This is a genomic window from Pusillimonas sp. ANT_WB101 (genome assembly GCF_008369125.1).
Classification (GTDB): Bacteria; Pseudomonadota; Gammaproteobacteria; order Burkholderiales; family Burkholderiaceae_B; genus Allopusillimonas.
Genome location: NZ_VOAY01000006.1, coordinates 57,672 through 173,014, shown reverse-complemented (window position 1 = coordinate 173,014; position 115,343 = coordinate 57,672). Strand labels below are relative to the sequence as shown.

At 56.0% G+C, this 115,343-nt stretch carries 88 protein-coding genes, 1 tRNA gene and 2 pseudogenes (2 of these 91 cut by a window edge); 52 read left to right on the top strand and 39 right to left on the bottom strand.

Features of this window, described 5'->3' with window-relative positions:
* The 6 genes from FQ179_RS21645 to FQ179_RS21620 all read left to right on the top strand — a co-directional run.
* Positions 1–629: the 3' portion of a thermonuclease family protein gene (locus tag FQ179_RS21645; RefSeq protein ID WP_255475102.1), read on the top strand. 64 nt of this gene lie to the left of the window's left edge; 629 of the gene's 693 nt are visible here — the last part of the coding sequence; the start codon falls outside the window, past its left edge; it ends in the stop codon at positions 627–629.
* A 2-nt stretch (positions 630–631) separates the two neighbouring features.
* Entirely contained in the window at positions 632–2,845 is a 2,214-nt protein-coding gene (locus FQ179_RS21640; protein ID WP_255475101.1) for an ABC transporter substrate-binding protein, read from the top strand.
* Positions 2,842–3,819 carry an ABC transporter permease gene (locus FQ179_RS21635; protein ID WP_149399742.1) on the top strand — a complete coding sequence of 326 codons (978 nt, stop codon included), beginning with the start codon at positions 2,842–2,844 and terminating at the stop codon, positions 3,817–3,819. Before FQ179_RS21640 ends, FQ179_RS21635 begins: the two co-directional genes overlap by 4 nt.
* Before the next feature lie 2 nt (positions 3,820–3,821).
* The gene (locus FQ179_RS21630; RefSeq protein ID WP_149399740.1) at positions 3,822–5,417 is read left to right on the top strand and encodes an ABC transporter permease; all 1,596 of its coding nucleotides are present in this window, start codon (positions 3,822–3,824) and stop codon (positions 5,415–5,417) included.
* A 58-nt stretch (positions 5,418–5,475) separates the two neighbouring features.
* On the top strand, positions 5,476–7,293 hold the full coding sequence (locus tag FQ179_RS21625) for an ABC transporter ATP-binding protein (protein WP_149399738.1): 1,818 nt from the start codon (positions 5,476–5,478) through the stop codon (positions 7,291–7,293).
* Between the two features lie 93 nt (positions 7,294–7,386).
* Positions 7,387–7,920 (top strand): DUF1178 family protein, encoded by a 534-nt coding sequence (locus FQ179_RS21620; protein WP_149399736.1) that lies wholly within the window; start codon positions 7,387–7,389, stop codon positions 7,918–7,920.
* 282 nt (positions 7,921–8,202) lie between these two features.
* Here FQ179_RS21620 and efp read toward each other — a convergent pair whose 3' ends face one another.
* From efp to prpB, 11 genes are all read right to left on the bottom strand, one after another.
* Positions 8,203–8,760 carry an elongation factor P gene (gene efp / locus FQ179_RS21615; RefSeq protein WP_137238997.1) on the bottom strand — a complete coding sequence of 186 codons (558 nt, stop codon included), beginning with the start codon at positions 8,758–8,760 and terminating at the stop codon, positions 8,203–8,205.
* An 88-nt stretch (positions 8,761–8,848) separates the two neighbouring features.
* Positions 8,849–9,967 carry an elongation factor P maturation arginine rhamnosyltransferase EarP gene (earP, locus tag FQ179_RS21610; protein ID WP_149399734.1) on the bottom strand — a complete coding sequence of 373 codons (1,119 nt, stop codon included), beginning with the start codon at positions 9,965–9,967 and terminating at the stop codon, positions 8,849–8,851.
* A gap of 9 nt (positions 9,968–9,976) precedes the next feature.
* Positions 9,977–11,179 (bottom strand): DUF2863 family protein, encoded by a 1,203-nt coding sequence (locus FQ179_RS21605; protein WP_149399732.1) that lies wholly within the window; start codon positions 11,177–11,179, stop codon positions 9,977–9,979.
* Between the two features lie 118 nt (positions 11,180–11,297).
* A complete protein-coding gene (gene acnB / locus FQ179_RS21600) occupies positions 11,298–13,883 on the bottom strand; it encodes a bifunctional aconitate hydratase 2/2-methylisocitrate dehydratase (RefSeq protein WP_149399730.1) in 2,586 nt (861 codons plus the stop codon).
* Positions 13,884–14,136: 253 nt separating this feature from the next.
* The gene (locus FQ179_RS21595; protein WP_149399728.1) at positions 14,137–14,412 is read right to left on the bottom strand and encodes a GNAT family N-acetyltransferase; all 276 of its coding nucleotides are present in this window, start codon (positions 14,410–14,412) and stop codon (positions 14,137–14,139) included.
* Between the two features lie 101 nt (positions 14,413–14,513).
* Positions 14,514–14,912, bottom strand: a complete 399-nt coding sequence (locus FQ179_RS21590) for a hypothetical protein (protein WP_149399726.1) — start codon at positions 14,910–14,912, stop codon at positions 14,514–14,516.
* Between the two features lie 44 nt (positions 14,913–14,956).
* A complete protein-coding gene (locus tag FQ179_RS21585; RefSeq protein WP_149399724.1) occupies positions 14,957–16,408 on the bottom strand; it encodes a bifunctional 2-methylcitrate dehydratase/aconitate hydratase in 1,452 nt (483 codons plus the stop codon).
* 198 nt (positions 16,409–16,606) lie between these two features.
* Entirely contained in the window at positions 16,607–17,797 is a 1,191-nt protein-coding gene (prpF, locus tag FQ179_RS21580; RefSeq protein WP_149399723.1) for a 2-methylaconitate cis-trans isomerase PrpF, read from the bottom strand.
* 115 nt (positions 17,798–17,912) lie between these two features.
* Complete coding sequence (gene acnD, locus FQ179_RS21575; protein WP_149399938.1) at positions 17,913–20,507, bottom strand: Fe/S-dependent 2-methylisocitrate dehydratase AcnD; 2,595 nt, start codon at positions 20,505–20,507, stop codon at positions 17,913–17,915.
* Between the two features lie 78 nt (positions 20,508–20,585).
* Entirely contained in the window at positions 20,586–21,785 is a 1,200-nt protein-coding gene (gene prpC, locus FQ179_RS21570) for a 2-methylcitrate synthase (RefSeq protein ID WP_149399721.1), read from the bottom strand.
* A gap of 17 nt (positions 21,786–21,802) precedes the next feature.
* On the bottom strand, positions 21,803–22,708 hold the full coding sequence (gene prpB, locus FQ179_RS21565) for a methylisocitrate lyase (RefSeq protein WP_149399719.1): 906 nt from the start codon (positions 22,706–22,708) through the stop codon (positions 21,803–21,805).
* Between the two features lie 237 nt (positions 22,709–22,945).
* On the opposite strand from prpB, the gene prpR reads away from it, so the two are divergent.
* Positions 22,946–24,967: a propionate catabolism operon regulatory protein PrpR gene (gene prpR, locus FQ179_RS21560; RefSeq protein WP_149399717.1), complete on the top strand. Its 2,022-nt coding sequence runs from the start codon at positions 22,946–22,948 to the stop codon at positions 24,965–24,967.
* 272 nt (positions 24,968–25,239) lie between these two features.
* On the opposite strand, the gene FQ179_RS21555 is transcribed toward prpR, so the two are convergent.
* Complete coding sequence (locus tag FQ179_RS21555) at positions 25,240–26,229, bottom strand: malate dehydrogenase (RefSeq protein WP_149399715.1); 990 nt, start codon at positions 26,227–26,229, stop codon at positions 25,240–25,242.
* Between the two features lie 323 nt (positions 26,230–26,552).
* Between FQ179_RS21555 and FQ179_RS21550 the strand changes: the two genes are divergently transcribed.
* From FQ179_RS21550 to gltA, 7 genes are all read left to right on the top strand, one after another.
* Positions 26,553–27,323 carry a GntR family transcriptional regulator gene (locus FQ179_RS21550; RefSeq protein ID WP_149399713.1) on the top strand — a complete coding sequence of 257 codons (771 nt, stop codon included), beginning with the start codon at positions 26,553–26,555 and terminating at the stop codon, positions 27,321–27,323.
* A gap of 136 nt (positions 27,324–27,459) precedes the next feature.
* On the top strand, positions 27,460–27,873 hold the full coding sequence (sdhC, locus tag FQ179_RS21545; RefSeq protein WP_149399712.1) for a succinate dehydrogenase, cytochrome b556 subunit: 414 nt from the start codon (positions 27,460–27,462) through the stop codon (positions 27,871–27,873).
* Positions 27,873–28,253, top strand: coding sequence for a succinate dehydrogenase, hydrophobic membrane anchor protein (gene sdhD, locus FQ179_RS21540; RefSeq protein ID WP_149399710.1), 381 nt, complete (start codon positions 27,873–27,875; stop codon positions 28,251–28,253). The genes sdhC and sdhD overlap by 1 nt, the downstream gene beginning before the upstream one ends.
* Before the next feature lie 3 nt (positions 28,254–28,256).
* A complete protein-coding gene (gene sdhA / locus FQ179_RS21535; protein WP_149399708.1) occupies positions 28,257–30,032 on the top strand; it encodes a succinate dehydrogenase flavoprotein subunit in 1,776 nt (591 codons plus the stop codon).
* Between the two features lie 13 nt (positions 30,033–30,045).
* Complete coding sequence (locus tag FQ179_RS21530; protein WP_149399706.1) at positions 30,046–30,762, top strand: succinate dehydrogenase iron-sulfur subunit; 717 nt, start codon at positions 30,046–30,048, stop codon at positions 30,760–30,762.
* A 17-nt stretch (positions 30,763–30,779) separates the two neighbouring features.
* On the top strand, positions 30,780–31,040 hold the full coding sequence (locus tag FQ179_RS21525) for a succinate dehydrogenase assembly factor 2 (protein ID WP_149399704.1): 261 nt from the start codon (positions 30,780–30,782) through the stop codon (positions 31,038–31,040).
* Positions 31,041–31,058: 18 nt separating this feature from the next.
* Entirely contained in the window at positions 31,059–32,363 is a 1,305-nt protein-coding gene (gltA, locus tag FQ179_RS21520; protein ID WP_149399702.1) for a citrate synthase, read from the top strand.
* Positions 32,364–32,727: 364 nt separating this feature from the next.
* Here gltA and FQ179_RS21515 read toward each other — a convergent pair whose 3' ends face one another.
* Positions 32,728–35,025, bottom strand: coding sequence for an NADP-dependent malic enzyme (locus tag FQ179_RS21515; RefSeq protein WP_149399700.1), 2,298 nt, complete (start codon positions 35,023–35,025; stop codon positions 32,728–32,730).
* 308 nt (positions 35,026–35,333) lie between these two features.
* On the opposite strand from FQ179_RS21515, the gene FQ179_RS21510 reads away from it, so the two are divergent.
* The 5 genes from FQ179_RS21510 (at position 35,334) to FQ179_RS21490 (ending at position 43,656) form a co-directional block, all read left to right on the top strand.
* Positions 35,334–38,204 (top strand): 2-oxoglutarate dehydrogenase E1 component, encoded by a 2,871-nt coding sequence (locus tag FQ179_RS21510; RefSeq protein WP_149399698.1) that lies wholly within the window; start codon positions 35,334–35,336, stop codon positions 38,202–38,204.
* A gap of 35 nt (positions 38,205–38,239) precedes the next feature.
* Positions 38,240–39,451 carry a 2-oxoglutarate dehydrogenase complex dihydrolipoyllysine-residue succinyltransferase gene (gene odhB, locus FQ179_RS21505; protein WP_149399696.1) on the top strand — a complete coding sequence of 404 codons (1,212 nt, stop codon included), beginning with the start codon at positions 38,240–38,242 and terminating at the stop codon, positions 39,449–39,451.
* Between the two features lie 180 nt (positions 39,452–39,631).
* Positions 39,632–41,059, top strand: a complete 1,428-nt coding sequence (lpdA, locus tag FQ179_RS21500; RefSeq protein ID WP_149399694.1) for a dihydrolipoyl dehydrogenase — start codon at positions 39,632–39,634, stop codon at positions 41,057–41,059.
* Between the two features lie 107 nt (positions 41,060–41,166).
* Complete coding sequence (zapE, locus tag FQ179_RS21495; RefSeq protein ID WP_149399693.1) at positions 41,167–42,258, top strand: cell division protein ZapE; 1,092 nt, start codon at positions 41,167–41,169, stop codon at positions 42,256–42,258.
* A gap of 60 nt (positions 42,259–42,318) precedes the next feature.
* Positions 42,319–43,656, top strand: a complete 1,338-nt coding sequence (locus FQ179_RS21490; RefSeq protein WP_149399936.1) for a tryptophan--tRNA ligase — start codon at positions 42,319–42,321, stop codon at positions 43,654–43,656.
* 157 nt (positions 43,657–43,813) lie between these two features.
* Here FQ179_RS21490 and FQ179_RS21485 read toward each other — a convergent pair whose 3' ends face one another.
* Positions 43,814–44,344, bottom strand: coding sequence for a hypothetical protein (locus FQ179_RS21485; RefSeq protein ID WP_149399691.1), 531 nt, complete (start codon positions 44,342–44,344; stop codon positions 43,814–43,816).
* Between the two features lie 41 nt (positions 44,345–44,385).
* Entirely contained in the window at positions 44,386–46,770 is a 2,385-nt protein-coding gene (locus FQ179_RS21480; protein WP_149399689.1) for a Tex family protein, read from the bottom strand.
* A 352-nt stretch (positions 46,771–47,122) separates the two neighbouring features.
* On the opposite strand from FQ179_RS21480, the gene FQ179_RS21475 reads away from it, so the two are divergent.
* Positions 47,123–49,318, top strand: coding sequence for an ATP-dependent DNA helicase (locus FQ179_RS21475; protein WP_149399687.1), 2,196 nt, complete (start codon positions 47,123–47,125; stop codon positions 49,316–49,318).
* On the opposite strand, the gene FQ179_RS21470 is transcribed toward FQ179_RS21475, so the two are convergent.
* Positions 49,305–50,111, bottom strand: coding sequence for an outer membrane protein assembly factor BamD (locus FQ179_RS21470; protein ID WP_370459928.1), 807 nt, complete (start codon positions 50,109–50,111; stop codon positions 49,305–49,307). The genes FQ179_RS21475 and FQ179_RS21470 overlap by 14 nt on opposite strands.
* A gap of 92 nt (positions 50,112–50,203) precedes the next feature.
* On the opposite strand from FQ179_RS21470, the gene FQ179_RS21465 reads away from it, so the two are divergent.
* The 9 genes from FQ179_RS21465 to FQ179_RS21425 all read left to right on the top strand — a co-directional run bounded on the left by FQ179_RS21465 (position 50,204) and on the right by FQ179_RS21425 (position 58,731).
* On the top strand, positions 50,204–51,190 hold the full coding sequence (locus tag FQ179_RS21465) for an RluA family pseudouridine synthase (RefSeq protein ID WP_149399684.1): 987 nt from the start codon (positions 50,204–50,206) through the stop codon (positions 51,188–51,190).
* A gap of 99 nt (positions 51,191–51,289) precedes the next feature.
* The gene (gene pgeF / locus FQ179_RS21460; protein WP_149399682.1) at positions 51,290–52,153 is read left to right on the top strand and encodes a peptidoglycan editing factor PgeF; all 864 of its coding nucleotides are present in this window, start codon (positions 51,290–51,292) and stop codon (positions 52,151–52,153) included.
* Between the two features lie 110 nt (positions 52,154–52,263).
* Entirely contained in the window at positions 52,264–53,898 is a 1,635-nt protein-coding gene (locus FQ179_RS21455) for an alpha/beta hydrolase (RefSeq protein WP_149399680.1), read from the top strand.
* A gap of 68 nt (positions 53,899–53,966) precedes the next feature.
* Positions 53,967–54,704, top strand: a complete 738-nt coding sequence (gene phbB, locus FQ179_RS21450; RefSeq protein WP_149399678.1) for an acetoacetyl-CoA reductase — start codon at positions 53,967–53,969, stop codon at positions 54,702–54,704.
* 180 nt (positions 54,705–54,884) lie between these two features.
* A complete protein-coding gene (gene phaR / locus FQ179_RS21445) occupies positions 54,885–55,454 on the top strand; it encodes a polyhydroxyalkanoate synthesis repressor PhaR (RefSeq protein ID WP_149399676.1) in 570 nt (189 codons plus the stop codon).
* A 113-nt stretch (positions 55,455–55,567) separates the two neighbouring features.
* Positions 55,568–56,104: an iron transporter gene (locus FQ179_RS21440; protein WP_149399674.1), complete on the top strand. Its 537-nt coding sequence runs from the start codon at positions 55,568–55,570 to the stop codon at positions 56,102–56,104.
* 2 nt (positions 56,105–56,106) lie between these two features.
* Positions 56,107–56,445, top strand: a complete 339-nt coding sequence (locus FQ179_RS21435; protein ID WP_255475108.1) for a cupredoxin domain-containing protein — start codon at positions 56,107–56,109, stop codon at positions 56,443–56,445.
* Between the two features lie 14 nt (positions 56,446–56,459).
* Positions 56,460–57,308: an FTR1 family protein gene (locus FQ179_RS21430; RefSeq protein WP_149399670.1), complete on the top strand. Its 849-nt coding sequence runs from the start codon at positions 56,460–56,462 to the stop codon at positions 57,306–57,308.
* Complete coding sequence (locus FQ179_RS21425; protein WP_370459926.1) at positions 57,268–58,731, top strand: 4Fe-4S binding protein; 1,464 nt, start codon at positions 57,268–57,270, stop codon at positions 58,729–58,731. The genes FQ179_RS21430 and FQ179_RS21425 overlap by 41 nt, the downstream gene beginning before the upstream one ends.
* Before the next feature lie 186 nt (positions 58,732–58,917).
* On the opposite strand, the pseudogene FQ179_RS21420 reads toward FQ179_RS21425, so the two are convergent.
* Positions 58,918–60,045, bottom strand: a pseudogene (locus FQ179_RS21420) (GNAT family N-acetyltransferase).
* Positions 60,046–60,179: 134 nt separating this feature from the next.
* Here FQ179_RS21420 and FQ179_RS21415 point away from each other — a divergent pair.
* Entirely contained in the window at positions 60,180–61,100 is a 921-nt protein-coding gene (locus FQ179_RS21415) for a GTP-binding protein (protein WP_149399668.1), read from the top strand.
* 588 nt (positions 61,101–61,688) lie between these two features.
* Here FQ179_RS21415 and FQ179_RS21410 read toward each other — a convergent pair.
* Positions 61,689–61,765: transfer RNA gene (locus FQ179_RS21410), tRNA-Met, on the bottom strand.
* A gap of 66 nt (positions 61,766–61,831) precedes the next feature.
* Between FQ179_RS21410 and scpB the strand changes: the two genes are divergently transcribed.
* Both scpB and FQ179_RS21400 read left to right on the top strand, forming a co-directional pair.
* Positions 61,832–62,767, top strand: coding sequence for an SMC-Scp complex subunit ScpB (gene scpB / locus FQ179_RS22835; RefSeq protein WP_255475100.1), 936 nt, complete (start codon positions 61,832–61,834; stop codon positions 62,765–62,767).
* A gap of 10 nt (positions 62,768–62,777) precedes the next feature.
* Complete coding sequence (locus FQ179_RS21400; RefSeq protein ID WP_149399666.1) at positions 62,778–64,733, top strand: pseudouridine synthase; 1,956 nt, start codon at positions 62,778–62,780, stop codon at positions 64,731–64,733.
* Positions 64,734–65,077: 344 nt separating this feature from the next.
* Here FQ179_RS21400 and FQ179_RS21395 read toward each other — a convergent pair whose 3' ends face one another.
* From FQ179_RS21395 to FQ179_RS21365, 7 genes are all read right to left on the bottom strand, one after another.
* Positions 65,078–66,148, bottom strand: a complete 1,071-nt coding sequence (locus FQ179_RS21395; RefSeq protein ID WP_149399664.1) for an FAD:protein FMN transferase — start codon at positions 66,146–66,148, stop codon at positions 65,078–65,080.
* Between the two features lie 28 nt (positions 66,149–66,176).
* Positions 66,177–66,692, bottom strand: a complete 516-nt coding sequence (locus FQ179_RS21390) for a nitrous oxide reductase accessory protein NosL (RefSeq protein ID WP_255475099.1) — start codon at positions 66,690–66,692, stop codon at positions 66,177–66,179.
* Positions 66,689–67,519: an ABC transporter permease gene (locus FQ179_RS21385; protein WP_149399662.1), complete on the bottom strand. Its 831-nt coding sequence runs from the start codon at positions 67,517–67,519 to the stop codon at positions 66,689–66,691. The genes FQ179_RS21390 and FQ179_RS21385 overlap by 4 nt, the downstream gene beginning before the upstream one ends.
* The gene (locus FQ179_RS21380) at positions 67,516–68,427 is read right to left on the bottom strand and encodes an ABC transporter ATP-binding protein (RefSeq protein WP_149399660.1); all 912 of its coding nucleotides are present in this window, start codon (positions 68,425–68,427) and stop codon (positions 67,516–67,518) included. The genes FQ179_RS21385 and FQ179_RS21380 overlap by 4 nt, the downstream gene beginning before the upstream one ends.
* Positions 68,424–69,740 (bottom strand): nitrous oxide reductase family maturation protein NosD, encoded by a 1,317-nt coding sequence (locus FQ179_RS21375; protein ID WP_255475098.1) that lies wholly within the window; start codon positions 69,738–69,740, stop codon positions 68,424–68,426. Before FQ179_RS21375 ends, FQ179_RS21380 begins: the two co-directional genes overlap by 4 nt.
* Entirely contained in the window at positions 69,741–71,651 is a 1,911-nt protein-coding gene (gene nosZ / locus FQ179_RS21370) for a TAT-dependent nitrous-oxide reductase (RefSeq protein ID WP_149399658.1), read from the bottom strand.
* A 118-nt stretch (positions 71,652–71,769) separates the two neighbouring features.
* Positions 71,770–74,130 carry a NosR/NirI family protein gene (locus FQ179_RS21365; protein ID WP_149399656.1) on the bottom strand — a complete coding sequence of 787 codons (2,361 nt, stop codon included), beginning with the start codon at positions 74,128–74,130 and terminating at the stop codon, positions 71,770–71,772.
* A 291-nt stretch (positions 74,131–74,421) separates the two neighbouring features.
* Here FQ179_RS21365 and FQ179_RS21360 point away from each other — a divergent pair, with 291 nt between their 5' ends.
* The 7 genes from FQ179_RS21360 to typA all read left to right on the top strand — a co-directional run bounded on the left by FQ179_RS21360 (position 74,422) and on the right by typA (position 84,029).
* Positions 74,422–75,573, top strand: coding sequence for a cytochrome P450 (locus tag FQ179_RS21360; protein WP_149399654.1), 1,152 nt, complete (start codon positions 74,422–74,424; stop codon positions 75,571–75,573).
* Positions 75,574–75,917: 344 nt separating this feature from the next.
* Positions 75,918–76,406 (top strand): ribosome maturation factor RimP, encoded by a 489-nt coding sequence (rimP, locus tag FQ179_RS21355; protein ID WP_149399652.1) that lies wholly within the window; start codon positions 75,918–75,920, stop codon positions 76,404–76,406.
* Entirely contained in the window at positions 76,403–77,887 is a 1,485-nt protein-coding gene (nusA, locus tag FQ179_RS21350) for a transcription termination factor NusA (protein WP_149399650.1), read from the top strand. The genes rimP and nusA overlap by 4 nt, the downstream gene beginning before the upstream one ends.
* 68 nt (positions 77,888–77,955) lie before the next feature.
* The gene (infB, locus tag FQ179_RS21345; protein ID WP_149399648.1) at positions 77,956–81,015 is read left to right on the top strand and encodes a translation initiation factor IF-2; all 3,060 of its coding nucleotides are present in this window, start codon (positions 77,956–77,958) and stop codon (positions 81,013–81,015) included.
* A gap of 3 nt (positions 81,016–81,018) precedes the next feature.
* Complete coding sequence (gene rbfA / locus FQ179_RS21340; protein WP_149399646.1) at positions 81,019–81,426, top strand: 30S ribosome-binding factor RbfA; 408 nt, start codon at positions 81,019–81,021, stop codon at positions 81,424–81,426.
* Positions 81,427–81,459: 33 nt separating this feature from the next.
* The gene (gene truB, locus FQ179_RS21335; protein WP_149399644.1) at positions 81,460–82,215 is read left to right on the top strand and encodes a tRNA pseudouridine(55) synthase TruB; all 756 of its coding nucleotides are present in this window, start codon (positions 81,460–81,462) and stop codon (positions 82,213–82,215) included.
* Complete coding sequence (gene typA, locus FQ179_RS21330) at positions 82,212–84,029, top strand: translational GTPase TypA (protein ID WP_149399642.1); 1,818 nt, start codon at positions 82,212–82,214, stop codon at positions 84,027–84,029. The genes truB and typA overlap by 4 nt, the downstream gene beginning before the upstream one ends.
* A 145-nt stretch (positions 84,030–84,174) precedes the next feature.
* Here typA and FQ179_RS21325 read toward each other — a convergent pair whose 3' ends face one another.
* The 7 genes from FQ179_RS21325 to FQ179_RS21295 all read right to left on the bottom strand — a co-directional run bounded on the left by FQ179_RS21325 (position 84,175) and on the right by FQ179_RS21295 (position 93,230).
* The gene (locus FQ179_RS21325; RefSeq protein ID WP_188074686.1) at positions 84,175–85,566 is read right to left on the bottom strand and encodes a porin family protein; all 1,392 of its coding nucleotides are present in this window, start codon (positions 85,564–85,566) and stop codon (positions 84,175–84,177) included.
* A gap of 97 nt (positions 85,567–85,663) precedes the next feature.
* Positions 85,664–88,198 carry a TonB-dependent hemoglobin/transferrin/lactoferrin family receptor gene (locus FQ179_RS21320; protein WP_149399638.1) on the bottom strand — a complete coding sequence of 845 codons (2,535 nt, stop codon included), beginning with the start codon at positions 88,196–88,198 and terminating at the stop codon, positions 85,664–85,666.
* A gap of 85 nt (positions 88,199–88,283) precedes the next feature.
* Positions 88,284–89,987, bottom strand: a complete 1,704-nt coding sequence (locus FQ179_RS21315; protein ID WP_188074685.1) for a transferrin-binding protein-like solute binding protein — start codon at positions 89,985–89,987, stop codon at positions 88,284–88,286.
* Positions 89,988–90,166: 179 nt separating this feature from the next.
* Positions 90,167–90,961 (bottom strand): thiazole synthase, encoded by a 795-nt coding sequence (locus FQ179_RS21310; RefSeq protein WP_149399634.1) that lies wholly within the window; start codon positions 90,959–90,961, stop codon positions 90,167–90,169.
* A gap of 5 nt (positions 90,962–90,966) precedes the next feature.
* Positions 90,967–91,188 (bottom strand): MoaD/ThiS family protein, encoded by a 222-nt coding sequence (locus FQ179_RS21305; RefSeq protein WP_149399632.1) that lies wholly within the window; start codon positions 91,186–91,188, stop codon positions 90,967–90,969.
* A 3-nt stretch (positions 91,189–91,191) separates the two neighbouring features.
* Positions 91,192–92,262, bottom strand: coding sequence for an FAD-dependent oxidoreductase (locus FQ179_RS21300; protein WP_149399630.1), 1,071 nt, complete (start codon positions 92,260–92,262; stop codon positions 91,192–91,194).
* Positions 92,263–92,603: 341 nt separating this feature from the next.
* The gene (locus FQ179_RS21295) at positions 92,604–93,230 is read right to left on the bottom strand and encodes a TIGR00730 family Rossman fold protein (RefSeq protein WP_180119117.1); all 627 of its coding nucleotides are present in this window, start codon (positions 93,228–93,230) and stop codon (positions 92,604–92,606) included.
* A 52-nt stretch (positions 93,231–93,282) separates the two neighbouring features.
* Between FQ179_RS21295 and polA the strand changes: the two genes are divergently transcribed.
* Both polA and FQ179_RS21285 read left to right on the top strand, forming a co-directional pair.
* Positions 93,283–96,003, top strand: a complete 2,721-nt coding sequence (gene polA / locus FQ179_RS21290) for a DNA polymerase I (protein ID WP_149399626.1) — start codon at positions 93,283–93,285, stop codon at positions 96,001–96,003.
* Positions 96,004–96,042: 39 nt separating this feature from the next.
* Positions 96,043–96,843, top strand: a complete 801-nt coding sequence (locus FQ179_RS21285; RefSeq protein WP_149399624.1) for a dienelactone hydrolase family protein — start codon at positions 96,043–96,045, stop codon at positions 96,841–96,843.
* 171 nt (positions 96,844–97,014) lie between these two features.
* Here FQ179_RS21285 and FQ179_RS21280 read toward each other — a convergent pair whose 3' ends face one another.
* On the bottom strand, positions 97,015–98,688 hold the full coding sequence (locus tag FQ179_RS21280) for a Na/Pi cotransporter family protein (protein WP_149399622.1): 1,674 nt from the start codon (positions 98,686–98,688) through the stop codon (positions 97,015–97,017).
* Between the two features lie 214 nt (positions 98,689–98,902).
* Positions 98,903–99,784, bottom strand: a complete 882-nt coding sequence (gene htpX / locus FQ179_RS21275) for a protease HtpX (protein ID WP_149399620.1) — start codon at positions 99,782–99,784, stop codon at positions 98,903–98,905.
* Between the two features lie 179 nt (positions 99,785–99,963).
* Between htpX and FQ179_RS21270 the strand changes: the two are divergent.
* The 10 genes and pseudogenes from FQ179_RS21270 to FQ179_RS21225 form a co-directional block, all read left to right on the top strand.
* Positions 99,964–100,794, top strand: a pseudogene (locus tag FQ179_RS21270) (DMT family transporter); the annotation flags it as partial.
* Positions 100,795–101,358: 564 nt separating this feature from the next.
* Complete coding sequence (locus FQ179_RS21265) at positions 101,359–101,634, top strand: exodeoxyribonuclease VII small subunit (RefSeq protein ID WP_149399618.1); 276 nt, start codon at positions 101,359–101,361, stop codon at positions 101,632–101,634.
* 2 nt (positions 101,635–101,636) lie between these two features.
* Positions 101,637–102,551: a polyprenyl synthetase family protein gene (locus FQ179_RS21260; RefSeq protein ID WP_149399616.1), complete on the top strand. Its 915-nt coding sequence runs from the start codon at positions 101,637–101,639 to the stop codon at positions 102,549–102,551.
* A 74-nt stretch (positions 102,552–102,625) separates the two neighbouring features.
* Positions 102,626–104,479 (top strand): 1-deoxy-D-xylulose-5-phosphate synthase, encoded by a 1,854-nt coding sequence (gene dxs / locus FQ179_RS21255; protein ID WP_149399615.1) that lies wholly within the window; start codon positions 102,626–102,628, stop codon positions 104,477–104,479.
* A gap of 146 nt (positions 104,480–104,625) precedes the next feature.
* Positions 104,626–105,453 carry a GTP cyclohydrolase FolE2 gene (gene folE2 / locus FQ179_RS21250; protein WP_149399613.1) on the top strand — a complete coding sequence of 276 codons (828 nt, stop codon included), beginning with the start codon at positions 104,626–104,628 and terminating at the stop codon, positions 105,451–105,453.
* A 227-nt stretch (positions 105,454–105,680) separates the two neighbouring features.
* A complete protein-coding gene (rpsF, locus tag FQ179_RS21245; RefSeq protein WP_149399611.1) occupies positions 105,681–106,073 on the top strand; it encodes a 30S ribosomal protein S6 in 393 nt (130 codons plus the stop codon).
* Positions 106,074–106,095: 22 nt separating this feature from the next.
* Positions 106,096–106,413 carry a primosomal replication protein N gene (gene priB / locus FQ179_RS21240; protein WP_149399609.1) on the top strand — a complete coding sequence of 106 codons (318 nt, stop codon included), beginning with the start codon at positions 106,096–106,098 and terminating at the stop codon, positions 106,411–106,413.
* A gap of 92 nt (positions 106,414–106,505) precedes the next feature.
* Positions 106,506–106,778, top strand: a complete 273-nt coding sequence (gene rpsR, locus FQ179_RS21235; protein ID WP_149399607.1) for a 30S ribosomal protein S18 — start codon at positions 106,506–106,508, stop codon at positions 106,776–106,778.
* 16 nt (positions 106,779–106,794) lie between these two features.
* Entirely contained in the window at positions 106,795–107,250 is a 456-nt protein-coding gene (gene rplI, locus FQ179_RS21230) for a 50S ribosomal protein L9 (protein WP_149399605.1), read from the top strand.
* Between the two features lie 125 nt (positions 107,251–107,375).
* A complete protein-coding gene (locus FQ179_RS21225; RefSeq protein ID WP_149399928.1) occupies positions 107,376–108,749 on the top strand; it encodes a replicative DNA helicase in 1,374 nt (457 codons plus the stop codon).
* 22 nt (positions 108,750–108,771) lie between these two features.
* On the opposite strand, the gene pdxA is transcribed toward FQ179_RS21225, so the two are convergent.
* The 4 genes from pdxA to FQ179_RS21205 are packed head-to-tail and all read right to left on the bottom strand — an operon-like array spanning position 108,772 to position 112,390.
* Positions 108,772–109,773 (bottom strand): 4-hydroxythreonine-4-phosphate dehydrogenase PdxA, encoded by a 1,002-nt coding sequence (gene pdxA / locus FQ179_RS21220; RefSeq protein ID WP_149399603.1) that lies wholly within the window; start codon positions 109,771–109,773, stop codon positions 108,772–108,774.
* A 16-nt stretch (positions 109,774–109,789) separates the two neighbouring features.
* Positions 109,790–111,442, bottom strand: coding sequence for a PhoH family protein (locus tag FQ179_RS21215; RefSeq protein ID WP_149399601.1), 1,653 nt, complete (start codon positions 111,440–111,442; stop codon positions 109,790–109,792).
* A 37-nt stretch (positions 111,443–111,479) separates the two neighbouring features.
* Positions 111,480–111,947: a peroxiredoxin gene (locus tag FQ179_RS21210; RefSeq protein ID WP_149399599.1), complete on the bottom strand. Its 468-nt coding sequence runs from the start codon at positions 111,945–111,947 to the stop codon at positions 111,480–111,482.
* On the bottom strand, positions 111,944–112,390 hold the full coding sequence (locus FQ179_RS21205; RefSeq protein ID WP_149399597.1) for an Mth938-like domain-containing protein: 447 nt from the start codon (positions 112,388–112,390) through the stop codon (positions 111,944–111,946). Before FQ179_RS21205 ends, FQ179_RS21210 begins: the two co-directional genes overlap by 4 nt.
* Before the next feature lie 139 nt (positions 112,391–112,529).
* On the opposite strand from FQ179_RS21205, the gene alaC reads away from it, so the two are divergent.
* The gene (gene alaC / locus FQ179_RS21200; RefSeq protein ID WP_149399595.1) at positions 112,530–113,717 is read left to right on the top strand and encodes an alanine transaminase; all 1,188 of its coding nucleotides are present in this window, start codon (positions 112,530–112,532) and stop codon (positions 113,715–113,717) included.
* A 940-nt stretch (positions 113,718–114,657) separates the two neighbouring features.
* Here the strand turns inward: alaC and FQ179_RS21195 are convergent.
* Positions 114,658–115,343 carry the end of a type ISP restriction/modification enzyme gene (locus FQ179_RS21195; protein ID WP_149399593.1) on the bottom strand. 4,267 nt of this gene lie beyond the right edge of the window, so the window shows 686 of its 4,953 coding nt (coding positions 4,268–4,953); its start codon lies off the right edge, out of view — the gene reads right to left on this strand; the stop codon is at positions 114,658–114,660.

The window sequence follows — 115,343 nt, the reverse complement described above, 5'->3', positions numbered from 1 at the left end:
GGCGTATTCTGGCGGCGGTGGTGTTTGCCGCCGTCGCCGTGGGTGCTGCGGTATGGCCGCCCGATCAGGCCAGCAATCAGGTATCTGGCCAAACGTCCAAACAGGCATCCAGTCAAACCTCTGAGCGTGGCGCTCCGTCTGCTTCTCACGTAACGGCACCTGGCGGTGGTTTTGTGCTCGAAGGCCGCGTTGTGCATGTGGCAGATGGCGATACCTTTACCGTGCAGGTTGGTTCTGAGCAGCGTCGCATACGCCTGGCCAGCATTGATGCTCCCGAAACACAAAAAGACGCACAGCGGCGCGGTCAACCCTATGCGAATGCATCCGGCGATGCACTGGCCAGTCTGGTGTCAGGCAAAACGCTGACCCTGCGTTGCTATGAAGAAGACCGCTACGAGCGCAGCATTTGCGACGTCATGCTGGCAGATGGAAGCACCGCCAATCAGAAACAGGTGGCGGCAGGCATGGCCTGGGCCAATATGGAGGGCAAGGGCAAGTTTATGCGTGATCCCGCCCTGCCCAAGCTTGAAGAACAGGCGCGCCAGGCCCGTCGTGGTCTGTGGCGTGACAATGACCCGGTGCGCCCTTGGGTTTGGCGCTACCAATGCTGGCAGCAGCAAAGGTGTTAGTTATGCTGCTACGATTTCTGCTGATGACAATACTGCTTGCCGCAATGGCAGGGTGTTCTCGTGTGCCGGTCAACAGCCCATATGCCACGCAAGAGCTTGATCAAAACGTGCTGCATACCGCATTTACCCAACGATCGCCCAAGTATCTGGACCCGGCCAGCTCGTATTCCACCGACGAAACCCCCTTTACCTACAACATTTACGAACCGCTTTACGGATATCACTATCTCGAGCGACCCTATCGCTTGGTGCCAAGGGCAGCCGCAGACGTTGTGCAGCCGGTTTATTACGACGCTCAGGGGCAGCGCCTGCCTGACGATGCACCTGGTGAGCAGGTTGCCGTCAGTGTGTATGACATTGCGCTAAAGCCTGGCATTCTTTACGCGCCGCATCCGGCGTTTGCACGTGATGATGCCGGCGCCTATCGTTACTGGCCTCTGAAGCCAGGGCAGTTAGAAGGCAAGTTCGGCCTTAATGATTTCAAGCATACTGGCACGCGTGAACTGGTGGCGGGCGACTATGTCTACGCATTCCGTCGCCTGGCAAGCCCTAGGGTGGTATCGCCTATCTACGGCATCATGGCTGAACATATTGTGGGCATGCGTGAGTATGGCGACACGCTCAAGCAGCATGATGAGGCCTACCGTGCCCAGAACGGGGCACAACCGAAAGGCTGGCTTGATCTGCGCCAGTCCGGGTTCGATGGCGTGCAGGCGCTTGATGACCATACCCTGCGAATCAAGGTGCTGGGCAAGTATCCGCAGTTTAAATACTGGCTGGCCATGACGTTTACCGCGCCCATCCCGTGGGAAGCTGATCGGTTTTATCATCAGCCTGACATGGATGCGCATGATTTATCGCTTAATACCTGGCCGGCGGGTACCGGCCCCTACATGCTGGTTCAGTCTATTAAAAACCGCCGCCATGTGCTGGAACGCAATCCTAATTTCAGAGGAGAGCCATACCCTTGCGAGGGTACGCCAGCTGACCGCGAGGCGGGGTTGCTGGACGATTGCGGCAAGCTCACGCCATTTATTGACCGTATCGAGTTTTCCCTTGAAAAGGAAAGCGTGCCACTAATGGGCAAGTTTCTTCAGGGCTACTATGATTTGCCGCAGGCCGACCGCGGTGACTACGGTGTGGCCATGCAGGTGGCAGCCGGTGACTCGGAAGAAAAAGCCGAGTTGTACAAAGACCATGGCCTGCAGTTGCTCAGCGCGACCGAGGCGCAAATGTATTATTTTGGCTTCAACTGGCTGGATCCGGTCGTGGGGGCTGGCGACACGCCGCAACAAGCCGAAAAAAACCGCAAGCTGCGACAGGCCATTAGCATTGCCTATAATTGGGAACAATATGTGGCCATTTTCGAAAACGAGCAGGCTCAGGTTGCCTATGGCCCTGTACCGCCAGGTGTGCTGGGTTACCAGCCTTTACCTGAAGGGTTAAACCCTGAGGTGTACCGGCTCGAAGACGGGCGGGCCGTCAGGCGTTCGCTGGATGACGCCCGTCAGTTGCTCAAAGAGGCGGGTTACCCGGAAGGGCGCGACGCCCAGACCGGGCGCCCGCTTATTCTGTACTTTGACTCCATGGGGGGCATGGGCTCCAGCGCTACGCTCGACTGGATGCGGCGCCAGTTGGCGGCCATCGATATTCAGCTTGAGGTTCGCGCCACAGACTACAACCGGTTCCAGGAAAAAATGCGCAATGGCGCCGCGCAAATGTATTTATGGGGATGGGTGGCTGATTACCCGGATGCAGAGAACTTTCTTTTCTTGTTATACGGGCCTAATTCCAAGGTTAAAAATGGAGGGGAAAATGCCTCCAATTACAGTAACCCCGAATTTGACCGCCTGTTCGAGAAAATGCGGTTTCTGGATGACGGCCCTGAAAAAGAGGCGCTGGTGCACCAGATGGTGCATATCGTGCAGCGTGACGCACCGTGGATGTTTGGTTATTTTCCGAAATCGGGTGGTGCCTATCAGGCCTGGGTGAAAAACGCCAAGCCTACGCAAATGGTGCGCAATACGCTGCAGTACTACCGTATTGAGCCAGCGTTGCGCGCTGAAAAAATAAAGCTGTGGAATGTGCCCGTATGGTGGCCTTTATGGTTGCTGCTGGCCTTGCTGGTACTGGGTGGCGTTCTGGCATGGCGCGTGGCGCGCCGCCGCGAGATGGCCACGGCGCTTATCAACACCGACACAAGGAGCCAACCATGATGCGCTATGTGGTCCGGCGGCTTATCTATGGGGTACTCATCCTCATAGGGGTCAATTTATTGACGTTTGTGCTGTTTTTTGCTGTCAATACTCCTGACGACATGGCGAGGCTGGCCATTGGCGGGCAGCGGGTCAGCGAAACCGCGATCGAACGATGGAAGACCGAGCGCGGTTACGACAAACCCCTGTTTTACAACACACAGGCCAAGGGTACGGCGCATTGGACTGACACCATTTTTTACTCCCGGTCTGTGCCGCTGCTGCGTTTTGACTTTGGGTTTTCCGACGAAGGCCGCGACATTGGTCATGAGATCAAAACGCGCATGGTACCTAGTCTGGCGCTGGCGATACCTACGTTTGTGCTGGGGCTTGCCGTGTGCATTTCGTTTGCCTTGATGCTGGTGTTTTTCAAGGGCACGCGTATTGATTTTGCGGGGGTAGTACTGTGCGTGGTGCTGCTTTCAATTTCTGGCCTGTTTTACATTATTGCCGGGCAGTGGCTGTTCGCCAAACTGCTGCGATGGGTGCCTTATTCTGGCTTTGTCGATGGATGGAACAGTGTGCGCTTCCTGGTGCTGCCGGTGTTGGTGGGTATTTTGTCCAGCCTGGGCGGGCAGGCCCGCTTTTACCGCACGCTGTTTCTTGAGGAAGCGGGCAAAGACTATGTGCGTACTGCGCGTGCCAAAGGCCTTCCAGAGCGGATAGTGTTGTTTCGCCATATTCTGCGTAATGCCATGCTGCCTATTCTGACGGGTACCGTGTCTGCCATTCCACTCTTGTTCATGGGCAGTCTTATTTCTGAATCATTTTTTGGCATTCCCGGTCTGGGCAGTTACACCATTGATGCAATCAACGCACAAGATTTTTCAGTGGTGCGCGCCATGGTGTTTCTGGGGTCGGCCCTGTATATCCTGGGGCTGATTCTTGCCGATATTTCTTATACGCTGGCTGACCCTCGCGTACGGTTCGAATAGCCATGCCAAAACTCGTCTTTCTCTGGACCGATGTTTTTGTTTATCTGCTGACGGCGGGCGTGCTGCTGTATGCTTGGCGTGTTCGCTCCAGCCCCTCGCTGCGTCTGGCGTGGAAGAGTGTGTCACGTACGCCTTCCGCCATGTGCGCAGGCGTAGTTATTATCTGCTTTGCCTTGATAGGCCTTCTGGACTCCATTCACTACCGGCCATTATTGCCGCCGCTGGCAGTAACCGCGACAGCAGGCACCGCGCATGCGGCTGCGCCTGAGCCGGGGGCGACCAACGTGAATAGTGCTGAGCAAAAAGTGGCCGACTCGGCCCAAGGCGCTTCAAAAGCCCAACCCGACGCGGCGGGGCCGGTGTATTCACCCGTTATGCGCTCGGTCCTGGATGATGTATTGTCGTTAAGCCAGTTGGCCAGCCGCGAAAAAACCTACTCGTCGCCCTTGGCCATTCGCCAGTTCACCAAAGAAACCGAAATTATCGATGGCCATCCTTTGCGCGATTATCCACGCCTCAAGTATGCCGGGCAGGGGGTTGAGGATGGCGCTGCGCATGACCGCGATGTGCGCGTTCGCCTGCTGCGTGGGCTGGCCTACGGCGTTGCGGCCGCGCTTGTCACAGCGGCATTGTTGACGTTGCGCTACTGGCGGCCTGGGCGAAGGGTTGCCACTGCCTGGTCTGTGTGGTGGCGGGGTGAAACCGGCACACCATGGCGACCCATGTGGATTACCTTCAGTATTTTGTGTGTACTGGTGGCGGTCGCCCTGACGCTCAGTGCTAACTATCATGTACTGGGCACAGACCGCACGGGCAATGATGTGCTCTGGATGAGTTTAAAGAGCGTGCGCACCGCGCTGGTCATTGGCACGCTCACTACGCTGGCCATGCTGCCGCCCGCCTTGATTTTCGGCATTGCCGCAGGCTATTTCAAAGGCAGAATCGACGACGTCATCCAATACATATACACCACACTCACTTCCATACCGGGCATTTTGCTGATCGCCGCCTGCGTATTGATGATGCAGGTATACATCGACAATAACCCCAATATGTTTGACACCGTGGCCTCACGTGCCGATCTGCGATTGTTTCTGCTGTGCATGATTCTCGGGCTTACAGGCTGGTCAGGGCTGTGTCGCCTGCTGCGTGCTGAAACACTCAAGCTGCGCGAGCTTGAATACATACAGGCGGCGCAGGCCTTTGGCGTGGGGCACTGGCGCATCATGGCGCGCCATCTCTTGCCCAATCTTATGCATATTGTGCTGATTACGTTGGTACTCGAGTTCTCGGGGCTGGTGCTGTATGAAGCCGTGCTTTCATATCTGGGTATAGGCGTGGACCCCAGCACCCCCTCGTTCGGCACCATGATTGACATGGCCAGGGTAGAAATGTCGCGCGACCCCATGATCTGGTGGAATCTGCTGGGCGCGTTTACGTTTTTGCTGGCGCTGGTGCTTGCCGCCAATCTGTTTGCCGATGCGGTGCAAAGCGCGTTCGATCCTCGCATGCGCCGGTTTCGGCCAATACCTCCGGCCCTTACTGGCACCCGGGCAAAACGCAAGAGCCGTATAGCGATAAAGGACTCGGCACCATGATGAGCGTAGTCAACCACCTTGTTTGCCCGAGCGCTGGTGTTTCAGGAGGAGCAGGCCGATGAGTGTTTCTTCTTCTAATACCGTACAAACGGGTGGGCATAACCGCGTTCTCACGGTCACGGGGCTGGCCGTGCAGATTGCTGGTGAGGCAGGCGTCAACCAGGCCGTAAAGTCGCTGCAGCTGGCTATCTCTCGTGGTGAAACCTTTGCGCTGGTTGGTGAGTCGGGCTGTGGCAAGAGCATGACGGCGCTGGCGCTTTTGCGCCTGTTGCCAGAGGCAGGGCGTATTGCTGCCGGCAATATATATTTGGGCGATGTCGAGCTAAACACCTTGTCTGAGCAGCGCATGCGCGCCATCCGCGGCGGGCAAATCGGCATTATCTTTCAGGAGCCATCAACCAGCCTGAACCCGGTCATGACGATAGGGCAGCAAATGGCAGAAACCTTGCGCGTCCACACCACCTATCGCGGCAAGGCGCTGGCTGAGCGTGCAGGGTGGTGGCTGGACCGGGTTGGTATTCCGGATGCGGTTAACCGCCTTAATGATTACCCATTCCAGTTTTCGGGCGGACAAAAGCAGCGCATCATGATTGCGATCGCCCTGGCGGCAGAGCCCAGGCTGCTGATCGCCGATGAGCCTACCACGGCGCTGGATGTGACGGTACAGGCGCAGATACTTGATTTACTTGCCAGCATCCAGAAGGAAATGGGGCTGGCAATTTTGCTCATTACCCATGATCTGGCGGTGGTCAAAAACGTGGCTGATTATGTCGCACTCATGCGTGATGGTGAAATACTCGAAACCGTGGATGCCGCCACGTTTTTTGCATCGCCCAAACACCCTTATGCACGCCAGCTGCTCGCCGCCATTCCTACCTTTGCCAAACGCGGACGGCCACTTTCGGCCCCACCTGACGTAGCAGCGCAAAGCGCGGGCAATGGCGTCTCTGGTCGAGGCGCAGCCGACACCAGCCAGGTTGATGCAATACTCAATAGGGTAGATGAAAAATCAGCGGCGTTGTCGGACAATGATTTGGCCGACGTTGCACGGCTTAGCAAAGCAGCGGCTTCCATTACCGGTAAGCCTTTGCTGGTGGTTGAAGGCCTTTCAGTCAGTTACGTGAAAAAGCGACGTTTCTGGTCTGCCGGCGATACAGCGGTTGATATCGTCAAAAACGTGTCGTTTGAGTTGCGCGAGGGCGAGACACTGGCGCTGCTGGGCGAATCAGGCTGTGGCAAAACGACGACCGCCAAGGCGTTGTTGCGCCTATTGGATAAACAGGCGGTGGTTCGTGGTTCGGCCAAGTTTGATGGTGACGATATATTGACCGCCAGGCGCAGCGTGTTGCAGCGTCTACGGCGATCGGTGCAGATTGTGTTTCAAGACCCCTATGCCTCATTGGATCCCCGTATGCTTGTGGGTGATATTCTTGGTGAAGGCCTGGCTGCTCTGCATCCTGAACGCTCCCGCACCAAGCGCAGCAACCAGATCCGCGAGTTGCTCGACAGAGTCGGTCTGCCCAGAGATACGGTAAATCGCTACCCGCATGAGTTCTCGGGTGGACAGCGCCAGCGCATTGCCATTGCCCGTGCGCTGGCGGTAAACCCCAGAGTTCTCATCTGCGATGAGCCTACGTCGGCGCTGGATGTATCGGTGCAGGCGCAAATTCTAGACTTATTACAAACGCTGCAGGCTGAATTCCGTATTGCCTATTTGTTCATTACGCATAATTTTGGCGTGGTGGAGTATCTGGCCGACCGCATCGCCATCATGCATCAAGGCAGTATTATTGAGATCGGCACAGCCAGCACGGTTCTGGAGTCGCCAAAGCATGCTGAAACCCAGCGCTTGCTTGATGCCGTCCCGCGTATTTGAGTCGCCATCTGGGCTTATACTGAGTGTGATAAGGCCGTGGCACACATGTGCGTAAGGCCTTGATTTTGGGCCAAATGCCCACATATAGGCATTATGACTCTTAAAGTTTACGATCTTCAGTGCGACCAGGGCCACGTGTTTGAAGGCTGGTTTCGCTCTGATGACAATTACGAAGCACAGCGCGCGCGCGGTCTGCTTGTCTGTCCTGTATGCGAAAGCAGCAAGGTAGACAAAAAGCTGTCAGCGCCGCGGCTCAATGTCAGCCATATCCGGCGCGAGGCGGCTGGCACGTCAGCGTCGTCTCATTCGACCTCTGTGGCTAACAACGCGACTTCTGATACCGCCCATTCCGGCAGTTCACATGAGGCGGGCGCGGTCGCCGTTGCAGCCAGCGCCCAGATGGCACAGCTACAGGCCGAGATGTTCAGGCAAATTCGCAAGGTAATCCGCAATACCGAAAACGTAGGTGTGCGCTTTGCTGATGAGGCGCGACGCATGCACGAGGGCGAAGCCCCTGAGCGCGCCATCCGGGGTGTAGCTACTGCCGAAGAGCGCGAGGCCCTTGTGTCTGAAGGGATTGCGGTCATGCCCATCCCTGACTTTCTTGACGACGAGCGCTTGCAGTAACTGCAGTTGCTAAAGCCGTGCTTTTATGGAGTCGCCAAGCCAACGGTTATACAGGCCTGTATGGTTGCGGCCGCGACGGCTTGAGTGCAGGGCTAGGGGCGCGCGCAGTCGCGCCAGGAAGGCGCCGGGGCGCGTTTAATCATGGCTTTTGAAACCCTATGCGTAAAAAAACCTTCGCCGCATGCGCTAACCCTGAATGGCTGGATTAATACCCAGCTTGGGCGTGCTTATGCGGCGAAGGTTTTTTTGGCTGAGGCCCTTGATGCAAGGGCCGGGCCAGTATTACATGACGCGGCTGCGGTATTCGCCCGTACGCGTGTCGATCTCTATTTTGTCGCCAATATTGCAGAACAGAGGTACAGAAATTTCGGTACCTGTGCTGAGTTTTGCCGGCTTGAGTACCTTGCCCGAGGTGTCGCCCTTGACGGCAGGCTCGGTGTAATCAATTTGGCGCACCACAATAGTGGGTAGCTCGAGTGAAATGGCACGGCCTTCGTAGAAGACGACTTCGACCTGCATGCCTTCTTCGAGGTAGTTGAGCGTGTCGCCCATGCTTTCGGCTTCGACTTCATACTGGTTGTACTCTTCGTCCATGAAGACATACATGGGGTCCGCAAAGTATGAGTACGTGCACTCTTTTTTGTCGAGCACCACGATTTCAAATTTTTCGTCGGCTTTGTATACCGACTCGCTGCCCGAAGCGGTGAGCAGGTTTTTGAATTTGAGTTTAACGACGGCCGAATTACGGCCAGACTTGTTGAGTTCTGCCTTCAGCACCACCAGTGGGTCGTTGCCGACCATGATGACGTTGCCGACACGCAGTTCTTGTGCGGTTTTCATAGGTTTTTAATACTCCGGGGGTTGCTTGCTCCGCCAGATAACGTCGCGGGCCGGAGCATGGCTTGCAAAGCCTGACATTTTATCCTTTTCAGGGCTCTTTCGCTTTGGTAGTGTGTTTTAGGCAAAAATCCACCAATGAAGTGACAAGATCAGGCTGACTGGCCAGGGTGTCAGACCAGCGAGCGCTTTGGGCTTTCCAGGTGTTCCAGTGGTTGCCATGCAGGGCCTGAGTCATTGTCGGCTGAAAGCCGGCGGCGTTGCCGTCGTTCCACTGCTTGTTAGCCTGCTGCACCATCTCTGAAAACGGTGAGCACGCCAGCCAGGCATTAAGCTTGAGCAGGTGTACATCGTCATCTTGCGGGTAAATATGCCAGAGCAGCGGCTTGCCGGCCCATAGCGCCCGTACCAGCGAGTCTTCCCCGCGTATGCAGTTCAGGTCGCAGCTCCATAGCAGCCGGTCAAAGCCTTGCTGGCTGACGAAGGGTATTTCTTGTACGGTGACATTTTCGTGTTGGCCGCGTACCAGGCCGGGGCTAACACCAGCCGGCACCAGAACGACGGCGCTGTGACCGCTAGCCTGCAAGGCGGCGAGTAATTGGCTGGCGGGGGCGTGGGCATAGCAAAACAGCATAACCAGCAACGCGCCAGCATTGACGGCCTCAATCGCGGTGGAAGCTACCCGTAGATTGCGCAGCAGGTCGGTTCGAGCCTGTGGGGTGGCCTGCCATGCAGCGCGTTCTTCAGCAAGGCCGTTTTCGCGTAAGAGGCCGCCAGTGCCTGGTGTGAAGCCTGGAAAGAAAAACGCTTTGCGCACGCCGCTGGCCTGCAGGGATGGCAATGCGTGAAACGATTCAACCCAAGGTTCGGCACTAAGGTATTCGAGATTAATCCACAGGCTGCCAGCCTGCGCCATTTTTTGAATAAAATCAGCGGGCGGGTCGCAGGCAAATGCTTCGATGACGACCTGTTTCGGCTCGGGCAATGGCATATGCGCAACCCAACGCAGCACCTGTACGCAACTTATGGTTTGCTGCGCTAAGTTTGTGCTTACGGAAGGCTCGATGCGGGCAAAGCTATGCAAGTCATCGACCCATAGCCTTACGTCATGGTGGTGCGCCAGTTGGCGGGCCAGACGCCAGCACACGCCGATATCGCCGAAGTTGTCGATGACCCGGCAGAAAATGTCGAATGAAAGCCGGCGTGACATGCGTGCAGACTAATGAAACTGAATGGGGTCGAGGTCGGTTTCTTCAGGAAGCTCGGGGTGTAGCATTTCGCCCAGCGGGTTGGGAAAGTAGGGCGCGCCACAGTCGTCGCAGAACTCGACGGAATACAGGCCTGGCAACCGGCGTACGTCACTAATGCCCAGTTCTTTAAGCAGAGCCGCGATTTCATCAGGCATGTCGATGTCGCCGCTTTCCATGCCATCACTGGCGGCTTCTTCTTTGCTGAGCACAGGCCAAATGCACCCGTAGATGACTTCGTTGCTGTTGCGGGTGCTGAAACCAACGCGATACTCTTCGGTAACGCTTTCACCGCAGGCCGCGATGACCGCACGCAGTTCGGTACCAGGTACCTGAATGGCATTTTGCAGCCAGGTTACCGCAGCCTTGAGCGCCAGTGGTCGTATACGCCGATCTGCTTCACGGCTATTTATATAATAGGCATCAGGTTGCAGATACTCGACCTGGCAGCCGGTAAATGTGGTGGCCAAAATATGGCTGACAGCTTTGATCCAGTGGTCGCGGCAGCTTTCACGGCTTGGGTAGCTGTCGTCGCTCTGACGTGCTTGCCACTGAAACAAGGGCTGCCCACGCGGAACAGTTATAACGCCAACCAAAAAGCGTGCGTCAGCCAGCATGCCATCACTTTCGCCATGGTCGCGCAGCGCGCAGGGCTCTGTCGCTTGCCCGAGGGCCTCGAGGGCAAGACGCTGGGTCCAGACGCGGGTTTCTTGAAATGTTTGTGGCATTTGGTCAAAGCTGACCAGCGCCGGGATGATGGCGAGCTTGGCTCCCGGGGCGGCAATGTGCTTATGCAGCGCGTTGCTCAGTGCTTCACGCTGGCCTTTTACCAGCTTGATGCCAGGCAGCTGATAACGTGTCCAGGCGACCAGCGGTGCAGAAAAAAGCAAGGCGTCATGTTCAACACCGTCCAGGTTTACCGAGGTGGATTCAGACTGCGTTTCTGCCTGCTCAACCAGAATTTCATACGCGCCCGAGTCGGTAGCGATGAGATGATCAAGCGTATTTTCAATGGTTTTGTTCTTTCTGCCGAGCAGGAGCTTGTCGAGAACAAGGTTTAACTCGTGTTCCCAATAGTCATCTTCCAGGCGACTGCCTGAACGTGACAAAGCGGTCGTAAGCAAAAGCAGACGTTGTGCAACTTTGGAAAGGCGGGAAGCAGAGGGTGCAGACATACCGGAGACATAATGCGGGTGGGTGAATGTGTAGTGTACCCTCGATCGTCAGGGACGATGTGGGTCGATATACAACAAACCCCGCCGGGGCGGGGTTTGTTGCTGAGCGAAACTTCGCTTAGATGCCTACGGAATCGGCAATTTCCTTGAATTCTTCGATTTGGTCGAAGTTCATGTAGCGGTAGATCTGGTCGCTGCTGGCATCAAGAATGCCCATGTCGGCCAGATACTCTTGGCGCGTGGGGATGCGGCCCAGGCGTGAGCAGATGGCGGCCAGCTCGGCAGATCCCAGAAACACGTTGGCGTTTTTGCCAAGTCGGTTGGGAAAGTTGCGTGTGCTGGTGGACATGACGGTAGCGCCTTCGCGTACCTGTGCCTGGTTACCCATGCACAGCGAGCAGCCGGGCATTTCCATGCGTGCGCCCGCAGTACCCAACACACCGTAGTGGCCTTCTTCGCTAAGCTGCTTGGCGTCCATTTTGGTGGGCGGGGCCACCCACAATTTGGTGGGTATGTCGCGTTTGCCTTCGAGCAGCTTGGAAGCGGCGCGGAAGTGGCCGATATTGGTCATGCAGCTACCGATGAACACCTCATCGATGACGGTACCGGCAACATCGGACAAGGTCTTGACGTCGTCGGGGTCGTTGGGGCAGGCAACAATAGGCTCGATGATCTCGTCCATGTTGATTTCGATGACGGCTGCGTATTCGGCGTCGGCATCGGATTCAAGCAATTGCGGATCTGCCAGCCATGCTTCCATGGCTTTGATGCGACGTGCCAGGCTGCGTTCGTCTTCGTAGCCGTTGGCGATCATCCATTTGAGCAGCGTAATGTTGCTGTTGATGTACTCGATGATGGGTTCTTTGTTCAGGCGCACTGTGCAACCTGCTGCAGAACGTTCGGCTGAAGCGTCGGTGAGTTCGAAAGCCTGTTCGATTTTGAGATTGGGCAGGCCTTCGATTTCGAGAATACGCCCCGAGAAAATGTTTTTCTTGCCTTGTGTTTCGACGGTAAGCAAGTCATTTTTGATGGCGTACAGCGGAATGGCGTTGACCAGATCGCGCAGGGTAACGCCAGGCTGCAACTTGCCCTTGAACCGCACCAAGACTGATTCAGGCATGTCAAGTGGCATAACGCCCGTGGCAGCAGCAAAAGCGACCAGACCGGATCCGGCAGGAAAACTGATGCCAATGGGGAAACGGGTGTGCGAGTCACCGCCGGTGCCGACGGTGTCAGGCAGCAGCATGCGGTTGAGCCAGGAGTGAATAATGCCGTCGCCGGGGCGCAGGGACACGCCGCCACGAGTACTGATGAAATTGGGCAGTTCGTGGTGCGTTTTGACGTCTACAGGCTTGGGGTAGGCGGCAGTGTGGCAGAACGACTGCATGACCAGATCGGCCGAGAAGCCCAGGCAGGCCAGATCTTTGAGCTCGTCACGCGTCATGGGGCCGGTGGTGTCCTGGCTGCCCACAGAGGTCATGCGGGGCTCGCAGTAGGTGCCGGGGCGCACGCCCTTGCCTTCGGGCAAGCCGCAGGCACGGCCGACCATTTTCTGGGCCAGTGTGTAACCCTTGTTGGTTTCGGCAGGGTTATGGGGCAGGCGGAATAGGTCAGAGGTTGGCAGACCCAGCGCTTCGCGTGCCTTGGCGGTGAGGCCGCGACCGATAATAAGTGGAATACGGCCACCGGCGCGAGCTTCGTCAAACAGCACTTCTGATTTGACCTGGAACTCGGCGACGACTTTGCCGTCTTTGAGCGCTTTGCCTTCGTACGGGCGCAACTCGATGACGTCACCCATTTCCATTTGTGAAACGTCAAGTTCAATAGGCAGGGCGCCAGCGTCTTCCATGGTGTTGTAGAAGATCGGGGCGATTTTGTTGCCCAGGCATACGCCGCCAAACCGTTTGTTGGGCACGTAGGGGATGTCTTGACCGGTGTGCCACAGTACAGAGTTGGTGGCCGATTTGCGTGAGGAGCCAGTACCAACCACGTCGCCCACATAGGCAACCAGATGGCCTTTTTCTTTGAGGCTTTGTATGAATTTGATGGGGCCGATCTTGCCCGGCTCTTCGGGCTGGATGCCCGGACGCGGGTTTTTGAGCATGGCCAGCGCGTGCAGCGGAATGTCGGGGCGGCTCCAGGCATCAGGGGCAGGCGACAGATCGTCAGTGTTGGTTTCGCCGCTAACTTTGAAAACGGTGAGTGTCAGGCTTTCAGGGACTTGGGGGCGGCTGGTGAACCATTCGGCATCAGCCCAGCTTTGCAGTATTTCGCTGGCGTATTTGTTGCCATTGTCGGCTTTTTCTTTGATGTCGTGGAAGGCATCGAAAACCAGCAGTGTTTTCTTGAGTGCCTCGGCGGCGACAGGTGCCAGCGTTTCGTTATCGAGCAATTCGATAAGTGGGCTGATGTTGTAGCCCCCAAGCATGGTGCCCAGCAGTTCGGTGGCGTGCTTTGGATCAATGAGGGCACAGGTTTCTTTGCCCAGGGTGATGGCGGCAAGATACGAGGCCTTGACTTTAGCGGCGTCGTCTACGCCTGCGGGCACACGGTGGGTGAACAGGTCGACCAGGAATTGTTCTTCGCCTGCCGGGGGAGCTTTGAGCAGTTCAATGAGCTCGGCGGTTTGTTGGGCGGTAAGAGGAAGGGGAGGGATGCCTGACGCGGCACGTTCGGCCACATGTTGGCGATAGGATTCAAGCATGGTGCATGCCCTTTATCGATGAATGGTAAGAGTATGTTTTATGTGACTATTGTAGAAGCAAATGGTGCGCTGAAGCAAATGTCTTATATCTTATATAAGACATAAGATTCGTATGTGTTGTACGCGCACCAAGATGCCGGCGTCACATCAGAAAATGACCCGTCGTCAGCTGGATTGGCCTTGCCGCTGAGGTTGCCGATACGTGTGCAATCAGGGCCCGTCTGGCAGGCTGTGCTGCCACTTAGGGCCGGGCTTAGAGCACCAGCGCTTTGTATTCAGGGTGGCGCTCGATGTATGTGGCGACGTATGAACACATGGGGCGCACTTTGAGGGCCTGCTCTGTTGCGGTTTCGAGCGCTGCGCGGGTGAGGTCGCCGGCGATACCCCGGCCGCCCACGGCTTCGGGCACACCCGTGTGGGTAATGGTCATGACGCCGTTCTGCAGATCATAGTCTTGTACAGAGAGCATGCCGTCTTCGGTCCATTCGAAACGGCTTTGGGCGACGTTGTGCTGTATAGCGCGACTCATAGTGGTTAATCCTTGAGGTGTTCGTATGGTGTAGTGATTTGAATCTAATGCAGGCGTGCCTGCAGCGCATTGGTCGTGCTGGCCTGGCTGGTGCGCGTGGGTCATGGTGCACCCAGCAGCAACAGCAGTAGCCAGACGGCCAGCATGGCGACTATGCCTATGAAGCAGCCACCCCACAACCCCATAAGTGGCCATTTAATTGCTGTGGGTACTTGGCTGCGTTCCACATGCGGGAGCAGGCGGTTGGCGTGGCCGATGATCCAGAATTGGCTGGACGGAAAGGCCAGCCGTAAAAAATAGTCGAGCAGCATGGCTACCTTGAGCGGCAGCGGGTAACGCTCCCAGGGTTGTCGATCAAGGTAGGGATGACGCAGGGTATTGTTGGTGATCTGGATGCGAAACAGCCAAAGGTATAGCCCGGATACCAGTGTTGTCAGTGCGCAGGCGACCAGCAGCGTAAACAGAAATGGTAGGGCGTAATAAGCGAAATTTATCAGCATAGCCAACTATTTTGCCATAGTTGGCGTGCTGTTTGCATGCTGGATCAGATCACGTACAAATCGACGTACTCATGCACCGGCATGTGTTCAAGTGCAGCCTGATCAAGAGAGGCGTTCAGAATGCATTGTTGCTGACGGACAGGAAAGCGGCGCGCCAGGTTGGTGCGAAATTTTGCCTCAAGCAAGGGGATGCCTTCCTTGCGGCGTCGCATGTGCCCGACAGGGTATTCGCACACGACCTCGTCGAGTTGGCTACCGTCATTGAACTCTACGGTTAGCGCGTTGGCGATGGAGCGTTTGTTGGGGTCGTGATAGTCGGCAGTAAAAGCCGGGTCTTCGACGCACACGATTTTTTCACGCAATGCATCGATACGCGGGTCGGCGGCCACACCGTCTTCGTAATCGGCAGCGGTCAGGCGGCCAAAGATAATGGGTACAGCCACCATGTACTGCACGCAGTGGTCACGGTCGGCAGGGTTATTAAGCGGGCCTTTTTTATCGATGATGCGGATGCAGGCCTCATGAGTACGGATGGTGATCTTCTTGATGTCGGCCGCAGTCTTGCCCTGTGCTTTAAGCAACCCATGGATCTGCATGGCACACTCAATGGCGGTTTGCGAATGAAACTCGGCAGGGTAGGAGATTTTGATGAGAATGTTCTCCATAACATAGCTGCCATAGGGCCGCTGGAACCGAAATGGCTGGCCTTTGAACAGTACGTCATAAAAGCCCCAGGTTTTGGCAGTGAGTACAGAGGGGTAGCCCATTTCTCCGGTGCGAGCCATTAAGGCCAGGCGCACGGCGCGGCTGGTTGCATCGCCGGCCGCCCAGCTCTTGCGACTGCCCGTGTTGGGCGCATGTCGATACGTGCGCAGGCTTTGGCCATCGACCCACGCCAGTGAGATGGCGTTGATGATTTCATCTCGGCTAAGGCCGAGCATGTGCGCCACCACGGCCGTCGATGCAACCTTGACCAGTACGACATGGTCAAGCCCCACCTTGTTAAACGAGTTTTCAAGGGCGATGCAACCCTGGATTTCGTGGGCCTTGATCATGGCGGTGAGCACGTCGCGCATGGTCAGTGGTGGTTTGCCGGCGGCGATGGCAGTGCGTGACAGCCAGTCGGCCATGGCAAGAATGCCGCCGAGATTGTCTGAGGGGTGACCCCATTCTGCGGCCAGCCATGTGTCGTTGAAGTCAAGCCAGCGGATCATGCAGCCAATGTTGAAGGCTGCCTGTACGGGGTCGAGCTGAAATTGTGTGCCGGGCACCTTGGCCCCGTGAGGCACCACGGTGCCCGGTACGACAGGACCCAGCAGCTTGGTGCAGGCAGGGTATTCAAGCGCTTCAAGACCGCAGCCCAGCGTGTCAATCAATACGTTGCGGGCGGTTTCATACGCCACGCTACTATCGATTTTGTCATTGAGCACATAGTCGGCGATGTCAACCAGTACCTGATCGGGTTCGGGACGTACATTGGAAATGGGCGCGGACATAAGAGCTCCTGACGATTATGAAAAGACAACTTTCAGTATATCGCCGGAGCGGCCCACGCCCAAGCTTACCCCTTATGAGCAAGTGGCTGCAGATCCACGCCCAGGCTTACCTCTGATGAGCAAGTGGCTGCAGGTCCACGTCCACGCTTATCCCTGATCAAGAAGTGGCTGTGGATGCATATCCCAACTTATCTCTGATCAGGCAGTGGCTGCAGGCACACGTACCCACCCTTCCATGAGTATGCGTGCGCTGCGGTTCATAATGGCTTTTTTTACTACCCATTCGCCGTTTTCCTGGATGGCTTCGGCACCCACGCGTAAGGTGCCCGAAGGGTGACCGAAGCGTACGGCGCTACGATCGCCGCCGCCCGCCGCGAGGTTGACCAGGGTACCGGGGATGGCAGCCGCTGTACCAATGGCAACTGCCGCCGTGCCCATCATGGCATGATGCAGTTTGCCCATGGAAAGCGCGCGCACCAGCAGATCGATATCATCGGCCTTGACGTGCTTGCCGCTGGAGGCTGTGTACTCGGTCGGCGGAGCCACAAAGGCGACCTTGGGCGTATGCTGGCGTGTGGCAGCTTGGTTAAGGTCGCTGATCAGACCCATGCGCAGCGCGCCGTGTGCCCGGATGGTCTCGAACATGGCCAGTGCCTTGGGGTCGCTGTTAATGGCTTCCTGCAATTCGGTACCGGTGTAGCCAATATCTTGAGCGTTGATAAACACTGTGGGGATGCCGGCATCGATCATGGTGGCCTGTAGCGTACCCACGCCGGGCACTTCCAGCGCGTCGACCAGGTTGCCGGTCGGGAACATCTTGCCGCCCTCACCGTCGTCGTCGGCCGCTGGGTCCAGAAACTCAAGTTGCACTTCGGCCGCCGGGAAGGTTACCCCGTCTAGCTCAAAGTCGCCGGTTTCCTGCACTTCGCCGTTAACGATGGGTACGTGAGCCACGATGGTCTTGCCGATATTGGCCTGCCAGATGCGCACTGTGGCCGTGCCATTTTCGGGAATGCGGGCGGCTGCAATAAAACCGTTGCTGATCGCATAAGGGCCTACAGCGGAAGACAGATTGCCGCAATTGCCGCTCCAGTCAACAAACGGCTTGTCGATGGAAACCTGGCCGAACAGGTAGTCCACGTCGTGATCAGGCTGGGTGCTTGGCGCAATGATGACGGTTTTACTGGTGCTTGAGGTGGCACCACCCATTCCGTCGGTCTGTTTGCCATACGGGTCGGGGCTGCCAATGACTCGCAGCAGCAGTGCATCCCTGGCTGCGCCAGGTTTACGCGCGGCTTCGGGGAGATCTTGCAGTCGGAAGAAAACGCCTTTGCTGGTGCCGCCACGCAGATAAGTGGCAGGTATCTTGACTTGTGGTGGGTGTGTCATGACGATGTTGGGGTTCCTGTGTTGCAGTCGTGTTGCCTTGAAGATGCCCTTGCCTGGATGGAAGCGGTGCGAGAGGGTGTGTCAGGTTTTAGTGCCACACCCTCGTTCGCACGCGTCAGGCCGTTGCCGTAGACTCGATAAAGTCTTGCGCAAAGCGCTGCAGGACGCCGCCAGCCTTATATATGGAAACCTCTTCCGCCGTGTCGAGACGACAGATGACCGGTACCTCTATGCGTTCGCCGTTTTTGCGGTGAATGGCGAGCGTAAGGGTGGCCAGCGGGGAGGGCGTGCCGATCACGTCGAAGGTTTCGGTACCATCAATGTTCAGCGTCTTGCGTGTGACGCCTGGCTGAAACTCAAGCGGTATCACCCCCATGCCGACCAGGTTGGTGCGGTGGATGCGCTCAAAGCCTTCGGCCGCAATGGCTTCTACACCTGCAAGACGCACTCCTTTGGCGGCCCAGTCACGCGATGAGCCCTGGCCGTAATCTGCGCCCGCAATAATGATGAGGGGTTGCTTGCGCTCCATATAAGTTTCTATGGCCTCCCACATGCGGGTAACTTTACCCTCGGGCTCAATGCGTGCCAACGAGCCTTGCTTAACCTCGCCATTTTCCAGCACCATTTCATTGAGTAATTTGGGGTTGGCAAACGTGGCGCGCTGTGCGGTAAGGTGGTCACCGCGATGGGTGGCATACGAGTTGAAGTCTTCTTCAGGCAGCCCCATTTTGGCCAGGTATTCGCCTGCCGCGCTGCTCGCCAGAATGGCATTAGAGGGCGAAAGGTGGTCGGTAGTAATGTTGTCACCCAGTACGGCCAAGGGGCGCATGCCTTTGAGCGTGCATTCGCGGGCCAGTGCGCCTTCCCAGTACGGCGGGCGTCGTATATAGGTACTTTGGGGGCGCCAGTCATACAGTGGGCTGATTTGCGTGCTGTCGGTTGCACTGACGGCAAACATGGGCTCGTATACCTGGCGGAAATGCTCAGGTTTAACGCTGGCGGCGACGATGGCGTCGATTTCTTCGTCGGTGGGCCAGATGTCTTTCAGCGTGACAGGGTTGCCCTCTTTATCGTGCCCAAGTACATCTTTTTCGATGTCGAACCGTATGGTGCCAGCGATGGCGTAGGCGACCACCAGCGGTGGCGAAGCCAGAAAGGCCTGCTTGGCATAAGGGTGGATGCGGCCATCAAAGTTGCGGTTGCCCGAAAGCACGGCCGTGGCGTACAGGTCGCGGTCTATGACTTCTTTCTGAATTACCGGGTCAAGCGCACCGCTCATGCCATTACAGGTGGTGCAGGCAAAGCCCACAATGCCAAACCCAAGCTGCTCAAGTTCAGGCAACAGTTCGGCATCTTCCAGATACAGTTGCACGGCCTTGGAACCGGGTGCCAAAGATGACTTAACCCAGGGCTTGCGTGTCAGCCCGCGTGCGTTGGCGTTACGTGCCAAAAGGCCGGCTGCAATCACGTTGCGCGGGTTGCTGGTGTTGGTACAGCTGGTAATGGCGGCAATGATAACGGCACCATCGGGCATAAGCCCAGGTTCGTTTTCAACGACTCCCGAAATACCCCGGGCGGCCAGCTCAGAGGTAGGAACACGACGGTGCGGGTTTGACGGGCCGGCGATATTGCGTACAACGCTCGACAGATCAAACTTGAGCACTCGCTCGTATACGGCGGTTTCGAGGCTGTCGGCCCAGAGACCGGCCGTCTTGGCGTACGTTTCTACCAGCTTGACCTGCTCATCATCACGGCCTGTGAGCTTGAGATAGTCAATGGTTTGCTGATCAATGTAGAACATGGCAGCCGTAGCGCCATATTCTGGAGTCATGTTGGAAATGGTTGCACGGTCGCCCAGCGTCAGGCTGGCTGCGCCTTCGCCGTAAAATTCCAGGTAGGACGACACTACTTTCTGGTTGCGCAAAAACTCGGTAAGCGCCAGCACCATGTCAGTCGCCGTGGTGCCTGGTTGCAGCCTGCCGGTCAGTTCAACGCCGATAATATCGGGCAGGCGCATCCAGGAAGCCCGGCCCAGCATGACGCTTTCAGCTTCTAGGCCACCAACACCGATGGCGATGACGCCCAGCGCATCAACGTGAGGTGTGTGGCTGTCGGTGCCTACCAGCGTGTCAGGGAAAGCCACGCCGTCGCGCGCATGGATAACGGGCGACATGCGTTCGAGGTTGATCTGATGCATGATGCCGTTGCCGGGCGGGATGACGTCTACGTTTTTGAACGCTTTTTTGGTCCAGTTGATGAAGTGGAAGCGGTCGTCGTTGCGTCGATCTTCGATGGCACGGTTTTTGGCAAAGGCGTCTTTGTCAAAGCCGCCGTATTCAACGGCAAGCGAGTGATCCACGATAAGTTGCGTGGGCACGACCGGGTTTACCAGAGCAGGGTCACCCCCTTTTTCGGCAATGGCATCGCGCAGGCCGGCCAGGTCGACAAGCGCGGTCTGGCCAAGAATGTCGTGGCACACTACGCGTGCCGGAAACCACGGAAAATCAAGGTCACGACGACGCTCGATAAACTGTATAAGCGAGTCGGTCAGTGTGTCTGGGTCGCAACGACGAACCAGGTTCTCAGCGAAGACGCGTGACGTATAGGGCAGGGTGGCATAAGCACCAGGCTTGATAGCTTCGACCGCTTCACGTGTGTCGAAATAATCGAGCGAGGTGCCAGGCAGGGGTTTGCGATATGCGGTATTCATGGCAGCCAGAAGAAAAAAGGTGGGCAGAAGATGTGTCAGCACAGAAGGCCCGCCGGGCGAGCCTTCTGTGGGGCGTGATCAGCGGCGTTTGCTGATCGGGACAAACTTCTTGTCTTCGGGGCCCACGTAGTTTGCCGTCGGACGGATAATTTTGTTATCGATGCGCTGTTCAATAATGTGCGCAGACCAACCCGCCGTGCGGGCGATAACAAACAGCGGTGTGAACATGGCGGTAGGCACGCCCATCATGTGGTACGACACAGCAGAGAACCAGTCAAGATTGGGGAACATTTTTTTGGCGTCCCACATAACTGTTTCGAGGCGCTCAGCAATGTCAAACATTTTCATGCTGTTCTGGGTCTTTGACAGTTTGCGTGCAACGCCTTTAATGACCTCGTTGCGAGGGTCAGACACGGTATAAACCGGGTGACCAAAGCCGATAATGACTTCTTTACTTTCGACGCGTTTGCGGATGTCAGCCTCGGCATCGTCTGCCGAGTCATAGCGCTTCTGGATTTCGAATGCCACTTCGTTGGCGCCGCCGTGCTTGGGCCCACGCAGCGCACCGATACCGCCGGTAATGGCCGAGTACATGTCGGAACCGGTGCCGGCAATGACGCGGCTGGCGAACGTGGAGGCATTGAACTCATGCTCGGCGTACAGAATAAGCGACGTATGCATGGCGCGCACCCACTCATCGCTGGGTACTTCACCGTGTAGTAGATGCAGAAAGTGGCCGCCAATGCTGTCGTCATCCGTTTCTACGTCGATCACGCGCCCATTATGGCTGTAGTGATACCAGTAAAGCAGGGCCGAACCCAGGCTGGCCATGAGGCGGTCGGCGATATCACGGGCGTCGGGCAGGTTGTGATCGTCTTTTTCAGGCAGAACGCAGCCTAATACCGAAGCGGCTGTGCGCATGACATCCATGGGGTGGCTTGCTGCGGGCAGTGCCTCGAGGGCGATCTGAAGCTGGGCAGGCAGGCCGCGCAAACGACGCAGCTTGGCTTTATAGGCTGCCAGTTCGCTTTTGGTAGGCAGCTTGCCATGAATAAGCAGGTGGGCGATTTCTTCAAATTCGCAGGTTTCGGCGATATCGAGAATGTCGTAGCCGCGATAGTGCAGATCATTGCCGCTGAGCCCGACCGTGCACAGCGCGGTATTGCCGGCGACTACGCCGGATAGCGCGACAGACTTCTTGGGTTTGGGGCCTGTGGCGGGCGCTGCTTTGCTGGCGGCTTTGGTTTGACTGGATTCTTTAGCTTTACGTGTAGCCATGTCGCTGCTCCTGAAAGTTATTTCGATTTGCCTTGTTGGAAGAGGGCATCGAGTCGGGATTCAAACTCGTGGTAACCAATGCGGTCGTACAGTTCGTCGCGGGTCTGCATCAAATCAATAACGCTCTTTTGATGGCCGTCGCGCCTGATGGCGGTGTACACCGCTTCTGCCGCCTTATTCATGGCGCGGAATGCGGATAAAGGATACAACACGATGTCGACGCCGACACTGGCTAACTCGTCGCGCGTAAATAAAGGTGTCTTGCCGAATTCAGTAATGTTGGCCAATACGGGTACGTTCAGTTCTTTCTTGAAGCGCTCGTAAGTGGCGAGGTCGTAAGAGGCTTCGGCAAAAATACCATCGGCACCTGCCTCGACGAAGGCGGCCGACCGCTCCAGCGCGGCATCGACGCCTTCGACGGCGATCGAATCAGTGCGAGCAATAATGAAAAAATCGGGGTCGGTGCGGGCATCGACTGCGGCCTTGATGCGGTCAACCATCTCACCCTTGCTGACAATCTCTTTGCCTGGGCGGTGGCCACAGCGCTTGGCGCCGACCTGGTCTTCGATATGGCAGGCGCCGGCGCCGAATTTGATGAGGCTTTTGATGGTGCGCGCAATATTGAAGGCTGAGGGGCCAAAGCCGGTGTCGATATCGACCATAAGGGGCACATCACACACATCGGTAATGCGACGGATATCCGTGAGTACGTCATCAAGCGTGTTAATGCCCAGGTCTGGCAAGCCCAGTGAGCCTGCGGCGACGCCACCGCCTGACAGATAAATGGCGCGATAGCCCGCACGCTCTGCCAGCAGGGCGTGATTAGCGTTGATGGCGCCAATAACCTGCAAAGGCTGTTCTTCTTTCAGGGCTTGACGAAAGCGGGCACCTGCCGACGCTTGTTTCTGGTTTGCTTCAGACACAGTAGACCTCTCTTGGTTGGTGTGATTCGGTTATTGAACAGATATCAAGCAAAGATTGTGCCAACTTTTTAGCGGACGCAGCGAATAGGCCTGAAACCACGTGTGGCCGGGATTGCGTGCCTGCATGCCCTGCAGAGCAGATCACTTTCACGCCTTAAAGCGATTTTGATTGTTTCATTTGTGAAATAATAACGTTTCAAGTGGTTCATTATCTGAACGTTTCAACGGGAGTGTTCTATGTCTGCGCTGTTTCACCCTTTTTCGGGCGACCGGCTGCGTATCGTGGCTGTAGGGTTTCACGGCCTGCGTGATTTGCTCGAAGAACTGGCACCACAGTACAGCACTATCGCCGAAGTTTCAGTTCTGGACAAGGCATACAGCGATGCGGTGGCCGACATTGCCGCCATGCGCGCTATTCGCCCTGTGGATGCGGTGGTGTCGGCCGGATCGAACGGCAGTTATTTACGACAGCATCTCGACTTGCCCGTGGTTCTGGTCAAGGCTGGTGGGCTGGATATTATGCGCGGCCTGGCCCGCGCATCTCGTAACACGACCCACATTGCGCTCGTCACTTATGGCGATATTGCCCCTGAAGTCAGGCACTTTTGTGACACGTTCGGGCTGCGTGTTGCATTGCGCTCGTACACCACCGAAGAAGATGCTGAAGCCTGCGTGCAAGAGCTCAAGACGCAGGGGGTTCAGGCGATTGTTGCGCCGGGGCTGGTTGTGGATCTGGCGCGCACGTGCGGCCTCGAAGGCGTGCTGTTGTATTCGCAGGGGGCAGTGCGTGAAGCGATGGACGACGCCATCGAGGTGGCGCGCATATCGCGGCTGGAAGCATCGCGGCGCGAAAAGCTCAACACGATTTTGGGCAAGCTTAAAGACGGCGTGGTAGCCGTCAATATGGATGAGCGTATCGAAACCATAAACCCCTCCATGGAGGCCCTGATCGGTCTGCCCGCCACGCAACTGATCGGGCAGCGCCTAAGTGAGGTGAGCGATGCCCTGAGCCTGCAGCAAACCCTGCGTTCAGGCGACACGGAGTCAGAGCAGGTGGAGGAGGTTGGGGGCAAAATCGTTGTTGTGACACGTATGCCTATTATTGAGCAGGGGCGGCAAACGGGCGCCGTATTGGTTTGCCAGGACCCCGTGGTCATCCAGCGTCTGGATCGCAACTTGCGGTCGCGCGCGCAACCGCGGGCCAACATCACCAAATACAGTCTGGACCATCTGGTTGGGCAAAGTCAGGCCATTCGCGACGTCAGGGCTCGTGCGCTCACGTGTGCCCAAAGCGATGCGACGGTGCTGATTATTGGCGAAAGCGGCACGGGCAAAGAGTTGCTGGCACAGGGTATTCATCACGCCGGTGCCCGGCGGGCCCAGCCGTTTGTCGCCGTCAACTGTGCCGCGTTTCCTGAAAGCCTGCTGGAAAGCGAATTGTTCGGGTATGTGGAAGGTGCCTTTACCGGATCAAGTCGTGGCGGCAAGATTGGTTTGTTTGAGGCCGCGCATACCGGTACGATTTTTCTGGATGAAATCGGTGAAATGCCGCCGTCGCTGCAGACTCGGCTATTGCGCGTGTTGCAGGAAAAAGAAGTGCTGCGGCTTGGCTCCACTGAACCGACGCCGGTGGATGTACGCATTATTGCGGCGACACACCGTGATTTGAATGCCCAGGTGCAGGCAGGCGGCTTTCGCCGTGACTTGTTTTATCGCTTGAACATTTTGTTGATCAAGCTGCCGCCACTGCGCGAGCGCAAAGATGATTTGCCGCTGCTGGCTCGGCATCTTCAGGAAAAAGTGGCACAGCGTTTGAGATATCGCAAGCCGGGTGATGATTCTATTGTTGCCGCAATTGTTGACGTCTCACAACATTATGACTGGCCGGGAAACATCCGCGAGCTTGAAAACCTTATTGAGCGTACGCTGGTGTTTCGTTTGCCTTCGTCGTCCAGCAACATTACAGCAGACGAAATTCTGGCCATTGCGCCCGAGCTTTTTACGCATCAAGGTAGGCTCAGACCTGAAGGCGCGAGCGTGGGCGGCTTACAGGGCGGGGCCGGGCGCAGCGATGGTGCGGGGCAGGCTTTTGCACCCCTGGCGCAGGGCCTGAGGCATAAGCGCAGCGCGGCAGAACTGGCACATATTAAGGCGGTGCTCGATGCCTGTCACGGTAACCGAGAGGCCGCCGCTGCCAGGCTGAACATTAGCCGCACTACGCTATGGCGCAAGCTAAAGCAGCTGGGTGAAGGGCAGTGAATAATAGGGCCGCAAGCATAGCGTGAGGGTGTGTTGCCACACTGCTGACACCTATGTTGCGGCGCCATCGTTGCCAAGCCAGCGCATAAAAAACACCCCAAAGCCGGTTGGGCGTGACTTTGGGGTGTTTTGCAAGACCTGTGCGGCATTGAGCTTTTAAGGCTTGACTGCGCTGCCGTTTATCACTGGGCTTTTAAAGCTTGGCCGCGATGCCGCTTATACGTGCAACCTTGCCGTAGCCTGGCCGCGCGGTGTTTTGCCCGGCCAGCCTTTTACTTGAGCAGATCTTTTACGCCGTCGCGCTCTTCGAGCAACTCGTTGAGCGTGAAGTCCATGCGCTCGCGTGAGAAGTCGTCGATTTCCAGGCCTTCTATACGCGTGTACTCGCCGTTTTCGGTGGTAACGGGCACGCCATAGATGATGCCCTCTGGAATACCATAAGAGCCGTCAGAAGGAATGCCCATGGTGACCCATTTGCCCTGGGAGCCCAGCACCCAGTCGTGCACGTGATCAATGGCGGCGTTGGCAGCCGATGCAGCAGACGACAGGCCGCGCGCTTCGATAATGGCTGCGCCGCGTTTGCCTACGGTAGGGATGAATGTGTCGCGCACCCACGCGTCGTCGTTGACGAGCTTGGGCAGGCTTTCACCGTTGATGGTGGCAAAGCGGATATCGGGGTACATGGTGGGGGAGTGATTGCCCCACACAACCAGTTTCTCGATGTCGCCCACGGCCTTGCCGGTTTTGGCAGCCAGTTGCGACAGCGCACGGTTGTGGTCTAGACGCAGCATGGCGGTGAAGTTTTTGGCCGGAAGATCGGGCGCGGACTTCATGGCAATGTAGGCGTTGGTGTTGGCGGGGTTGCCCACGACCAGCACCTTGACGTCGCGGCTGGCCACGTCATTGAGGGCCTTGCCCTGTGCCGTGAAGATCTGTGCGTTAACTTGCAACAGGTCTTTGCGTTCCATGCCTGGGCCACGGGGGCGGGCACCCACCAACAGAGCGACGTCGGCATCTTTGAATGCTTCACGTGCATCGCTATGTGCAGTCATGCTTTGCAGCAAGGGGAACGCGCAATCGTCGAGTTCCATCATGACGCCCTTAAGCGCCTTTTGCGCTTTCTCGTCGGGGATTTCTAGAAGTTGCAGAATGACCGGCTGATCTTGGCCGAGCATTTCGCCCGAGGCGATGCGAAACAGCAATGCGTAACCGATTTGGCCGGCAGCCCCGGTAACAGCGACGCGCATGGCGGGTTTGGACATTAATAATCTCCCGTTTGGGTATTGGAAATATGTGACAGCAACAGTGTAAATCTTTTGGCGTCTGGATTTCAGAGATTGCGTCGGCGGGCGGCGTGTATGGCCGGAGCGGGCCGGCGGCGAAATCTGGGGCCCGGGACGTCGCGCGGGCACAGCGGGGTAGAGTAGCGAATATTGAAACAGGCGTCAAACGTCTTATATCTTATATAAGACAGAAGAGTGTTAGACATAATTTGCCCGGCATGCGAAAATGGCGGGATTCCCTTTAACCAGATATTTTATTCGGCTCGCGCTCTTATCGATCCGTTAAACACTCCGTAACCGTCATGTCCGACTCTCCCGTCACTGATCGCGGCTCTTCCCACGATCGCTCTGCCAGCAGCGCCGCGTTTAGCCCGCTGTATCAGCAGATTAAAGGCTTGCTTTTGCAAAGCCTTGACCGGGGTGAATGGAAGCCTGGCGAAGCCATACCCAGCGAGCTTGACCTTGCTGCACGCTTTCAGGTCAGCCAAGGTACCGTGCGCAAAGCCATTGATGAGCTTGCTGCCGAAAACCTGTTGTTGCGGCGGCAGGGCAAGGGTACGTTTGTGGCCACGCACAGCGAGGCACGTGTACGTTTTCGTTTTCTGCGGCTCACTCCTGACGACGGCGTACAGCCAGTTTCGGGCAGCCAAATTCTAGAATGTCGTCGGCTGCGCGCACCCTCCGACATTGCCGCCCTGCTCGAGCTACGCCACGGTGAAACTGTGGTTAATATGCGCAGAGTGCTGTCATTTAATAAAATACCCACCATTCTTGACGATATCTGGCTGCCTGGTTCCGTGTTCAAGGGGCTCACTGTTGAGTCTCTGGGGCGCATACGCAGTCCGCTCTACGCCATGTTCGAAACTGAATTCGGGGTTAGCATGGTGCGCGCTGAAGAAAAGATCAAAGCGGTCGCCGCTACTGATGAGCAGGCTGCACAGCTTCAGGTGCAGCCCGGCACATCGCTGTTGCGCGTCGAGCGTGTTTCCTACACATACGGTGATCGCCCCATGGAGGTTCGCCGGGGTTTGTACTTAACCGAACGGTTCCATTATCGAAACAGTCTTAACTAGCTGACGGGCCTGCGTCCGTCGACGGTTTATGTTACATACACCCATGTTTCATACCGATTTGATACGTACGCCGTAAATCGGCGAAAATACCAGTTGCGCTTTGCATAAAATTTAATTGTCATCACCCGAGGCCATCATGTCCGATACCGCTTCAAAGCCGCGTCCGCAGTTTCGAAACTTAAATCTTAAACAGCTCATGTCCTACCGCCAGCCGCTGGCGGCCAGGTCATCGATTCTGCATCGCGTCAGTGGCGCTCTGCTCTTTCTCTGTATTCCGCTGGTCATCCTGCCTGTGTTCGCGCTTAGTGTTACCTCGCCGGAAAGCTTTGCAGAAATGCATGCATGGGTCTCCAATCCGCTGTTCAAAATTGTGCTGCTGGTATTGATCTGGGGCTACCTGCACCATTTCTGCGCTGGCATTCGCTATCTTTTGCTTGACCTTCATCTGGGTAATGACAAGCACACCGGCCAGAAAACAGCCGGCGTAGTGTTTGGTGTCAGCCTGGCCCTGACGCTGGTCTTTGGTCTTAAACTGTTTGGGGTGTGGTAATGGCTCAAGAACTTCTCGGTACCAAGCGCCTGGTTGTCGGCGCGCATTATGGCACTGCCGATTTCATCGTCCAGCGTGTTACGGCGGTCATCATGGCCGTTTACACCATTATTCTGGGCCTGGGTATTCTGTTCACCCCCGAGCTTACGTTCGAATCCTGGCGCCATCTGTTTACATTCACCTGTTTCCAGCTTCCCCTCGGGCAGCTGCTGGCAACGCTGGCGTTTCTGTCGGTAGCCTGGCATGCATGGGTTGGCGTGCGTGACATCTGGATGGACTATGTCCGGTCAGCAGGCCTGCGCTTGTTCCTGCAGGCACTCACGCTTTTGTGGCTGGTGGGTTCGATCGTCTTTTTTGCAAAAATTCTCTGGAGTCTATAAGCCGTGGCAGCTGTCAAAACTACTTTACCGCGCCGCCAGTTTGATGTGGTCGTCGTCGGGGCCGGCGGGGCCGGCATGCGTTGCTCTCTGCAACTGGCTCAGGCGGGCCTCTCAGTGGCTGTGCTCACCAAAGTGTTCCCCACCCGTTCACACACGGTTGCTGCACAAGGTGGTGTCAGTGCATCGCTGGGTAACATGAGCGAAGACCACTGGTACTGGCACATGTACGATACCGTCAAGGGCTCCGACTGGCTCGGCGACCAGGACGCTATCGAATTCATGTGTCGCGAAGCGCCAAATGCTGTGTACGAGCTCGAACACTTCGGCATGCCGTTTGACCGTAATGCCGACGGCACAATTTACCAGCGTCCGTTTGGCGGGCACACCGCACGTTTTGGCGAAAAGCCCGTGCAGCGTGCCTGTGCTGCTGCAGACCGTACCGGTCATGCCATGCTACACACGCTGTATCAGCGCAACGTGGCTGCACGCACGCAGTTTTTCGTAGAGTGGATGGCGCTTGATCTGCTGCGCAATCAAGCGGGTGACGTGCTCGGCGTTACAGCACTCGAAATGGAAACCGGCGAAATCTACGTACTTGAGGCCAAGCAAACTGTGCTGGCCACAGGTGGAGCTGGGCGCATCTGGGCGGCTTCCACCAACGCCTTCATCAACACCGGCGACGGTCTGGGCATGGCCGCGCGAGCCGGGCTTCCTCTTGAAGACATGGAATTCTGGCAATTCCACCCCACAGGCGTTGCCGGTGCGGGCGTACTCATCACCGAGGGTGTGCGTGGCGAGGGCGGTATTCTGCTCAATAAAGACGGCGAGCGTTTCATGGAGCGCTATGCGCCAACCCTGAAAGACCTGGCACCGCGCGACTTTGTTTCCCGCTCAATGGACCAAGAAATTAAAGAAGGTCGTGGTTGCGGCGATGGCAGCTATGTCACGCTCAAGCTCGATCATCTGGGCGCCGACACCATCATGAAGCGTCTGCCTTCCATCCGCGAAATTGCCATCAAGTTCGCAAACGTCGACCCCATTAAAGAACCGATTCCGGTAGTGCCGACCATTCACTATCAGATGGGTGGTGTGCCCACCAACCTTTACGGGCAGGTCATGACGTATGCCAACGGCGAAAACACTCCGGTCAACGGTTTGTATGCCATCGGCGAGTGTGCTGCTACATCGGTACACGGCGCCAACCGCCTGGGTACCAACTCCTTGCTCGACCTTATCGTGTTTGGCCGTTCTGCCGGCAATCATATTGTCGAATCGCACCCCGAGCGCCAGCACGCCCATCAAAACATCCCTGAGTCAGCCATCGATGCTTCACTCGATCGCGTCAACAAGGTTGAGTCGCGCTCATCGGGCGAAAACGTTTATCAGGTGCATGACTCCATGCGCAACTGCATGCAGGCGCATTGCGGTGTGTTCCGTACCCTCAAGCTGCTCAACGAGGGCGTTGAGCAAATGGAACAAATCTCCCAGCGTGTTGAGCAGGTGTACTTCAAAGACAAATCCAAGATCTTCAATACAGCGCGTGTAGAAGCGCTTGAGCTTGGCAACATGATCGAAGTTGCTCGCGCAACCACAAAATCGGCCGCCAATCGTTTTGAAAGTCGCGGTGCGCATGCGCTCGATGATTACCCCGAGCGTGACGATGAGAAGTGGCTGCGTCACTCCTTATGGTATTCCGAAGGCAGCCGCCTCGACTACAAGCCAGTGCAATTGAAGCCTCTCTCTGTAGACAGCTTCCCGCCCAAGGCCCGGACATTCTAAGCAGGATATTGAAATGAGCGAAAAACGCGTCGTTAAATTTGAGATCTACCGCTACGATCCTGACAAGGACGAGCGCCCTTACATGCAAAAGCTCGAAGTCGCGCTGCAGCCTACAGATAAAATGCTGCTCGACGCGCTCACGCGCATTAAACATGAAGTCGACGACAGCCTGGCGCTGCGCCGCTCGTGCCGTGAGGGCGTCTGCGGTTCCGATGCCATGAACATCAATGGCAAGAATGGTCTGGCCTGCACGACCAACTTGCGTGAGCTCAAACAGCCTATCGTGCTCAAGCCATTGCCAGGGCTGCCTGTTGTGCGCGATCTTATCGTCGACATGACGCACTTCTTTAACCAGTATCATTCGATCAAGCCATACCTGATCAACGATCAGGCACCTCCCGAGAAGGAGCGTCTGCAGTCGCCCGAGGCGCGCGACGAGCTTAACGGCCTGTACGAATGTATTCTGTGCGCGTGCTGTTCCACTGCCTGCCCGTCATTCTGGTGGAATCCCGACAAGTTCGTTGGGCCCGCAGGTCTGCTGCAAGCGTATCGCTTTATTGTTGATACGCGTGATGAGGCCACGGGCGAGCGTCTCGACAATCTTGAAGACCCTTACCGTCTGTTCCGTTGCCATACCATCATGAACTGTGCTGACGTCTGTCCCAAAGGGCTTAATCCCTCAGCCGCCATTGGCAAGATCAAAGAAATGCTGGTTCGCCGCACTATTTAGCAGGTATTGTCACGTTCATGAAAAAGCTGTCCGAACTCCAACGCGCCCGTCTGCGTTGGCGGGCCCGCAGGGGTCTGCTCGAAAACGACATGATCATTACCCGGTTTCTCGACCGCTTTGAGGTTGAGTTAACCGATGCTGACGTGTCGTCCCTTACTTTGCTGTTCGAGATGGACGACAACGATTTGCTTGATGTATTGCTGGGCCGGACCGAGCCTGAGGGTGTTTACGACACACCCGATATCTGCCGGCTGGTTTCGCAGATGCGAGAGCTGTAATTTTTAAGGAAGATTGTGATGCAATTGTCAGACAAGAAGGCCACGCTATCGTTTTCCGATGACAGCGCGCCTATTGAGTTTCCTGTTTATCAGGGGACGCTTGGGCCCGACGTTATTGACATTCGTAAGCTGTATGGCCAGAGCGGCATGTTTACCTATGACCCTGGCTTTCTCTCGACGGCGTCGTGCGAGTCGGGTATTACCTATATTGATGGCGACAAAGGGCAGCTGCTGTATCGTGGCTACCCAATTGACCAGCTGGCCCAGGGTTACGATTTTCTCGATATTTGCTACTTGATCCTTAATGGCGAATTGCCCACACCGGATCAAAAGCTAGAATTTGACACAACCGTAACGCATCACACCATGGTGCATGAGCAGATGCAGGTGTTTTTGCTCGGTTTCCGTCGCGACGCACACCCTATGGCTGTGCTGACGGGGCTGGTTGGCGCATTGTCGGCTTTCTATCATGATTCCACCGACATCACCAACCCGCATCATCGTCATGTGTCTGCCATTCGCCTTATTGCGAAAATGCCCACGCTGGTGGCCATGGCCTACAAGCACTCGCTTGGTCAGCCATTGATCTACCCGAAAAATGACCTGTCCTACACGGGCAACTTCTTGCGCATGATGTTTGCCACACCGTGCGAAGACTATAAAGTCAACGAAGTAGTAGAGCGTGCACTCGATCGTATTTTTGTTCTGCATGCAGATCACGAACAGAATGCGTCAACCTCTACCGTTCGCCTTTGCGGTTCGTCGGGCACCAATCCGTTTGCTGCGATTGCAGCCGGCGTAGCATGCTTGTGGGGCCCTGCACACGGTGGTGCCAACGAAGCATGCCTGCAAATGCTCGAAGACCTTCAGGCCAACGGCGGTATCGCCAAGGTTGGCGAGTTCATGGAAAAGGTCAAAGACAAAAACTCGGGCGTGCGCCTCATGGGCTTTGGTCACCGCGTGTACAAAAATTATGACCCGCGTGCCAAGCTGATGCAGGAAACCTGCAAAGAAGTGCTCAGTGCACTGGGTCTTGAAAACGACCCCTTGTTCAAACTGGCCATGGAAGTCGAACGCATTGCGCTCGAGGATCCATACTTTGTTGAACGCAAGCTTTACCCCAACGTTGACTTTTACTCCGGTATTGTTCAGCGTGCCATTGGCATTCCCACCTCTTTGTTCACGGCAATTTTCGCCTTGGCTCGTACGGTAGGCTGGATCGCTCAATGGAATGAAATGCTGTCTGACCCTGACTACAAAATCGGCCGCCCACGCCAGTTGTACGACGGTTCGGTGGTTCGCGACGTACCCAAGACGCAATAACGTCGGGGCCTGGGTCCGCAGCAGTAAAAACCCGGCCTGTGCCGGGTTTTTTAGTCTTAAGATCGCTTGTTTGGCAGTTTTGATAGCCTGGTCATGAGCCTGCACTGCTTGAGGCACGGTGAGCAACTCTGCTTACGCGATAAATTCAGCCTATCTACGATCTTTGAGCCTTTTCCCGCAAGGTTCACCAGAGCACAGACAGGCGTACGCGCACCAGAGGATGCGAAAGAACGCGCGGCCGGCGAAAATATGGCGTTAGCTGAAAAGAGGCGAGCAGGGTGGTGCGGAATAAAACAGGGCGGGCATAAAGCCCGCCTTGCTAAGTAAATGCACGGTGATGATGAATCTGCCGCGCGTATGGCCCTTAAAGCGTTACTTGGCCGGCCTCCTGCTGTGCGTCAACCACAGCCAGCGCGGTCATGTTGACGATGCGGCGTACTGTGGCGCTGGTGGTGAGAATATGCACGGGCCGAGCGGCACCGAGCAATACTGGCCCCATGGCAATGCCGTTGCTTCCCGTCATCTTGAGCATGTTGTAGGTGATGTTGCCTGTGTCAAGATTAGGTGCAATCAGCAAGTTGGCTGGCCCCTTTAGCGTTGAGTCGGGGAAGGCGTTCAGACGGATTGCCTCTGACAATGCCGAGTCAGCGTGCATCTCGCCATCGACCTCGAGCGTGGGGACGCGCTCGGCCAATATTTCGCGAGCACGCGCCATTTTCAGCGACGAAGCGGTCTTGCGGCTGCCAAAGTTGGAATGGGAAAGCAGGGCGACTTTTGGCACTACACCAAAGCGCTGCATTTCTGCCGCCGCCAGTATCGTCATGTCGGCGATCTCTTCTGCCGTTGGGTCTTCATTGACGTGTGTGTCGCAAATGAACAGCGTTTGCGTAGGCAACATCAGCACATTCATGGCAGCATAGACCTTTGCATCTTGCTTTAGCCCGATAACCTCGTCCACATAACGCAACTGGTTGTCAAAGCGGCTACTGATCCCGCATATCATGGCGTCGGCATCGCCGCGCTGAAGCAGCATGACGCTAATGAGCGAATTATGCTTGCGCACCATGGCTTTGGCGATTTCGGGCGTTACGCCGTCGCGACCCTTCATTTTGTAGTAGGCCATCCAGGTTTCATTGAAACGGGCGTCATCTTCGGGGTCAACAATATCGATATCGACGCCGACTGTCAGGCGCAGGCCAAATTTTTCAAGGCGCATGTTGATGACCGATGGTCGCCCCACCAATATAGGGTGGCCGATTTTCTCATCGACAATGGTCTGGGCGGCACGCAGCACGCGCTCGTCTTCACCGTCGGCGAAGATGACGCGTTTGGGCGCGCTTTTAGCCTGCATGAACAGAGGGCGCATCAGCTGACCGGTGTGATACACGAAGCTGGTCAACTTGGCGCGATAGGCATCCATGTCTTCAATGGGTCGGCGTGCCACGCCTGAGTCAGCGGCGGCCTGCGCCACGGCGGGGGCTATTTTGACAATCAGGCGAGAGTCGAACGGCTTAGGAATAATGTATTCAGGCCCGAAGGTCAGTTCTTGCCCAGCATAGGCCGTTGCAACCTCGTCGTTTTGCTCTGCTTGAGCAAGCTCGGCAATGGCAGTGACAGCGGCCAGCTTCATTTCTTCATTGATGATGGTGGCACCACAATCGAGTGCGCCCCTGAAGATGAAAGGAAAGCAGAGTACGTTGTTGACCTGGTTGGGGTAGTCAGACCGGCCGGTGGCGACAATGCAGTCAGGTCGGGCTGCCTTGGCAATTTCAGGACGTATTTCGGGCTCGGGGTTGGCAAGCGCAAGAATGAGCGGGCTGGAGGCCATGGAAGTGACCATTTCCGCCTTGAGCACGCCTGGTGCCGAGCACCCCAGAAACACATCTGCATTCTGGCAAACATCGGCAAGCGTACGCGCTTCGGTGTCTTGCGCGTAGCGTGCTTTATTAGGTTCCATAGCGGCATCACGGCCTTTGGTGATGACGCCACGCGAGTCGACCACGAAAACGTTTTCACGCTTGATGCCCAGATGCACCAGCAAATCGAGGCAGGCGATGGCTGCCGCACCCGCACCTGAACACACCAGCTTGACCTGACCGATTTCCTTTTTTACGACCTTGAGGCCATTGAGAATGGCGGCGGCTGAAATAATGGCCGTGCCGTGCTGATCGTCATGAAAGACAGGTATCTTCATGCGCGCGCGCAGTTTTTTCTCAATATAAAAGCACTCTGGCGCCTTGATGTCTTCGAGGTTGACGCCGCCTAGCGTTGGTTCGAGCGCTGCAATAATGTCAACCAGTTTGTCGGGATCGTTTTCGTCAAGCTCGATATCAAAAACATCAATGCCGGCAAACTTTTTGAACAAACAGGCTTTGCCCTCCATGACGGGCTTGGAAGCCAGTGGCCCGATGTTGCCCAGGCCCAGAACAGCGGTGCCATTGGTGATGACGCCAACCAGGTTGGCACGGGACGTGTACATGGCTGCTGCGTTATCGCCTTCGGCATGAATGGCCATGCAGGCAATAGCGACGCCGGGTGAATAAGCCAGCGATAAATCATCCTGATTTGCCAGCGGCTTGGTAGGCATGACGGAGATTTTGCCTGGTGTAGGGTAGGCGTGGTAATCGAGGGCGAGCTTGGTGAGATCGGCGTTGGCGTCCATGGGTGAGTGCTCCTGAATAGATTAGAAAACGTACATTACATGTTCTGAACCGCTTTTGGCGAGATTTGCTCACAGCTTGCAACAAGGGTGTTTGATTATGCCAACGGAATCGCCGTATACCTGCGTTTCCGGCCCTCCAGTTTAGGTCTGCACAGAGCATCAAGGGTATACTAACGTGAATACGGCTAATTAAGGCGTCGTACAAGTTGCCTTCTGCCCCCGCTATCCGCTAATCGGTCTGGCCGTGTCGCGGAAGGTTGTCCCCTGCACTATAACGAGTGAGGCACTCGGATAGGTGAAGCGAATATATGTCATCGGTACAAGAACTTTTATCTAATTCTTATTTGTTTGGCAGTAATGCTCCATATGTCGAGGAGCTCTACGAGTCATACCTCGATAATCCAGGTTCGGTTTCTGAACCCTGGCGCAATTACTTCGACCAGCTTCAACATCTTCCGGCCACCGATGGCAGCGAGGTTACTCGCGATCAGCCTCACGCCCCAATTGTTGAATCGTTCGCTCAACGCGCCAAAGAAAACAAATTTGTTGTTCACACTCAGCAGGCAGACCTGACGTTTGCCGGCAAGCAGGTGTATGTTCAGTCGATTATCGCGGCGTACCGTTCACTGGGCGCCCGCATTGCCAATCTTGACCCACTCAAGCGCGCAGATCGGCCTGACATCCCCGAACTCGATCCGGCCTTCTATGGTTTAACCGCCTCTGATCTTGACCAGGTTTATTCGGCCACCAATACGTATTTCACCAAAGCCGACACCATGACCATGCGCGACATGCTCAAGGCCTTGCGTGATACCTATTGCGGCAATATCGGCGCCGAGTTCATGCATATTTCTGATCCAACGGCCAAACGTTGGATCCAAGAACGCCTCGAGTCTACGCTGGGCGTGCCTTCGCTTACCGCTGATGAAAAACGCCATGTTCTGCAGCAGATTACCGAGGCCGAAGGCATTGAGCGTTTTCTGCATACCAAGTACGTAGGGCAGAAGCGCTTTTCGCTTGAGGGTGGCGAGTCGTTTATCGCCTCTATGGATGAGGTTGTTAATCACGCAGGTGAAAACGGTGTTCAGGAAATCATCGTGGGCATGGCCCACCGTGGTCGCCTGAATATGCTGGTGAACATCATGGGCAAAATGCCCGGTGATCTGTTCGCCGAGTTTGAAGGCAAGCACCCTGATGGCCTGACCGACGGCGACGTCAAGTATCACAACGGTTTTTCCAGCGACCTGTCCACACGTGGCGGTCCGGTGCACCTTTCACTGGCATTTAACCCATCGCACCTCGAAATCGTAAACCCGGTTGTAGAAGGCAGCGTGCGCGCCCGTCAAGATCGCCGTGGCGATGTTGAGGGGCTGCAGGTGTTGCCTGTGCTGGTGCATGGTGACGCAGCCTTTGCCGGTCAGGGTGTTGTCATGGAAACCCTTAACATGGCCCAGACGCGCGGCTATGGTACGGGCGGTACCCTGCATATCGTCATCAACAACCAGATCGGTTTCACAACGTCTGACCCACGCGATACGCGTTCCACCCTGTATTGCACCGACGTGGTAAAAATGATCGAGGCGCCGGTTTTTCATGTAAATGGCGACGATCCCGAAGCGGTCGTGTACGTGACGCAGCTTGCTCTCGATTACCGCATGCAGTTTCATCACGACGTCGTTGTAGACATCATCTGCTTCCGTAAACTGGGTCACAACGAGCAGGACACCCCCTCGCTGACTCAGCCGCTTATGTACAAGAGCATAGGCAAGCACCCCGGTACCCGCAAGGTTTATGCCGACAAGCTGGTTACGCAAGGCATTCTGGCCGAAAACGAGCCCGACGACATGGTCAAGGCCTATCGCCAGCTCATGGAAGATGGTCAGCGCACCATCGAGCCGGTGCTTACCGATTACAAAAACAAGTACGCCACTGACTGGACGCCATTTCTGGGCGCCAAATGGACAGACCAGGCTGACACCGCCTTGCCGGCAGCCGAGCTTACCCGTATTGGCGAGCGCCTGACCATGGTGCCCGAAAATTTCACCGTGCACTCGCTGGTTGAAAAACTGCTTACTGAACGCCGCAAAATGGCTCGGGGCGAGCACAATATCGATTGGGGCATGGGCGAGCATCTGGCGTTTGCCACCCTGGTGAGCAATGGCTATGCCATTCGCATTACTGGGCAAGACTCAGGTCGCGGTACGTTTACGCATCGACATGCTGTATTGCATGACCAAAAGCGCGAACGCTGGAATGATGGGACGTATATTCCGCTGCAAAATGTCTCTGACAACCAGGCGCCGTTTACCGTCATTGACTCTGTTCTTTCAGAAGAAGCTGTGCTGGCCTTTGAGTATGGCTACGCTACCGCTGAGCCCAACACACTAACCATCTGGGAAGCGCAGTTCGGCGACTTCGTCAATGGTGCGCAAGTCGTTATCGACCAGTTCATCACGTCGGGTGAAGCCAAGTGGGGCCGTCAGTGCGGGCTCACACTCATGCTGCCGCATGGTTACGAAGGACAGGGCCCTGAGCACTCATCGGCCCGTATCGAACGTTTCCTGCAACTGTGTGCTGACAACAACATTCAGGTGGCACAGCCCACCAACGGCGCGCAGATTTTTCATCTGTTACGTCGTCAAATGATCCGGCCCTTCCGCAAGCCGCTGGTCATACTGACGCCTAAGTCGTTGCTGCGCAACAAGTCAGCTGCATCGCCACTCGAAGACTTGGCCACAGGTCAGTTCCTGACCGTCATTGGCGAAACTGACGCTGCGATTGTTCCAGAGAATGTCAGGCGCGTAATAGCGTGTTCGGGCAAGGTTTACTACGACCTCATCCATGCGCGCCAAGAGGGTGAGCACAACGACGTCGCCATTTTGCGTGTTGAGCAACTGTACCCCTTTGCCCACAAAGCCTTCCAGGCCGAACTGCAAAAGTACCCGAATGCCAAGGAAGTTGTGTGGACGCAAGACGAGCCACAAAACCAGGGGCCCTGGTTTTATATTCAGCATCATTTGTACGAGAATATGGCTGAAGGGCAAAGGCTGGGTTACGCGGGCCGTCAGGCATCTGCTTCGCCTGCCGTGGGCTACCTGGCAAAGCACCAGGAGCAACAGCGCAATCTGCTTGAACAGGCGCTTTCCGCCAAGTTCAAGGGCTTCATGCTGACCAAATAACGTACAGATCTAAAACTACAAACGGAATACATATCATGGCAATTACAGACGTTCTCGTACCCCAGCTTTCTGAATCGATTTCGGAAGCAACCTTGCTCGAGTGGAAAAAACAGCCTGGCGAAATGGTTGAGGCTGACGAGATTCTGATCGAGGTCGAAACTGACAAGGTGGTGCTTGAGGTGCCTGCTCCTGCGTCTGGCGTTCTTAAAGAAATCGTCAAAGGCGATGGCAGTACGGTAACTTCGGGTGAAGTGCTGGCGCGTATCGACACCGATGCCAAAGCCGCCGCAGCGCCCGCCGAAAAGCCAGCCGATGCGCCAGCACCGCAGGCCGAGGCTGCCGCCTCGGCGCCGACCGCCTCGGCAAAGTCGGCCGTCGCTTCGCCCGCCGCTGGCAAAATTTTGGCTGAAAAAGGCGTAGACCCATCCAGTGTCGACGGCACTGGCCGTGGCGGTCGCATTACCAAGGGTGATGCGCTTGAGGCTGGCACTGCGCCCGCCAAGAAAGCCGCTGCCCCAGTCGCTGCACCGGCCCTGTCGCTCGACGGGCGCCCTGAGCAGCGCGTACCCATGAGCCGACTGCGTGCCCGTGTGGCCGAGCGCCTCATTCAATCGCAATCTGAAAACGCCATATTGACGACGTTTAACGAAGTCAATATGCAGGGCATTCTTGATGTGCGCAAGCGCTACAAAGACCAGTTCGAAAAAGAGCACGGCGTCAAGCTGGGTTTTACGTCGTTCTTCGTCAAGGCAGCGGTTGCTGCACTGAAAAAATACCCGGTGGTCAATGCTTCCGTTGATGGCAAAGACATTATTTACCATGGTTACTTCGACATCGGCATCGCTGTCGGCAGCCCGCGTGGTCTGGTTGTACCCATTTTGCGCAACGCCGACCAAATGTCGATTGCCGAAATTGAGAAGCAGATCGCCAACTTCGGCACGCGTGCCCGTGACGGCAAGCTGACGCTTGAAGAACTCACTGGTGGCACGTTCTCCATCTCCAACGGTGGGGTGTTTGGCTCCATGCTTTCCACTCCCATCATCAACCCGCCTCAGTCGGCCATTCTTGGTATTCATGCCACTAAAGACCGGGCAGTTGTTGAGAATGGCCAGATTGTCATCCGGCCCATGAACTACCTCGCTCTGTCTTATGACCACCGTATTATTGATGGCCGTGAAGCGGTGCTGGCTTTGGTCGCCATGAAAGAAGCGCTTGAAGATCCGCAGCGCCTGTTGCTCGATCTGTAAGCCGCGTGCCGAAGCGGGTCTGATACAGGCCCCGGCAGCGTCCCGTGCAACGGACTGCGGTCGGGGCTTTTTCGGGCCTGCTCCAACGATAACGGAAGCGTGTTGAGTGCACCGCCGCTTTCCCCTGACGCGTGAGCCTGTTCAAGGTTTGCGTCAACTCTATGAAACCGAGAAATCATTATGGCAAAACAATTTGACGTAGTCGTGATTGGCGCGGGCCCCGGCGGGTATATTGCCGCCATCCGCGCCGCGCAACTAGGCATGTCGGTAGCGTGCATCGATGCATGGAGTACCTCCGACGGCAAGCCTGCCCCTGGTGGTGCTTGCACCAACGTAGGGTGCATCCCCTCCAAAGCGCTGCTGCAGTCGTCCGAATATTATGAACAGGTCAATGAGCACTTCGAAGACCACGGCATCGAAGTCAAAGACGTCAAGCTCAAGCTCAACAAGCTTCTTGGTCGCAAAGACTCTGTCGTCAAAGAAAACAACGAAGGCATTCTGTATCTGCTCAAAAAGAACAAGGTCACCTTCTTTCATGGCATGGGTTCGTTTGTTGCCCATGTGGACGGCGGCTGGAGCATTAAGGTTGCCGGCAAGAAAGACGAAGACCTGGTGTCCAAGCATGTAATCATTGCCACCGGCTCATCGCCTCGCGAACTGCCTGGTCTGCCGTTCGACGAAGAACAGGTGCTGTCCAATGATGGTGCGCTGCGCATTCCCTCGGTGCCCAAGAAGCTTGGGGTTATTGGTGCGGGCGTTATCGGCCTTGAACTCGGCAGCGTGTGGCGTCGGCTTGGTTCAGAGGTTACCGTGCTCGAAGCCATGCCCGATTTTCTGGCTGCGGTAGACCAACAGGTAGCCAAAGAAGCCCAGAAGCAGCTGGCCAAGCAAGGGCTCGATATTCAAACTGGTGTAAAGATCGGCGAGATCAAAGCCACGTCCAAATCTGTCACCGTACCGTACACCGATGCCAAAGGCGAAGAGCAAACGCTCACTTTCGATAAGCTCATCGTTTCTATTGGTCGCGTTCCCAATGTTGAAGGCTTGGGTGTTGATACCGTAGGCCTGAAGCGCGATGAGCGCGGCTTTATTGTTGTAGACGACGAATGCAAGACCAACCTGCCCAATGTGTGGGCGGTGGGTGACGTAGTGCGTGGGCCCATGCTGGCGCACAAAGCCGAAGAAGAGGGGGTTGCCGTGGCCGAGCGTATTGCTGGTCAGCACGGCCATGTCAATTTTGGCACAATCCCTTGGGTCATTTATACGTCGCCCGAGATCGCCTGGGTTGGCAAAAACGAACAGCAGCTCAAGACCGAAGGCCGGGCCTACAAGGCCGGCAGTTTTCCGTTTATGGCAAACGGTCGCGCACGCGCGCTGGGTAACACCACGGGCTTTGTCAAAGTGCTTGCCGATGCCAAAACAGATGAAGTGCTGGGCGTGCACATTATCGGGCCGCAGGCTTCCGAGCTCATTGCCGAAGCAGTTACCATTATGGAGTTCCGAGGTGCTGCCGAAGATATAGCACGCATCTGCCATGCGCACCCCACGCTTTCTGAGTCGCTCAAAGAGGCCGCATTGGCCGTCGATAAGCGTTCGCTCAACTTCTGATCGCAGGGCTGGTAACGGCCCTGGCATGCAGGAAAAGGGCGGGCAGGTGCTCGCCCTTTTCTCTTTTGGAGGCGCCCCACTGAGCGCCAAAATCATCCGGTTGCTTTATGAATGTCCGTAAGTACTACCATCAGGCCCTGCAAGAACGAGGCTATACGCCCGATGAGGCGCAAGAAGCGGCCATTGATCGTTTGCAGTTGTATTACGATGAATGGGTCAACTTCAAGTCAGCCCGGTCGTCGACATTCAGGAGACTATTCAAAAGGCCTGATGTGCCACGCGGCGTGTACATGTGGGGCGGTGTGGGGCGCGGCAAAAGCTTTCTTATGGACGCGTTTTATCTTACTGTGCCGGTAAAGCGCAAAACCCGTATCCACTTTCATGAGTTTATACGCGGCGTTCATCGTGAGCTTGGCGAGGTGCGGGGGCAGCAAGACCCGCTTGACGAGGTTGCACTTCGTATCGCCAAGAAGTACCGCCTGATCTGTTTTGATGAGTTTCACGTGTCTGACGTGGCCGATGCCATGATTTTGTATCGGCTGCTGCTCAAGCTGTTCGAGCATGGCACTTCGTTTGTGATGACGTCTAACTACGAGCCTTCTACCTTGTATCCGGATGGTTTGCATCGCGATCGCATTCTGCCGGCCATAAAGTTGATTCAGGATCGTATGGATGTCATGAACGTAGACACTGGCGTGGATTACCGCCGGCGTGCGCTTGAGCAAGTGCGTATGTATCTGACGCCCATTACCGCTGATACCAATAACGAATTGCAGGCGATTTTTGATCGCCTGCTTGATACGGCGCCCATGAAGCCCGTACTGACGGTTGAGCACCGGGAAATCAAGGCGATTGCGCTGGGCGGTGGCATTGTCTGGTTTGACTTTGCCACCCTGTGTGGCGGCCCGCGTTCGCAAAACGATTACCTTGATCTCGCCAGTCGCTTTCATACCGTGATACTTTCAGACGTGCCCCGCATGGCAGCACGCAATGCGTCAGAAGCCCGCCGCTTTACCTGGCTGATTGATGTGTTTTACGATCACAAAATCAAGCTTGTTATCTCTGCGGAGTGCCCGGCCGACGAGCTGTACGTTCAGGGGCCCATGTCTAACGAGTTTTATCGCACCGTGTCGCGCATTCTTGAAATGCAGTCACGCGAATACCTGGAATCTGACCGGCGCGAAGCCGTGGTGTTGTAGCACAGTGCCGTACCGCCGCCTGTTTCGCATTCATGCACTCTATACATTGAAACCAACATGATGAACACCCGAGTACTTACCGGAATTACGACGTCCGGCACGCCACATCTGGGCAATTATGCCGGTGCAATTCGGCCTTCAATTCAGGCCAGCACACAAGCAGGCGTGGATGCGTTTTATTTTATGGCCGATTACCATGCGTTGATCAAGTGTGACGATCCGCAGCGCATCGCGCGCTCCCGACTCGAAATTGCCGCCACCTGGCTGGCAGCAGGGTTGGATGCCGAGCGCGTCACCTTTTACCGCCAGTCTGATATTCCAGAGATTCCGGAGCTGTGCTGGATGCTTACATGCGTGACGCCAAAGGGGCTTATGAACCGGGCGCATGCCTATAAGGCGGCCGTTGACCAGAACACGGCGCGCGACGTCGAACCCGATGATGGCGTCAACATGGGGTTGTTCTCGTATCCTGTTTTGATGGCTGCCGACATTCTTATGTTTAATGCCAACAAAGTGCCGGTGGGTCGTGATCAAATCCAGCATCTTGAAATGGCACGCGATATTGCACAGCGCTTTAATCATCTGTACGGGCAGGGCACCGACTTTTTCGTACTGCCTGAAGTGCAGGTGGATGAAGAAGTAGCTACCTTGCCAGGCCTTGATGGCCGAAAAATGTCTAAAAGTTATGACAACACTATCCCGCTGTTTGAGGGTGGCAGTGCTGCAACGCGTGCGGCCATTATGCGTATTGTGACCGACTCGCGTCAGCCCGGTGAACCCAAGGATGCCGAAGGCTCGCATCTGTACACGCTGTTTCGTGCGTTCTCCACGCCTCAGCAGTCGGCGGCATTTCGTCAGCAGCTCGAAGAGGGCCTGGGTTGGGGCGATGCAAAGAAAGCCTTGTTCGATCGCATCGAAGAAGAGCTGGCCCCCATGCGTGAGCGCTATACAGACCTTGTCAGCCGCCCGGATCGCATCGAAGACATTCTGCAAGCCGGTGCCAGCAAGGCACGGGCATTGTCACAACCGTTCATGGAGCGCCTGCGCGCAGCGGTTGGGCTGCGCGCTGCATCAAGCACGACAGGTGCACCGGTCAAGGCCAAGTCGGGCAAAGGCAAGAAGCCACGTTTTGTCAGCTTTCGCGATGAAGATGGGAAATTCCGCTTTCGTCTGTTGACAGCAGAAGGTGACGAGTTGCTGTCGTCCGAGCCGTTTGATGATCCCCAGGCCGCAGGGGTGGCGATCAAGGGTCTGCAGGCGCTGCAGTTGGGCGATGTCGCTGCCGTTCCGGGCGAAAGCATTGTTACGCTCGATATCGCGGGCGTGGTGGTCTGCCGTTTTGAAGCCGACAGGCTGGAAGCTGTGGAAACTGCGCTGGCTGCGCTGGCCGAGGGCTGATCACGCCCCCAGCCATAAATCAGGCCCGTGCGCGGCACAGGCTTGGTTTAGGGCTTTACCTGGGTATCGTTAAAGCCTTTGTTGGCCGCAGACGTCATTTTTACTGCATTCATTATCTTGACCCTGCTTGCATGCGTTGCGGCTTGTTGTTCGTGGGCTAACAGGGCTCAGCTTTTAGCTGCAGCTGGCTGCACAGAGCCAGTATTTCTGTAACTTCGCTTCTGTGCACCAAAACCACCTGAAAATCGTGCGTGTAACTTTCGCCAAAATTGATCAAGCAATATTTTGGGTGATGCGTTTGCAACTGTTGGTCAACCCATTTGAAAAAATCGTTAATGGTATTGAAGTTATTGTCGTCGTAGGGGTAGTCAGGCAACAGGGGTTGCTCGAATGCATCGATAACCTGCTCGTACAGTTCGTCCACCGTGTCTGACACAGCAAAATAGTCTTCCAGCTCGATAAAAACAATAAACGCCAGCACACCGCTTGGGTCATACTGGGCCACACGTGCCGCCTCTGCCCCGTAGTGTGTTTGCAGGGCTTTGGCTGGCTCGGCCACAGCCTGACGACATACGTCTGCTATACGTGCAATTTCATGCTCGTCCAGATCGCCGCAGGAAAGCAGGCTGATCAGCTTTGTCAGCTTGCTTGCGTCAACGGTAGAAGGGGGCTCGGAGCTGGATACCATGGTGCTACCTTTTTAGGTTTGCAAGTAGAAAGGCCAAAGCGCTATTTTTTCAGTTTGGCAAAGGCGGCAGCCATTGCACCCATGGATGAAGGCTCGGCGGTACGAGCAGTATTGTTGCGCCGTGGTGATCCGGTGGCTGGGCGTTTGTCGGCGCCAGGGCGTGCTTCGCTCCCTCGCCGCACTGGGGCGCTATCGTCATCCAGACGCATGGTAAGTGCGATGCGCTTGCGTGCGACATCGACCTCTTGCACTTTGACCTTTACCGTCTGGCCCACTCGTACGACGTCGCGAGGTTCTTTTACAAACGTATTGGACAGGGCAGAAATATGCACCAGGCCGTCCTGATGTACGCCAACATCGACAAAGGCACCAAAATTGGCAACGTTAGTGACGACACCTTCGAGGATCATACCTTCGTGCAGATCTGAAATGGTGTTGACGCCTTCCATAAAGGTGGCGGTCTTGAACTCGGGGCGCGGGTCACGACCCGGCTTCTCGAGCTCCTGGAAGATGTCCTTGACGGTGGGTAAACCAAAACGTTCATCGGTAAACTCAGACGGAGAAACGCCTTTGAGTGCACCCTGACGACCCATCACCTCGTGTACGTCAGATTTTATTTTGGCAAGAATGCGTTCGACGACCGGGTATGCTTCAGGGTGTACCGATGAGGCATCAAGCGGGTTTCCGCCATTGGCGATACGCAGAAAACCGGCAGCCTGCTCAAATGTTTTGTCACCAAACCGTGGCACCTTAAGCAAGGTTTTACGATCGGGGAAAGCACCGTTGCTGTCACGCCAGGCCACAATGTTTTTGGCCAATGTTGCGTTAAGCCCTGAAATACGGGTAAGCAGTGGCGCCGAGGCAGTGTTGACATCAACCCCTACGGCATTGACGCAGTCTTCGATGACGGCATCAAGCGAACGGGCCAACTCGCGTTGGTTGACATCGTGCTGGTACTGACCAACGCCAATGGCTTTGGGCTCGATCTTGACCAGCTCGGCCAGCGGGTCTTGAAGACGGCGTGCAATGGAAACGGCGCCTCGCAGGGTGACGTCAAGGTCGGGGAACTCGTTGGCGGCAAGCTCCGAGGCTGAATACACCGAAGCGCCTGCTTCGGAGACAATTACACGGGTTACGTTGAGCTTGGGGAATTTTTCCTGCATGTCGGTGACGAGTTTTTCAGTCTCGCGCGATGCGGTGCCGTTGCCAATGGCGAGGAGCTCAATATTGTGCTTGCTGACCAGTGCTGCCAGCGTGTTGATGCTGCCCTCGCGGTCGCGCCGGGGTTCAAAGGGGTAAATCGTACTGGTTGCCAGTACTTTGCCTGTAGCATCAATGGCGGCAAGCTTGACCCCGGTGCGTATACCCGGATCCAGCCCCAGCACGGCCTTGGGGCCGGCCGGTGCGGCCAGCATCAGATCTTTGAGGTTGGCCGCAAAAACGCGTATGGCCTCTTGTTCGGCGCTTTCGCGCAGGCGACTGATAAGTTCAGATTCGAACGTTGTCAGCAGCTTGACGCGCCATGTCCAGCGGCACACCTCCGCCAACCAGCGGCCGCGAGGAGTTGGGTCAAGGCCGAAGTCAGCGTCGACGCTCAGAATACGGGCAATGCGCAAAATGCAAGGGTGTGGCGTCTGGGCTTCGAGCTCTGGGGTCAGCCCCAGCCGTATATCGAGCACGCCTTGCTGGCGCCCGCGCAGCAGTGCCAATATGCGATGCGACGGCAGGGTGCGCAGTGCTTCGCTGAAGTCAAACCAGTCGCGGAAGTTGTCGCCTTCGTTTTCTTTGCCTGCCATAACCTTTGAATAAAGCAGACCGGTGCTCCAAAGATGCTCACGCATATCTGCCAGCAAGTCGGCGTTTTCAGCATAGCGCTCGGCCAAAATGTCGCGTGCGCCGTCAAGGGCGGCTTTGGCGTCGTTAACCGATGCCTCTGGGTTAAGGTAGCCCTCGGCCAGAACGCTGGGGTCGCAGGCCACATCTGCCAAAATCGCATTGGCCAGCGGCTCGAGGCCCGCTTCACGCGCTATCTGGGCACGAGTGCGACGCTTGGGTTTGTAGGGCGCGTACAGGTCTTCGAGGCGCTGCTTGGTGTCAGCGGTTTTTACCTCATGTTCAAGCTCGGCCGTCAGTTTGCCTTGTTCAGCAATAGACTCGAGCACGACGGCGCGTCGAGACTCGAGTTCGCGCACATAAAGCAGCCTGACCTCGAGATTGCGCAGTACGGTGTCGTCCAGACCCCCTGTTATTTCTTTGCGATAGCGTGCAATAAATGGCACGGTGGCGCCGCCATCAAGAAGCTCGACCGTAGCGGCCACCTGATTGGGCCGCACATTAAGTTCGGTAGCCAGCAAGGCAACGATGCGAGCGGCGTTTTCCGCATCAGTGGCGGGGGTCGCTTTTGCGTGAACAGGGGTATCAGTCATTCGTCCAACATTTAAAACGGTGAATCATGCGCAGCATTTTGCCACATCGCAGGCCATGAACGTTGTGCACACAGTGTAAGCGCCTGTGACGCGGACGACTGCAAACTGGCCTTGCGGTGCTCCGACGCTGCAACGAACAGGCTGGGCGCAGGACACGATGGGGCCGACTGCGTCATAGTATAGAGAATTGATGTTTTACGCAGCTATGGGTCGAATACCGCATCTAATGGTGGCAGGCCGTTGCGCTGTCAAGGCATCAGTGCGTGAGCCTGCATCGGGGCAAATTTGTGGCCCATTGGTGTTGTGCGACCCCCTGTGAGAAAATCGACGTTACGATTTATGGCATGCCTTCATGTTTGACCAACTACTTTCTGATATTTTCGCCGGCGACGGCCTCATTGCTCAGTCCGTGCCCAGTTACCGGCCGCGACAGGCCCAGCTTGAGCTGGCCCAGGCCATAGAGAAGGCGGCGCTTGACCACACCACGCTCATTGCCGAGGCGGGCACTGGCACCGGTAAAACCTGGGCCTATCTGGTACCTGCCTTCCTCAGCGGCGGCAAGGTTCTGGTGTCAACCGGCACACGTACACTACAAGACCAGTTATTCCGCCGCGATATTCCGCGGCTGCGCAAGGCACTGGCCTTGCCCGTAACGGTTTCGCTGCTCAAGGGTCGAGGCAATTATGTATGCTATTACCATCTTGATCGTTTGTCCGGTGACGACCGGGCGCTAAAGTCACGTGCTGAAGTAAGCCAACTACGGCATATCCAGGTGTTTACCCAGCAATCACGCACGGGCGATCGCAGTGATCTGGCCGAAGTGCCCGAAGACGCTGATATCTGGAATCGCGTGACATCCACACGTGACAACTGCCTGGGCCAGGAGTGTCCGTTCGTCAAAGATTGTTTTGTAATCAAAGCCAGGCGGCAGGCACAGGATGCCGACGTGGTCGTGGTCAATCATGCCTTGTTCATGGCAGATCTGGCCCTGCGTGAAGAGGGCATTACCGATCTGCTGCCCGACGTAGACCTTGTCGTGTTCGATGAGGCGCATCAGCTTCCTGATATTGCTACACGTTTTCTGGGCTCCAGTGTATCTTCCCACCAGCTGCTTGATCTGTCACGCGCCATAGAAGCGGCCGGCCTGGCCTATGCCCGCGAATCCACCAACTGGAGCGAGGCAGGTAAAAATATTGAGCAGGCAGCCCGCAATCTGAGGCTGGTCGCTGCTCCCATCGAGAAGCTGCCGGGGCGCAAGGCCACTTTTCTGGCAATCCCTAACGGTGCTGAGTTTGATGACGCACTCGAGGCACTGCTCGCCGTGCTTGATAAAAGCCTGCAGCTACTGGGCATTGTCAAAGAAAAGCACCCGGATCTGGATGCGGCCCACAAAAACTGTCTTGACCTCAGGGCTCGTCTGTTTCGCTGGAGTCAACCCGATCGCCAGGGGCGTAATGCCCTGCGTCCGGGGCTGGGCGGCATCGATGCAGAAGATGGCGGTGATGAGCCCGACGCCAGCGACCATGGGCTGCCGCAGGCGACCAAGGTGGGCGCGGGCGTACATAAAGGTGTGGGGGTGTCCCACGACGATAATGCCGTGATTGCTGACGACGTTAAACCGGCCCCGCGCTCCAAACGCGCGGATGACGACAACACGCCAGCGGTGCGATGGGTTGAGCACAGCCAGCATCATATGCGTTTGCATAGTGCGCCATTGTCTGTTGCCCGCATCTTTTCACGCTTTCGGCGACCGGGGCAGGCCTGGGTGCTTACGTCTGCCACGCTGTCGGTCAATGGTGATTTTGGCCATTTTGTGCGCCAGCTAGGGCTTTGGGATGCCACAACAGCACGTTGGGATTCTCCCTTTAACTACCCCGAACAGGGGGTGCTGTATGTACCCAAGGCGCTGCCGCTACCTAACTCACCTGTATTCAATGAAAAATTTGTCGAAGTACTGCTGCCACTCATACAGGCTAGCCGTGGCGGCGTACTTATTTTATGCACCACGCTGCGTTCGGTTGATCGTATTGCCGACATGCTTGAAACGCATTTTGAGGATCTGGGCATAGATCGCCTGTTGCTGCGGCAGGGCGAAAGTTCGCGCAGAGTGCTGCTCGAACGCTTTCAACAAGGGCGTGCAGTGCTGGTGGGTAGCGCAAGCTTCTGGGAGGGCATTGATGTGCCCGGCGATGCCCTGACGCTGGTGGCGATTGACAAGCTGCCTTTTGCACCACCCGATGACCCCGTGCTGGAAGCACGCCTGAACCTGTGCAAGGCGGAAGGGGGCAACCCTTTCATGGAATATCAGGTGCCTGAGGCGGCCATTACGCTGAAACAAGGTGCCGGCCGCCTGATACGGTCAGAGTCTGACTGGGGGGTGCTGGTCGTGGGTGACACCCGTATCGTTGAAAAACCATACGGCAAGCTGATTTGGCGCGGCCTGCCGCCGTTTGCGCGAACACGCGAACCGGCGCAGGTGCTGGCCTTTCTGAAGGCCCGGCAAGAACCCCTGCCGGACGCTTTGCCCGATGTGGCTAAAACCAGTTAACAGGGTTCCAGAGCGTGCCGCGGGGCTCGTCTAACCCTTGCTCGTAATACTTGCTGTTGGGAAAGTTCTGGTCAAGCACGCGCTTGGCATCATCGCGCAGTTCAGGCAGGTTTAGCTTGTCATACGACAGATACATGATGTACAGCGCCTTTTCAGCAGCCGGTACACCCTTGAAGTCGGTAATAACGGTTTTAGCGCGGTTTGCTGCCGCCACGTAGGCCTTGCGCTCATAGTAGTACTGGGCAACGTGAACCTCGTTGTCAGCAATAGTGCTAACCAGCCAGGTAAGGCGTTGGCGTGCATCGGTGGCATAGCGGCTATCGGGGTAGCGCGTTATTAGTTCATTGAAGGCATCATAAGACTCACGCAGGCCTTTGGGGTCGCGTTCGCTGGGGTCCTGCCGCGTGAACTTGCTGAACGCGGCACTGGGCGGCGTAAACGTTATCAGGCCTTTCAGGTACAACATGTAGTCGGTACCGGCATGATTGGGGTATTGCTGCTGGAAGCGGTCTATGGCAGCAAGGGCCTGTTCGGGTTCGTCATCTTTCCAGTTGACGTAAGCCTGGTCAATAAGCGCTTGCTGGGCGTAGCCCCCAAAGGGGTAGCGCGCCTCAACGGCTTCCAGCCGGCTTCGGGCCTCTTTCCAGTTGCCTGCGCTCATGTTTTCGCGGGCATCCTGGTACAGGCGTTCGGCACTCCAGCCTGCGGTTGTGTCCTGTTCTGGCTTAATGGAACCGCAGCCCGTAACTAGCAAGACAGCGATGAGCCCGAGGACGGCGCAACATAGGCGCACGAAACCGGGATGGCGGAACGTATATAGGTCGGTACGAGTCACAAAAGCATCCTTGGTGTTAGCATTGCAGGCTGATTATATGATTTGTCGCCATGCCTGACACAGATATCACTAAAGAAAGTTATTTGCATGCTCCTGACGAGGCACAAACGCCTGGTGAGCCGCTGCATTTTCGTCTTCCAATAAGTGCCCGGGCCGAGCGGCTCGACAAGGTGCTGGCTGTTCTTTTGCCCGAGCACTCTCGCAGTCGTCTGCAAGGGTGGATCGAAGGCGGGCATGTGCTGGTAAACGACAGTCCGGGGCGTAACAAGCAACTGACATACCCTGGTGATGTGCTGCTAATCTGGCCGCAGCTGCCGCCCGAATCTCAGGCATTCATCCCTGAAGACATTGCGTTCGAGGTCGTGGCCCAGAGCCCTGACTGGGTTGTGATCAACAAGCCTGCTGGGCTGGTGACACATCCGGGCGCAGGCAATTGGCACGGCACACTACTCAACGGTCTGCTGTTTCGGTTTCCAGAGCTTGCCTGCGTGGCCCGGGCCGGCATCGTGCATAGGCTTGACAAAGACACCTCGGGTCTGCTGGTGGTGGCCCGGCACGAACGCGCGCAAACGCATCTCGTGCGGCAACTGCAGGCACGCAGTGTCAGCCGCCAGTACCTGGCTCTGGTTCATGGCCAGCTGTCAGGGGCGGGCACCGTCACGGCCGAAATAGGCCGCGATGCCAGAGTACCTGTTCGTATGACGGTTGACAGGCCAGTCGCACCCAAAGCGGCAATTACCCATTATGTTGCGAACCGGTCGGGAATGCTCGGAGATGGCGTAATGGTTACCGAGGTGGCGTGTCGGCTCGAGACCGGCCGCACGCATCAGATCCGCGTGCACTTGGCCAGCATCCGTCATCCGCTCGTTGCCGATGTGTTGTATGGTGGGCGAGAGGCTGGTGGCGCGCACCGCCAACTGCTGCATGCACGGGCCCTGGCCTTTGATGATCCGTCCACGGGTCAGCGTATCAGCTTCGAGGCTGCGCTAGCCGATGACTTTCAGCATGTACTTGATGAGGTTTTATGGAAAGCCTGACCACATCTATGTACAGGCTTCGTCCGTCAAGACGTAGTTGGGTAAGGAGGCAATCTTTTGGAGCCTAAGGCTTGTTTGCAGCAGGGCGATGATACGGCCATGAGGGCGGAAGTCGATGTTAAAGCCCAAGAGCTTGCCGTGGCATCTGGCCTGCCCTGGCTGGGCGTTCACTATTTCTGTACCACCCGGCAGGGCGGTGGCAGTGCTCATACATGGGCGTCGCTAAATCTGGGGCTGCATACAGGTGATGACCCGGAGCTAGTTGCCTTCAATCGGCAAAAGCTTCGCAGCAGGCTGCCCGGTGAGCCTGTGTGGTTGCGACAAGTACATGGTAGCGATGTTTTTGATGCCGATCGCGGTGTGGTAATGACCGCCAGAGGCAGTGAGTTTATCAGCGACCTACCGTCTGGCGAGCTTGACGCTCGCGATGCATGTGTCGCAAACGCCGGCATGCCCGAGGCAATGGCGCCTGAGGCCGATGCCGCGATTACCTTGCAGCCCGAAAACGTGTTGGCCATTATGACGGCCGACTGTCTGCCGGTTGTGCTGGCCAGTGCAGACGGCACAGCTTTGGGTGTGGCGCATGCCGGGTGGCGAGGCCTTGCACAGGGTGTGCTCGAAAACACGTTGGCTGCGCTGCGCCAGCGTCGGCCCGACGTAAACGCGTGGCGAGCCTGGGTTGGGCCCGGCATTAACCAGGCTCATTTTGAGGTGGGTGACGAGGTTTACCAGGCTTTTGTAGCGCACGATGCAGCAAGCGCTCTTTATTTTGTCAGCAAAGAAGGGGGGCGCAAATGGCTGGCCGACTTGCCGTCCCTGGCGCGGCATAAGCTGGCGAAGGCGGGCGTCAGCCATATCGAGTTAAGCGGCGAGTGCACATATGCCAGGCCCGAGCTGTATTTTTCGTATCGCCGCGATGGGGTTACGGGTCGCCTGGCCACGTTGGCGTGGCTGTCTCAATGACGCGTTGATGCAGGCATTTTTTCTGAGGGTAGCGACTTACCCTGATTGACAGTTTTTTGTTTGGTCGACAAGATGAATCCCACATGTAGGCTTTGTAACAGGTGTCTGAATTGAACGCTCCCTCGTCATCCAAATGGCCAGCTCCCGTCGCAATTGCGCCGGACCTTCTTGCAGAAATTCAGGCAGAGTTCTCCCGAGAATGGCTGCGTATTGTTACGGCCGCACAGCATGGGCAACTTACCGCGCCCAAAGACCGCCGCTTTCGCAGCGAGGCGTGGTCTGCCAGTCCGGCGCACGCTTTTAATGCGCACGTTTATCTGTTGTCTGCCAAAGTGGTTGACCAGCTTGTCGATGCCGCCCAGGTTAGTGACGCCTTGCGCAATCGTCTGCGATTTTCGACCATGCAGTGGGTCGAAGCCATGTCGCCAGCCAATTATTTTGCCACCAACCCTGATGCGCAGCAGACGATGATAGACAGCAAGGGCGAGTCGTTGCTAAAAGGCATGCGCAACCTGCTCCAAGACATACAAAAAGGCAGGATGACGCAAACGGACGAGTCTGGTTTCGAGCTCGGGAAAAATGTAGCAACCACCGAGGGTGCTGTCATTTACCAGAATGCGCTGTTCCAGCTTATTCAATATGCCCCGCTTACCGACAAGGTTCACCAGAAGCCGTTGCTGGTTGTGCCTCCGTGCATCAACAAGTTTTATATTCTTGATCTTCAAGCCAGCAATTCGTTTGTGCGGCACGCCGTGGCCGCTGGGTTTACCGTTATGCTGGTTTCGTGGCGCAATCCGCTTGAAGCCGATACAGACGGTATCGACAGCGCAACCTGGGCCGATTACCTACAAGACGGGGTACTTGAGGCGATCAAAGTTACTAGCACGGTTACCCGTCAAAAGCAGATCAATGCGCTGGGCTTTTGTGTGGGGGGCACGCTACTTGCATCTGCACTCGCGCTGGCACATGCGCATGGCAATGACCCTGTAAGCTCACTCACCTTGCTCACCACGCTGCTCGATTTCGAAGAAACGGGCGTGTTAGACGTGTTTGTCGATGAGGCGCATGCGCAGACACGTGAGCAGCAACTGGGTGACGGCGGTCTGTTGTCGGCACGCGAGCTGGGCACAACCTTTTCGTTCTTGCGTCCTGGTGAGCTGGTCTGGAATTACGTCGAAGGTAACTACCTCAAAGGTGAAATTCCTCGAGCGTTTGATATGCTGTACTGGAATTCTGACGGTACCAACCTGCCAGGCCCGTTCTTTACCTGGTATTTTCGCAATACCTACCTCGAAAACAATCTCAAGCACCCTGGACGGGTCAAGGTGGATAGCTACCCGCTTGATCTGGGTTCTCTGACCATGCCCACGTTTATTTACGGGTCACGTGAAGATCATATTGTGCCGTGGCATTCGGCATATGCCAGCACAAAATTGCTGCGCGGACCCATGCGGTTTGTGTTGGGTGCGTCGGGCCATATCGCGGGGGTCATCAACCCGTCAGCCAGCGGTCGTCGCAGTTATTGGTCGAATGGGGTTGATTGTGCCTGTTCAGATATGCCTGCACAGCCAGACGCCTGGCTGCAAGGGGCGCAAGAGCATGCGGGCAGTTGGTGGCCAGAGTGGCTTGAATGGCTGGCCGTGCAGTCGGGGCCGCAAGTAAAGGCGCGCACACGGTTGGGTAATGCCCGACATACGCCGATCGAAGAAGCGCCTGGGGCTTATGTGAAAACCCGGGCGGTGTAGAGCTAACGAGTACGACCTGCATTGTTACGGTGTGGCGACAGGCGTGATCGTAAAATAAGGAGATAAAAATGACTGGCAAACTAGCTTATGTAACAGGTGGAATGGGGGGCATTGGCACCGCTATCTGCCAGACGCTCGCACAAGAGGGCTTTAATGTGGTGGCTGGCTGCGGCCCCAGCCGTGATTTTAAAAAGTGGCTTGATGAGCAAAGTGCTCTGGGCTACAAGTTCCATGCTTCAGTGGGTAATGTGTCTGACTGGGACTCAACGCACGAGGCATTTAACAAGATTCGTGACGAACTGGGGCCGGTTGATGTCCTGGTCAACAACGCAGGCATTACGCGTGACGGGCTGTTTCGAAAAATGAGCCATGAAGACTGGCGCGCCGTAATTGATACCAACCTCAATAGCCTGTTCAATGTGACCAAGCAGGTCATTGAAGATATGTCCAGCCGCCAATGGGGGCGTATTATTAATATCAGTTCGGTAAATGGTCAGAAAGGCCAGTTTGGCCAGGTCAATTACTCAACCGCTAAAGCTGGTATCCACGGCTTTACCATGGCGCTGGCGCAAGAAGTTGCCAGCAAGGGGGTAACCGTTAACACCATTTCACCGGGGTATATTGGTACCGACATGGTTCGAGCCATACGTCCCGACGTGCTTGAAAAAATTGTGGCGACCATTCCTGTAAAACGTTTGGGTAAGCCCGAAGAAATCGGTTCTATGGTCGCATGGCTGGCGTCGGATGGTGCTGGCTTTGCGACGGGGGCTGACTTTTCATTAAATGGTGGCCTGCACATGGGCTAGGTGTATTGCCTGGCTTTAATGTTAGCTGCGCAGTACAGCGCAAACCTCGTCCTTTTGGGCCGAGGTCGGGCACGCAGGAAATTGCGTTAGCCCATGCTTTAAAAAATCGTGGTGGAGGATCTCATGCCGTCAGGCCAGAGTTCTCCACCCTTCTGCTTTTACTTATGTTTGGCCAATGCTATGACCCAATCTGAAGAACCCAGCACGCAACCCCGCCTGATCAAAAAATACCCTAACAGGCGCCTTTATGACACGCATACCAGCGCGTACATAACGCTAGTCGATGTCAAGCAACTCGTGCTCGATACTGCAGTATTTCAGGTTGTCGATGCGAAGTCTGGCGAAGACCTGACTCGCAGCATCTTGTTACAAATAATTCTCGATGAAGAGAGTGGTGGCATGCCCATGTTTTCTGCAACGGCATTGTCGCAAATCATACGGTTTTATGGCCATGCCATGCAGGGGGTGATGGGCACCTACCTCGAAAAAAACATACAGGCTTTCATGGACATTCAGGATCGCATGGCCGAACAGTCAAAAGGAATGTACGGCAACCAGTTTGGCCCGGAGGCCTGGACGCAGTTTATGAATGTGCAGGCACCAATGCTGCAAAACATGATGAGCAATTACGTGGATCAAAGCAAAAATTTGTTTGTGCAAATGCAAGATCAAATGCAAGATCAAACGCGTTCAATGTTCTCGGCGTTTCCTTTCAAGCCGCCGGTACCGCCTTCTGATAAAGATAAATAAACCGGAATCGTACTCATTGCATCAACGAGTACGATAACCGGTCGCATTCAGATTACTGTAAGACACCCTACCTCATAATAATGAGAATTAATTCTGTTGTGGGGTGTGTGGGTATGTACAAGCATTTATCAATTCTGGTGTTGGGCACTGCGCTGGCCTTTCCGGCAATGGCCCTTGAATACCCTATTGGTGAACCGTCTGAGCAGGGCGGGCTTGAAGTTGCCGCCGTCTACCTGCAACCTGTCGAAATGGATCCTCCCGGCATGATGCGTGATGCCAAAGATTCAGATATTCACCTCGAAGCTGACATACACGCCTTGGCTGAAAACCCCAACGGTTTGCCCGAAGGGGCATGGGCCCCCTATCTTTATGTTCGCTACACATTGCAGAAGGTGGGCAGCGATAAGGTGCTGCAGGGTGATCTCATGCCTATGGTGGCTAACGACGGCCCGCATTATGGCGATAACGTGAAGCTAGAAGGCCCAGGCAAGTACAAACTCAAGTTTGAGGTTGCTTCGCCTGAGGCAAACAAAATGAACCATTTTGGTCGCCATATTGACAAGGAGACCGGCGTAGAACCGTGGTTTAAACCTTTCACGGTTGACTATGAATTTGTGTTTGCAGGCACCGGCAAGAAAGGCGGTTATTGATGATGTCATGGGTGCGTGGCCTGGCTGTGATCGTGCTGGGGGTCGCCACCGCAGTGGCGTCTGCCGCCGAGTTGCCAACCTTCACGCTGGTGTTCAAGCCAGATGGCAGTTTTGAGCCTCAACGGCTCGAAGTGCCAGCGGGCAAGTTCAAAATTGAACTGATCAACGAGAGTGATCAACCGGTTGAGTTCGAAAGCCTGCCCTTGCGCAAAGAAAAGGTACTGGGGCCGGGCGTGCGTTCATTCGTGGTGATCACCATATCTCGTCCAGGCGAGTACCCATTCTTTGATGATTTTCATCAAGACGTCAAGGGCACGCTTGTTGTGCTGCCCAAACCCTAGCTGTACAGGTTGCTATGGATCAGGTCGCATTTATCGTCTGGCGGGAAAGCGTAGAAGCCCTGCTGGTCGTTGGCATTCTTTATACATGGTTGCGGACGAGTCCGCGGGGGCGCCGCGGGCTGCCGTGGTTGTGGGGTGGGGTATTTGCCGGTCTCGCGGTTGCGGGCATGCTTGCGCTGGTGTTGCTGGGAGTGGCTCAGTGGCTGACCGACGAAGAGCAGGAGTGGTTTCAGGGCGGCATGGCGCTGGTCGCGGCCGTGCTTGTAGTGCAGATGGTGTACTGGATGAAATGTCACGGTGCCAGCCTCAGAAAAACATTGCAGCATGGTGTTGATCAAGAGATGGCGCGGGACAATTGGTGGGGTGTGTTTGCGCTTGTCGCCATTGCCGTAGCCCGCGAGGGCAGCGAAACCGTGGTGTTCCTATATGGCACAGTGATGGCGGGCATAGCACGAGGCTCGGGCTGGGGCTTGGCCGTGGCAGGTGTGGTTGGTTTTCTGGCGGCATTGTTCTCCTTCTGGCTGTTGCAGCTTGGCGGCAAACTCATTACCTGGCGGCGCTTTTTCGCCTTCACCCAGGTGGTTCTGTTGTTGTTGGCAAGTTCGCTGTTAATTTCGGGCACTGATCATCTTATTTCGCTTGGGGTCATGCCCACGCTCATTGACCCCATATGGGACAGTTCGTGGCTGCTTGATACCGCGGGTGGTATCGGCAAGGTGCTGGCCAGTTACGCAGGCTATCGTGCTTATCCCGCGTTGTCACAAGTCATGGTGTGGGTGCTCTATTGGCTGGTGGTCTGGTCTTTGCTCAGGCGAGCAGACCATGTCGCTACACGCACGAGGCTGGCCGCAAGGCTGGCTTGAATCCATGACGACATCCACATTACGGGCAGGTGCACATCGGTTTGCCGATTTACTTCGCGACAATGCGCGCTGGTTGCGCAGGCTGCAATGGTGCATTGTCGCCGTCTACCTGACTTTGCTTGTTGTCCCTGCCCTGATGCCGTTGCCTGGGCGCACCGCCTCTGTTTTCAATAACCTGACCGTCTTTGCCCAGTTTGCATTCTGGGGCGTGTGGTGGCCCTTCGTGCTGGTGTCCATGCCTCTGCTTGGGCGATCCTGGTGTGGCTGGTTCTGTCCGGAAGGCATGTTGTCGGAGTGGGCCAGTGAACATGGAAGGGGGCGGGCCATACCCAAATGGATGCGATGGGGCGGTTGGCCGTTTGTTGCCTTTGCACTGACAACAATTTATGGGCAGTTGGTCAGTGTGTATCAGTACCCTCTGGCGGTACTGGCGGTGCTTGGCGGTTCTACGGCGGCCGCCATGGTCGTCGGCTGGCTGTATGGTCGTGACAAGCGCGTATGGTGCAAATACCTGTGCCCGGTTAATGGCGTGTTTCAGTTGCTGGCCAAGCTGGCACCTTGGCATTACAAGGTTGACGAAGACGCCTGGCGTAACCCTACGCGGCGCGTCGCGACGGTTAATTGTGCGCCATTGGTTGCCATGCGTCATATGAAAGGTGCGTCTGACTGCCATATGTGCGGGCGGTGTAGTGATTATCGTGGCGCAGTGCACCTTACTCCGCGTTCGCCTGAAGCCGAAATCGTTACCGTGGCGCCCGGCGACGTCTGGCAAACACGATTGATTGTGTTTGGGCTCATGGGGCTAGCCGTTGGCGCGTTTTTGTGGAGTGCGAGCCCATGGTTTGTTGTGCTCAAGCAGGCTCAGGCTGTCTGGCTGGTTGAGCACGATATTTATTGGCCGCTGGCGCAAAATGCCCCTTGGTTTATTTTGACGCACTATCCCGAGGCAAACGATAGCTTTAGCTGGCTGGATGCCGAGGTGATTCTGCTGTTTATTTTTGGCGCGGCAGCCTGTATTGGCGGCTCGGCTTACGCCGGCCTGTGGGCGGCCAGTCGTTTTCTTCCCTCAGATGCGCATGTAGTGCGTCCCTCGGGCCCCTCTGGAAGCAGCGCCTCGGCGTCAAGTGCCACACTTCACCGTCTGGCGCAAGGCCTGATACCTGCGGCTGGAGTGGGGGTGTTTCTTGGCTTGTCTGCCACCACGTTGACCCTGTTGCAGCACGAGGGGGTTTCGACAGCGTGGGCTTTTACAGCACGGTTTACCCTGCTGGGTCTGGCCATGCTATGGAGCCTTAGGCTGGTGTGGCGCGTTGCGGGCACTTCCAGTGCGGGTATGGGTAATCGTTTATTGGCGTTGACGCTGGTGGCGCTTGGCACGGTACCATTTTGTGCGGCCTGGTTTTTGTTTTTCGCTGTCTGGTAATTCAGGTTTCTGGTGACGGGCGTCGGTGGCTGCGCGATCAGTGTTCTCCATGTTCAAGCTGCTTGAATAAGAGATCTGGTACAAACCGCGTTTGCCACTGAAATAGAATAATCAGTGTATTTATGTGATCTGCATCGTCAGGCAGAGTGAGATTCAATTTGCATAAAGACTGTATACGTCACCAATTTAATGGGTGTTCTTAAAGGGAGCGTGCTGTTTCAGCGTTTCAATATATTGGCCGACCGCCGCACCTTCTTGATCCAGAAAATCAGCAATGGCGCGGGCGTAGCGCGGATCGGCGATCCAGTGCGCAGAACAGGTTCTAACAGGCATAAGTCCTCGCGAGAGTTTGTGTTCACCCTGAGCCCCCCCTTCGAAAACCGATAGTCCATGGCTGATACAGTACTCAATGCCTTGCATATAGCAAGTCTCGAAGTGCAGCCCGGGTATATAGGTCATGCTGCCCCAGTAGCGCCCGTACAAGTGTGTCTGGTCTCGCAGGTTCAGGGCAGCGGCAACCGGTGTGCCTTGACGATGGGCGAGCACAATAACCAGGTTTTCAGCCATATGGGCGCGTAAATGCTAAAAGAACGCCAGGTTCAGATAGGGTGGGTTGCCGTGTTCGAGGTAGGTTTGTTCATAGCAGCGGTAAAAGAATTTTAGGCTGTCATCATCAATCGCGTCGCCGTTAATCCAGGTAAATGAGATACCCGCCTGTATGGACTTCTTGCGGTCTTGATTGATTTTTTTTCGCTTTTGTTGGCTCAGGCTGGCGAGAAATTGAGCAAAGTCTTGGTATCCCTCGTTAAACCAATGAAATTGTACGTTCTCTCTCACCATGAACCCTGCCTCTTCGAGCGCGGCCTGATCAAGTGGGTGTGGAAACAGCACATGTAGCGAGGAAATGCCGTTTTGCTCAGTGAGCTGGATGGCTTGGCGAGCCAAGGCTACGCGATCCTGGTGTGTGGCGGCAAGAAGGCGTGGGCCGGGTACCGGCGTAAACGGAACGGCGCACAGCAGTTTCGGGTAATAATCGAGGCCGCGCTGAGCAAAAGCCTGGGCCCATCCGTGATCGAACACGTATTCGCCGCGCGAGTGCGACTTCAGATACAGCGGCATAGCGCCGACCAGCGCGCCATCTCGACGCATCAGCAAGTAGTGTGGTGCCCAGCCCGTGGGCCCTGCAGCGCAACCGGTCTGGTAAAGTCCTTGCAAATACGCATATTGCAAAAAGGGCTGGCTGCCCGCCAGACGATTCCATTCGGGGGCGTCAAGTTCATCAAGGCGGTGTACAAGACTGAAAGTGGTGGTCAATGTAGTGAGGCTCGTTTGTTGCTCTGGTGTGCTTGGCCAAAAAGTATGGCTTGTGTAGATGATAGCGTTTATCGTCCAGAGGCTGTTGGCGTTCATGTCGGGTCAGCTAAGCTTGGGTATAACGCGGAGCAAATATGAGCAAACGAATTCCTGTCACTGTTATCGCAGGTGGCCAGGGTAGCGGCAAGACTGCCGTGTTAAATGGCTGGAATGTCACTTCGGGGCTGAGCGATGTTGTCGTGTTGTCGCACAGCCTGGTGGGTATGGATTATCAGCGTGCGTATCAGGTCAATGAAGGCATTTATATTCACGAAGCGGGCTGTCTGTGCTGCGCGGTGCGGGGTGATCTGGTTCAGACGCTGCAGCGCTTGTTCATGGACGCCCTGCATCGCAAAATACCGAAGTTCGCGCGCATTGTCATCGAGGCGTCGGCGGGCGCCGACCCAGCCATATTCAAATATCTCGTAGAGTATGAGCGTTTTTTGGCAGATCGTTATGTGTATGCCGGCTGCCTGACGCTTGTTGACGTGACGCAGCGTCTGCCCGGCACGCACACGAGAAGTGCGCTTCTGGCAAGCGGCTTGGGCTTTGGTCGGATGATAAAGGCCGCTGATGCCAATACAACAGCGAATACCGATGACAACGAGCGTGGCGATAAAAGTAGCCACGCCATAATCAAGAAACGTGCGTACGCCTCTGGCGTCGAGGTGACCAGGGCTGTAATCGGGCCCCCAGGTATGAGCGCAGGCAGCGACGCAGGTCGGGGTACAAGTAGCGACACAAGTAGCGATGCAAACAACGTGGCAAGTGAGGCATCAAACGAGGTGGCAAATAATGGCGCAAACGCGGATGCAATTAAGGACGCCGGTGCCGTAGCCAATGTGGCGTTGGCGCAGATACGAAGTGCTGATGTGCTTTTGTTGACTTATGCAGATCGGGTATCGTCTTGCCAGCTTTCCCGGGTGCGTAGCCTTTTGCGATCGCTTAACCGGGATGCTGTTTGCCATACAGTGCAAACTTTACCCGGACTGGTCAGCTTGTTCGAAGAGGGCTGATCGGTTGCGCAGCAAACCCTGCTTGTCGTCTGCCCGCAACTGTCGACAGAGTTTAGTTGCAATGCAAGCCCTGTAGTGGTGTAATGAACGTATTCTGCCACCAGGCTGGGGCGCGTGCTTTGTCACGTAGCCTATTGTTAATTAAGTTTTCAACTAAACGATACGCATTCTATGCGCCTGCTGGCCGGCCCTTCAAGATCTGCTCTGGGGCCTTTGCTATAAAAACCGTACAAACTATAAGCCAGCGCTTTTCCATACGTGGGTGCCCCGTATATTAACGGGTATGCTCAAGCGGAGCAAAAGCACATGGAAAACAAATATTTCGCAGTAGTACCTCGCTTTTAGTACGCACCGCGCGTGCTTCGGCCCCAAGCTAGTGTGTTGGCCGCGAGGTGGGTTATTTATAAAAATGGGAACAATGTCTCATATCCCGAATGCATCCGTCGTGCCTTGCGCTCACCCCAAACTGAGGGTAGATGGTCGCGCACACGTCATGCGTGCAACACCTGCTTTTTTTGAACTTGGCAACAGCAATGCCAACCAAAACAAAAATGGGCCGATCAAGTTTGATCGGCCCATTCGGAAAGCTGGTTGCGGGGACAGGATTCGAACCTGTGACCTTCGGGTTATGAGCCCGACGAGCTGCCAGACTGCTCCACCCCGCGTCTGGAAGAGAGCAATATTAACCCATACATTATTTTTATGCAAGCCGTGACGGGCTCCAGGCTTTAATGACGACTGAAACAGAGATTATCCGTGTGCTGGAAACTGCACTTTTGTGCGCCGACCAGCCCATGCCAACGTCAGAATTACGCAAACTTTTTACGATCGAAGATTTTTCTGCTGACGAACTACGCGGTTATCTGGCAATATTGCAGCAACAATGGAAAGACAGAGGGCTTGAGCTGGTTGCGCTGGCCACCGGCTGGCGGTTTCAGAGCCGCCCTGAAATGCAGCGGTATCTTGGGCGTCTGAACCCCGAGAAACCCCCAAAATATTCCAGGGCCGTGCTCGAAACCCTGGCCATTATCGCCTGGCGTCAGCCTGTAACGCGGGGTGACATCGAAGACATTCGCGGTGTTACGGTATCGACGCAAATCGTGCGTACGCTTGAAGATCGTGGCTGGATAGAAGTGCTGGGTCATCGTGATGCGCCGGGTCGTCCCGCATTGCTGGGCACGACCAGGCAGTTTCTTGATGATCTCGGCTTGAAAACGCTCGACGAGCTGCCTGAACTCGAATCGCAGAACGCTGTGGCGGTTCTGGCAGGGCTTGATCTTGAAGAGGTGCCCTCAGAGGTCTTGGTTGCCCAAGACGTTTCTCAGGGCGAAAGTTCAATCACAGACGAGCAAGGCACCGAGGGCGGTGACGTCTCGGATGAAGCCAAAATTGAAAGTACTGAAAATGCAGGCATACCCGGTGCCGCGCAAATGGATGACGAAGCAGTCGACGCCACAAGCGTCCGACTGCCTGACGAGGCCGGCGATGAGGCTTCCACTGTTCAAGCTGATGACGCTGCCAGCACGGTAGCCGTCGACGCTTCAAAAACGCCCATAGATTTGCCTGGGTGGCGCAACAACAGTGAAAACCTGGGTCAAAAGCCTGTAACGAAAATGAATGATTCTGACGAAAACGATTCGCCAGAAAATAAGATACACACGGAGTAGTTAGAAATCTATGACTGACACAAACGAACAACACGACCTGCCGTTTAGCGACGTCGCGTCTACGCCCGAAGTCGGCGGTGACGGGAAGCCTGCAGCGCCGCGTGGGCGTGGGCGCAAGCTGCGCACACCCTTTCGCAGACGCCGGGGAGATGCCCAGAGTGAAGCGGCACCTGCAGCAGATGGCGTGGCAGCGCAGTCGGAATCTCCCTCCGTGCATTCAGGTGAGGCAGCACCCGCAGCGGCGGCGACCAAGCCCGTTCGCGCGCCAAGACGTCGCAAGCCTACCCCTGATAAAGCTAAAGCGGCTGAGTCAATAACCCCGTCGGCCACCCAGCCAGAGGCTGCTGAGGCGGCTGCGCAAGCGGGCGCAGCGAGCGAGCGAGGCCGAAAGCGCGGAGGCCGACGCCCCGAGGGCGTTGCAGCCGACAAGCCGGGCAAGCGGCAGCCACGGCGCCCCGATCATGCCGAGAATGAAAAAGAAACTGAACAGGCGCTGGCTTATCTGCAAGATGTTCAGATGACACAACGTTTAGGCAAATATCTGGGCAGTGATGCGCTCATGCCCAAGCTGCACAAGGTGTTGGCCGAAGCCGGTGTCGGTTCGCGCCGCGAGATGGAAGAGTTGATCATTGCAGGCCGTGTGTCGGTAAATGGTGAACCTGCCCACATTGGTCAACGGGTCGGGCCCAAAGATTTAGTGCGTGTCAACGGAAAACCCGTTGCTCGCCCCAATGCCAAAAAGCCACCTCGCGTCATCCTTTATCACAAGCCTGCTGGAGAAATCGTCAGCCATGATGACCCAGAAGGTCGGGCTACGGTATTTGCTCGCCTGCCCAAGATCAAGATCGGCAAATGGCTTTCGGTCGGTCGTCTTGACCTGAACACGGAGGGCTTGCTCATTCTGACGACATCGGGAGATCTGGCTAACCGCCTGATGCACCCACGTTATGGTGCTGAGCGTGAATACGCTGTACGTGTGCTGGGCGAGCTTGGCCCCGAACAGCAGGCCAGCCTGCTTAAAGGCATACAGCTTGAAGATGGCGTTGCCCAGTTTGGTTCCCTGGAGTTTCTTGGGGGTGAGGGCAGCAATCGTTGGCATCGCGTCACCTTGAATGAGGGGCGTAACCGTGAAGTGCGCCGCATGTTCGAGGCAGCAGGGGTTACGGTAAGCCGTCTGATACGCACGCGTTTTGGCGAGGTCGTATTGCCAAGCAATCTGCGCCGTGGTCGCTGGGAGGAGCTTGATCCTACGCTGGTTACAGCACTTATGTTGCAGCTTGGCTTATTGCGTGATGACGATGACGAAGAAGGCGCAGGTCATCGCGAGCGCCAGCCTCTGTCACACGACAGCGCCTTGCCTCCGGGTTATGGCACGCTGGAGCGCAACGGCACAAACGGTGCGAAAGTCAGTCGCCGAGGAACACTTTCCGGTGGAAGGAAAATGGCGGGCACTCCAAACGAAGCCTACCCATCTGATCCATATGGAACAGGCATGATGTTTAGTGGTGGTCTGCCAAATGGGCACCCTGATGCATCAGCGAAGTCTGCGCGTCCAAAAAGCGGTGCACGGGGCAAGCCTCGCGGACCCAAGGGTGCTCAGGGAGGTCAAGGCGCTCAAGGTGGTCAAGTTGGTCAAGTTGGTCAAGGTGGTCAGGGCGCGCGTGGTGCTCGTGTAGCACGTGGGCCAGCCGAGCGCGGGCCACAAGAAGCGGGTGCTTCTGAGCATCGGCGTCGCGGGCCAGGCGCGCGTACCGCGAAAGGGCCGGGCACCAACAAGCCAGGGGCAGCCGGTGCAGCGGGTGCAGGTAGCGCGACAGGTGCACGCAAGCCTAGCAAGCCGCGTTCCGCTAACGCGTCGGCACGGCCGCCGCGTGCAGCCGGTGGAGCGCGTGGCGACGATTGGCAGCCACGCAGCGCCACGGCACACGAGTCTCATCTGGGCAAGCTGGGTAGCCGCAAGCGCTAACCAGGTCTGAACAAGAAGAGGGGCTGCGCATCTTGTATGCGCAGCCCCTCTTTATTAGATGCCTCCGACATGAGCTGCCAGCCCAGAAGTTAGGCACGGTTCATATTTCTGAGGTAGCTAGTTAGGCGCAGTCCCTACTTCTGAAGTATCTTTCATTGCAAGGTATGGAAATGACTTCAAGCTCAGGTTGGTGCTGTAGTCTCTATCCTCTAACCACGCTCCGACTGGTGTTGAGGCTTCTATCCTCCAACAAAACTATGGCCCCCATCCTACAATCGTCCGGGCTTCAAAAGGCTGTCCAAAGAGCAGGGATGCGCTCCTGGAGACTCACTCTTATTAGCGCTTTACGCTTTAACCAGTATCTGCCCATCTGGCAGAATCAGCCAGGCACGTATACCCAGCTGCTTCACCACTTTTTCAACCTGCGATACGGGCATCGATGAGAACGCAGTAGACAGTGCGTCTGCCGTCGTCGCGCGCGGGGCAAGCACAGAAACGCTTTGATATAGCCTGGGGCTTTCACCGGTTTTGGGATCGAACAAATGCGTATGTGCGCCCGAGTCGTCGAGCCAGGTGCCATAGCCCCCCGATGTTGATAATGCGTCATTCGTCAGCAAAACTGTTTCAAGCAGTTTGTCTGGCGATTGCGGGTCTTTCAGGCCCGCACGCCATGCCGGCGCATTCTGGTTTTTATTTAGCCCCCGGATTTCACCCATGTCGACCAGGGCGCGATCCAGTCCAGCATTGCGAAGCAAATCAGTCACGCGGTCGGTGATATAACCTTGTGCAATGCCGTTGAACGTTACCTTCATGCCAGGCTGCAACTGGATCTGTGTGTCGGTCACGTTAATGGCTGAAACATTGACGCGTTGCAGAGCCTGTTGTACAGCTTCTTTGGATGGGCCGGCCGACGACGTGCCATGCTGGGTGAAATGGTTGGCGTATAACTCCCACAGCGTTTGCACGGTCGGGTCGAAGGCGCCATCGGTTAGTGCGGCGTAGTGCACTGCGTCGTTCATTAACATCAGCAAATCAGTATCGGCGTTGTTCAATGCGCCGTCCCGGTTCAGGCGGCTCAGGGCACTGTCATGCTGATACAGGCTAAATGTTTTTTCCAGGCGGCGCAGCTCTGCTATTGAGCGCGTTACCATATCCTGGGCAAAGGCTGCGTCCGGGTGGATAATGCGCAACTCAGCGTCTGCACCGAGTGCAATGCCGCGCCACACGGTTGTGTCGGCAGATGCACCGGTGCCGCGCCAGATAACAATATCGGGCGAAACTTCGCTTGCTTTCCATGAGCTGGTTTCTGGCGCACCGGCCAGTGCGCGTCGCGTCAGGCCGGGCACCATTCCCAGAGCTGTGCAGGTGGCCGCAATACCTATGAAGCGGCGACGGAGTGGTCGTAGTGGTTTCATAATTGTGTTCTTCAGGTGTCTGTAATGGTTACTGCCGCCACACGTATTCTTCGGGCACGTCTGCGTAGGCGACGACCCGCCCTCCATGTTTTGCAGCAAATGAGTCTGCTTCTGCTTTTTCACCAAAGGGTACGGCATCCTCTGCACCCATGCCTCCGACATAATCGCTGTCGATAACGTACCAGGCTTCGCGTGCGGCTATCCAGGCGCCCGTGTCGGGCTGATCCCAGCTTTTGCTCTTGCCCATGTCATTAACATAGATGCCGGTAATGGCCTTGGGTTCTTCGGGCAAAAGGGTGTATGCGAAAACCTGTTTGATGGCTGTGAACCAGACTGGCTGCGATCTGCCTTCAATAAATATCTGGCCCTTGGGGCCTGCGTGCTCCACCAGGTTCATGCTGCAATAATGGCCAACGGCGTCGAGCGAAATTTCTTGCGGCGGGGGTGCCGGAACCTGCTCTTTCGGCGTGCACGCCGCCATGGTCAGCAGGCTGACCAGCAGCAGGCAAGCCATGGTAGTACGTGGTGTGATCGGAAACCTCATAATTGACGACGCTTAAAAAACAGACTGGCAAGAGAAAAGGGTACGGCAACCCACAGTAACTGCACGATAATCAGCGTTCGCATGCTGAGGCCCGCCTGGTCGCTAAGGCCAGCCATGCCGGAGAACATCGAAATATTTTCGTAGCCTGTCAGATTGAGCAGGCGGTATACGTCTGAAGGGTTGAGCAACAACAACATATTTAACTGGCTGGCGCCCATAAAGCGGCCTTGGTCAGCGACCAGCGCGCCCAGCAATGCCATGTCATAGATGACGACAAAAAACAGCCAAACGCCAAGGGCAATGCCGGCAGCAGTCGTACGCTCGCGCACGCATGCACTGATGACATAACCCATGGCCAGAAAGCTTGCTCCCAGCAGTATGCTGGCGGCAATGAGCGACACAAACGGGGCCCAGGCTGCCAGGTTCAGCTCCCCGTGCACCAGTTGCAAGGCCAGGCCGGCCGTGCCATAGCCAATAATTGTGGCCAGTGACAAAATACACAAATGGCCTATGAATTTGCCTATGAGAACATGGCGGCGCGCAACCGGGTAGGTAAGCAGCAGTGACATGGTGCCGCGTTCGATTTCGCCAACAATGGCGTCATAAGCCAGCAACAACGCCAGCAGCGGAACCAGAAATATAGACAGGCTAGAAAGGCTGACCACGGTAACCGTAAGTGGGTCGACTTTGACTGCGCCCGTGGGCGTACTGCCCAGAAAACCGAGCGAAAGCGCAAGCATGGCCAGCAATAGTGTCGTGGCGAGAATCCAGCGATTGCGCACCCCATCGCGAAACTCTTTGCCGGCGATGATAAAGATGGCGCTCATGCGTCCTCCCGTTCCAGAATATGGGCATACATGTCATCCAGGCTGGGGGCCCTGACCTCAATGTCCTCAAAAGCCAGACCTTGCGTGGTCAGACTGCCAAGGCTGCACAGGGCGGCGACTTTATCCTGCTCATCGCAGGCAAGTTCATAGCTTGTGCTTCCAGCGGCAGTCCAGCCGTCAGGCAACAACCCGGCTGACGCGCCTGGCGGCAGCGTGACCCGGATATGTGTCGGCAGGTTGGAGCTGCGGCGCAATGCCGACATCGATCCGTCAGCGACCTTGCTGCCATTTTTCATGACAATGACGCGGTCTGTATTGCCTTCCAATTCGGTCAAGACGTGTGTACTCAGCAATACCGTTGCACCGCTGTCGCGCAGTTCGCGCACGATTTCATAAAACATCAGGCGCGATGCCGGGTCCAGCCCGGTGGTTGGTTCGTCGAACAGCAGTACTTTGGGCTTGCCCAACATGGCCTGCGCCAGAGCCAGTCGTTGGCGCATGCCTTTGGAATAGCCACCCACCCGTCTTTTGGCGGCTCGTGCAATACCCACGCGCGACAGCAACCGCTCATTGTCGTCGCAGGGTAGCCCCTTCAATTTTGCGAAAAATGCCAATGTTTCGACACCCGTCAGTGATGGGTACAATGCGACGGTTTCGGGCAGATAGCCGACTTCACGGCGCACCGTTACAACGCTTGGGCCTGACGCTTCGCAGCCCAGCAGTTTTACGGTGCCTGCAGTTGGGCGGATCAGGCCGAGTACCAGTTTTATCAGTGTGCTTTTGCCGGCGCCATTGTGGCCGGCCAGTGCAACGCACTCACCCGGTTCGAGCGCGAGCGTCACGTCGTTGACGGCGCGAACCGAGCCATAGACTTTGCTGACACCCGACAGCGAGACGTGTGCTGTCATGATGAGTCCTTAATATGTAATCTGAGTGCAGGCGCGTCGGGCGCTTGCATAAGGGGCGCGCTATCGATAACACCGCCAGGCAGAATGGCCGGAAATTGCGTCTGAGCCCATCGCACCAGCGAGACGGCCGGGCTGTTCAACAGTAGTTGTGCTGAGGGTGCGCGCCAGACGACTTGATCAATAATATCGTTGGGTCGGTACGCTGTGTCGGCCACCCCGTCGCCGTTCAGATCAAACGCCGAGTTGTCACTCCAGTAATTGCCACGACCTTCGTCGGACCAGTCCATGTGGCGTGTTCCCACATATTTGACCTGGTTGCGGTTGCCTACGAAGGCGTTGCCGGTAATGGTGTTGCCGGTTGAGCCGGCCGTAAAATGCACGCCTATGCCGCAGCCTTCAAAATGATTGTTCTGGATGCGGTTATTGTTGGCGTTGTAGATAAACACACATTTCTGGCTGCCGATCACGGCATTTCCAGTGATGATGGACTGATTGGCGTAATTGAACATGAGCCCCTGCTCGCGGTCATTGATGGACGCGTTGCCTGTGGCCTCAATGTACTTCGAGTACATGATGGCATAGCCGATGTCATTTCCTTCTGACACATTATTCACAACCTGGCTGTTATCAGCATTCATGTAATGCACGCCATAGCGCAGGTTTGAAAAATGGTTGTCTTCAAAGCGGTTGTTCTTGCTGGTGTTTACAAATATGCCGTCGCGCCCGTAAGAAATGTGGTTGCCCACAACGTGCGTGCCCGGCGAATTCCAGAGCGTGACCCCATTGCCGCGCTCGGCCATGCGCAGATCTTTGTTGCCAACAATGCGGTTGTTGCGAACCAGCGCGTCGGTGGGCCCCCACACATACACGCCAACCGAGTTGTCGAGCACGTCGTTGTTTTCGATTAGTGCCTTGTTGGCGGTTCTGTCCAGAAAAATACCGGCATCCATGTCTGGAAGACTCAATCCCGACAAGGTGACGGTGACATTGCGTAGGGTGACGCGCTCGCCTTTTATCCAGACAGTACGCCCGTTTCGTGTCCCTGCAATGACGGCCTGGCGGCTTTCAGGGCCTTCCAGCGTCAGTGGCTTGGACACCACGATGTTACCGGCGTAGTTGCCCGGGGCCAGGCGCAAGACATCACCCGGTTCAGCCGCATCGATAACAACCTGCAGGTCGTCACCGGCGGCCACTGTATAAGTGGCCGCCAGCAAACCGCCGGCCGGTCCTGCGCAGAGCAGGAGGGCGGCCAGCGTCATGCCGGCTTTCGCCGCCAGATGGCTTGTAGATCTGGTTGGCTGCGGCATGGTCATTTAAGCCGATTTCTTGGGCTTGACGATCATTTGGCCGGACATCTCCATGTGCAGCGCGTGGCAGAACCACTGGCAGTAGTACCAGTGCACGCCGGGTCGGCCAGCGGTAAATGTGACCGACGACGTTGCCTGAGGCCCAACTTCCATGGCGATGCCATGGCCTCCGAGCGTAAAGCCATGTGTAAGGTCTTCGATGACTTCCATATTGGTTACGATGACCGTCACCTCGTCGCCTTCATTGACTTCGAACTGCGCCAGGCTAAATTGCGGCGCCACGGCAACCATGTACACGCGTACTTTATTGCCGTCGCGAATCACGTCGGCCGCGCCTTCCAGGGTGACACCGTCTTTCTCGGCCTGTTTGCGGGCGTCTTCCCACATAGGGTCGTCGCGGTTCCAGACACTGAGTGGCTGCACTTTTGATGCGTGGACCAGACACATGTCATGCGGTTCGGCAAAGCTGGGGCCGTCATGAACCAGGATCATCTCATCACCCGAGATGTCGATAAGCTGGTCGTTCTCAGGTTTTAGCGGGCCTACGTTCAGGAAACGGTCTTTTGAAAACTTGTTTAGCGAAACCAGCCATTTGCCATCGGCTTCTTTGGTCTCACCCATGGTGGTGTGGTTGTGTCCGGGCTGATAATGCACATCCAGCTTCTGGATAATGGGGTCGACATCTTCGCCTTTGAACTGACGGCGGGCTTTGTCAATGTTCCACTTCACCATCTGGCTGTCGATGAACAATGTTGTGTAGGCATTGCCACGCCCGTCGAAGGCCGTGTGCAGAGGGCCAAGACCCAGTTGAGGTTCGGCTACCACGCAATCACGCGGCTTGATTTTGTCGTCAAATAAATCGTCCAGCGTGCGCACGTCCAGCACGGTAACGGTGGGGGAAAGCTTGCCGTTGAGCACGAGGTGAATGCCGTCAGGTGCGGCGTTGCAGCCGTGAGGCGAGTTGGGTACCGGGATGTAGCGGGTGTACTTGGAGCCATGGCGGCCATCGACGACCTTGACGCCGTTTATCTCTTTGTAATCGCCTTTCTCGATAGCTTCTTCAATGCGTTTAATGTTGAACACCACGCACCAGTCTTGCTCGTTGGCCGACATCTCTGCCAGCGTCAGGCCTTTTTCCGAGTTGTAGCAAGTGGCGAACGAATACTTGCCCTGATAATCGGCATCACCGTTGTCCAGGTTGCCGTCAACCATGACCTGCCAGGCAATTTTCATGGTGTCGCCGTCAATGGCGGTATAGATGGCAAAGAAGTTTTCTTTCGGGTTGTCAAGAACCGTGCCGTCATTGTTCATGGGGGCGATGTGTTCGCCGTTGGCAAACACGTAGCCGGTGCGGGGATAGCGCTGCGGGCGCAGGCCGTGCACGCCGTGAACATTAGGCAGTTCAATAATCTTGTCGGTTTTCATCACATCGCAGCGAATACGCGCGACACGATTATTTGCCTTGTCGTTGATAAAGATATAGCGGCCGTCGTAGGTCTGGTCGGTAAACGACATGTGCGGGTGGTGCGCATCGCCGTTCATGAACAGACCGCCCTGGTCTTTCAGATACTCACGTGTCTCAGGTGTCATCCCTTCGGTCAGAATCTTCTTGCTCTCGTTGGTCTGACCCCAGCCGGTTGCACTGCAGCGATTGAAAATAGGTATGCGTACCAATTCGCGCATGGAAGGCAGGCCCAATACGCGCAGCTCACCCGACTGTCCGCTGGAGTTGAACGCATAGTATTCGTCCAGTTCACCGGGGCCGACATGGCCAGACTGGCCTTTTGTTTTTGAATCTTTGGCGAAGGCGGTCGACATTTGCGCTCCGCCTGCAAACCCCGCGGCCCCTGTGAGGGCTGCAGTGCCAAGAAAGCCGCGCCGGGATATACCGGATTTGGCGTTTTTCTGGTCAGACATGATTAACTCCTTGAGTCATGGGGCGTCTGGCATACGGAATTTGCGTGTATGTCAGCGCGATTGAAATGCCGACCGCCTGTGATGCGGAAGTGGCAAATGGTTAGTGTTAAGTTGGTCATCAGTTTGTCGGCGCATCGTCGGCAACGCGAGGGCGCACACCGGGCTGGCGCCCAGGCTCTGCGTCAATGCGGCCGGGGGTGTAGCGCGCCACGGTTTCATCCAGCTTCGCACTTCCCGGCGCAGGACGATTGCGCTGTCGTCGTGCATTCTTCTGGATCAAGTGCGGGCATTTAGTGTTGTGGTGATACAGCATCTGGCAGTGCAGGCACTGAATGCATTCGTTCGGGTTAATGTCGCCTTCTGGGTTAATGGCCTGAACCGGGCATTCGTTGCTGCAGCGCTGGCATGGGTTGCCGCAATCGTTGTAACGCTTGAGCCAGTTGAAAATACGCAGACGTGCAGGGATGGCCAGAGCTGCGCCCAGTGGGCACAGGTAGCGACAAAAAAAGCGCTCTATAAACAGGCCTGCAACAAGCAGCAGCACGGCAAACAGTACGAATGGCCAGTAGCGCATGAACTTTAGAATAATGGCCGTCTTGAAGGGCTCCACCTCAGACAGGCGCTCGGCCAGAGCCAGGTCGTAGAACGCCACGCCAAACAACATAATAAAAACGATGTACTTTAGGGCAGACAGGCGTGTGTTTACGCCATGTGGCACTGTGATCTGCTTGATGCCCAGCTTTTTGGCGATGCGGTTTGTCAGCTCCTGCAGCGAGCCAAATGGGCAAAGCCAACCGCAAAACGCGCCACGGTTCCAGAAAATCAGGGAAATGGCGGTGGCGCACCAGAGAATGAACACCACCGGGTCCATCAGAAAATATTCCCAACGAAAATCCGTCTGTACGGCGTTGAAAAATGTCAGTACGTTGACCACCGAAAGTTGTGCCTGGCTGTACCAGCCCAGCCAAACCAGCGAAAATGTCAGAAATACCAGTCTGAACCGATCATAGAAAACTGGGCGACGCGCAAGCTGGTCCTGGAAAAAGAAAACACACATCAGTATCAGCAATGCGATAGACACGACGACAATCTGACCGGTTTTGGCTTTCCAGATCTGCTTCCACAGCGTTGAGCTGGCCTCAGGGTCATAACCGGCGTCGTCTGCTGCGCCCGTGGCGGCAGCTGCTGCGCTCTGGGGGCCTGGCTGGGTTGCGCGGGCCGCCGTTGCGGTCGCAAGCTGGGCAGCAGCAGCCGCCGCTTCCGGGTCAGGCATGGAGTACGCAGCGGGCAAGGCATAGTCAAGGTCGAAGGTGACAAAGGCCTTCTCTTTGACACTGATAACCCGTTGAACCATGAGTTGCAGGCGCCAGGGTTCGGCGGCGCTGAAAACGGCATCATCAGGGGTTACGTACAGCGCGATCTCGGTAAGTCGAGGTGCGCCGGAGGCAGCCAGCGTGGCCAGCCGCTGATGATTTCTATCGGTAAAGCGGAAGCTGTGTTCGTGCTGGATGACTTCGATGCGATCGAAGATACCGCCTCGCACGTATCCAGAACCTTTGAATGAGTAGGGCCCGTTGCCCGCCACCAGAATGGCCTGCTGACCGGGCTTCAGACGATCGCGCAGGCGTTCCCAGGCGACATTGCCCAGCAGGCTGCGTCCGATGGACGGGGAACTGACCAAAGCGGTGTATAGATCAATGAACTGGTCGTCCGGCTCGCCCGGTTCGGGGTGATCAATGGCATTCTGGCGGCCTGTGTCTGCAAACTGTTTGTTGACGTCGGCAACAGTCAGGTGCAGATTGGCGACCGCGCCTTCAGCAAGCAGCGTGCTCCAGTCTTTGATGCCGGTCACGGATGGGTCAACAATACGGGGGATGGGTGCTGGCCCGGCTGTTGCAGCACCTGAGGCGGTATCGTCGGTCACTTTTGCGTAGGCGCGGGCGACCGCGATCGATGAGCGGGTAATGCTGTCGCCGATCACCATTAGTGTTACCGTCGCGCCGCTCACAATGTCCACGGGTGTGGGTGCGCCGGGGCGGGGGGGCGACTCGAGAAAATTCAAGCCCACATAGCCCTGAATAAAGTGCTCCACCTTGGATTCGGGTATGCCGATGAGGACGATGGGTTCGTGGTGTTCTACCAGCCGCGCGCCGACAATCTTGCCATTGTTGTCGATGGCCACCAGCGTATCAATGGGCTTGCTTGAGTAGCCTCGCGTGTTGACGATGTCGGTCGTCAGGTACACATAGCCAAGCTGCTTGTCACCGGCGTAGGCGCGAGCGACAGGCGGCTTGCCCTCGACCGGGCCCAGGCGGTCGGCACCAGGAAAAATGTCTGGCGTCGTCATTTGCTTCAGAAACACCGGCAGCTTCTGTGCCTGAGCAGAGTGCGCCGGAAGCAGAATACAGAACAGGCTCAGTAACAATAAAAAAACTACATGCGCCGCATGCCTGGTTACTGCGAAAGGGAAGCTGGGCATTCAATAACTCTATTGGTGTCTTGTGAGTCGTTGAATGCTAGTTGGTGTCAACCTGGATGGGGATTGATCTAGCGCAAGCCGCAGCGGTGAGAGTAAGCGTGGTTTCAGGCTTGTTTGCGATATATCAAGCTTTGGTCACGCGGCGGGTCCGAATTGATGCCCATCAAGTACCTAGGGTCAACCCTGAGATATAACTCAGAGATGTCTCAGCGGCAGGCTGGGCCCTACCTGGCCCCTTCACCTCTGGCATGCCTTCACCCATTAATACAACCCCCATATCAGGAAACGCTCATGCTGTGCGACCAACCCGATGACGACTGGAATCCACGCGCCGAAGCGGTGCAACAAGACCAGATCTCTGCCTATGATGAAATGCGTGGGCGGTGCCCGGTTGCGCACAGCGCCTACATGGGCTGGTCAGTATTCAGGCATGACGATGTCAAGCAGGTGCTAAATGATCACGACACATTCAGCAGTCGGGTTTCACGCCATGTATCCGTGCCCAACGGCATGGATCCGCCCGAGCACGACGTGTTTCGTCGGGTCATCGAGCCCTGTTTCAGTGAGGCCCAGCTTCAGCGGTTTGCGCCTTCCTGCCGTCGCGTGGCAGCGGATCTGGTTGACACGCTGCCGCGTTCTCAGCAGGTCGAGTTCATGGATACGTTTGCCCGTCAATTTGCGGTCAATGTGCAGTGTGACTATCTTGGGTGGCCCGAATCCCTGCACGCTCCCTTGTTAAACTGGCTGCAGCGCAACCAGGCCGCCACCCTGGCCGGTGATCGCAAACTACTGTCAGCGCTGGCAGATGAATTTGACGGGTACATCCGAACACTGCTTGACGAGCGTCGCGAGGCTGGCGATACAGAGAATGGCGATATCACTTCTTATCTTGCTCACGCGCAGGTTCAAGGCAGAAAATTAACCAATGAAGAAATCGTCAGCATTCTGCGCAACTGGACGGCGGGCGAGCTGGGTACGATTGCGGCCTGTGCCGGTATAATCGCTCATTATCTTGCGAGCCATCCTAAGCTTCCCGATTTGCTGCGCTGCCAACCCCAGCATATCCCCGCCGCCATCGACGAGATCTTGCGTATGCATGCGCCGCTTGTTGCTAACCGCCGCATCGCGACAAAGGCGGTCGAACTGGGTGGTCGCCATATCCAGGCTGGCGACCGCATCACCCTCTTGTGGGCCTCAGCCAACCGCGATGAACAGGTGTTTGGTGATCCAGATGAGTTCCGTCTTGATCGTGATCCAGCGCATAACCTGTTGTATGGGGCTGGTATTCATGTCTGCCCGGGAGCAGGACTGGCTCGCATGGAGCTGGGCATTCTGCTCGAAGCGCTGCTCGCCGGCACAAAACAATTGACGTTGGCGGGTGAGCCGGTACGCGCGGTGTATCCGGCCAGTGGGTTCTCGTCACTGCCCATGCGCATCAACTAAAGGCGCGGCCGATGCCTGTGCTGCGGTTTCTGCTTGTATAAAAGCAGGTATAAAGGCCGTTTACTGTTGCTTTTTGCCCGTAAGGTCTAGACATAACAGGAAAAATTCCGAATCTCTGTTAGAATATAGGGCTTTACAGCTATATTGTTTTTGTTTGGGGGCAACCTGGGCTAACAATAGTAGCGGCACATTTTCGAATGCGTCAGGGTAATTTTCGTACTGATTGGGTTAAGGCGCAACAGCTGGCTATTCCAAGCCGCCAGGCGGCTTGCACACGCCCGATCAGTGCTCCGTGATGCGATATTAGTGGGCTGGGGCATACCGCCCACTTTTTTTTGGATTTTATGGCAGATATATTTGCTTTGACACAAGAGGCACTGGCCGGCATCGATATCGAGCTGGTTGACGTCGAGCGCGCGCCCCTGGGGTTGCTGCTTGTGACAATTGATCGCCCCGAAGGTGTACGCATAGAAGACTGCGAGCTTGTTTCACGGCAGCTGTCGCGTGTGTTCGAGGTGGAAAACATCGATTATCAGCGTCTTGAGGTTGGCTCTCCGGGTACTGACCGTCCTCTGAAACGTCTGGCAGACTTTTTCCGGTTTGATGGCGAGCATGTTGAAGTCAAGCTGCGTGAGCCTATTGATAACCGCAAGGTGTTTAAGGGCATATTGCGCGCACCCGAAGAGCAGGGTGCCGATGCTCCGGCCACCCCCGAATTCGAGCTTGAGCTCGACGCGAAGTCAGGCCAAGAAAGTGTGCTTAATTTCACCTTCGAAGATGTCGATCGTGCCAAACTAGATCCCATTCTTGATTTCAAGGGTAAGAAGCGATGAGTCGCGAAATTCTTTTACTGGTTGACGCCTTAGCGCGTGAAAAAAACGTGGAGCCCGAAGTTGTTTTCGGTGCGCTTGAGAGCGCCCTCGCTTCTGCGATGAAAAAGCGCTTCACGGATGACGCCGATATACGGGTAACCATAGACCGCGCGACGGGTGAGCATGAAGGCTATCGCCGCTGGCTTGTCGTTCCTGACGAAGAGGGTTTGCAAGAGCCTGACCGTCAAGAAATGTGTTCCGACGCCCAAGAAATCGTGCCTGGTATTGAGGTCGGTGAATACATCGAAGAGTCGCTCGAGCCTGAAGAGTTCGGTCGTATCGGCGCCCAGGCGGCCAAGCAGGCTATTTTGCAAAGAATTCGCGATGCCGAGCGCGAGCAGGTACTCAACGATTTCCTTGAGCGTGGCGAAAATATCGTTTCAGGCAGCGTCAAGCGCATGGATAAAGGCGATGCCATTATCGAAACCGGCAAAATTGAAGCCAGGCTGCCGCGCAGCGAGATGATCCCTAAAGAAAACATCCGCGTCGGCGATCGTATCCGCGCCTGGGTGCTCAAGGTTGATCATGCTGCGCGTGGTCAGCAGGTTATTCTGTCACGTACCGCGCCCGAGTTCATTCGCCAGCTCTTCGAAAACGAAGTGCCCGAAATGGAACAAGGCCTGCTTGATATCAAAGCGGCAGCGCGGGATCCGGGCGTTCGCGCCAAGATTGCCGTGGTGGCTTATGACAAGCGCATCGATCCTATCGGCACCTGCGTCGGTATGCGTGGTTCGCGCGTCACGGCAGTGCGTAATGAGCTTGGTGGCGAGCAGGTCGATATCGTGCTGTGGGCAGATGACCCCGCCGAATTCGTCATTGGCGCGCTTGCACCGGCGAATGTTGAGTCCATCGTCGTCGACGAAGACAAACACGCCATGGATGTCGTGGTCGACGCCGAAAACCTGCCCAAGGCCATTGGTGCCCGTGGGCAAAACGTGCGCCTGGCTTCAGAGCTTACCGGTTGGCAGATCAACATCATGACGCCCGAAGAAAGCCAGAGTCGCCAGGATGAAGAGCGCACAGTATTACGTCAAACCTTTATTAGCAGGCTCGATGTCGATGAGGAAGTCGCCGATATCCTTATCGACGAGGGCTTTACCGGGCTTGAAGAGATCGCCTACGTGCCGCTCCAGGAGCTGCTCGAAATCGAAGCCTTCGACGAAGATACGATCAACGAGCTGCGTACCCGCGCACGCAACGCCTTGCTCACCGAAGCCATTGCCCAGGAAGAGCGGGTACAGACCGTCGCCAAAGATTTGCGCGAGGTCGAGGGCCTGACGCCAGAGTTCATTTCAAAGCTGGCTGAAAATAAAGTCCTTACCCTTGATGATTTGGCCGAGCTGGCCGCCGACGAGCTGGTCGAAATGATCGGTGTCTCAGAAGAAGAAGCTGGTCAAATTATCATTCGCGCCCGGGCCCATTGGTTTGACGACGAGGCCTGACGCATATGCAACATATGAGTCAGGGTGTGTTTATTGAATAAGAGCTGTAGAAAGCAAGAGAGAGTCGAATGCCGAGTAACACCGTCGCCCAGTTCGCTGATGAACTGAAAATGCCCGCCAACGCGCTGCTTGAGCAGCTGCGTGGGGCAGGCATTGAACTGAAGTCGGTCGACGATGTCGTCACCGACGCGGACAAGGCGAAACTGCTTGAGTCGTTGCGCCGTTCCCACGGCGGCAGCGAGGGCAAGAAGATTACGCTTACACGCCGCCAAACCTCTGAAATCAGGCAAGCGGACGGCTCCGGCCGCTCGCGCACGATTCAGGTCGAAGTGCGCAAAAAGCGCGTATTCGTCAAGCGTGATCCAGCCGAGCTTGTTGCAGAGGCCGCTGCTGACCAAGACGAAGTCGTTGCGCAACCAGCCACGTCCGAATCTTCGTCCGCAACTGTTCCCGCGTCTGTGGCACCTGTCGCATCGGTATCTGGCGCACCTGCCTCTGCTGACAACGTGGTTGAGCCTACATCCGCTGATGCGGCTGTCAACGATGCGCCTAAAGCAGAAGAGCCCGTGCAGGCGTCTGAGCCCACAGCTTCCGAAAGCAAGCCTGAGCCTGTCGCCACCCAGCCATCTGAGCCCGTCGTCGCTACACCGTCGGTTGCCGATGGGTCCGTCCCGGCGACCGATCAGGCCCAGCCCGTTGCCAACGCTGACAGCGCGTCCGCCGAAAGCACCTCCGGTTCAACACCAGAGGTAGCAACGGCGTCTGCACCGTCGCCTGTGGCTGAAGATAAGCCAGCCCAGCAAGCAAAGCCGGTTGTGGCCGATTCGTCTGCCGCCCATACACCTGACAAAGACAATAAAGTGTCGCAAGACAAGCCCGCTACAGAATCCGCCAGTGCCGCCAAGCCTGCTGCAGCAAACCCGCGCAAGCAGAACGCTCGCAGAGCAGGTCCGCCCGTCAGTGCTGCGTCGGCCGTTGACCCAGACCGCGAGCGCGCACGTCGCGCTGCCGAGGCTGAGGCAGCGGCGCTACGCGAAATGCTCCATCGCCCACGCAAGGTGCTAAAAGCGCCGGAGCCAGAGGCCGGTGGTATTTCGGGTACGTTGCATAAACCTGCCGGTGCCAAGGGCGCCAAGAAAGACACCAAAACCACTGACGTCAAAAAAACCATCAAGGCAACCGAAGTTGCCTCGTCCTGGAACGACAGTGGGCGCAAGAAAGCACCCGCCAAGGTTGACGCACCTCCCGCAGCACCTAGTCGAGACGGCTGGCGTGCGGGCGCTGGCAAGGCCGGCAAAGGTGCCAAAGGCAAGGGTGCGCGCGGTCGAGGTCGCAACGCGCAGGTCGAGCGCAAAGAAATTCAGCCGGTCGAACTCATCGTGCGCGAAGTTCACGTGCCCGAAACCATTACTGTGGCCGATCTGGCCCACAAAATGGCGGTTAAGGCTTCCGAGGTCATCAAGCATCTTATGAAGCTTGGGCAAATGGTTACCATTAACCAGGTGCTCGACCAGGAAACGGCCATGATTTTGGTCGAAGAATTAGGGCACACTGCCATTGCAGCCAAGCTTGACGACCCTGAAGCCTTCCTCGACACTGTTGAAGGGCCCGAGGCTGAATCCCTGCCGAGAGCGCCAGTAGTTACCGTTATGGGTCACGTTGATCACGGTAAAACCTCGTTGCTTGACTTCATACGTCGCACCAAAGTGGCAACCGGTGAAGCCGGCGGCATTACCCAGCACATCGGCGCCTACAACGTCAAAACCGAACGTGGCATGGTTACGTTTCTTGACACCCCGGGTCACGAGGCTTTTACGGCCATGCGTGCGCGTGGTGCTAAGGCAACCGACATTGTCATTCTGGTGGTGGCATCCGACGACGGCGTCATGCCGCAAACCAAAGAAGCCATCCATCACGCCAAGGCTGCCAACGTGCCTATGGTCGTGGCAATTACCAAAATCGACAAGCCCGAGGGTAACCCCGAGCGCGTCAAGCAAGAACTGGTGGCTGAACAAGTCGTGCCAGAAGAGTACGGCGGTGACGTACCATTTATCGGTGTGTCCGCCAAAACCGGGCAGGGCATTGATGATTTGCTCGAAAACGTATTGCTTCAGGCTGAAATCCTCGAGCTCAAGGCACCTATCGACGCACCTGCCAAGGGTATTGTCATCGAAGCACGTCTTGACAAGGGACGTGGTCCGGTAGCAACCGTATTGGTGCAAAGCGGTACGCTGAATCGTGGCGACGCCTTGCTCGCTGGTGCCAGCTACGGTCGTGTGCGCGCCATGCTCAACGAGCTGGGCAAGCCTGTCAACAGTGCGGGCCCGTCCATGCCGGTCGAAATTCAGGGTCTTACCGAAGTGCCAGCGGCCGGGGACGAAGTCATCGTCATGTCTGACGACCGTAAAGCACGCGAAATCGCGCTTTTCCGCCAGGGCAAGTTCCGTGATGTCAAGCTGGCACGCCAGCAGGCAGCCAAACTCGAGTCCATGTTTGATAACCTGGGCGACGGCATGCAAACCCTTGCGCTCATCGTCAAAACTGACGTGCAGGGCTCGCAGGAGGCGCTGGTTAGTTCGCTGGTCAAGCTGTCTACTGACGAAGTGCGCGTGCAGGTCGTTCATGCTGCGGTCGGTGGCATCTCCGAAAGCGACGTCAACCTGGCCATTGCTTCCAACGCCGTTGTCATCGGGTTTAATGTACGTGCAGAGCTAAGCGCCAGAAAATTGGCCGAGCACAACGGTGTCGATCTCCGTTACTACAACATCATTTACGATGCGGTTGACGAAGTACGTAATGCCCTGTCAGGCATGCTGGCACCCGAAAAGCGCGAAGAAGTCATTGGTACAGCTGAGATCCGCGAGGTCTACAGCGTTTCCCGTATCGGCAATATCGCTGGTTGCATGGTTACTGATGGCTTTGTGCGTCGTGACGCGCAACTGCGCCTGTTGCGTAACCACGTTGTGCAGTGGACGGGTTCGCTCGAGTCGCTGCGCCGCTTCAAGGATGACGTCAAAGAGGTCAAGTCTGGCTTCGACTGTGGTCTTACCCTTAAAGGCAACAACGACATTCAGGTGGGTGACCAGCTCGAATTCTTCGAAATCAAAGAGATTGCCCGGACGCTATAAATCATGGGTAAACATAAATCCAGGCCCACTACGGGCCGCAACACCCGGCTGGCTGACCAGATTCAGAAGGATCTGGCCATCCTCATCCAACGCGAGCTAGATGTCTCGCGTGCTGGGCTTATTACGCTGACAGGTGTAGACCTTTCAGCCGACTACGCCCATGCCAAGGTATATTTCAGCGTCATGGGCGCCGAGCCCGAGGCCGCTACAGCCGCGCTTACCGAGAAAGCCGGATGGCTTCACTCATTGCTGTTCAAACTGCTGCACATTCATACGGTTCCCACGCTGCGATTCATTCACGATGACCAGCTTGCTCGTGGCCTTGCACTGTCGCAACTGATCGATCGGGCCAATCGCCCCGACGAGCCCTTCAAGCCCTCGGTTCCCGAGGACCCCGACGAACAGCCGTAAGGGCTGTCGTTTATATCAAGGACGTTTAAAACGATGGCTTCCCGACGCGGGCAGATGCTCGACGGTGTCCTGTTGCTGGACAAACCTGTAGGCCTGTCCAGCAATCACGCCCTGCAGCGCGCCAAGCGCGCGCTGGATGCACGCAAAGCAGGACACACAGGTACGCTCGATCCCTTTGCGACCGGGCTGTTGGTGTGCTGTCTGGGCCGTGCCACCAAAATCTCAAGCAAGATGCTTGAGGCTGATAAAACCTACGTGGCAACCGTGCAACTGGGCGAAGAAACCGACAGCGGCGATCTTACCGGCAATGTCGTGGCGACCACGCCACCAGAGGCCATAAACGTCGACGCCGAAACTTTCGAGGCGGCATTGGGGGCTTTCCGGGGTGAGATCGAGCAGATCCCGCCCATGTATTCAGCGCTCAAGCGAGATGGCAAGCCTTTGTACGAGTATGCGCGCCAGGGCATAGAACTTGAACGCGAGCCGAGAAAAATTTCTATTCACCGGCTCGACCTGCTGCGGTTTGAGGGTCTCGAGGCAGACATAGTCGTCGAGTGCAGCAAGGGCACCTACATACGCACGCTCGCCCAAGACATTGGCCGAGCGCTGGGTTGTCATGCTCACCTCAAGGCATTGCGACGTACCATCGTAGGGCCTTTTCGCCTCGATGATGCCGTCGCTCTGGAGGCCCTGCAGGCCATGCCCGACCCCAAAACCGTACTGATACCGCTGGACGCCTTGCCTGCAGGCCTGGCCCCCGCTTCTACCAAACAAGAGGAACCTTTATGAATCGCGCATTGCGTAATGTGGCCATTATTGCCCACGTCGATCACGGCAAGACTACGCTTGTCGACCAGCTTCTGCGTCAGTCCGGCACTTTCCGCGACAACCAGCACATTTCTGAACGTGTTATGGACTCAGGCGATATCGAACGTGAGCGCGGTATTACCATTCTGTCGAAGAACTGTGCGGTCCAATACGAAGGCACGCATATCAACATCATTGACACCCCGGGGCACGCTGACTTTGGTGGTGAAGTCGAGCGAGTGCTGTCCATGGTTGACGGCGTTGTGCTGCTAGTTGATGCCGTAGAAGGGCCTATGCCGCAAACGCGTTTCGTGACACGCAAAGCACTGGCGCTGGGCCTCAAGCCTATCGTGGTGGTCAACAAAATTGATCGTCCGGGCGCACGCCCTGATTTCGTCGTCAATGCAACCTTTGACCTTTTCGACAAGCTTGGCGCAACCGAAGAACAGCTTGATTTTCCGGTTATCTATGCATCCGGCCTGGCTGGTTACGCCGGGCTGACCGACACTGTGCGCGAAGGCAACATGCGCCCGCTGTTTGACACCATTCTCAACTACGTGCCCCAACGCGAAGATGATCCCGATGGTCCTCTGCAGATGCAGATTATTTCGCTGGACTACAGCTCGTACGTGGGCAAGATCGGCATTGGCCGTATTAATCGCGGTCGCCTCAGCCCTGGCCAAGACGTGATCGGGCAGTTTGGTCCTGATGCCAAGCCCTTTAAGGGCCGGGTCAACCAGGTGCTTAAGTTTCAAGGCCTGGAGCGTGTTCAGGTTGATGAAGCTTTGGCCGGCGATATTGTGCTGATCAATGGCTTGGAAGAAATCGGCATTGGCTGCACGCTGATGGATCCAAACCACCCCGACGCGCTGCCTATGCTGCGCATTGACGAACCTACCCTGTCCATGAACTTCATGGTCAATACGTCGCCACTGGCAGGGCGTGAGGGCAAGTTCGTAACCAGCCGTCAACTGCGCGACCGTCTTGACCGCGAACTCAAATCCAACGTGGCACTACGCGTTAAAGACACAGACGATGACAAGGTGTTTGAAGTCAGCGGGCGCGGCGAACTCCATTTGACGATTCTGATTGAAAACATGCGTCGCGAAGGCTACGAGCTGGCTGTTTCCCGCCCACGCGTTGTGTACAAAGAAGAAAATGGTGTCAAGCTTGAGCCGTACGAGCTGCTCACGGTAGACGTCGAAGACGGGCACCAGGGTGGTGTCATGGAAGAACTCGGCCGACGCAAGGGCGATCTGCTCGATATGGCGGCGGATGGTCGTGGTCGTACCCGCCTTGAGTACCGTATTCCTGCGCGTGGTCTTATCGGTTTTCAGGGTGAGTTCATGACGCTTACCCGCGGCACGGGGCTTATGAGTCACGTTTTTGACGATTATGCTCCTGTACGCGAAGGCGGCCTCGGCGAGCGTCGTAATGGCGTACTCATCAGCCAGGATAACGGCACGGCAGTAGCTTATGCATTATGGAAGCTGCAAGAACGTGGCCGTATGTTTGTGTCACCGCAAGACCCTGTGTATGAAGGCATGATTATCGGTATCCATAGTCGTGAAAATGACTTGGTGGTCAACCCCATCAAAGAAAAGAAGCTGACGAACGTGCGCTCATCGGGTAAAGATGAGCACATTGACTTGGTTACGCCTATACAGCTTACATTGGAGTACGCCGTCGAGTTCATTTCAGATGATGAGCTGGTCGAAGTAACGCCCAAGTCTATGCGTCTGCGCAAGCGCTATTTGCAAGAGCATGAGCGTCGCCGCGCATCTCGCGAAGATTAGTAACATCGAGTCGTAGCAGGGCAGGTTGTTGAAAATCGCCTGTCGTAGAACAAAAAGCTATCCCGTGGCTACTGAGCCGCACCTGAAACTTGGAATGGTATCCAGCTTTTAGGGTGCAGTTCACCACGGGATGGCTTTTTTAGTTTCAGAAATACTTGTTTGCTTCGATAAATACTCGGCTCTTCTCAGCCGCAAATAACATATCATTGCTGCGTACACGCTGATGCGACCAGGTTAGCCTGGGCGTTAGCCCGCTATGATTGATGCGCTGATGCCATAGTGACAGTGATATGCCATGCAGCGTATCGCGTCTGCGCAAGCCCTGGCTGAACAAGGTCGGGCCGTTATAGAGGCGGGTACCGGTGTTTGCAATAACAACTGTGCCCAGACCAGAAGGCCAGTGTCTTTCCCACTGTGCCCGCAGGCTGGCCTGATGGAACCTGTCGTTGCTGTCACGAGTGTCTGTTTTGGCATAAAGCTCATGGCCAATCTGCCAGTAGTAGCCGGCGCCTGGCTGGTAGGCCAGTGACAGGCCGGCTAGAAAACTAGTGTGGTCAAGATGTTGACGCTCACGATGGCGCTGGCGGCTATATTCTGCGAGTGTGCGTGTCTGCCATCGAGATGACCATGCCTCATGCCATTGCACTTGTGCCCCCATGCTTTGCGAATAGGCGCTGCCCCCAAACCACCGATACTGTATGAAAGGGCTGAAGCTCAGTGATTTGCCCTGCCTGGCCACGCCTATGCCCGGGGCAAGTTGGGTGGTGAAGTTGCTATAACGTGAATGACGGGCATATTGTCTACCTTCGGTCGTAATGCCTAGTGCGTAAAACGCACCATGCAGCAACGGCCATTTTTTTTCGAGTGCTACCTGGTAACCCAGGCCTCGGTCTCGCAATGGTGCGTCGAAGGTCCAGTTGCCTGCGCGTCGGAGCGCAGGTGCATTGTTTATATTGTCTTCAGTTAGCAATTGCACCGCGGCATGAAACCGCCATTGGTCACGCGCCTGCAAACGCTGGTGCAGGCCGGCGTACCGCTTTTGCAGGCCGCTGTCTAGCTCGGCGTTTTGCAGAAGGTTCAGCTGTTCTGCTGCCGCCTTGTGTTGGTAATTGTCTGCAAGGGTTTCGGCAAGCTGCATGCGTACACCGTGCGCGTCGGGCACCTGGGCCAGAAGCTGGGTGTAATGCTGTACAGCAGTATTGTGGCGACCTTGTAGGCGAGCATGGATAGCCCTCGCGTATTGAAGTAAAACGGGATCAGGGTTGGCGGATTTCTCATACACGGGCAAAAGCACCACAATACCGGCCGTGTTGTCAGAGCGCATGGCAGACACCATGGCACGTCGCAACACGTCTGGGTTGGCCAGCAGCGTCGCCTCATCCACCTCTAGGACTGCGGTATCTACGCCGTGTGTAAGCGTGGCGGGTGTGTCGTGTTTGATTTGGTATGGCGAGTTCATTGAAGGTAACTCTTCTGGCCAGATGATGGCCGGCGCAGCTAGTGGTTTGTCGTTGGCGCGGGCGTGCATCGTTAACATTACCAGGCACGCCGTGCCCGCAAACTGGATAGCGAGGTTTTTCATGTACGGGGGGCAGAGCATGGTGTCACTGTGTATTGGTTGTACGCCCCGCTCATCAATACTTGATCTCAAGATTGAGGGTGTAATTGCGACCAGGTGCGGCAAGCGCCAGATAGTTGCTGCCCAGCACACTGTTGCCTATAGGTTCGAACGTCGCCTGACGCGCCGACTCCCAGGTTACATAGCGGTAGTTGAAAAGGTTGTACACCCCTATGCGTAGCGTGACGTAGTTATTGAACCGGTAATGGCCGCTCACGTCGGTTACCAGCCACTTGGGTGTTAGGATTGCCGTCTTGCGATCCCCAATATATTTCATGCCCCCGGTTACCGACTCTTGGGTTAGCTCTGCCGGTTTTTTGGGGCCTGAATAGGTCGTTTTGATGGCCACCCCCCAGCCTTCGTCGGGTGCGATGTATTCCAGGCCGTAGACAAGGCGCAGAGGCTGGAGCATGTCGAGGGCATAGCTGCTGGCGCTCTGGAAGTTGGGGTTGCGGGGAGAGACGCCGTCCTGTCGGACATGGCTGAGGGCCAGCATGGCCTGGAGCCCGTCTGGCATTTTTTGCCATAGTTGGTGTAGATCAAGCTGGGTTTTTAGGGTAAAGCCTTTTGTTTTTACCGACTGAAGGTTGTAATACATGATGTGGCCTTCAGGGTAGCCAAGCTCAGGCTTGGGTAGGCCAGTATCGATCAGGTGTTTGTAGTCGGCAAAAAAATAGCTGGCAGATGCCGTGCCGTAACGACTATCGGCATGGATGCCGAATTCATGGGTATGCGATTTTTCAGCCTTGAGCCAGGGCTGGGGTAAGCGCTCACCCCTTCTGTTAAACGACGGCCCAAGCATTTCGCCCGCCGTGGGTACGCGAAACCCGCTGCTCGCCTTGTAGGCCAGGTCAATAGTATTGCTGAGCTTGTACACCAGCCCAAGATCCCACGAGTAATTGGCATAGGGTTTGTTCTGCAAGCCGGTTTTTCCTGACCAAATTGTGCTGCTCTGCGTCGTGTCAAAGATGTTGTGCGCGGCACTGAAGACATGATGATCGTAACGACCACCCAGGCCGAGCGTCCATCGGTTGCCAAGCTCGACCGTGTCATGAAATGCCAGATAAAAATGTCGTCCTTTGATGGGGCTGCTGTGGTATTGCTGTGTATAACTTGAAAAATGTTGCTTGATCACGCCATCTGCTGCATCTAGTTCGCTGTACGCGTGTTGGCTGATGTCGTGATCTGAAATGCGCGTTTTGCTGTGATCCACGCCGGCATTTAGGCGCAGTGTGTGTGACCGAGCCAGTTGAAATGATTTGTTTGACACAACATCAATACGCGTAAGGGTCTGCGTGTAGTTTGTGCTTAGATGGTGAGTTCGGCTGCCTGTTTTGCCCAGAGTGCTTGCGCAATTGGGGTCAGCGAGCGGGTAGGGCGAACAATTAAGGCTGCGAGCGGCGCTATTAAGCCTAATATGTTGTTTGTCTACACGCAGATGCAGGTCGTCTGCCCAGCCTTGCGCATCATGTGGAACAAATCTGTATTCGGCACCCAGGCGTCGGTACGTATGCTGGTCTCGGTAGTATCTTGTAGGCGTGTACTGAAACTCCGCCAGGTTGCCTGAGGGTCGGTAAATGCTATCTTGCTCCATGTTGGACCAGTAGTTGCGCCCAAACATGTCGCGTATGTCATAGTGCTGCACCGTCTGCTCAACAATTAGCCCGGCATAATGTCCGGGCGCAACGTGGTAGCCGGCCCGGGAAAGCCACGAATCGCTTTTGTATTTCATGGGGTTGGGTACTTTTCGGTCAGGCCCCGAAATATCTTTGGCCGAGAGCGCCTCAGACATTTGGCCGTTGCCATCAAGGCGGTACCGTTGGATTTCGCCGCCCCCGTGGCGATAAATATCTTTGTGCGAACGTATTTCGTGGCCTCGCCTAAGGGTGTGTTGTATCAGGCCTTCAAACGGGCCTGAGCGCCCACCTGCGCCCAGCGTTTGAGCCGTACGCCCGTCTTTTTCGGTGTAGGTGGTTTTGCTGGTAATGCCCCAGTTTCGTGCGCCATGAATAAAATCATCGACCTCTTTGGTCTGCATGATGACAGCGCCCCCCAGCGCACCACTGCCGGCGAGCACCGAGCTGGAGCCCTGAGACAGCTCAACCGATTTTAGGTTTTCGAACTCGACCTCGTTCTGGGCGCCGCTGCTGCGCCCTTGGCCCGCGCCCAACCTACCAAAACCTTGCCGTTGAAAGGTCTGCGCCTGCGCCATACCGTCTACGGTTACTGCCACCCGGTCTCTGTCAACGCCACGCATAGAAAAGCCACTTGATGTGCCACGCCCGCCTGATTCGTTGACGGCGATGCCCGGATCGTAGCGCAAAAGATCGCGTATGCCGACAACTTGATCGTGAGCGAGATCTTCATGCGTTTTCTGGGTTTTGCCCAGGCCGGTAACATCGTCGCCTTGCGTGGCTTCACCTTGAACGGTAACGGTGCTCAGGGTTTGGATGCTTTTGCTTTTGTCGGCTGCAACGGCCAGCAATGGTGTGCCGGCAAGTGCGAGCAGGGCGAGAGAGGATCGGGTTGGGGACAGGCGAGGATGAGCCATGGTTGTATAAAGTATCTGAAAGAATTAACTTGTTACATTAGGTGTGGTAGCTGCACTAACCACGATGTGTTCTTCAGTAAGCGATTTAGGGGGTATGAGCAGCGGGCGGCACAATAATTTGTTGTTTGGCGCCAAACACGCCGCCGAAACTTTGGTCTTTATTGACAAAATGCCCGGCCAGTTCGTTAGCGTGTGGCCCGAAGAATGCCCCTGAAACAGTGCTGCTGCCGGTGATTCTGGCGTCGGGCGAAATGCCGACTGCCTGCGGGTCGGCGGTAAGCCCACCTTTGATACTGGCAGTGCCTTCGAAGCGGTTGCCGACGATGGTGGCGGTGACATCGATTGCGTCAGCGCCCGATCGGCCTTGCAGGTTTCCAGAAAGTGTTCTGCTGGCAAAGTCTGCGGTGAATCGGGCTTCGTTCTCACTGCTGCGGGCGACATAAGCCTGGCCTTGTGGGGCTCGACCAAATGCCATCCACCGGCCCTTGTAGCTGGCGGTTCCGGTAACTGGCACCTGATCGCGGGCCGTAAGGTGGCCATGGGCGAAATACAGCAGCGTAATGTCGTTGGCGTTGCCCGCCGTGCTGCTAAGCAGGCCTGTTTGCATAAACTGAAACTTGGGTTCAATGCAGCAGACTTCGCCGTCTTGAGCGGCGACCTGTGTAAGGTCGAAGACTTCACCCTTGAACTTGAGTGTTTTAATGTCGCCAGAGAACGGAATAGTATGAAGACCCTGGATTACGTTGGTGTCGGGCGCGTGTTCGGAGCCATCTGCCTGCAGCACGCTGGCATACGTGGTGGGTTCACCCTGAACAATATCGTTGGCAGTGGTTTGCCTGGCAGCAAATACCGCAACGGCCCGGCGTTGCTGCCCTTCGAGATGGCCGCCAAGTTCTGCGGCATTTGGGCCAAAAAAACTGCCTGACACGGAGGCCGTTTCCTGGATACCGCTGTAGCTTTCGGGTGTGGCTTTGCCGCTAAAACCCGCCCCGGAAATATCGGCTGTAATGGTGTAGCCTTGGCGCCGCTCACCATTATTTCCGTGCAATGTACCGCGCATTTTGCGGTCGGAAAAGTCTACGGTAAAGTTTGCATGGCTGGCATTGAGCAGGTTGCCGTTGTAGCCGTTGTTGGTGTCGTTGTACAGGGTTTCGAGAGCGCGCTCCCAGTAGCCGTCATAGTTGGCCGTGCCCGATACCGGCATGGCCTCGGGGGTTTCTGACCCTTTGTAGAAAAGGTTGACCAGTGTTTTGTCGTACCTGTCGTCACCGGCTATATCTACAACACCGACTTTGGTGTAGTTGAACGCTGCTACTTTGAGCAGGCTGCGATCATGTTCGATAAGTGTGTAATGACCGTCAGTATTGCCGCTTACATATTCGCTGTAGTCGGCCGCGTTGGGGCGCGACTTCCACTCGTGGGCGTCAAGGCTTATGAGCGTGGCCTGGGCCGTATCACTGCCCGTTAGCGGGTAAGCATAGTACGCCAGCGTGTCAAAACTTGGCGTTGTATCAATGGTGGCCCGCGACAGATCGACGTGCTGGGCATCAAGGCTGGTGAGCACGATAAAGGGCTCTGCCGCAGAAAACCCATACACGTGCTGTTCGGGCGCCGGGCGCATGAGGTCTTCAATAACCTTGTCTATTTCTTTGGGGCGATTTAGCTCCCAGGTGTTGACTTCGATGGGAGGGGCTACTGGCTGGGTTTCGAAACTGCCACCGGTGGCGCACGCAGTGCAGAACACGGCCGCGGACGAGCTTAGTGCAAGCCTGCAAGCAGATAATGGCATTGAATAACGGCTCATTAAGATATTCAGTAAGTTGCAAGATATGCAATTTTAATGATATCGATAATGATTCTTAATAACCGTTGTCAATTCTACCTACAGGTTTCTGGCGCTCAAGCGGGCACCAACCAAGGGCAGAACGCGCGTGAGCAGGCGGTGTGCCCCTGGCAGCAAGATACAGGTTACTGAAGTATGAAGGGCCGTCCTGTGACCGGTGTCGTGGCAACGGCCAGATCTTGCTCGGCCATGATGCCCGCTTCCCAGCCTTTACGGCCCGCCTCGATGGCCAGTTTAAAGGCCTCAGCCATGAGTACCGGGTTATGGGAACGCGATACGGCCGAATTCAACAGCACGGCGTCAAAGCCTAGCTCCATGGCCTGGGCTGCATCCATGGGCGATCCGATGCCAGCATCGATGACGAGAGGCACATCGGGCAAGCGGTTGCGCAGGGTTTGCAGGGCGTACGGGTTTATAAGCCCTTGGCCTGATCCTATGGGGGCTCCCCATGGCATCAGAATGCGGCAACCTACATCAAGCAGGCGCTGACACGTGACCAGGTCATCGGTGCAATAGGGAAATACCTCAAACCCTTCTTTGACGAGTTCTTCGGCGGCGCGCACCAGCTCGAATGGATCTGGCTGCAGCGTGTACTCGTCACCAATCACTTCAAGCTTGAGCCATGTCGTGTCGAACAGCTCTCGAGCCATATGGGCAAGCGCAATGGCTTCATTGGCGGTATGGCAGCCGGCAGTGTTGGGCAGCAGGTGGGCACCGCTTTGCTTGATCAGCCCGTAGAAAGACTGGCCTCCCGCCAGTGCTGACACACCCTGTTGCGCCATCTGGCGCTTGAGCGATACGGTAACGACCTGAGAGCCCGATGCTTTGATGGCTTGTTCGAGAACCAATGGGGAAGGGTAGCCTGCGGTACCCAGAAAAAAACGGCTTTCCAGCTCGATGCCGGCAATAGACCACGGCATGATGGCTAGCCTCCGGTGATGGGTTCAAAAGTTGTGATGGCGTCTTGGTCGTTCAGTGCATGGTCTGCCCGGGCCTGCCGTGCGACATGTTTGCCATTGACGGCGGTGGCTATGGGCGCGTCGGCATTGTCGACGTCTGGCACCAGGGCACGCAAGGCGTCGGCCAGGCTTACGCCCGCAGAAACCGTGTGTGGTTGGCCATTGAGTGTGATAGTAATGGTGCTCACTGATTATGCTCGAAGTGATAAATCGTGTTCAGAAAAATGTGCCAGCGCATCATCGACCACGGCGGGGGCAATAAGCCATCCGTGTCGGAATAGGCCGTTGATACGCGTGAGGCCAGCTTCGTGTTCGATGCGAGGCAGGTTGTCGACCAACGCTGGCCGCAAGTTGGTTTCAGTATGGACCAGGCGCGCCTCCGCAAGTGCAGGGATCACGCTATGGGCCGCTGCCAGTAATTCTACCGTGCTGCGCAGTGATACGGGGGATCGATCCTCGCTTTCTATTTCGGTCGCGCCTACCACGACCATATCGCCCCGTCTTGGGACCATGTATACGCAGTGGCGGGGGTGCATCAGCCTTACTGGCCTGTTTAACTGCACGCCCGGTGCATGGAGCCAGAAAATCTCGCCGCGCACACCTCGGACATTTTGGCACGCCACAGCGTTATCCGGCTGATAGCCTGAAGCAGGCCTGGCACCCGTGCCACGCACATCGAATACATGGTCAAACTGCCAGGTCTGTGCACCGGTACCCAGCTGGCCCGGTGCGATGTCGGTAATGGTGGTGCCCCAGTGCCAGTCGGCGCTGGCTGCGGCCAAATAAAGGCCTTCCATGGCTTCAACGGTATTCAGGTGGCCTTCGTTGGGCAATAGCCAGGCCAGCGAGGGGCCGTGTATGTCTGGCTCAAGCTCCGCCAGCTTGGCAGTGGTTAGTGTCTGTGGCTTGTGCGCTTCAGGGGCCTTGCTGTTGAGCAGACTGATGGTGCGCTGTGCCGCCCCACTGTCATGCCGGTGGGCCAGCATCAGGCTGCCTTTGGTTGACAATGACACCTGGATTGGCAGGCTGGGTATGATTTGTGACCAGCGTTCTATGGAGCGCAGGCCATACTGAAATACATTGAGGTCGGCGCATTCGAGTTCTGCCGTGGGGCTGAGCATGCCTGCCGCGGTCCAGCCCGCTGCGCCGCGCGCGGTGGCACTGTTGGCAGGGTCAAATACGCTGACTTGGTGGCCTTGTTGGGTCAGAATGAGCGTGAGTAGCCGGCCCAGAAGCCCAGCCCCGGCGATGCCGATTTTCATTGATGTATTACCTGATGTGATTGGGGACGACGGTTGAATCACGTCGAAACGCGCCCAGCCGAAGTTGGCAAGTATGCCTGCAGAATTTATGCCTGGGGTACGAATTAGTCAAATAGACGCCAATTTGCAGGCAATGGCCCTAAAGCCAGTGCGGTCTTACGTGGTGCCGTGCTTAACGTGGCGTAACCGTTAAAGGCGTCGTCCACAGACACACCATGGCCTTATGTACGGCCCGATCTGCGCTGCCAGTTCTTTAGGCATGGATAGCTGGTTTTCCTTGTATTGTGTATAGACAACGTCGCGCACTATTTTGCCTTTTGAACCGCAAGCGCAGGCTGGGGCTATTCGGGCAGAGCCGGAGCGATGTCTCGCTGTTGTGCGAACTCTGTGCAGAAGGCTTCTATTTTGTGCATGGCGACATCAACATCGTCGGTGATGGTGAGCAGATCGAGGTCGTTGGGGCCGATAAGTTTCAGGCTGAGCAAGTGCTCGCGTACCCACTGAATAAGGCCGGCCCAGAACTCGGTGCCGATCAGAATAATGGGCGCAGGCGGTACCTTGCGGGTTTGCACCAGCGTCATCACCTCGAACAGTTCGTCTAAGGTACCGAAACCGCCAGGCAGGGCGATGTAGGCCGCGCTGTGCATAAAGAAAGTGGCTTTGCGCGAATAAAAATAGTCAAAATTGAGGCTGTGGGTTTGAAAACGATTATTGCTGCTCTCGCGTGGCAGCTTTATATTGAGCCCAACGCTATTGCCACCCGCTTCATAAGCCCCCTTGTTGACGGCCTCCATGATGCCTGGGCCGCCACCGGCAATAACCGTTAGGCCAATGCCAGCCAAACGACGGCCTATTTCTTCGCTGAGTGCATAATAGGGGGAATCTGGAGGGAGCCGCGCGCTGCCAAACACACTGACGGCCCAGCCGATTTCTTTAAGTGTTTCGGCAGCCTGTGTCATCTCTGACATAATCCCCGGGATCTGCTGCGATGCCGGCGTTTGGAAAATTTTACTTATTGTCATGAAAAAAACCTTGTTACTTGTTGATGGTTCCAGTTATCTGTACAGAGCCTTTCACGCCATGCCAGACCTGCGCAATGCGAAAGGCGAACCTACTGGCGCCCTCTATGGTGTCATCTCTATGTTACGGAGACTGGTTCAGGATTACAAGGCAGATTACGCGGCTTGCATTTTCGATGCAAAAGGCAAAACGTTTCGCGACGATATCTACCCGCAGTACAAAGAGAACCGGCCGTCCATGCCTGAAGAGCTGGCAGCGCAAATTGAGCCCATACACAAGGCTGTCGCGGCCATGGGCTGGCCCGTCCTGACTGTACCCGGTGTCGAGGCCGATGATATTATCGGCACGCTGGCGTGCCGCGCTGCCGCTGAGGGCGTACACACTATTATTTCGACGGGTGACAAAGACATCGCGCAATTGGTGAATGAGCATGTCGAGCTGGTTAACACCATGAGCGGCGAGCGGCAAGACATCGAGGGCGTGAAGCTCAAGTTTGGGGTTTCGCCTTCGCAGATCGTAGACTATCTTATGTTAGTGGGCGATACCGTTGATAATGTGCCCGGGGTGGACAAAGTCGGGCCCAAAACGGCTGCCAAATGGCTGGGGCAGTTTGGTGACCTTAATACTCTGGTCGAGCAGGCCGACACCATCAAGGGTGTGGCAGGTCAGAATTTGCGCGCTGCCATTCCCAATTTTCCCATGACGCGCGATCTGATCACGATCAAAACCGATTGCGATATTCCAGGCCTGGCCGATGGGCTTGATTCATTGGTGCCCACAGAGGTTGACAGACAGCAGTTGATTCAGCTTTTTGAAGAGTATGGTTTTCGTACGTGGTTGCGCGAGCTCTCCGGTGACCCGGAACGGGTGCCCGAACAAGATGCCAGGGCTCCCGTGCAGGCGCCTGAGGCGCCTGAAGAACTGCGCTATGAAACGGTGCTTGATACCGAGGCGCTTGAGCGCTGGGTGTCGCGCCTGGGCGAAGGCAAGCTTGTTGCGCTCGATACCGAAACCACGTCGCTCGATCCCATGTGCGCACGTCTGGTTGGGTTGTCGTTGTCGGTCGAACCGGGTGAGGCGTGCTACATACCCGTGGCACATCGCGGGCCTGATCAGGTTACACAGTTATGCAAGCAGATGGTGCTTGAGCGTTTAAAAGACTGGCTTGAAGACGATGCAGCGCCCAAGTTGCTGCACAATGCCAAATACGATGCACATGTGTTTCTCAATGAAGACATCAAGCTGGCGGGCGTTGTAGAGGACACCATGCTGCAGGCGTATGTGCTTGAGTCGCATCGACGCGTCAACATGCAAGAGCTTGCCGAACGCTGGCTCGGGCGCATTGGCACACCCTATGAGGCCTTGTGCGGCAAGGGCGCCAAACAAATTTGTTTCGACGAGGTCGAGGTCGAAAAAGCGTCGTTTTATGCGTGCGAAGACGCAGACTTCACCATGCAGCTTCATCGCGTCTTACGCCCCAAAGTAGCGGCTGAGCCGGGGCTTGAATCTACCTATCTGCTCGAAATAAAAGCGTCGGCAGTGCTTACCACCATCGAGTACAACGGTGTGCGTATCGATGCCGACCTGCTGGTCAAGCAAAGCCAGGAGATCGGCAAACAACTGCACGACCTCGAGCAGAAAGCCTATGAGCTTGCAGGCCAGCCGTTCAACTTGAACTCACCCAAGCAGCTGGGCGAAATTCTGTTTCAGCGCATGGAGCTACCCGTCGTGCGCAAAACAGCAAGTGGCGCCCCCTCTACCGATGAAGACGTGCTCAGCAAGCTGGCGCGTGATTACCCACTGCCCGCATTGCTGTTGGAGTACCGTGGGTTGGCAAAGCTTAAGTCCACCTATACCGACAAGCTCCCAAAAATGATTAACCCGACAACGGGCAGGGTGCACACACGTTATGCCCAGGCGGCGGTGATTACCGGACGGCTGGCCTCTTCAGACCCAAATCTGCAAAACATCCCCGTACGCACGCCCGAAGGTCGTCGTGTGCGCGCGGCTTTTGTGGCACGTCCAGGCGGCAGCATAATATCGGCTGACTATTCGCAGATTGAGCTGCGTGTCATGGCCCATGTTTCGGGTGATAAAAACTTGCGGCAAGCGTTCGAGCGGGGTGATGACATTCACCGCGCCACGGCGTCACAAGTGTTTGGTGTTACGCAAGCAGAGGTTTCGTCGGAGCAGCGGCGCGCCGCCAAAGCCATTAACTTTGGTCTTATCTATGGCATGGGCGAGTTTGGTCTGGCGGCCAATCTGGGTATTACCCGTGACGCGGCCCGGGCTTATATCGACCGGTATTTTGCACGTTACCCGGGGGTTGCGTCCTACATGGAGCAGACCAAGGCCAAGGCGCATGATCAGGGGTATGTCGAAACCGTGTTCGGGCGGCGGCTGTGGCTGCCTGAAATGCGTGGTGCCAAAGGGCCGCGTCAAAAAGCGGCAGAACGCGCCGCCATTAACGCCCCCATGCAGGGTACCGCGGCTGATCTCATCAAAATGGCTATGATCGCCGTGCAAGAGTGGATAACAGCGCAAAAGCTGCAGGCTCTGCTTATTATGCAAGTGCATGACGAATTGGTACTTGATGTACCGGCCAACGAGGTTGATATCGTGACGGAGCAGCTGCCGGGCCTTATGTGTAATGTTGCTCAGTTGGCCGTGCCACTTGTGGCCGAGGTTGGTGTCGGGCCTGACTGGGAACAGGCCCACTAAGCCTCACCTGCCCCATGTCTGTTTTTATTGGAAACTGAAATGACCTCTCCATCGATTGCGTCGATTACCTCGAGCACCGACACCACGGTGCATACCACTGCCGACGGCCTGCGTCATGGCATGGTCGACATTGCCTGCGACAATGGCCCTATCCAGGGGTATTACGCCGTGCCCGAAGGGCAAACAAACCCCCCGTTGGTGCTCGTCATACAAGAGATTTTTGGCGTGCATGACCACATCAAAGATGTTTGTCGACGCCTGGCCCATGAGGGCTATATGGCGGTGGCACCCGAGCTATATCAACGCCAGGGTGATGCCAGCAAGTATGGCAACATCCAGGCCCTTATCCGTGATGTTGTGGCCAAAGTCCCTGACGAACAAGTACTGGCTGATCTTGACGCAGCTGTCCGTTGGGCTGAAAGCCACGGTGCCGATACGGCTCGGCTGGTGGCTACCGGGTTTTGCTGGGGCGGTCGCCTGGTTTGGTTGTATGCCGCGCATAACCCCACCTGCAATGCGGCCGTCGCCTGGTATGGTCGACTTGCCCGCGGTCATGGCCCTTTGCAGACTCGCAATCCCATTGACGTGGCGCCAATGCTGCACGCGCCAGTACTGGGTTTGTATGGCGGTAAAGATGACGGCATCCCGCTTGATGAGGTAAAGAGCATGGAGTCAGCCCTTGAGCAGGGCGGGCCTGCTTCGCAGATGTCGCAGATAGTGGTTTACCCCGAAGCCAACCATGCCTTTTTTGCAGATTACCGGCCAAGTTATCGGGCTGACGATGCACATGATGCCTGGGGTAAAATGCTGGCCTGGTTTGAACGTTATCTGGTTGAGTAGCGCCCAGTCCCGAAGTAAGGCCTACCTGATATAGGCTTTAGCGCTTACAGGCCTGCCGATTGCTTGTGCAAACTGGCAGACCATTGCAGCACCGCAATGGGCGGCACGCCTTAAAGCTTTTGTGCACTGAGCCGCCTGCCGCGTTTACGCTTTAGTAGGCAGCGTGGAAACTCATTCGTTTGAAGCAGCCTCTTCGGTTTCTCGTAACCGGTTTGGCAGCAGTTCGTCATGCTTGGCCAAAATGGGGTAGGCCGTTGCATCGACGAGGCATGAATTAATCGCTTTTACGTCGCGCAGTACATCAAGGTAAAACGAGCCGATCTCGGCCTGATCAAGCTTGCCTGCCTTGATGTCTTGCAGATGTTGCTCAGCGGCACTCGTTTCAAGCTCGCGAAAATAGTCTTTTTCGTAAGCCAGAAAACGCGCGCTTTTTATGTCTTCGGCAACAAACAGTGCGGCGGCCTGACGCTGGTTGCGAATAAGCCTGTCAAGCGTTTCAGTGAGCTGCTCAATTTGAGCGGGAGTCAGCATCCAGCCTTTTTTTCTTAAGGTTGCAGTATGCCCCAGCAAGCCATTGGTGATGATGTTTGATGCGTGCGCCATGCTGGTTGAAAAGGCCAGAATTTCGCTGAGCCTGCGATGGTCGTCTGTGTTCATGGACTCTTGGTCGAGCGTGGCAAGATAAGTAGTGATATGCCTGTCGAGAATATTGACGGCATTGTTCACATAGCGAGCATGCGCAATGCGATGACGGTTGTCGCGACGAAAATCAGCGCGGGCCATGGCCAGCAGGCTTTGCACCAAATCAGCCACGCGCAGTGCCTCGCGTGCCGCATTGCCCAGCGCAATGCCAGGCACTTCGTGAGCCGACTCATCAAGGTATTCGGGGCGCGACGGGTCGTTGGGGTCTGTGCGTTTGGGGAACATGCGGCGCAGCAGTTTGGCGTAAGAAGGTAGCAGCGGCAAGAACACCAGCGATACAATAATGTTGAAAAGCGTATGAAAGTTTGCCACAGCACGAGCCGGGCTTTCGGTGATGTAGCTCATGGCAAGTGGCAGCCACGGTAACAGCACGAGAGCCAGCAGGCAGCCTGCAATTCGGGTGCCCAGGTTACCCATGGGCAGTCGTTTTGAAGCAGGGTCGTCGCCGCCGGTTTCGAGTATGGGGTTGATGGCCGTACCAAGGTTGGCGCCGAGAACCAGCGCAATAGCCAGCGGGGGTTCAACCATGCCATGACCTGCCAGTGACATGATCATGACGACTACGGCAACACTTGAGTGAGATGCCCAGGCGAGGATGGCCGACAAGAGCAGAGCCAGTATGGGTTGATCGGCCAGTGAGTGCAGCAGCGTGCCCAGCATTTGTGAGTCTTGCAGCGGCGAAAACATCAACACGAGTTCATGCAGTGCGAGCAGGAGCAGGCCCAGGCCAATAAATACCCGACCCAGGTCGCGGCGGCGGCTGGGTTGATTGCGGCGGAATAGCCAGACACCGATCAGAATGAGTACCGGCGCAATCTCGGTAAAATTGAACGACAGTAGCTGCACGATAAGGGTCGTGCCCACGTTGGCGCCCAGCATGGCGGCCAGGCCAGGTGTCAGTGCCAAAAGGCCGCCGGCGGCGAAGCTGCTGATCATCAGGCCTGTTGCCGTACTGCTCTGGATGGCGGCGGTAATGGCCATGCCCGTGAAAAATGAGCGTGTGCGTGTGCTGAGAGCACGTCCCATCCAGACCCGCAATGCAGAGCCAAAGGCCCTCTGCACACCACTCTGGACCATGTGCACGCCCCACAGCAATAGTGCGATGAAGCCACCAAAATTAAGAAGGGCGAAGAGTTCTTTCATTGCGAGATAATAAACCACCCCTTACACGCAAGGTTGCTCGTAAGGGGATATCGTAAGTTAATACATACAATGCATTCAGCGAATCCTACGACTTATCGAAGCGCGGGAAGCGATTAACTGCATCCGCGGCGGGATGCAGGCACTGAAATGTACTGAGGGGTGGGGGCGGGCCAGCAAACCACCAGGCTTGTCTGGCCCGCGTCGGTACGTCGTGTTAGACGCTTTGCGCTACCTGCAGCGCATGTATGCGAGCGGGTATGGGAGGGTGGGTATTGAACAGCGCAGCAATGGCCGACCCGCCAGAAATGCCCGAGGCTTCAAATGACTTGGGAAGGTCGCCGGATTCTAGCCCGCCCAACCGGGCGAGCGCATGGATCATGGGCTCGCGTGACCCGAGCAGATGTGCTGAGCCAGCATCGGCTCTATATTCGCGCTGACGTGAAAACCACGCGACAATAATTGATGCAAGCACGCCAAAGAGCAGCTCGCAGGCAATAACGGTAATGTAGTAGCCCATGCCAACCCCGCGCTCGGTCTTGAAAATGGCCCGGTCAACAAAGTAGCCTACCACTCGGGCAAAAAACACGACAAAGGTGTTGACCACGCCCTGAATGAGGGTAAGCGTAATCATGTCGCCGTTGGCAACGTGCGCCACTTCGTGGCCCAGTACCGCAGAAACCTCTGCCTCGGTCATGCTTTCGAGCAGGCCGGTGGATACTGCAACCAGTGCATTGTTGCGGTTGGCGCCGGTGGCAAAGGCGTTGGGCGCACCTTCATAGATGGCCACTTCGGGGCGACCAATACCGGCGCGGTCGGCCAGTTGATGCACGGTGTCGACCAGCCATGCCTCGCGGGCATTGGCCGGGTGCTGCGGATCAATGACACGTGCGCCGGTAGACCGCTTGGCCATCCATTTGCTGATCAGCAAAGAAATAATTGAGCCGGCAAAGCCCAATATGATTGAAAACACCAGCAACTGATTGAGGTCGAGGCCGTTGGCGGTCAGAAACCGGCCAACGCCCAGGATATTCATGGATGCGCTGAGCACCACCAGGACGGCAATGTTGGTTAGCAGGAACAGTGCAATGCGTTTCATATGGGTAGGTTTCTAAAGTAAGGGCTTGTATCTAAAGTGTTGGTTAATAGCGGGCGCGAGTAACGCGCCGTGTTGTTATATGGGGGCGGGGGTGCAATTTTAAAGCAATGATGCAGGTTAAGGTCGTTCAAAAGAGTATAGTAACGGCTTCATTCTGATTACCGATCTGGTTGGTCGACATGCAGTCGTTGTGGATGTTATTGGCAAGTGCCATGTTCGCGGGCATGGGGGCCTGTGTAAAAGTTGCCGCTGATGCTGGGGCGTCGTTGCCGCACGTCATTCTGTTTCGCGGAATCCCCTCCGTCTTGCTTATTCTGTTCTGGACGGCATCCACACGCCGCAGTCTGGTTCCGTCAAGCTGGCGACTACATCTCTGGCGTAACGTAGCGGGCATCACTTCGATGTGGATGGGGTTTTTTGCCATCTCCCATCTCCCTCTGTCTACCGCCATCAGTCTTAACTATACGGCGCCACTGTTTATTGCAGGCTGGATGCTGGTGTGGGGCGGTTCGCAGCGTGATCCGGTGCGTATTCTTGCCGTCACATTGGGTTTTTTCGGCGTGCTCGCCGTGCTGCGGCCCAGTGTAGAACGGGACAATTTCCTGGCGGCCCTGACTGGTTTGGGGGCCGGTGCTCTTGGTGCCATGGCCATGATGCAGATCCGAGAACTGGGTCGCGTTGGCGAGCCGATATGGCGTACGGTATTTATCTTTTCGTGTTGTGTCTGCATCACGGGTGCCTCGGGTGTGGCCATTGAAGGCTGGCAACCCTTAAGCCTGTTCGGCTGGCTGGCGCTCGTAGGGGTTGGCGTGCTGGGGCTGGTCGGTCAACTGGCCATGACACGCGCATTTGGCCTGGGCTCGGCCTTGCTCACTGCCGCATTGCAGTACACCACAATTATATTTGCTGCAGTGTTGGGCATTATCTTTTGGGGTACATACCCAGATATCATTGCATGGGCTGGCATGGCCCTTATTATTGCTTCGGGCTTGTTGTCAATTTGGCGCACGTATAGTGAAGACCGGATCATACGCAGCGAAACCATTTTGCAAAGCGGCGGCAAAACACAGCAACGGCTAAAACCTGGGCACGAAGCCGACAAAGAGCAGGCTGCGCCTGCACAGCCAGTGTCTGACCCAATGCAAGAGCCGCTGGCATCGCAGAAGCCGCCTGCGCCGCAACAGGGAGCAGGCAGCCAGAAAGCCGAACTTCCCACAGCGGCCGGACCAGCCCCGGCCTCTCCCACATGGACCGAAGTGCACCACACAGATGATGCCGTGTCCGCCAGCGTTGTCGGAACCCAAGCGGAGCACAGCTTTTTCGACGGAGTCGAGGGTAAGCAATCAAAACACCTGACAGCGTCGGGCGGGCAAGTTAACGGTTTGGCCGCTGAAAAATCACATTAACCAGCGGTTTTATCGCGTTTTTTTCGAAGGGATTAGGCGTGGGCAAGCCTATTGCCGGCCACGGCCGACACAGTGTTACGATGGCCCGCGTCTGCATCTCGTACAATTCGGTCAGCATTTATAAAAGCGCAGCGGTTTGCCGTGCGCCTACTTTTCCGGATTCTATCCATGAATGACACCACACCGGCGCCCCTGGAGGGGGCCGAAGACAATGAGGCGGGGCTGCCGCAAGATTTCGAAACGGCACTCGCCCAGCTTGAGGCGCTTGTCGCGCAGATGGAAAATGGCAGCTTGCCGCTGGAGCAGTCTCTGGCCGCCTATGAAAAAGGCGTGGCGTTAACGCGCATCTGCCAGCGTCGGCTTGATCAGGCCGAACAGCAGGTAAAAGTGCTGCAAGAAAACCTCCTCCAGCCGTTTTCGGGCGCAGCGGGCGACGAAGGCTAGGCATGGGGCGTCAATCTATTGATTTTCCAGGCTGGCTCGACGACCGCATTCAGCATATCGAAACTGTGCTTGACCAGTTTTTGCCGCCTGCGTCAGCGGTGCCCGTGCACTTGCATGAAGCCATGCGTTACGCGGTGCTGGGGGGTGGCAAGCGGGTGCGGGCTGCGCTTGTGTATGCGGCGGGTGAGGCTTCGCTTCAGTCAGGTACGGCGGCATCCGCGCAGGTTATCGCTCTGGATCATGCTGCCGCGGCGGTTGAGCTGGTTCATGCTTATTCATTGGTTCATGACGATCTGCCGTGCATGGACGATGACGCCCTGAGGCGCGGGCGCCCTACGGTGCATGTGCAGTTTGACGAGGCCACCGCCATGCTTGCAGGCGATGCACTTCAGCCTCTTGCTTTCGAGCTGGTCGGTCTTATGCCCATTGCGCCTGCGCTCATTGTTCAGGCTACCCAGTTGCTGGCGCGCTCCGCCGGTAGTCTCGGTATGGTTGGTGGTCAAGCCATTGATTGCAGCAGTGTTGGCCAGGCTTTGTCGGTCGAGCAGTTGCGTCAGATGCACAGCATGAAAACGGGTGCCATGCTCGAAGCCAGCGTATTGTTGGGAGGCATTGTGGCGGGCGCCGGGTCTGCGGCACGCCAGGGGCTCGAAACCTACGCGTCGGCGGTTGGTCTTGCTTTCCAGATCGTGGATGACATTCTCGACGTCACTGCTGATACCGCTACACTGGGTAAAACGGCGGGCAAGGATGCCGCCGGCAATAAACCTACTTATGTATCCATTCTGGGGCTTGAGGGCTCCCGAGAACTGCTCAAGTCACTGCACGAGCAAGCCCATGCCGCGTTGTTGCCCCTGGGGCCCGCAGCAGGGCGTCTGGCCTGTATTGCAGACTATATCGTAGGGCGCGACCGCTGACCCTGTTTCAACGCGCCGCGCTTGCTGTTATCGTGAAGGCTTCGCGACGCCCTTGACCATTGACAACTATCTGTATGACTAACGTCTCGCTCGAAACCATTAACTCGCCAGCCGATCTGCGTACGCTCGATCGTGACGAGCTCAAAGAAATTGCCGTGCAATTGCGTGAGTTCGTCCTGAATTCGGTTTCGAAAACGGGCGGCCATTTGTCGTCCAATCTGGGAACGGTGGAGCTCACTATTGCGCTTCACAGTGTGTTTGATACGCCGCATGACCGCATTGTATGGGACGTGGGGCATCAGTCGTATCCTCACAAAATACTTACTGGCCGTCGTGAACGCATGTCGACGTTACGCCAGAAAGACGGTATTTCAGGCTTTCCGCGGCGCTGTGAGTCTGAGTACGATGCATTTGGCACCGCGCATTCATCCACCTCCATCTCCGCCGTGCTTGGCATGGCGGTGGCGTCGCGCAATACCGGCACACATCGCCAGCATATAGCTGTCATCGGCGATGGAGCCATGACGGCCGGTATGGCCTTCGAAGCACTCAACAATGCTGGTGTCACGCCGGGCATCAACATGTTGGTGGTGCTCAATGACAATGACATGTCGATCTCGCCGCCTGTGGGGGCGCTTAACCGATATCTGGCCAGGTTGCTTTCAGGCCAGTTTTACGCAAAGGCCAAAAATGTGGGGCGTGCGGTTCTGTCACATGTGCCGCCTATGCTCGAACTTGCCCGTCGCTTTGAGGGGCATGCCAAGGGGCTCGTGTCGCCCGCCACGCTCTTCGAAGAGCTGGGCTTTAATTACGTCGGGCCTATTGATGGTCATGACCTCGACGCCTTGGTTCCCACGCTAGAAAACCTCAAGGCGCTGGGCGGTCTTCAGTTTTTGCATGTGGTAACCCGCAAAGGTCAGGGCTACAAACTGGCTGAGGCTGACCCGGTGCTATACCATGGTCCGGGCAAGTTTGACCCAAGTATCGGTATTCAGAAGTCGACCAAACCTGTGCGGGTCACGTTCACGCAAGTGTTTGGGCGCTGGCTTTGCGACATGGCAGCCACCGATGAGCGGCTGGTCGGCATTACGCCCGCCATGCGTGAGGGTAGCGGCATGGTTGAGTTTGAACAGACGTTTCCAAAACGATACTTTGATGTCGGTATCGCCGAGCAGCATGCCGTCACTTTTGCAGCCGGCCTGGCCTGTGAGGGTCAGAAGCCGGTGGTGGCCATCTACTCGACGTTTCTGCAGCGGGGCTACGACCAGCTTATTCACGATGTGGCGCTGCAAAACCTGGATGTCACCTTCGCGCTCGATCGTGCGGGCATTGTGGGTGCCGACGGCGCGACACATGCCGGCAACTATGACATCGCCTACCTGCGCTGCATTCCGAACATGGTGGTGGCAACGCCTTCCGACGAAAACGAAACCCGGTTATTGTTAAGTACGTGCTACCGTCATGCGGGTCCGGCCTCCGTACGGTACCCGCGCGGTGCGGGCGTTGGTGCCGACGTGCAGCCCGGCCTGGAAGGTGTTGAGGTTGGTAAAGCCGTGTTGCGGCGTGAGGGCAAGGGCATAGCAATTCTGGCATTTGGCACCTTGCTTGCCCCTGCGCTTGAGGCCGGCGAGCGCCTGGATGCCACAGTGGTCGACATGCGTTTCGTCAAGCCGCTTGATGAGCAACTGCTGTCTCAGCTTGTCCAGACACACCAGCAGTTTGTTACGGTCGAAGAGGCTGCCATCATGGGTAGTGGTGGCAGTGCTGTGCTTGAGTACTTCAGTGCACAGGCGCTGGCCCTGCCGGTGCTAATGCTGGGCTTGCCAGACCTTTTTGTCGATCATGGCGACCAGGCAACCATACTGGCAGAGCTCGGTCTTGATGCCGATGGCATTGAGCGTGCCATTCGCGCGCGGTTTCATGCGTAATGATTCTTTTTTCTGCAGTCGATAAACTATTGCGATGATCCCATCAAGGGGTATGGGGTTATGCGGTGCAGTAGTACCGCATAATTTACTGTTTTCAAATTTAAAGCGGCGAGCAGTTTTGCCAGCGCGCCATATAGGTTGTTGTTATGAATATTCTGATTGACTCCGCCGTTGCCATGCCCGATGTGCAAAGCAGTGTCGATGTGCGTCATATTGCGATTGAGCGTGTGGGGGTCCGTGGTGTGCGCCATCCCATGCTTATTGCGGCCGCAGGCGAAACACAGCCTACGGTTGCAAATTGGGAAATGACCGTCGCATTACCGGCCTCTGAAAAAGGCACGCACATGTCGCGGTTTGTTGCGCTGCTCGAGCAATACCGCAGGCAAGCCATGACGCCGGTCTTGTTTTGCGATATGGCACAGGCCATGCTGCCTTTGCTCAACGCAGAAAAAGGCGACATCTCCGCATCCTTCGCGTATTTCATCAATAAGATTGCCCCCGTGTCTGGGGTTGCCAGCCTCATGGATTACGAAGTGACCTGGACGGCCAAGGCTCAAGTGGCACAGGACGCCGAGCAAGCAGCGCCGGGGTCAGTAGAATTTGAGCTGTCAGTGCAGGTGCCAGTCACCAGTTTGTGCCCATGCTCCAAGGCCATCTCAGACTACGGCGCGCATAATCAGCGTTCGCACGTAACCGTCAGTGCCATGTTTGATGACCCCGCCCATGTTGATCTTGACGGGCTTATCAAGTCAGTCGAAAAGCAGGCATCGTGCGAGCTGTGGGGCCTGCTCAAGCGCACCGACGAAAAATACGTGACCGAACGTGCCTACGAAAACCCCAAATTTGTCGAAGACTTGGTGCGCGATGTGGCCGGTCAGCTCAAACAAATGGCGGGGGTGCAACGTTTTCGTGTGGTTGCCGAAAATTTCGAATCCATTCATAACCACTCTGCCTATGCGGTGGTAGAAGGTTAGTCGACGATCAAGTCTGATGCCGCAGGCCACCCTAAGTGGGCTGTGGCGCGGGCATATCGGGTAGCAGCCGATACACAGGCATGTCACGGCCTGCTTGCGGGTAGCACCGTAAAAATGCTAATATCAATGGTTTCCTGCTCGACTTGCGCCTGGCGTTTTGCCAAGTGTGGGCGGGCTGCCCCTTGCAGCACAACCGTGTCGCAAGATATCCACAAGGAGTGTAGTTTATGCGCCACTACGAAGTAGTGTTTATTGTGCATCCCGATCAAAGCGAGCAAGTGCCCGCCATGATCGAGCGCTATCAAGCCGCCGTCACCAGCAATGGTGGCCAGATCCATCGCCTCGAAGACTGGGGCCGTCGTCAACTGGCTTACCCCATTCAAAAGCTGGTCAAAGCCCACTATGTATGCATGAACATCGAATGCGGCCAGCCCGTACTTGATGAGCTCGAGCATTCTTTCCGTTACAACGATGCAATTTTGCGTCACCTCATCAGCAAAACATCAAAGGCCCACGTTGAGCCTTCGATCATGATGAAGTCGGTAGAGCGCGAAGAAGCCCGCAAGGCAAGTGCCGAAACGACAACAACACCTGCAGCAGCAACAACCAGCGAGTCATAATGCGCAAGGCTCCGGGCCAACTGTGAACCAGCTGCAAATAACTGCTACGGCGCTTGAGGTCAGGCCGCTTCGGTATACACCGGCGGGCCTGCCGGCAGTTGAAATGCTGCTAGAGCACGAGTCAGAAGTTCTTGAGGCCGGCCATACTCGCCGGATCGAATTGGTACTTTCGGCTGTGGCACTCGGAGACATCGCATTACTGCTGTCTGACACGCCCTTGGGGGCATCTTTGAGCATTGAGGGCTTTTTAGCCCCGGCGCGCAAAGGCTCCAACAAAGTGGTGTTGCATATACAGCAGGCAGACAGGGTTTTTGCCGGCGGCGCAAGCGCTGTTGTTTAGTAAAGATTCATGACATACCAGGGCGCAGGCTTCATCAGTCAGCGCATTAAAAATTTGGCTCAGGCAAGGCCTGGGCGTTAAAGAGGCACATTATGGCTTTCTTCAAAAAAACCAAAGAGAAACGCAAGTTCGGGCAACAGAACCCTCTGTTCAAGCGCCGTAAATTCTGCCGCTTCACCGCGGCCAATGTTGGCGAAATCGATTACAAAGATCTCGACACACTGCGCGATTTCATCCAGGAAAACGGCAAGATCATTCCTGCCCGCCTAACTGGTACCAAGGCGCATTACCAGCGTCAGCTCGACACTGCCATCAAGCGTTCGCGCTTCCTGGCTTTGTTGCCTTACACCGATAACCACAAATAATCCGGGGCCTATCGTCATGCAAATTATTCTGCTCGAAAAAGTCACAAATCTGGGTGATCTCGGTGAGGTCGTGCGTGTTCGCAATGGTTATGCTCGTAACTACCTGATCCCCAAGAAAATCGCCCGTCGTGCTACCGACGTGGCCCTGAAAGAGTTCGAGGCCCGTCGTGCCGAACTTGAAAAGCTTCAGGCTGAAAAACTGGCTGCTGCTCAGGCAGTCGCTGGCCGCCTTGAAGGCAAAACCTTCACCGTTGCGCAAAAAGCGGGTGTTGATGGTCGTCTGTTTGGTTCGGTTACCAGCATGGACATCGTCGAAGCGCTGCGTAAAGAAGGCTTTGATACTGTCGAAAAATCACAGGTCCGCCTGCCTGACGGCCCTTTGAAAGCTGTTGGCGAATACACTGTACATCTTGTGCTGCACGCTGACGTAAACAGCGATATCAGTGTGGTTGTACAGGGCGAAATGGTCTAAAAGCCGACTGCCTCGCGTGGTACATTCTTCAATGGATGTATTTCGCGCCCAGTGGCTCTGAAAGCCGGCGCAAGCCGGCTTTTTTATTTTTATCCAGGCAGTACCGGAGTCTTCACTTGGACACCATGCAAAAAACTATCGATCCGCAGCTTGATTATCTGCGTGTGCCTCCCCACTCGGTTGAGGCAGAACAGTCAGTGCTGGGCGGGCTGCTGCTGGATAACGCCGCCTTTGATCGCATTACCGACGTACTTGGCGATGACGACTTTTACCGATTTGACCACAAGATAATCTGGCAGCATATTGCGCGCCTTATCAGCCTGGCGCGGCCGGCCGATGTGGTAACCGTGAACGAGTCACTTGCCAGCGCCGGCAAGTCTGAAGAGGTGGGCGGGCTGGCTTATCTTAATGCATTGGCCCACAACACACCGTCAGCGGCAAACATCCGGCGCTACGCCGAAATTGTGCGTGAACGCTCCATGCTGCGCAAGCTGGTCAGCGTGGCCGACGAGATCTCGGCAGCAGCCTTCAACCCGCAAGGTAAAGAAGCCAGGCAACTGCTCGATGAAGCCGAGTCTCGTGTGTTTCAAATTTCCCAAGAGGGCGCCAGAGGCACCACAGGTTTTCAGGATATTCAGCCGCTGCTCAGTCAGGTGGTGGAGCGTATTGACGAGCTTTACCATCGTGAAGGCGACTCTGATATCACGGGTGTGCCGACGGGTTTCAACGACCTTGACCGAATGACCTCCGGGTTGCAGCCCGGCGACCTCGTCATCGTGGCTGGCCGGCCTTCCATGGGGAAAACGTCATTTTCAATGAATATCGGCGAGCACGTTGCTATTGAGCAAGGGCTGCCCGTGGCGGTGTTTTCCATGGAAATGGGGGCAGTGCAACTGGCCATGCGTATGGTGGGTTCTGTAGGCATGCTGGATCAGCATCGCATGCGTACCGGCAAGCTTACGGCTGATGACTGGCCACGCCTTACCCATGCCGTACAGCAGGTGCAAGAGGCACAAATATACATCGATGAAACACCCGCACTTACGTCTATGGAAGTGCGGGCCAGGTCCCGTAGGTTGGCGCGCCAGTGTGGCCAGCTGGGCCTCATTATTATTGACTATATGCAGCTGATGTCGGGCAATTCGGGAGGTGAAAACCGGGCTACCGAAATATCAGAGATCAGTCGGTCGCTCAAAAGCCTGGCCAAAGAACTTAACTGCCCGCTCATCGCGCTATCGCAGCTTAATCGCAGCCTGGAGCAACGACCCAACAAGCGCCCCGTCATGAGTGACTTGCGTGAATCAGGCGCTATCGAACAGGACGCCGACCTGATTCTGTTTATCTATCGCGACGAGGTGTACAACCCCGATTCTCCCGATAAAGGTACGGCCGAGATTATTATCGGCAAGCAGCGTAACGGCCCTATCGGCAGCGTGCGACTTACCTTCCAGGGTGCCAGCACCCGCTTCCTGAACTATACTCAGGGCGGTATGCGCTAGCACAGGGTTGGGCTTAATGCCCCTACGTGGGGCGTGCCATCGCCAAGGCAAGGTCATACGCCGCCCGCAATGAGGCCGGGTCGGCAATGCCGCGTCCGGCGATGTCAAAGGCCGTGCCATGGTCAACGCTGGTGCGTACAAACGGCAGGCCTACCGTTACATTAACGCCCTGATCCAGCCCCATATACTTAACGGGGATAAGGCCCTGGTCGTGGTATTGCGCTACGACGATGTCAAACTCGCCTTGCCGGGCACGCATGAAAACGGTATCACCGGGCCAGGGGCCGCTGGCATCTATACCCTCTGTGCGGGCTTTTTCAATGGCCGGTGCGATGATATCGAGGTCTTCGCGGCCGAAACGCCCCTCTTCGCCAGCATGCGGGTTCAAGCCCGCGACAGCGACACGAGGTTTGTTTATGCCGGCCTGACGACAGGCCTGCCAGGCCAGGCGGATGGTGTTCAGTTCGGCTTCAGGGGTAATCAACCGGCTGACCTCGCTGAGTGGTACATGTATGGTGACCAGAATAACGCGCAACTCAAGGTTGGCGAGCATCATGGCGTAATGCTTGGTATGGGTGCGTTCGGCCAGTATTTCTGTATGACCGGGGTAATCGGCGCCGCCTGCCTGCATGGTCTTCTTGTTCAATGGCGCGGTGACGATGGCTCGCAGCTTACCCGCCATGGCATCGTCAATGGCATGGCAAAGATATTCATAGGCACCTCGTCCGGCAAGCGGGTTAGGTTGGCCGGGCGTGACTCCCTCTGGCAAGGCCTGCCAGCGATTTAATACGTGGATTACGCCTGAACGCTGGCTGGCCATGCAGGGCTCATTAACGATTTCTACGTGTAACGCCGCCGCCAGGCCCAGTTGCTCAATAGTGGCGGCGAGCACACCGGCATCGCCATACACCAGCGCTGGTTTAGGCAGGCCGGCCGAAAAAAGCTTGACAATGATTTCAGGGCCGATGCCAGCCGCATCGCCCATGGTAAAGCCTACAGGAAGAGGCGAGTTGTTGTCGTGCATGGATTTGCCCGAGCAGCTATAGCGCCTCGCTGGCGTAGTCGGCCAGTCGAGATCTTTCGCCGCGCTGCAAGGTGATGTGCCCTGAATGCGGCCAACCCTTGAATCGGTCGACCACGTAAGTAAGCCCTGAGCTGCCCTCGGTGAGATAGGGGGTATCGATCTGGGCAATATTGCCCAGACAGACGATTTTTGTGCCTGGGCCAGCGCGGGTGACCAGGGTTTTCATTTGTTTTGGCGTAAGGTTCTGCGCCTCATCGATGATGAGAAACTTGTTGAGAAAAGTACGGCCACGCATAAAGTTAAGAGACTTTACCTTGATGCGGGAGCGTATTACCTCCATGGTCGAGTTCTTGGATAAGTCGCCGGGGTTGTCACCCGAACTTGGGCCCGAGCCTAAGTGCAGTACCTCGAGGTTGTCTTCGAGTGCACCCATCCAGGGCAGCATTTTTTCTTCTTCAGTGCCGGGCAGGAAACCAATGTCATCGCCTACCGGTACGGTTGCGCGAGTGATGATAATTTCGTTGTAGCGTTTGGTTTCAAGGGTTTGCGTCAGGCCAGCCGCCAGTGCCAGCAAGGTTTTACCTGTGCCTGCCTGGCCCAGCAGCGACACGAAATCGCAGTCAGGGTTCATGAGCAGGTTCAGGGCAAAGTTTTGCTCACGGTTGCGTGCAGTAATGCCCCACACGTTGTTCTTGCCGTGACTGTAATCGCGCAGGGTGGCGAGTACGGCGCTTTTTCCGGTAACCTCTTTAACCTGGGCCTGCATGGACATTTCGCCCTCGAAGTACACGAACTCATTGACGATGAATTCAGAGCACAGCGGCCCTTTGACCCGATAATACGTTGTGCCTCCCTGCTGCCATGACTCTACGTCTTTTCCATGACGTGACCAGAAGTTGTCAGGCAAAGGCATGACGCCGTCATACAAAAGATCGGAGTCGTCAAGAACATGATCGTTAAGGTAGTCTTCAGCCAGCAGCCCCAGTGACCTGGCCTTAAGGCGCATGTTGATATCTTTGGATACCAGCACAACCTTGCGACGCGGATACAGGTCTTTCAGGGCATGGACCACCATCAGAATGCCGTTGTCGGCCTTGCCCATGGGCAGTTCGATAGGCAGTTTGGAATGCAGTGCCTTAGTTTGGAGTCGCAGGTTGCCCAGAGCTTCGGGGTTGCCGATGGCGTCAAGGTTTACACCATTGTCAAGATCGGTAACGCCCTGGATGAGACCGTCGAGAGCCCGACTGACCTGGCGTGCGTTGCGCGCTACTTCGGACATACCCTTTTTTTGATGATCAAGCTCTTCAAGCACGATCATGGGCAAAAATATGTCGTGCTCTTCGAACTTGAACAGGCAGTTGGAATCGTGCAGCAACACATTGGTGTCGAGTACAAACAGTTTGCGTTTTGCTTGGGCGAGCCGCGTTTTTTTGGCGGTGCGGCTACTTGCTTTGACTACCGTCGTGACAGACGCAGGCGCAACTGGCTCGGAGACTGCCGGGGGCAATGTGGGCTGTTGTCGAGCCCGCGCCGGTGGCGTGGGCGGTGCTGCTTTGGTGATCTGGCTATCGTTGCCTGCGGTTTGTACATCGGGTTGGGCCAGCGTGATCTGGACGGAGTCGGCTGAAAGCGTGTCTCCCATGCGGGTAGGCAACTGTGGCAGCGGCATCGGGTGTGGGCTCCTGGCAGTGTGGGTAAGGTGTGTGTCAGATGCTGTCGCGAACGGTTTGCAGCACTTCGTCGACGTGTCCGGGCACGCGTACGCCGCGCCATTCGCGCAGCAGAACCCCGTGCGAGTCGATGAGGAAGGTGCTTCGCTCTATGCCGCGTACCTGTTTGCCGTACATGTTTTTTAGCTTCATGACGCCAAACAGTTCGCATAGGGCTTCACTGTCGTCAGAGATAAGCGGAAATGGCAGCTCTTGCTTGTCAGTAAAACCTGTATGCGACTTGAGCGAGTCACGCGATACGCCAATAATATGACAACCTGTGTCTACGAACTCTTGATAACGGTCGCGAAAATCTTGTGCCTGGGTGGTGCAGCCCGGTGTATTGTCTTTTGGGTAAAAGTACAATACGGCCAGATGCCCACGCAGCCCTTCTAGGCTGATGTCGCCATGGGTGCTTACAGCCTTGAAAGGCGGGATGGCTTTGCCAAGGGTAACCTGGCTCATACGGCCTCCTGGTGGGTTATCAGGGCGACCACAACGCGTCGTCCTTCGGACATTAAAATATTATAGGTACGCGCTGCCGCCTGTGTGGTCATGGCTTCAATACCTATACCCATCTGTAAAAGTGGCCCCATAACATGCGCTGGCAGCAACTGCTGCTTTTCTCCGGTACCAATAATTAGCACTTCGGCAGCATCGTCGGGCAAAACGTTTGGCGCGCCGTCAAGAAATGCCATGGGGTCGGCCTTGGCATTGGGCACACCCGCGATATCGCGCAAGGTCGAGGTTGTGATGTCGTCGACGTTGCTTACTGGCCAGTCATGTATCTCGCCCTCGGGCGCAAAATATACCGGATGCCGGTAGGCAACCTCGTTGATTTCGACGTAACCCGAACCATAGGCGGTAATTGTATTGAGCGCAGGATTGGCTTCGCTTCGTAATTCCACGTAAAACTCCTATAGTCAGTTCGATCATAGCGCAAACATCATGACATCAAGTCGATTCCGCGTTTTTTTAGGATGGATTAAACTTGTCGATTGTGCCTGAATTTGCCCTTTAACTTTATTGCCGTCTCCAAGGAACATCATGACCTCGTTTCCGCGCATAGAACGTTTGCCGCCCTATGTATTCAATATAACCGGTGAATTAAAAATGGCGGCCCGAAGACGTGGCGAAGATATTATCGATATGTCTATGGGCAACCCCGACAGCCCTACGCCCCAGCATATCGTCGATAAGCTCATTGAGGCGGCGTCACGCCCTAATACGCATGGTTATTCTGTGTCTAAAGGCATTCCGCGTCTGCGCAAGGCAATATCAGGGTGGTACGAAAGACGCTACGGCGTTCACATTGACCCAGACACCGAAGCCATTGTTACCATTGGCTCCAAAGAAGGCCTGGCCCACCTTATGCTGGCCACGCTCGATCGCGGCGATACCGTGCTGGTGCCTAACCCCAGCTATCCCATCCATATTTACGGTGCCGTCATAGCGGGCGCAAATATTCGCTCCGTGCCCATGACACCTGGCATCGACTTTTTCGAAGAAATCGAGCGGGCTGTGCGTGAATGCATACCCAAGCCCAAAATGATGATTCTGGGTTTTCCCAGCAACCCCACTGCGCAGTGCGTTGATCTGTCGTTTTTCGAACGCATTGTTGCGTTGGCGCGCGAGCACAATATTTTGGTGGTCCATGACCTGGCCTACGCCGATATCACCTTTGACGGCTATGTGGCACCATCCATCATGCAGGTCGAAGGTGCCCGCGATGTGGCGGTCGAATTTTTTACCATGAGCAAAAGCTATAGCATGGCCGGCTGGCGCGTGGGCTTTATGGTGGGCAATGCCGAACTCGTCAATGCCCTGGCTCGCATCAAAAGCTACCATGATTATGGCATGTTCACGCCTATACAGGTGGCTTCCATTGCAGCTCTCGAAGGCCCGCAAGACTGTGTCAACGAGGTTGTCGAACTATACCGTCGCCGCCGCGACGTGCTGGCTAAAGGCTTGCATGAAGCCGGCTGGATGGTCGACATCCCCAAAGCATCCATGTATATCTGGGCAAAAATCCCCGAAGCATACGAGCAATTGGGTTCGCTCGAATTTTCCAAGCGATTGCTGGCCGATGCCAAGGTGGCTGTGTCTCCGGGGATCGGGTTTGGCGAATACGGTGACAATTATGTCCGATTCGCCCTTATCGAAAACGAACAGCGCACACGCCAGGCGGTGCGCGGCATCAAGGACATGTTCCGCAAGGATGGTATAGCTAAATGAGCTCCATAAAAACTATCAGAGGTTAGTCCCCGAAACCCGCATGGCGTAAGGCTTTGCGGGTTTTGTCTTTATGGGAAATGGTACGGAGAAGAACAATAATTAATCAAACTACATGAAAATCATGTAGTAAGAGTAATCTTACACGAGAGCGGCCATGCAATCAATGAGTTTAACCTTTGAAATCAGATGGTTAAGTGCCTGATTTGAATTAAAATTGGTCAATCAGGCACGCGGCGTGTACCTGTCCCAATGTTCCCCCGTTGTACCAAGAAAAGCCCACTATCAGGTGGGGTCTGTTCAAGTGGTGGGGTAGCCCTACCTTGTGCGTTAATGTGGGCTGCAAGCCTTCTGAGCCTTGCCGCTTATCAAAGGAATATTTCTGTTATGTGTGGCGGCATTGTGGCGAAACCTGGCGGTGTGCCACTGCGTAGCGTTCAAGGGGCTAGCCTGCAGCGCTGGTTACAGGCGGTTAGGGCTGTAGGTAGCAGGTGGTGGGTTTCGTTTTCGGTTATCAGGTTGTGTAGCGCAAGTTGGGTACAGCGTTGTGCAAGGTGTAGGCTGTGCCGAGCTTACTGCTCCGTTGCACTGGTACCGCCTACCGACGGGCGCGTCCCTGCAAGGAGGTAGATACCGGCAAGGCAGAGTGAAGGGGGTAGTTTTTATCGTCTCCGAGTGGGCTTCCCACTACCTACCGCCTTGCACAAAATTTTCAAGTTTTCAAACTTTCGGCCTATGGCAAACCGAAACCGAAAACGGCGACTGCAATCCACCCACCATCTCGGAAAAACTCAGGCACAATTCATGACTACGGTTCTGGCTGTAAATCTGCACAAGCATATTCTAGGAGTGTAGACTGATAGCGCAGTGACTTTAGTTTGCCTTACATCAGGTACTTGATTCGAACAAATTTTGGCCTTGGTTAAATCTTGACTGGTTAATTCTATGCAAGTGCACCCGCATGTGAAATATCCGATAGCTCGCTCTCTAGAATATCGAGAGGCGGTAAAGAGCGAACAATCTTCATTGTCTCTAGACTTACCGTTATTACACGTAGGAAGAGCTCAAGTGGGTACTTGGCGTTGTGCATTGTGTCGATGGCCCAATCATTGGCGTCATTGACGATACCGCTGGCTTTGTCGGTTTTGACGCACTGGCGCTCAACCACCCAGTCCAGTGCGGGCTTACCATTGACTACATAGTCATAGGCTTCCAGTGGGATGTTTTTTACGGTTATTTTGCTGTTGTAGTGCAGCGTGGTCAGGTCTTTCTTGGCACCATACTTCATTTTTTCCACACGGTAATCATCATCACTTGTACCGCCGCCGAGGATGGTGGCTGGATACATGGCGACGGTTTCATAGTTCAAATGCAGATTGGCCAATGCTCGGCCAGCCTTACTGAATGCCCAGAAGCCCTCTACGGTTTTGACACAGGGGATGCGCGGCAACTCTTTGGACAGGTTATCAGCGTATTTTTCGCGATACTCTTCGGAGTGCAATACGCCATAGACGTAGTAGAAAATATCTTCTTTGCTGATTTGCTCGCTTGGGTAGGTGGACTGAAAATGAGTCAGGCCTTCATTCGTTAGAGCGTGGCGGCGGCGGGGTTGCGCTTCGGCTATGGCGA

Excerpts from the sequence above, each read along its gene's own strand:
- FQ179_RS21640 (WP_255475101.1), top strand. The coding sequence starts at position 632 with ATGCTGCTACGATTTCTGCTGATGACAATACTGCTTGCCGCAATGGCA.
- FQ179_RS21635 (WP_149399742.1), top strand. The coding sequence starts at position 2,842 with ATGATGCGCTATGTGGTCCGGCGGCTTATCTATGGGGTACTCATCCTC.
- FQ179_RS21630 (WP_149399740.1), top strand. The coding sequence starts at position 3,822 with ATGCCAAAACTCGTCTTTCTCTGGACCGATGTTTTTGTTTATCTGCTG.
- FQ179_RS21625 (WP_149399738.1), top strand. The coding sequence starts at position 5,476 with ATGAGTGTTTCTTCTTCTAATACCGTACAAACGGGTGGGCATAACCGC.
- FQ179_RS21620 (WP_149399736.1), top strand. The coding sequence starts at position 7,387 with ATGACTCTTAAAGTTTACGATCTTCAGTGCGACCAGGGCCACGTGTTT.
- efp (WP_137238997.1), bottom strand. The coding sequence starts at position 8,760 with ATGAAAACCGCACAAGAACTGCGTGTCGGCAACGTCATCATGGTCGGC.
- earP (WP_149399734.1), bottom strand. The coding sequence starts at position 9,967 with ATGTCACGCCGGCTTTCATTCGACATTTTCTGCCGGGTCATCGACAAC.
- FQ179_RS21605 (WP_149399732.1), bottom strand. The coding sequence starts at position 11,179 with ATGTCTGCACCCTCTGCTTCCCGCCTTTCCAAAGTTGCACAACGTCTG.
- acnB (WP_149399730.1), bottom strand. The coding sequence starts at position 13,883 with ATGCTTGAATCCTATCGCCAACATGTGGCCGAACGTGCCGCGTCAGGC.
- FQ179_RS21595 (WP_149399728.1), bottom strand. The coding sequence starts at position 14,412 with ATGAGTCGCGCTATACAGCACAACGTCGCCCAAAGCCGTTTCGAATGG.
- FQ179_RS21590 (WP_149399726.1), bottom strand. The coding sequence starts at position 14,912 with ATGCTGATAAATTTCGCTTATTACGCCCTACCATTTCTGTTTACGCTG.
- FQ179_RS21585 (WP_149399724.1), bottom strand. The coding sequence starts at position 16,408 with ATGTCCGCGCCCATTTCCAATGTACGTCCCGAACCCGATCAGGTACTG.
- prpF (WP_149399723.1), bottom strand. The coding sequence starts at position 17,797 with ATGACACACCCACCACAAGTCAAGATACCTGCCACTTATCTGCGTGGC.
- acnD (WP_149399938.1), bottom strand. The coding sequence starts at position 20,507 with ATGAATACCGCATATCGCAAACCCCTGCCTGGCACCTCGCTCGATTAT.
- prpC (WP_149399721.1), bottom strand. The coding sequence starts at position 21,785 with ATGGCTACACGTAAAGCTAAAGAATCCAGTCAAACCAAAGCCGCCAGC.
- prpR (WP_149399717.1), top strand. The coding sequence starts at position 22,946 with ATGTCTGCGCTGTTTCACCCTTTTTCGGGCGACCGGCTGCGTATCGTG.
- FQ179_RS21555 (WP_149399715.1), bottom strand. The coding sequence starts at position 26,229 with ATGTCCAAACCCGCCATGCGCGTCGCTGTTACCGGGGCTGCCGGCCAA.
- FQ179_RS21550 (WP_149399713.1), top strand. The coding sequence starts at position 26,553 with ATGTCCGACTCTCCCGTCACTGATCGCGGCTCTTCCCACGATCGCTCT.
- sdhC (WP_149399712.1), top strand. The coding sequence starts at position 27,460 with ATGTCCGATACCGCTTCAAAGCCGCGTCCGCAGTTTCGAAACTTAAAT.
- sdhD (WP_149399710.1), top strand. The coding sequence starts at position 27,873 with ATGGCTCAAGAACTTCTCGGTACCAAGCGCCTGGTTGTCGGCGCGCAT.
- FQ179_RS21530 (WP_149399706.1), top strand. The coding sequence starts at position 30,046 with ATGAGCGAAAAACGCGTCGTTAAATTTGAGATCTACCGCTACGATCCT.
- FQ179_RS21525 (WP_149399704.1), top strand. The coding sequence starts at position 30,780 with ATGAAAAAGCTGTCCGAACTCCAACGCGCCCGTCTGCGTTGGCGGGCC.
- gltA (WP_149399702.1), top strand. The coding sequence starts at position 31,059 with ATGCAATTGTCAGACAAGAAGGCCACGCTATCGTTTTCCGATGACAGC.
- FQ179_RS21515 (WP_149399700.1), bottom strand. The coding sequence starts at position 35,025 with ATGGACGCCAACGCCGATCTCACCAAGCTCGCCCTCGATTACCACGCC.
- FQ179_RS21510 (WP_149399698.1), top strand. The coding sequence starts at position 35,334 with ATGTCATCGGTACAAGAACTTTTATCTAATTCTTATTTGTTTGGCAGT.
- odhB (WP_149399696.1), top strand. The coding sequence starts at position 38,240 with ATGGCAATTACAGACGTTCTCGTACCCCAGCTTTCTGAATCGATTTCG.
- lpdA (WP_149399694.1), top strand. The coding sequence starts at position 39,632 with ATGGCAAAACAATTTGACGTAGTCGTGATTGGCGCGGGCCCCGGCGGG.
- zapE (WP_149399693.1), top strand. The coding sequence starts at position 41,167 with ATGAATGTCCGTAAGTACTACCATCAGGCCCTGCAAGAACGAGGCTAT.
- FQ179_RS21490 (WP_149399936.1), top strand. The coding sequence starts at position 42,319 with ATGAACACCCGAGTACTTACCGGAATTACGACGTCCGGCACGCCACAT.
- FQ179_RS21485 (WP_149399691.1), bottom strand. The coding sequence starts at position 44,344 with ATGGTATCCAGCTCCGAGCCCCCTTCTACCGTTGACGCAAGCAAGCTG.
- FQ179_RS21480 (WP_149399689.1), bottom strand. The coding sequence starts at position 46,770 with ATGACTGATACCCCTGTTCACGCAAAAGCGACCCCCGCCACTGATGCG.
- FQ179_RS21475 (WP_149399687.1), top strand. The coding sequence starts at position 47,123 with ATGTTTGACCAACTACTTTCTGATATTTTCGCCGGCGACGGCCTCATT.
- FQ179_RS21465 (WP_149399684.1), top strand. The coding sequence starts at position 50,204 with ATGCCTGACACAGATATCACTAAAGAAAGTTATTTGCATGCTCCTGAC.
- pgeF (WP_149399682.1), top strand. The coding sequence starts at position 51,290 with ATGAGGGCGGAAGTCGATGTTAAAGCCCAAGAGCTTGCCGTGGCATCT.
- phbB (WP_149399678.1), top strand. The coding sequence starts at position 53,967 with ATGACTGGCAAACTAGCTTATGTAACAGGTGGAATGGGGGGCATTGGC.
- phaR (WP_149399676.1), top strand. The coding sequence starts at position 54,885 with ATGACCCAATCTGAAGAACCCAGCACGCAACCCCGCCTGATCAAAAAA.
- FQ179_RS21440 (WP_149399674.1), top strand. The coding sequence starts at position 55,568 with ATGTACAAGCATTTATCAATTCTGGTGTTGGGCACTGCGCTGGCCTTT.
- FQ179_RS21435 (WP_255475108.1), top strand. The coding sequence starts at position 56,107 with ATGTCATGGGTGCGTGGCCTGGCTGTGATCGTGCTGGGGGTCGCCACC.
- FQ179_RS21430 (WP_149399670.1), top strand. The coding sequence starts at position 56,460 with ATGGATCAGGTCGCATTTATCGTCTGGCGGGAAAGCGTAGAAGCCCTG.
- FQ179_RS21425 (WP_370459926.1), top strand. The coding sequence starts at position 57,268 with ATGTCGCTACACGCACGAGGCTGGCCGCAAGGCTGGCTTGAATCCATG.
- FQ179_RS21415 (WP_149399668.1), top strand. The coding sequence starts at position 60,180 with ATGAGCAAACGAATTCCTGTCACTGTTATCGCAGGTGGCCAGGGTAGC.
- scpB (WP_255475100.1), top strand. The coding sequence starts at position 61,832 with ATGACGACTGAAACAGAGATTATCCGTGTGCTGGAAACTGCACTTTTG.
- FQ179_RS21400 (WP_149399666.1), top strand. The coding sequence starts at position 62,778 with ATGACTGACACAAACGAACAACACGACCTGCCGTTTAGCGACGTCGCG.
- FQ179_RS21395 (WP_149399664.1), bottom strand. The coding sequence starts at position 66,148 with ATGAAACCACTACGACCACTCCGTCGCCGCTTCATAGGTATTGCGGCC.
- FQ179_RS21390 (WP_255475099.1), bottom strand. The coding sequence starts at position 66,692 with ATGAGGTTTCCGATCACACCACGTACTACCATGGCTTGCCTGCTGCTG.
- FQ179_RS21385 (WP_149399662.1), bottom strand. The coding sequence starts at position 67,519 with ATGAGCGCCATCTTTATCATCGCCGGCAAAGAGTTTCGCGATGGGGTG.
- FQ179_RS21380 (WP_149399660.1), bottom strand. The coding sequence starts at position 68,427 with ATGACAGCACACGTCTCGCTGTCGGGTGTCAGCAAAGTCTATGGCTCG.
- FQ179_RS21375 (WP_255475098.1), bottom strand. The coding sequence starts at position 69,740 with ATGACCATGCCGCAGCCAACCAGATCTACAAGCCATCTGGCGGCGAAA.
- nosZ (WP_149399658.1), bottom strand. The coding sequence starts at position 71,651 with ATGTCTGACCAGAAAAACGCCAAATCCGGTATATCCCGGCGCGGCTTT.
- FQ179_RS21365 (WP_149399656.1), bottom strand. The coding sequence starts at position 74,130 with ATGCCCAGCTTCCCTTTCGCAGTAACCAGGCATGCGGCGCATGTAGTT.
- FQ179_RS21360 (WP_149399654.1), top strand. The coding sequence starts at position 74,422 with ATGCTGTGCGACCAACCCGATGACGACTGGAATCCACGCGCCGAAGCG.
- rimP (WP_149399652.1), top strand. The coding sequence starts at position 75,918 with ATGGCAGATATATTTGCTTTGACACAAGAGGCACTGGCCGGCATCGAT.
- nusA (WP_149399650.1), top strand. The coding sequence starts at position 76,403 with ATGAGTCGCGAAATTCTTTTACTGGTTGACGCCTTAGCGCGTGAAAAA.
- infB (WP_149399648.1), top strand. The coding sequence starts at position 77,956 with ATGCCGAGTAACACCGTCGCCCAGTTCGCTGATGAACTGAAAATGCCC.
- rbfA (WP_149399646.1), top strand. The coding sequence starts at position 81,019 with ATGGGTAAACATAAATCCAGGCCCACTACGGGCCGCAACACCCGGCTG.
- truB (WP_149399644.1), top strand. The coding sequence starts at position 81,460 with ATGGCTTCCCGACGCGGGCAGATGCTCGACGGTGTCCTGTTGCTGGAC.
- typA (WP_149399642.1), top strand. The coding sequence starts at position 82,212 with ATGAATCGCGCATTGCGTAATGTGGCCATTATTGCCCACGTCGATCAC.
- FQ179_RS21325 (WP_188074686.1), bottom strand. The coding sequence starts at position 85,566 with ATGTTAACGATGCACGCCCGCGCCAACGACAAACCACTAGCTGCGCCG.
- FQ179_RS21320 (WP_149399638.1), bottom strand. The coding sequence starts at position 88,198 with ATGGCTCATCCTCGCCTGTCCCCAACCCGATCCTCTCTCGCCCTGCTC.
- FQ179_RS21315 (WP_188074685.1), bottom strand. The coding sequence starts at position 89,987 with ATGCCATTATCTGCTTGCAGGCTTGCACTAAGCTCGTCCGCGGCCGTG.
- FQ179_RS21310 (WP_149399634.1), bottom strand. The coding sequence starts at position 90,961 with ATGCCGTGGTCTATTGCCGGCATCGAGCTGGAAAGCCGTTTTTTTCTG.
- FQ179_RS21300 (WP_149399630.1), bottom strand. The coding sequence starts at position 92,262 with ATGAAAATCGGCATCGCCGGGGCTGGGCTTCTGGGCCGGCTACTCACG.
- FQ179_RS21295 (WP_180119117.1), bottom strand. The coding sequence starts at position 93,230 with ATGTCAGAGATGACACAGGCTGCCGAAACACTTAAAGAAATCGGCTGG.
- polA (WP_149399626.1), top strand. The coding sequence starts at position 93,283 with ATGAAAAAAACCTTGTTACTTGTTGATGGTTCCAGTTATCTGTACAGA.
- FQ179_RS21285 (WP_149399624.1), top strand. The coding sequence starts at position 96,043 with ATGACCTCTCCATCGATTGCGTCGATTACCTCGAGCACCGACACCACG.
- FQ179_RS21280 (WP_149399622.1), bottom strand. The coding sequence starts at position 98,688 with ATGAAAGAACTCTTCGCCCTTCTTAATTTTGGTGGCTTCATCGCACTA.
- htpX (WP_149399620.1), bottom strand. The coding sequence starts at position 99,784 with ATGAAACGCATTGCACTGTTCCTGCTAACCAACATTGCCGTCCTGGTG.
- FQ179_RS21265 (WP_149399618.1), top strand. The coding sequence starts at position 101,359 with ATGAATGACACCACACCGGCGCCCCTGGAGGGGGCCGAAGACAATGAG.
- FQ179_RS21260 (WP_149399616.1), top strand. The coding sequence starts at position 101,637 with ATGGGGCGTCAATCTATTGATTTTCCAGGCTGGCTCGACGACCGCATT.
- dxs (WP_149399615.1), top strand. The coding sequence starts at position 102,626 with ATGACTAACGTCTCGCTCGAAACCATTAACTCGCCAGCCGATCTGCGT.
- folE2 (WP_149399613.1), top strand. The coding sequence starts at position 104,626 with ATGAATATTCTGATTGACTCCGCCGTTGCCATGCCCGATGTGCAAAGC.
- rpsF (WP_149399611.1), top strand. The coding sequence starts at position 105,681 with ATGCGCCACTACGAAGTAGTGTTTATTGTGCATCCCGATCAAAGCGAG.
- rpsR (WP_149399607.1), top strand. The coding sequence starts at position 106,506 with ATGGCTTTCTTCAAAAAAACCAAAGAGAAACGCAAGTTCGGGCAACAG.
- rplI (WP_149399605.1), top strand. The coding sequence starts at position 106,795 with ATGCAAATTATTCTGCTCGAAAAAGTCACAAATCTGGGTGATCTCGGT.
- FQ179_RS21225 (WP_149399928.1), top strand. The coding sequence starts at position 107,376 with ATGCAAAAAACTATCGATCCGCAGCTTGATTATCTGCGTGTGCCTCCC.
- pdxA (WP_149399603.1), bottom strand. The coding sequence starts at position 109,773 with ATGCACGACAACAACTCGCCTCTTCCTGTAGGCTTTACCATGGGCGAT.
- FQ179_RS21215 (WP_149399601.1), bottom strand. The coding sequence starts at position 111,442 with ATGCCGCTGCCACAGTTGCCTACCCGCATGGGAGACACGCTTTCAGCC.
- FQ179_RS21210 (WP_149399599.1), bottom strand. The coding sequence starts at position 111,947 with ATGAGCCAGGTTACCCTTGGCAAAGCCATCCCGCCTTTCAAGGCTGTA.
- alaC (WP_149399595.1), top strand. The coding sequence starts at position 112,530 with ATGACCTCGTTTCCGCGCATAGAACGTTTGCCGCCCTATGTATTCAAT.